The 115343-nt window shown below is 36.4% G+C and carries 88 protein-coding genes, 1 tRNA gene, 1 rRNA gene and 1 riboswitch (1 of these 91 only partly in view); of the genes, 30 read left to right on the top strand and 60 right to left on the bottom strand.

The genetic code is table 11. The features are described 5' to 3' along the window. Nucleotides 1-21 precede the first annotated feature (21 nt). A 16S ribosomal RNA gene (locus tag ALGA_RS11825) occupies nt 22-1541 on the bottom strand. A gap of 851 nt (nt 1542-2392) precedes the next feature. On the opposite strand from ALGA_RS11825, the gene ALGA_RS11820 reads away from it, so the two are divergent. From ALGA_RS11820 to ALGA_RS11805, 4 genes are all read left to right on the top strand, one after another. Further along, complete coding sequence (locus tag ALGA_RS11820; protein ID WP_096429495.1) at nt 2393-3124, top strand: polyprenol monophosphomannose synthase; 732 nt, start codon at nt 2393-2395, stop codon at nt 3122-3124. A 26-nt stretch (nt 3125-3150) separates the two neighbouring features. After that, nucleotides 3151-4491: a dihydroorotase gene (locus tag ALGA_RS11815; RefSeq protein WP_096429494.1), complete on the top strand. Its 1341-nt coding sequence runs from the start codon at nt 3151-3153 to the stop codon at nt 4489-4491. 36 nt (nt 4492-4527) lie between these two features. Further along, on the top strand, nt 4528-5025 hold the full coding sequence (locus ALGA_RS11810) for a hypothetical protein (protein WP_096429493.1): 498 nt from the start codon (nt 4528-4530) through the stop codon (nt 5023-5025). Nucleotides 5026-5224: 199 nt separating this feature from the next. Next, the gene (locus ALGA_RS11805; RefSeq protein ID WP_096429492.1) at nt 5225-6166 is read left to right on the top strand and encodes a 2-hydroxyacid dehydrogenase; all 942 of its coding nucleotides are present in this window, start codon (nt 5225-5227) and stop codon (nt 6164-6166) included. A gap of 76 nt (nt 6167-6242) precedes the next feature. On the opposite strand, the gene ALGA_RS11800 is transcribed toward ALGA_RS11805, so the two are convergent. From ALGA_RS11800 to ALGA_RS11755, 8 genes are all read right to left on the bottom strand, one after another. Continuing rightward, nucleotides 6243-6875 (bottom strand): hypothetical protein, encoded by a 633-nt coding sequence (locus ALGA_RS11800; RefSeq protein WP_096429491.1) that lies wholly within the window; start codon nt 6873-6875, stop codon nt 6243-6245. 11 nt (nt 6876-6886) lie between these two features. After that, complete coding sequence (locus ALGA_RS11795) at nt 6887-7426, bottom strand: hypothetical protein (RefSeq protein WP_145957619.1); 540 nt, start codon at nt 7424-7426, stop codon at nt 6887-6889. A gap of 260 nt (nt 7427-7686) precedes the next feature. Continuing rightward, entirely contained in the window at nt 7687-8646 is a 960-nt protein-coding gene (gene metF, locus ALGA_RS11790) for a methylenetetrahydrofolate reductase [NAD(P)H] (protein WP_096429489.1), read from the bottom strand. A gap of 78 nt (nt 8647-8724) precedes the next feature. Next, nucleotides 8725-12396 carry a methionine synthase gene (gene metH / locus ALGA_RS11785; RefSeq protein ID WP_096429488.1) on the bottom strand — a complete coding sequence of 1224 codons (3672 nt, stop codon included), beginning with the start codon at nt 12394-12396 and terminating at the stop codon, nt 8725-8727. Nucleotides 12397-12705: 309 nt separating this feature from the next. Next, complete coding sequence (locus ALGA_RS11775; protein ID WP_096429486.1) at nt 12706-13896, bottom strand: homoserine dehydrogenase; 1191 nt, start codon at nt 13894-13896, stop codon at nt 12706-12708. Then, complete coding sequence (locus ALGA_RS11770; RefSeq protein ID WP_096429485.1) at nt 13889-14920, bottom strand: homoserine O-acetyltransferase family protein; 1032 nt, start codon at nt 14918-14920, stop codon at nt 13889-13891. The genes ALGA_RS11775 and ALGA_RS11770 overlap by 8 nt, the downstream gene beginning before the upstream one ends. Nucleotides 14921-15124: 204 nt before the next feature. Beyond that, the gene (locus ALGA_RS11760; protein ID WP_096429483.1) at nt 15125-16444 is read right to left on the bottom strand and encodes an O-acetylhomoserine aminocarboxypropyltransferase/cysteine synthase family protein; all 1320 of its coding nucleotides are present in this window, start codon (nt 16442-16444) and stop codon (nt 15125-15127) included. Nucleotides 16445-16870: 426 nt separating this feature from the next. Continuing rightward, nucleotides 16871-16978: riboswitch (SAM riboswitch) on the bottom strand. Nucleotides 16979-17089: 111 nt separating this feature from the next. After that, entirely contained in the window at nt 17090-18346 is a 1257-nt protein-coding gene (locus ALGA_RS11755) for an aspartate kinase (protein ID WP_096429482.1), read from the bottom strand. A 357-nt stretch (nt 18347-18703) separates the two neighbouring features. Here ALGA_RS11755 and fbp point away from each other — a divergent pair, with 357 nt between their 5' ends. Beyond that, nucleotides 18704-19726: a class 1 fructose-bisphosphatase gene (fbp, locus tag ALGA_RS11750; protein WP_096433605.1), complete on the top strand. Its 1023-nt coding sequence runs from the start codon at nt 18704-18706 to the stop codon at nt 19724-19726. A 133-nt stretch (nt 19727-19859) separates the two neighbouring features. Here fbp and ALGA_RS11745 read toward each other — a convergent pair whose 3' ends face one another. Beyond that, a complete protein-coding gene (locus tag ALGA_RS11745) occupies nt 19860-21005 on the bottom strand; it encodes a transglutaminase domain-containing protein (RefSeq protein WP_162845435.1) in 1146 nt (381 codons plus the stop codon). A 300-nt stretch (nt 21006-21305) separates the two neighbouring features. On the opposite strand from ALGA_RS11745, the gene ALGA_RS11740 reads away from it, so the two are divergent. Beyond that, entirely contained in the window at nt 21306-21890 is a 585-nt protein-coding gene (locus ALGA_RS11740) for a hypothetical protein (RefSeq protein WP_096429480.1), read from the top strand. 51 nt (nt 21891-21941) lie between these two features. Here the strand turns inward: ALGA_RS11740 and ALGA_RS11735 are convergent, their stop codons facing one another. From ALGA_RS11735 to ALGA_RS11725, 3 genes are all read right to left on the bottom strand, one after another. Further along, entirely contained in the window at nt 21942-22346 is a 405-nt protein-coding gene (locus ALGA_RS11735; RefSeq protein WP_096429479.1) for a hypothetical protein, read from the bottom strand. A 77-nt stretch (nt 22347-22423) separates the two neighbouring features. After that, nucleotides 22424-22714 carry a YciI family protein gene (locus ALGA_RS11730; protein ID WP_096429478.1) on the bottom strand — a complete coding sequence of 97 codons (291 nt, stop codon included), beginning with the start codon at nt 22712-22714 and terminating at the stop codon, nt 22424-22426. Between the two features lie 259 nt (nt 22715-22973). Next, nucleotides 22974-23618 carry a hypothetical protein gene (locus tag ALGA_RS11725; RefSeq protein ID WP_096429477.1) on the bottom strand — a complete coding sequence of 215 codons (645 nt, stop codon included), beginning with the start codon at nt 23616-23618 and terminating at the stop codon, nt 22974-22976. A 435-nt stretch (nt 23619-24053) separates the two neighbouring features. On the opposite strand from ALGA_RS11725, the gene mfd reads away from it, so the two are divergent. Continuing rightward, complete coding sequence (mfd, locus tag ALGA_RS11720; protein WP_096429476.1) at nt 24054-27404, top strand: transcription-repair coupling factor; 3351 nt, start codon at nt 24054-24056, stop codon at nt 27402-27404. Between the two features lie 39 nt (nt 27405-27443). Here the strand turns inward: mfd and ALGA_RS11715 are convergent, their stop codons facing one another. Then, entirely contained in the window at nt 27444-28550 is a 1107-nt protein-coding gene (locus ALGA_RS11715; RefSeq protein WP_096429475.1) for a response regulator, read from the bottom strand. A gap of 207 nt (nt 28551-28757) precedes the next feature. Here ALGA_RS11715 and ALGA_RS11710 point away from each other — a divergent pair, with 207 nt between their 5' ends. The 6 genes from ALGA_RS11710 to ALGA_RS11685 all read left to right on the top strand — a co-directional run bounded on the left by ALGA_RS11710 (nt 28758) and on the right by ALGA_RS11685 (nt 35529). Beyond that, complete coding sequence (locus ALGA_RS11710; RefSeq protein ID WP_162845434.1) at nt 28758-29495, top strand: type III pantothenate kinase; 738 nt, start codon at nt 28758-28760, stop codon at nt 29493-29495. 248 nt (nt 29496-29743) lie between these two features. Next, a complete protein-coding gene (locus tag ALGA_RS11705) occupies nt 29744-31081 on the top strand; it encodes a tetratricopeptide repeat protein (RefSeq protein ID WP_096429473.1) in 1338 nt (445 codons plus the stop codon). Nucleotides 31082-31083: 2 nt separating this feature from the next. Beyond that, complete coding sequence (gene lptC / locus ALGA_RS11700; RefSeq protein ID WP_096429472.1) at nt 31084-31653, top strand: LPS export ABC transporter periplasmic protein LptC; 570 nt, start codon at nt 31084-31086, stop codon at nt 31651-31653. A 41-nt stretch (nt 31654-31694) separates the two neighbouring features. Next, on the top strand, nt 31695-31898 hold the full coding sequence (locus tag ALGA_RS11695) for a hypothetical protein (RefSeq protein ID WP_096429471.1): 204 nt from the start codon (nt 31695-31697) through the stop codon (nt 31896-31898). Beyond that, nucleotides 31899-33155, top strand: a complete 1257-nt coding sequence (locus tag ALGA_RS11690; protein ID WP_096429470.1) for a hemolysin family protein — start codon at nt 31899-31901, stop codon at nt 33153-33155. Nucleotides 33156-33405: 250 nt separating this feature from the next. Beyond that, nucleotides 33406-35529 carry a peptidylprolyl isomerase gene (locus tag ALGA_RS11685; RefSeq protein WP_096429469.1) on the top strand — a complete coding sequence of 708 codons (2124 nt, stop codon included), beginning with the start codon at nt 33406-33408 and terminating at the stop codon, nt 35527-35529. A 140-nt stretch (nt 35530-35669) separates the two neighbouring features. Here ALGA_RS11685 and ALGA_RS11680 read toward each other — a convergent pair whose 3' ends face one another. Genes ALGA_RS11680 through ALGA_RS11610 form a run of 15 tightly spaced genes read right to left on the bottom strand, consistent with a single transcriptional unit; the run spans nt 35670 to nt 52423 of the window. Then, nucleotides 35670-36116: a GatB/YqeY domain-containing protein gene (locus tag ALGA_RS11680; RefSeq protein ID WP_096429468.1), complete on the bottom strand. Its 447-nt coding sequence runs from the start codon at nt 36114-36116 to the stop codon at nt 35670-35672. Nucleotides 36117-36156: 40 nt separating this feature from the next. Next, entirely contained in the window at nt 36157-37392 is a 1236-nt protein-coding gene (gene ftsZ, locus ALGA_RS11675; RefSeq protein WP_096429467.1) for a cell division protein FtsZ, read from the bottom strand. A 45-nt stretch (nt 37393-37437) separates the two neighbouring features. Further along, nucleotides 37438-38748 (bottom strand): cell division protein FtsZ, encoded by a 1311-nt coding sequence (ftsZ, locus tag ALGA_RS11670; RefSeq protein ID WP_096429466.1) that lies wholly within the window; start codon nt 38746-38748, stop codon nt 37438-37440. Nucleotides 38749-38782: 34 nt separating this feature from the next. Beyond that, complete coding sequence (gene ftsA, locus ALGA_RS11665; RefSeq protein ID WP_096429465.1) at nt 38783-40045, bottom strand: cell division protein FtsA; 1263 nt, start codon at nt 40043-40045, stop codon at nt 38783-38785. A 1-nt stretch (nt 40046) separates the two neighbouring features. After that, nucleotides 40047-40778 (bottom strand): cell division protein FtsQ/DivIB, encoded by a 732-nt coding sequence (locus ALGA_RS11660; protein ID WP_096429464.1) that lies wholly within the window; start codon nt 40776-40778, stop codon nt 40047-40049. Further along, nucleotides 40772-42145 carry a UDP-N-acetylmuramate--L-alanine ligase gene (gene murC, locus ALGA_RS11655; protein WP_173804008.1) on the bottom strand — a complete coding sequence of 458 codons (1374 nt, stop codon included), beginning with the start codon at nt 42143-42145 and terminating at the stop codon, nt 40772-40774. The genes ALGA_RS11660 and murC overlap by 7 nt, the downstream gene beginning before the upstream one ends. Nucleotides 42146-42148: 3 nt before the next feature. Continuing rightward, nucleotides 42149-43249 (bottom strand): undecaprenyldiphospho-muramoylpentapeptide beta-N-acetylglucosaminyltransferase, encoded by a 1101-nt coding sequence (gene murG, locus ALGA_RS11650; RefSeq protein ID WP_096429463.1) that lies wholly within the window; start codon nt 43247-43249, stop codon nt 42149-42151. After that, nucleotides 43239-44420, bottom strand: coding sequence for an FtsW/RodA/SpoVE family cell cycle protein (locus ALGA_RS11645; RefSeq protein WP_096429462.1), 1182 nt, complete (start codon nt 44418-44420; stop codon nt 43239-43241). The genes murG and ALGA_RS11645 overlap by 11 nt, the downstream gene beginning before the upstream one ends. A gap of 9 nt (nt 44421-44429) precedes the next feature. After that, nucleotides 44430-45767: a UDP-N-acetylmuramoyl-L-alanine--D-glutamate ligase gene (gene murD / locus ALGA_RS11640; protein ID WP_096429461.1), complete on the bottom strand. Its 1338-nt coding sequence runs from the start codon at nt 45765-45767 to the stop codon at nt 44430-44432. A 6-nt stretch (nt 45768-45773) separates the two neighbouring features. Next, nucleotides 45774-47027, bottom strand: a complete 1254-nt coding sequence (gene mraY / locus ALGA_RS11635; protein ID WP_096429460.1) for a phospho-N-acetylmuramoyl-pentapeptide-transferase — start codon at nt 47025-47027, stop codon at nt 45774-45776. Between the two features lie 2 nt (nt 47028-47029). After that, entirely contained in the window at nt 47030-48487 is a 1458-nt protein-coding gene (locus ALGA_RS11630; RefSeq protein ID WP_096429459.1) for a UDP-N-acetylmuramoyl-L-alanyl-D-glutamate--2,6-diaminopimelate ligase, read from the bottom strand. A gap of 10 nt (nt 48488-48497) precedes the next feature. Continuing rightward, a complete protein-coding gene (locus ALGA_RS11625; RefSeq protein WP_096429458.1) occupies nt 48498-50615 on the bottom strand; it encodes a penicillin-binding protein in 2118 nt (705 codons plus the stop codon). Further along, on the bottom strand, nt 50615-50995 hold the full coding sequence (locus ALGA_RS11620) for an FtsL-like putative cell division protein (protein WP_096429457.1): 381 nt from the start codon (nt 50993-50995) through the stop codon (nt 50615-50617). Before ALGA_RS11620 ends, ALGA_RS11625 begins: the two co-directional genes overlap by 1 nt. Before the next feature lie 3 nt (nt 50996-50998). Then, on the bottom strand, nt 50999-51904 hold the full coding sequence (gene rsmH / locus ALGA_RS11615; protein ID WP_096429456.1) for a 16S rRNA (cytosine(1402)-N(4))-methyltransferase RsmH: 906 nt from the start codon (nt 51902-51904) through the stop codon (nt 50999-51001). A 57-nt stretch (nt 51905-51961) separates the two neighbouring features. Further along, complete coding sequence (locus tag ALGA_RS11610; protein ID WP_096429455.1) at nt 51962-52423, bottom strand: division/cell wall cluster transcriptional repressor MraZ; 462 nt, start codon at nt 52421-52423, stop codon at nt 51962-51964. Between the two features lie 205 nt (nt 52424-52628). On the opposite strand from ALGA_RS11610, the gene ALGA_RS11605 reads away from it, so the two are divergent. Together ALGA_RS11605 and ALGA_RS11600 are read left to right on the top strand one after the other, a co-directional pair. Then, nucleotides 52629-53465, top strand: coding sequence for a 1-acyl-sn-glycerol-3-phosphate acyltransferase (locus ALGA_RS11605; RefSeq protein WP_096429454.1), 837 nt, complete (start codon nt 52629-52631; stop codon nt 53463-53465). A 160-nt stretch (nt 53466-53625) separates the two neighbouring features. After that, entirely contained in the window at nt 53626-54603 is a 978-nt protein-coding gene (locus tag ALGA_RS11600) for a GNAT family N-acetyltransferase (RefSeq protein WP_096429453.1), read from the top strand. A gap of 98 nt (nt 54604-54701) precedes the next feature. Here the strand turns inward: ALGA_RS11600 and ALGA_RS11595 are convergent, their stop codons facing one another. The 3 genes from ALGA_RS11595 to ALGA_RS11585 form a co-directional block, all read right to left on the bottom strand. After that, the gene (locus tag ALGA_RS11595; RefSeq protein ID WP_096429452.1) at nt 54702-56603 is read right to left on the bottom strand and encodes an amidophosphoribosyltransferase; all 1902 of its coding nucleotides are present in this window, start codon (nt 56601-56603) and stop codon (nt 54702-54704) included. Nucleotides 56604-56625: 22 nt separating this feature from the next. Beyond that, nucleotides 56626-57129, bottom strand: coding sequence for a hypothetical protein (locus tag ALGA_RS11590; RefSeq protein WP_096429451.1), 504 nt, complete (start codon nt 57127-57129; stop codon nt 56626-56628). 83 nt (nt 57130-57212) lie between these two features. Beyond that, entirely contained in the window at nt 57213-58046 is an 834-nt protein-coding gene (locus ALGA_RS11585; protein ID WP_096429450.1) for a universal stress protein, read from the bottom strand. A 428-nt stretch (nt 58047-58474) separates the two neighbouring features. Here ALGA_RS11585 and miaB point away from each other — a divergent pair, with 428 nt between their 5' ends. The 9 genes from miaB to ALGA_RS11540 all read left to right on the top strand — a co-directional run bounded on the left by miaB (nt 58475) and on the right by ALGA_RS11540 (nt 78974). Beyond that, complete coding sequence (gene miaB, locus ALGA_RS11580; RefSeq protein WP_096429449.1) at nt 58475-59806, top strand: tRNA (N6-isopentenyl adenosine(37)-C2)-methylthiotransferase MiaB; 1332 nt, start codon at nt 58475-58477, stop codon at nt 59804-59806. Nucleotides 59807-59906: 100 nt separating this feature from the next. Continuing rightward, nucleotides 59907-60425, top strand: a complete 519-nt coding sequence (locus tag ALGA_RS11575; protein WP_096433602.1) for a GNAT family N-acetyltransferase — start codon at nt 59907-59909, stop codon at nt 60423-60425. Between the two features lie 224 nt (nt 60426-60649). Beyond that, entirely contained in the window at nt 60650-63898 is a 3249-nt protein-coding gene (locus ALGA_RS11570; RefSeq protein ID WP_197705553.1) for a S41 family peptidase, read from the top strand. A gap of 532 nt (nt 63899-64430) precedes the next feature. Then, the gene (locus tag ALGA_RS11565) at nt 64431-66851 is read left to right on the top strand and encodes an alpha/beta hydrolase family protein (RefSeq protein ID WP_096429448.1); all 2421 of its coding nucleotides are present in this window, start codon (nt 64431-64433) and stop codon (nt 66849-66851) included. 136 nt (nt 66852-66987) lie between these two features. Beyond that, a complete protein-coding gene (locus tag ALGA_RS11560) occupies nt 66988-67569 on the top strand; it encodes a HutD/Ves family protein (RefSeq protein WP_096429447.1) in 582 nt (193 codons plus the stop codon). 467 nt (nt 67570-68036) lie between these two features. Then, nucleotides 68037-68513: a hypothetical protein gene (locus tag ALGA_RS11555; protein WP_096429446.1), complete on the top strand. Its 477-nt coding sequence runs from the start codon at nt 68037-68039 to the stop codon at nt 68511-68513. A gap of 242 nt (nt 68514-68755) precedes the next feature. Further along, a complete protein-coding gene (locus ALGA_RS22965; protein WP_153244848.1) occupies nt 68756-68923 on the top strand; it encodes a hypothetical protein in 168 nt (55 codons plus the stop codon). Between the two features lie 341 nt (nt 68924-69264). Then, a complete protein-coding gene (locus tag ALGA_RS11545) occupies nt 69265-76983 on the top strand; it encodes a T9SS type A sorting domain-containing protein (protein WP_096429444.1) in 7719 nt (2572 codons plus the stop codon). An 872-nt stretch (nt 76984-77855) separates the two neighbouring features. After that, a complete protein-coding gene (locus ALGA_RS11540; protein ID WP_096429443.1) occupies nt 77856-78974 on the top strand; it encodes an ATP-grasp domain-containing protein in 1119 nt (372 codons plus the stop codon). Nucleotides 78975-79127: 153 nt separating this feature from the next. Here ALGA_RS11540 and ALGA_RS11535 read toward each other — a convergent pair whose 3' ends face one another. From ALGA_RS11535 to ALGA_RS11460, 16 genes are all read right to left on the bottom strand, one after another. Next, on the bottom strand, nt 79128-80126 hold the full coding sequence (locus ALGA_RS11535) for an electron transfer flavoprotein subunit alpha/FixB family protein (RefSeq protein WP_096429442.1): 999 nt from the start codon (nt 80124-80126) through the stop codon (nt 79128-79130). 8 nt (nt 80127-80134) lie between these two features. Continuing rightward, on the bottom strand, nt 80135-80920 hold the full coding sequence (locus ALGA_RS11530) for an electron transfer flavoprotein subunit beta/FixA family protein (RefSeq protein ID WP_096429441.1): 786 nt from the start codon (nt 80918-80920) through the stop codon (nt 80135-80137). 106 nt (nt 80921-81026) lie between these two features. Further along, nucleotides 81027-82166 carry an acyl-CoA dehydrogenase gene (locus ALGA_RS11525; RefSeq protein ID WP_096429440.1) on the bottom strand — a complete coding sequence of 380 codons (1140 nt, stop codon included), beginning with the start codon at nt 82164-82166 and terminating at the stop codon, nt 81027-81029. Between the two features lie 190 nt (nt 82167-82356). Further along, entirely contained in the window at nt 82357-83562 is a 1206-nt protein-coding gene (locus tag ALGA_RS11520) for an acetyl-CoA C-acetyltransferase (RefSeq protein ID WP_096429439.1), read from the bottom strand. A 56-nt stretch (nt 83563-83618) separates the two neighbouring features. Further along, a complete protein-coding gene (locus ALGA_RS11515) occupies nt 83619-84278 on the bottom strand; it encodes a 3-oxoacid CoA-transferase subunit B (RefSeq protein ID WP_096429438.1) in 660 nt (219 codons plus the stop codon). Nucleotides 84279-84357: 79 nt separating this feature from the next. Further along, complete coding sequence (gene kamE / locus ALGA_RS11510) at nt 84358-85146, bottom strand: lysine 5,6-aminomutase subunit beta (protein WP_096429437.1); 789 nt, start codon at nt 85144-85146, stop codon at nt 84358-84360. Nucleotides 85147-85298: 152 nt separating this feature from the next. After that, nucleotides 85299-86852: a lysine 5,6-aminomutase subunit alpha gene (gene kamD, locus ALGA_RS11505; RefSeq protein WP_096429436.1), complete on the bottom strand. Its 1554-nt coding sequence runs from the start codon at nt 86850-86852 to the stop codon at nt 85299-85301. Between the two features lie 6 nt (nt 86853-86858). Beyond that, nucleotides 86859-88391, bottom strand: a complete 1533-nt coding sequence (gene kamC / locus ALGA_RS11500) for a lysine 5,6-aminomutase reactivase ATPase KamC (RefSeq protein WP_096429435.1) — start codon at nt 88389-88391, stop codon at nt 86859-86861. Nucleotides 88392-88397: 6 nt separating this feature from the next. Further along, a complete protein-coding gene (gene kamB, locus ALGA_RS11495; RefSeq protein WP_096429434.1) occupies nt 88398-89405 on the bottom strand; it encodes a lysine 5,6-aminomutase reactivase subunit KamB in 1008 nt (335 codons plus the stop codon). Next, nucleotides 89392-90654, bottom strand: a complete 1263-nt coding sequence (gene kamA, locus ALGA_RS11490; protein WP_096429433.1) for a lysine 2,3-aminomutase — start codon at nt 90652-90654, stop codon at nt 89392-89394. The genes kamB and kamA overlap by 14 nt, the downstream gene beginning before the upstream one ends. Further along, the gene (gene kdd, locus ALGA_RS11485) at nt 90654-91694 is read right to left on the bottom strand and encodes an L-erythro-3,5-diaminohexanoate dehydrogenase (RefSeq protein ID WP_096429432.1); all 1041 of its coding nucleotides are present in this window, start codon (nt 91692-91694) and stop codon (nt 90654-90656) included. Before kdd ends, kamA begins: the two co-directional genes overlap by 1 nt. Nucleotides 91695-91745: 51 nt before the next feature. Then, a complete protein-coding gene (kce, locus tag ALGA_RS11480) occupies nt 91746-92570 on the bottom strand; it encodes a 3-keto-5-aminohexanoate cleavage enzyme (protein WP_096429431.1) in 825 nt (274 codons plus the stop codon). A 9-nt stretch (nt 92571-92579) separates the two neighbouring features. Next, entirely contained in the window at nt 92580-92963 is a 384-nt protein-coding gene (gene kal / locus ALGA_RS11475; RefSeq protein WP_096429430.1) for a 3-aminobutyryl-CoA ammonia lyase, read from the bottom strand. Between the two features lie 14 nt (nt 92964-92977). After that, nucleotides 92978-93628: a CoA transferase subunit A gene (locus ALGA_RS11470; RefSeq protein WP_096429429.1), complete on the bottom strand. Its 651-nt coding sequence runs from the start codon at nt 93626-93628 to the stop codon at nt 92978-92980. 541 nt (nt 93629-94169) lie between these two features. Next, on the bottom strand, nt 94170-94607 hold the full coding sequence (locus tag ALGA_RS11465) for a hypothetical protein (RefSeq protein WP_096429428.1): 438 nt from the start codon (nt 94605-94607) through the stop codon (nt 94170-94172). 183 nt (nt 94608-94790) lie between these two features. After that, entirely contained in the window at nt 94791-95552 is a 762-nt protein-coding gene (locus ALGA_RS11460) for a zinc metallopeptidase (protein WP_231705949.1), read from the bottom strand. Nucleotides 95553-95755: 203 nt separating this feature from the next. On the opposite strand from ALGA_RS11460, the gene ALGA_RS11455 reads away from it, so the two are divergent. The 4 genes from ALGA_RS11455 to ALGA_RS11440 all read left to right on the top strand — a co-directional run bounded on the left by ALGA_RS11455 (nt 95756) and on the right by ALGA_RS11440 (nt 98095). Further along, nucleotides 95756-96919, top strand: a complete 1164-nt coding sequence (locus tag ALGA_RS11455) for a 1-acyl-sn-glycerol-3-phosphate acyltransferase (protein ID WP_096429427.1) — start codon at nt 95756-95758, stop codon at nt 96917-96919. 164 nt (nt 96920-97083) lie between these two features. Next, nucleotides 97084-97302, top strand: coding sequence for a hypothetical protein (locus tag ALGA_RS11450; RefSeq protein WP_145957618.1), 219 nt, complete (start codon nt 97084-97086; stop codon nt 97300-97302). Nucleotides 97303-97475: 173 nt separating this feature from the next. After that, nucleotides 97476-97670 carry a hypothetical protein gene (locus ALGA_RS11445; protein WP_096429425.1) on the top strand — a complete coding sequence of 65 codons (195 nt, stop codon included), beginning with the start codon at nt 97476-97478 and terminating at the stop codon, nt 97668-97670. 128 nt (nt 97671-97798) lie between these two features. Then, nucleotides 97799-98095, top strand: coding sequence for a hypothetical protein (locus ALGA_RS11440; protein ID WP_096429424.1), 297 nt, complete (start codon nt 97799-97801; stop codon nt 98093-98095). A 75-nt stretch (nt 98096-98170) separates the two neighbouring features. On the opposite strand, the gene rprY is transcribed toward ALGA_RS11440, so the two are convergent. The 5 genes from rprY to ALGA_RS11415 all read right to left on the bottom strand — a co-directional run bounded on the left by rprY (nt 98171) and on the right by ALGA_RS11415 (nt 103053). Beyond that, on the bottom strand, nt 98171-98857 hold the full coding sequence (rprY, locus tag ALGA_RS11435) for a response regulator transcription factor RprY (RefSeq protein WP_096429423.1): 687 nt from the start codon (nt 98855-98857) through the stop codon (nt 98171-98173). Between the two features lie 6 nt (nt 98858-98863). Next, complete coding sequence (locus tag ALGA_RS11430; RefSeq protein ID WP_096429422.1) at nt 98864-100357, bottom strand: sensor histidine kinase; 1494 nt, start codon at nt 100355-100357, stop codon at nt 98864-98866. Between the two features lie 440 nt (nt 100358-100797). Beyond that, nucleotides 100798-101538 (bottom strand): ribonuclease III, encoded by a 741-nt coding sequence (rnc, locus tag ALGA_RS11425; RefSeq protein WP_096429421.1) that lies wholly within the window; start codon nt 101536-101538, stop codon nt 100798-100800. Between the two features lie 3 nt (nt 101539-101541). Further along, nucleotides 101542-102795: a beta-ketoacyl-ACP synthase II gene (fabF, locus tag ALGA_RS11420; protein WP_096429420.1), complete on the bottom strand. Its 1254-nt coding sequence runs from the start codon at nt 102793-102795 to the stop codon at nt 101542-101544. Nucleotides 102796-102816: 21 nt separating this feature from the next. Continuing rightward, nucleotides 102817-103053 (bottom strand): acyl carrier protein, encoded by a 237-nt coding sequence (locus ALGA_RS11415; protein ID WP_096429419.1) that lies wholly within the window; start codon nt 103051-103053, stop codon nt 102817-102819. Nucleotides 103054-103250: 197 nt separating this feature from the next. Between ALGA_RS11415 and purN the strand changes: the two genes are divergently transcribed. After that, nucleotides 103251-103811 (top strand): phosphoribosylglycinamide formyltransferase, encoded by a 561-nt coding sequence (gene purN, locus ALGA_RS11410; RefSeq protein ID WP_096429418.1) that lies wholly within the window; start codon nt 103251-103253, stop codon nt 103809-103811. Here the strand turns inward: purN and ALGA_RS11405 are convergent. The 4 genes from ALGA_RS11405 to leuS form a co-directional block, all read right to left on the bottom strand. Beyond that, the gene (locus ALGA_RS11405; protein WP_096429417.1) at nt 103803-105074 is read right to left on the bottom strand and encodes a peptidoglycan DD-metalloendopeptidase family protein; all 1272 of its coding nucleotides are present in this window, start codon (nt 105072-105074) and stop codon (nt 103803-103805) included. The two genes, purN and ALGA_RS11405, sit on opposite strands and share 9 nt — an antisense overlap. Before the next feature lie 99 nt (nt 105075-105173). Beyond that, entirely contained in the window at nt 105174-106046 is an 873-nt protein-coding gene (locus ALGA_RS11400; RefSeq protein WP_197705552.1) for a YitT family protein, read from the bottom strand. A 5-nt stretch (nt 106047-106051) separates the two neighbouring features. Next, the gene (locus ALGA_RS11395) at nt 106052-106912 is read right to left on the bottom strand and encodes a YitT family protein (protein ID WP_096429416.1); all 861 of its coding nucleotides are present in this window, start codon (nt 106910-106912) and stop codon (nt 106052-106054) included. Between the two features lie 84 nt (nt 106913-106996). Continuing rightward, a complete protein-coding gene (leuS, locus tag ALGA_RS11390; protein ID WP_096429415.1) occupies nt 106997-109759 on the bottom strand; it encodes a leucine--tRNA ligase in 2763 nt (920 codons plus the stop codon). A 221-nt stretch (nt 109760-109980) separates the two neighbouring features. On the opposite strand from leuS, the gene ALGA_RS11385 reads away from it, so the two are divergent. Continuing rightward, nucleotides 109981-110054, top strand: a tRNA-Arg gene (locus ALGA_RS11385). A 118-nt stretch (nt 110055-110172) separates the two neighbouring features. Here ALGA_RS11385 and ALGA_RS11380 read toward each other — a convergent pair. The 3 genes from ALGA_RS11380 to ALGA_RS11370 all read right to left on the bottom strand — a co-directional run. Beyond that, entirely contained in the window at nt 110173-111636 is a 1464-nt protein-coding gene (locus ALGA_RS11380; protein ID WP_096429414.1) for a hypothetical protein, read from the bottom strand. Between the two features lie 192 nt (nt 111637-111828). Further along, the gene (locus tag ALGA_RS11375; RefSeq protein WP_096429413.1) at nt 111829-113475 is read right to left on the bottom strand and encodes a sulfatase; all 1647 of its coding nucleotides are present in this window, start codon (nt 113473-113475) and stop codon (nt 111829-111831) included. A 34-nt stretch (nt 113476-113509) separates the two neighbouring features. Next, nucleotides 113510-115343, bottom strand: the 3' portion of a protein-coding gene (locus ALGA_RS11370; protein WP_096429412.1) for a glycoside hydrolase family 127 protein. 182 nt of this gene lie beyond the right edge of the window; the window shows 1834 of its 2016 coding nt (coding positions 183-2016); its start codon lies off the right edge, out of view; it ends in the stop codon at nt 113510-113512.

The raw sequence follows: 115343 nt of genomic DNA, 5'->3' as shown, positions 1-115343 counted from the left end.
TACAATACTTCCAATCTCTAGAAAGGAGGTGTTCCAGCCACACCTTCCGGTACGGCTACCTTGTTACGACTTAGCCCCAGTTACCAATTTTACCCTAGGACGCTCCTTGCGGTTACGTACTTCAGGTCCCCTCGGCTTCCATGGCTTGACGGGCGGTGTGTACAAGGCCCGGGAACGTATTCACCGTAGCGTTGCTGATCTACGATTACTAGCGAATCCAACTTCACGGAGTCGAGTTGCAGACTCCGATCCGAACTGAGACCAGCTTTAGAGATTAGCATCCAGTCACCTGGTAGCAGCCCTTTGTACTGGCCATTGTAACACGTGTGTAGCCCTGGACGTAAGGGCCGTGCTGATTTGACGTCATCCCCACCTTCCTCTCACCTTACGGTGGCAGTCTCGCTAGAGTCCTCAGCTTAACCTGTTAGCAACTAACGATAGGGGTTGCGCTCGTTATGGGACTTAACCCGACACCTCACGGCACGAGCTGACGACAACCATGCAGCACCTTGTAAATTGCTCCGAAGAGAAGACCTATTTCTAAGCCGGTCAATCTACATTTAAGTCCAGGTAAGGTTCCTCGCGTATCATCGAATTAAACCACATGTTCCTCCGCTTGTGCGGGCCCCCGTCAATTCCTTTGAGTTTCATTCTTGCGAACGTACTCCCCAGGTGGATTACTTAATGCTTTCGCTCAGTCACGCACGGTGTATTGTGCACAACGAGTAATCATCGTTTACGGCGTGGACTACCAGGGTATCTAATCCTGTTCGCTCCCCACGCTTTCGTCCATCAGCGTCAATGTTAGTTTAGTGAGCTGCCTTCGCAATCGGTGTTCTACGTTATATCTATGCATTTCACCGCTACATAACGTATTCCGCCCACCTCAACTAAATTCAAGACTTTCAGTATCAATGGCAGTTCCAGAGTTGAGCTCTGGGATTTCACCACTGACTTAAAAGCCCGCCTACGGACCCTTTAAACCCAATAAATCCGGATAACGCTTGGATCCTCCGTATTACCGCGGCTGCTGGCACGGAGTTAGCCGATCCTTATTCTTACAGTACCTTCAGTTCACTACACGTAGCAAAGTTTATTCCTGTAAAAAAGCAGTTTACAACCCATAGGGCCGTCATCCTGCACGCGACATGGCTGGTTCAGGCTTGCGCCCATTGACCAATATTCCTCACTGCTGCCTCCCGTAGGAGTCTGGTCCGTGTCTCAGTACCAGTGTGGGGGACTATCCTCTCAGACCCCCTAAGCATCATAGTCTTGGTGAGCCGTTACCTCACCAACAAACTAATGCTACGCATGCCCATCTTTTACCTCCGAAGATTTAATATTTAAACCATGCGATTCAAATATATTATGCGGTATTAATCCAAATTTCTTTGGGCTATTCCCCAGTAAAAGGTAGGTTGCATACGCGTTACTCACCCGTGCGCCGGTCTCTAAGTAGCAAGCTACTTATACCCCTCGACTTGCATGTGTTAGGCCTGTCGCTAGCGTTCATCCTGAGCCAGGATCAAACTCTTCGTTGTAAAAAAACTTTTATTATAATTCTGCTCATGGATGTATTGAAGTTATCGTAATTTTTATTGACAAGGTTTTATTCTTGTATTTACCTAACTTGTTGTTTTCAATATTTTCAAAGAACTTGGGCGATCACTTTCTGCCGAAACATAGGCGATCTGTTCTAAATAATCTTCTTATAAAAGACAGTCGTTACTGTCTCCAAAAGCGAGTGCAAATATAGACAATTAAATTCTACAACTGCAAATCTTTTTTTACTTTTATTTTCAAGCTAATTTCACTCTCAAACCCTTTGTTTCCTAGTGGCTCAGTGAGTTCGTTAACTCTTAAAGCGGGTGCAAAGATAATCGATTTAAATCAACATATCCTAATCCCAAAGCAAAAAAATTTCAAAAAAAATAAACTCCGGTTTTTGTAAGCTAAAAATTACTCTCCAAATCACTTAAACCGTTGCACACCTTCCGTTGAAAGCGGTGCAAAGATAAACGATTATTTTCCCCACTTCCAAATGCTTTTTGTGAGCTAGTTCACAAAATCAGCTTAACGATCTGAAGATCTGACTAAAAAAAATTGAAAAAAAATTAAATTAGCGAATGCTTACCAATGATAGTTAATAATACATCGTTCGCTAAGAATGCGAAATAGTTCCCATTAGGGATAGAAGCGGTATCCTTTTACCGAGGGACGAGGTAAAAGATTTAGCGAAGAGCCCGACCAATTGCCTGCTTTTATAACAGGTAATTGGGAATGGACAGAATAAAATGAAGATTTTTAAGCTTTTTAACTATCCTTCGGAAAAGATTTTACCCAGATATATTATCTTCGTAGCACAAAACTATTTTAACTCATTAATTCTCTCATGGTGACAAATCGCATTGTTATTATTCCTACTTACAACGAAAAAGAAAACATTGAAGCAATTGTAAGAAAGGTTTTTTCGTTAGATACCCCTTTTGATATTCTTGTAATAGAAGATAACTCGCCTGATGGGACTGCTGCTATTGTAAAAAAACTACAAAAGGAGTTTTCGCAACTACATATAATAGAACGTAAGGGCAAACTTGGCTTGGGCACGGCATATATTGCAGGATTTAAATGGGCTTTGGCACACAATTATGAATATGTATTTGAAATGGATGCTGATTTTTCGCATAATCCGGAAGATTTAGTTCACTTATATAAGGCTTGCTCGGAAAAAGGTGGCGATATGGCTATCGGTTCGCGCTATGTTTCTGGTGTAAATGTTGTAAATTGGCCTATGGGTAGAGTTCTGATGTCGTATTTTGCTTCGAAATATGTTCGTTTTGTTACAGGAATGAAAATTCATGATGCTACTGCCGGTTTCAAATGCTATACAAGGAAGGTTTTAGAAACTCTAGATTTGGATAAGATCAGATTTAAGGGATACGCTTTTCAGATTGAAATGAAATTTACTACGTGGAAATATGGTTTCAACATTATTGAAGTACCGATTATTTTTACGGATAGAACCCAAGGAACCTCGAAAATGAGTGGTGGAATTTTTAATGAAGCTGTTTGGGGTGTGATAAAAATGAAGTTGAGAAGCTTTTTCACCAAATACGAACGATAGATTTTCACAATACTATAACTAACCAAATGTCAAGTTTTCTAATTAAAAATGCCTTGATTATTAATGAAGGTAAAAAGTTTGCCGGCAGTGTGCTGGTAAAAGATCAAATAATTGAAGAGATTTTCACTTCGGAACCTGATGTTGTGGATGAGAATTGGACGGTTATTGATGCGGCGGGAAGATTACTGATTCCTGGTGTTATTGATGATCAGGTTCATTTTCGCGATCCGGGAATGCCACAAAAAGGTGATTTGTATACCGAATCGAGAGCTGCCGTTGCTGGTGGAACTACCTCGTTTATGGATATGCCAAATGTGAAACCACAAACTGTAACTCAGGAATTATTGACTGAACGTTACAAATTGGGTGCTGAAAAGTCTTTGGCAAATTACTCCTTTTATATGGGTGCTACGAATACAAATTTGGATGAGATATTAAAAACTGATCCGAAAACGGTTTGTGGTATTAAAATATTTATGGGATCATCGACCGGAAACATGCTGGTGGACGATATTGAAACGCTTTCGCAGATTTTTGAAAAATCGCAGATGTTAATAGCAACCCACTGTGAGGACTCTCCTACTATTGATAAAAATCAGGCCGAATATCAAAAAAAATTCGGTGATGATATTCCAATGGAGTATCATGGTATCATAAGGAGTGCGGAAGCTTGCTACAAATCTTCATCGAAAGCTATTGAACTAGCTAAAAAATTCAATACGCGTTTGCACATTCTGCATTTATCGAGTGCGATGGAGATGGATTTGTTCGATAATTCGATTCCTGCAAAAGATAAAAGAATAACCGCTGAGGTTTGTGTTCATCATTTATGGTTTGATGATCAGGATTACCTGACTAAGAAATCGAGAATTAGATGGAACCCTGCAATTAAAACTAAGAAAGATCAGGATGCGCTTTGGGAAGCTCTTTTGGATGACAGGTTGGACGTTGTTGCAACGGATCATGCACCTCACACTCCTGAAGAAAAAGATGGTAATTACATGCAAGCTGCCGGTGGTGGTCCTTTGGTTCAGCACTCTTTGGTAGCTATGATGGAACAAGCACGTAGAGGAAAAATTAGCATGGAAAAGGTTGTTGAGAAGATGTGCCACACTCCTGCTGAAATTTTTCAGGTTGAGAAACGTGGTTTTATTCGCAAAGGATACTTTGCTGACTTGGTTCTTTTAAAAGAAGATGACTGGACAGCTACCAACGCAAATGCGCTATATAAATGTGGATGGACTCCTTTTGATGGAGAAACATTCCAATATAAAGTAGACAAAACTTTTGTAAATGGACATTTGGCATACGATAATGGCGCATTTAATGAGAGTAATAAAGGGATGAGATTGAGTTTTGAGAGATAAGATACAGTCTAAAGATAAAAGGTGTAAATTTAAAATATGAAACACTATAAGATTATACAAACAGCTCTGATTATTTCAGGGCTGTTTTTGTTTTCCTGTCAGCAAAAAGAAGAATCCGTATCGAAAGAATTTACGGGTGTAAAAATTGCCAATCCCATTATATATGAAGTTTTGGTAAACAATCCGAATCCTGAGGATGATTGGAAAACTGAATGTTTGGCGAATACCAATACCTTCGAATTGGTAAATGACATTGTAAATGCTGCAAGAAATGGGGATTTACCGGCCTTTGATTATTACGACAATCATCAGTTATCAATTCCCGAACTCGAAAAAATCGTATCTGAGAGTGATTTGATTCATAAAACCGGAAACATTCAGTTTGAAGAGGAATGGTATTGGGATTCGGAAAAACTTTCTCTTACCAAGCGAGTTAAAAAAATGATGTTTGGCTACGAACTCTATGATGCAGTAGGGAATATAAGAGGTTACAAGGCTAGTTTTGTGGTAAAATTAGATGCTAATAAAAAATAATCCGTTCTGCTTTTCGCAGATTTTAAACTAAGAACAATTAAATTTTAGTCATTGTGCATTGGCCACAATTAATACATCCAGACAAATTGTTCATTTTCTAAATTTACATCTACTTTTGTATGGAATTTGAGAATACGGAACCTTGCCTAAGAAAAAGGGTCCTAAACTTCTCACATCTACAATCTCATATCTAAAAAAAATGAAAGTATTATTTATAGATTCAACTCACGCGCGATTACCAGAAATGCTTGAAGTAGCGGGTTTTGAATGCACCTATGCTCCAGAAAAAAACAAAGAGGAACTTTTGGCTATTTTTCCTGAATTCGACGGATTTATTATCAGAAGTAAATTTACGCTGAACAAGGAAGAATTGGACCAGGCCACTAATTTAAAATTTATTGGTCGTGTTGGTGCTGGATTGGAAAATATTGATGTAGAATACGCCGAAAGCAAAGGCATAAGGTGCTTTAATGCTCCGGAAGGAAATCGTGATGCAGTTGGCGAACATGCTGTTGGGATGTTGCTTACTCTTTTCAATAATTTGTGCCGATGCAATTGGGAAGTTCGCAATGGAATGTGGCGACGCGAAGAAAATCGAGGCATCGAAATAAAAGGGAAAACCATTGGGATTATTGGCTATGGCAATATGGGAGGTGCTTTTGCCCAACGCCTAAAAGGTTTCGGTTGCAAAGTAATTGCTTACGACAAATATAAATTCGATTACTCGGATGAGTTTTGTGAAGAAAAACAGTTGAAAGACTTGTTTGAGCAATGTGATGTTTTGAGTCTGCATGTGCCACAAACTGAAGAAACGATGTTTATGGTGAATGATGAATTCTTAAAAAAATTCAAAAAACCAATCTACCTTATTAATACGGCCCGCGGAAAAGTTGTCCGCATTGCTGATTTGGTTAAAAATCTGGACTCAGGACAGGTAAAAGGTGCTTGTTTGGATGTATTGGAATTCGAAAAGACTTCTTTTGAAGATCTGCATGCATCGGAACTACCTGCAGAATTCCAATATTTAATTGAATCGGAAAAGGTATTGTTGAGTCCACATGTTGGTGGCTGGACTCACGAATCGAACATTAAACTATCGGAAGTTACGGCTCAGAAAATTATTGATGAGTTTGGGAGATAGACATAAGCAAAAGATAACAAAGCCTCAATTCTTTAAACGAATTGAGGCTTTTGCTCTATAATAGGTATGATCAAATCTAATCAGTGAAACCGGTCTCTTCTTCCCGAATCACATGACTTCTAATTTTCTCAACAAACTGAAACAGCATTTCAATTTTTTCAGGCTCAACAAACCAATTCTGTGTTACAAAAATTCCAAAATGGGAATGGCCTTTCAGCTCTGGAACAAAATCAACACTAATACTATTGATTGCTATGCGCAAACCTTTATCAAACTGAAAAGCTTTTTTAATTAATTCTTGCACTTTACTATTGGTGAATATTTTATCACCACCTACAAAATCAGATTCCTCGAATACAACTTGAGAATCGAAACTATCGGTACCTGTTTTATAAGCTTTGCTTTTTGAGAAAAAATTTAATTTATCGAAAAAGAATCGCTTCCGAACTAACACTTTCGTGGATTTAGGAACAGGAATAGTGAAGAATACTCCACTATAGTTGTCATTCCCATTTACACTTTTGGGGTTGTTATAGCAAACAAAGTAAGTGTTGGCATTTGAATGATTTGGAATGTACAAGCTTCTTTCATGATAAACAATTGGCTGCATTGCACAGGAATCGTAAGCCTGTTCTGCAAACTCAATTGTTCGACCAGATTTCTTAGCAAAATCCTTTAATAGCTGAATACTTGATTTCTCTTCTTCCATATCTGATTTATTTAAAAGCCGTAAGCCATTCCTATTCCAAAATAATGATAAGCCTCATCGGTCAACTCTATTTCTGCTTCCATTATTACAGACCAACCATTGCCAATTGAAACTCTTATACCGATAGGAACCCAAAGCGGGATTGTCGTTTCATCACCAAAATTGATATCCATATCCAAGCCCGTAATTAATTTGGTTCCGGAAGCCAGCGGTACGGTTATATTGGCGGTTCCATCAAAACCAAAATCGTGAAAATGGTGTGCTCCTGCTGATAAAGACAGATTTTTGCTGATTCCAAACTCAACATCACCACCATAATAGTTTTCATCACCGAAAGCACCAATCTTAGCTCCCAAATCTATATTTCTTCCAACACCTACTCCAGCATGGAAAAACATTAAAAATTCATTTGATCCATCGAATGCTAACATCGAAGGTTCAAAGCCAATTGCTGCCTCTCCACTTCTTAATACCCCAGATGTATTAAAAACCTGAGCATTCCCGACTATTGCAACAAACATCAAACTCAATAAAATTATTTTTCTCTTCATTTTAATAAACTTTTTCATTCTCTGTCAAAACACGTCAATCTCTAATTTATTGTGCATTCATTGAGAATTATCAATTTTGAATTAAGATGTATAATCTAAAAGTGAGTAGTACATAATTATAAAAAAATAATTACTTCTCATAAAAAACTCGTTTATCATGATGATAAACGAGTCAATCTTTTCTTTTCAACAGATAAATTATTTAACCCTTACAGGGTTTTCGACCCTCGACAGCTATCAGGGCTGTTAAGTCTTTATCCTTAGTAAATTGCTTTTGCGATATCTCTCACGCAATTGCTTGCCATTAATGTATAGAAATGCAGAGAAGGAACCCCATGTTGGATTAGTTCTTTTCCTTGCTGAATTCCCCATTCGGTTCCCACTTGTTTTACCTCATCGTTGGTTTTGCATTTGCGAACCTCGGCAGCTAAGGCTTCAGGAATATCGGTTTTAAAAATCTGCGGAAGCACCGTTAATTGGCTTAAAGCAGATATAGGCTTAATTCCAGGAACAATTGGTACAGTAATGCCCGCAGCTCTTGCTTTCTTCACAAAATCGAAGAATTTCTGATTATCGAAAAACATTTGGGTAACGATATATTCTGCTCCGGCATCCACTTTCTTTTTCAACCAATAAATATCAGAATCCAAATTAGGCGCTTCCTCATGTTTTTCGGGATATCCGGCAGTACCGTAAGAAAAAGGAGTTGCAAAAGGCTCTACATGAGTTCCATCTAAAAAATTACCTTTATTAATTTCATCTACTTGCTTGATTAAATCAACCGCATATTTGTGCTCTCCTTCACTGGAAATAAATTCGTGACGAGAAGATGAGTCTCCACGAAGCAATAACAAATCATAAATACCCAGAAAATTTAGATCTAAAAGAGCATTTTCAGTTTCCTCGGGTAAAAAACCACTGCAAATTATGTGTGGAACAACAGTTATTTTGTATTCATTTTTAATTGCAGCAGCAACCGCTACTGTCCCCGGACGCTTTCGCGTAAGTTTCTTCTCAATAATTCCGCTTGCTGATTCGGAAAACACCATTTCATCGCGATGCGCAGTGATATTGATGTACTTCGGATCGAATTCCTTCAGCTTATCGATGGTATTAAAAACTTTATTTATGCTGTTTCCCCGCAAAGGTGGCAACAATTCAAAAGAGAAATGTGTGGTTTTATTCTCAATTGCTTGATTTAATAATTCAATTACTTTCATTGGTTAATTTTAGATATTAGTAATTCGTATCCAGTTTATAATACAATCAACCTTTCACTAATTACTCGTTACTGTGTATTATAATATAGCTGTTAATAGCTTCTTAGCCTTCTCTTCGGATATTCCTTTTCGGGATGCATAGTCCTTCAATTGGTCTTCCTTTATTTTATCAACAGTGAAATACATTGCCTCGGGATGCGCGAAAATCAATCCGCTTACCGAAGCTGCCGGATACATGGCAAAACTTTCGGTTAATGTTGCTCCTATGTTCTTTTCTACATCCATAAAATCCCAAAGCACTTGTTTTTCGGAATGCTCAGGCAATGATGGATATCCAAAAGCAGGACGAATACCCTGATAATGTTCGCGAAGCATTTCCTCAATGTTCAAATCCTCATCGGTATCATATCCCCAATCTTGTTTACGGATTTTTTCGTGTAACAATTCGGTAAAAGCCTCAGCCAATCTATCCGCCAAAATCTTAATCATGATGCTGTTGTAATCATCATGATCTTCGGCAAATTTCTGTAAGATATCTTCAATTCCCAAACCTGCAGTCACAACAAAAGCTCCTACATAATCAATTTTTCCCGATTCAATGGGAGCAATAAAATCGCTCAAACACAAACTACTCAGTCCTTTTTTGAACTTCTCTTGCTGACGAACAGCACAGAATCTGGTAATTTCTTCCGATCTATCCTCATCGGTATACAATACAATATCATCGCCTACGCTATTGGCAGGAAACAAACCATAAACCGCACTCGCTTCAATCAATCCTTCACGTTCAATTACATCCAACATGTAATTGGCATCATCGAATAGTAGTTTAGCTTCCTCCTTCAAATCCTCATCTTCCATAATTTCAGGATACATGCATTTCATCTCCCAGGCTACAAAAAAGAAGGTCCAATCGATGTATTTGCGTATCTCCCCAATCGAAAAATTAGTCAATACCTGCGTGCCAATTTTGTTCGGCTTACAAATAGGAGCCGTTTCCCAATCTATTTGTTCTCTATTATTTCGTGCCTCCTCTAAAGTGTAGTACTCAACGGGCTTTTTATTCTCATGCTCTTCACGCACAATTTCATATCTATCACGAGTTTTTTCCAGCAAACCTTCCCTCTTGTTTTTATCGCACAATTGCTTAAAGATCCCAACAGATTTGGAAGCATCAACAACATGAACCACACCATTCTCGTAGTTTGGTTCAATTTTTACCGCTGTGTGCAATTCCGAAGTCGTTGCTCCACCTACTACCAAAGGAATATTGAAGCCTTGACGCTTCATTTCTTCGGCGACAAAACACATTTCCTCCAATGAAGGGGTAATCAGGCCACTTAAACCAATGGCATCAACATTTTCTTTGATGGCAACTTCCAAGATCTTTGCACTTGGAACCATAACGCCCAAATCAATCACCTCAAAATTGTTACATCCCAAAACGACTCCAACAATATTTTTTCCAATATCGTGAACATCACCTTTAACGGTAGCCATCAATATTTTCCCGGAATTTTTTGCATCGGTGAGGCTATTTTTCTCATCCTCGATAAAAGGTTGAAGATAAGCAACAGCTTTTTTCATTACCCTGGCTGATTTTACGACCTGAGGCAAGAACATTTTCCCATCTCCAAAAAGATCACCAACAATGTTCATCCCATCCATCAAAGGTTGTTCAATCACATCCAAGGCACGAGGCAATAATTGTCTGGCTTCTTCGGCATCTTGTTCTATGTAATCGGTTATTCCTTTCACCAAAGAATAAGAAAGTCGTTCGAAACAAGGTTTTTCTCTCCAGGCATCGATCTTCACCTGAACTTTCCCTTCCGATTTTAATCCTTCGGCAAATTCGATAAGTCTTTCAGTAGCCTCAGGGTTTCGATTAAAAACCACATCTTCCACTTTTTGCAAAAGCTCAGGTTCAATTTCATCGTAAATCTGCAACATTCCAGGATTCACAATTCCCATATCCAAACCTTCTTTTATGGCGTAATACAAGAAAACCGAATGCATGGCTTCCCGAACCGTATTGTTTCCACGGAAAGAGAATGACAGATTACTGATTCCACCACTGATTTTAGCATGTGGTAAGTTGGCTTTGATCCACTTTACCGTTTTCATATAATCGACCGCGTAATTGTTATGCTCTTCGATACCTGTCGCAATTGCCAGAACATTAGGATCAAAAATGATATCCTCAGCAGGAAAACCAACTGTTTCGGTTAATATTTTATACGCTCTCGCGCAGATTTCAATTCTTCGTTCGTAAGTATCTGCCTGACCTTTTTCATCAAAAGCCATGATAACTGCGGCAGCACCGTATCTTTTTATTTTTGTCGCATGATCGATAAATTCCTCTTCTCCTTCTTTCATAGAAATTGAATTGACCACACATTTTCCTTGTACGCATTTCAATCCTGTTTCCAACACCGACCATTTCGAGGAGTCGATCATGATAGGAACACGAGAAATTTCTGGTTCAGTCACCAATAACTTCAAGAAAATTTCCATTTCCTTTTCGGCATCCAACATGGCATCATCCATGTTCACATCAATAATTTGCGCGCCATTTTCAACTTGATTGCGAGCTATGGAAAGTGCTTCTTCGTATTTTTTCTCACGAATTAAACGTGCAAATTTTATAGAACCCGACACATTGGTGCGCTCTCCTACATTCACAAAATTGGCCAGCGAATTAATTCGAAGCAATTCCAATCCACTCAAGCGAGTTTCCTTTTCAACAATAGGAATTGCACGAGGAATTGCATTTTTCACCGCATCGGCTAAAATTTTGATATGTTCTGGTCTGGTTCCACAGCAACCTCCCACAATATTTATTTTTCTGCCTTCGAGCAATTCTTTCAAATCACTCAACATGGTTTCAGGAGTTTCGTCGTACTCTCCTAGCTCATTAGGTAAACCCGCATTTGGGTAAACACTCACATAAACAGGCAGTAAAGTATCTAATTGCTGAATATATGGCACTAAATCTTTAGCTCCAAAAGCACAATTCAATCCAATACTCAACAAGCGATCACATTTCATCGAAGTCACAAATGCTTCCAGTGTTTGTCCGGAAAGCGTACGACCACTATTATCAGTAATGGTTCCTGAAATCATGATTGGCGTATCCAATCCTCTTTCTGTCAGCAATAAATCGGCGGCAAAAACAGCAGCCTTTGCATTTAAGGTATCAAAAATAGTTTCTATCAGTAGCGCATCTACTCCACCATCCAGCAATCCATTTATTTGTTCAGAATAAATTCGCACCAAATCGTCGAAGCTTACTTCTCTATAACCAGGATCTTCGACCTTTGGCGACATAGAAGTCGTTTTGTTGGTTGGACCAATCGCTCCTGCCACCCAACGCGACGTATCCGGATCAATTGCATTCATTTCCTCAATTGCAGCGCGGGCATTTTTCACGGCTTCAAAATTCAGCTCATAAGCCAGTTCTTCCAATTTGTAATCAGCAAGTGATATTGCATTGGAATTAAAGGTATTGGTCTCAATAATATTGGCTCCAGCCTCTAAAAACTTCCGATGAATCCCTTTAATAATTTCAGGTTGAGTTAAAGTCAGTAGGTCATTATGTCCTTTCTGATCATTTGAAAAATCGGAGAAACGCGCTCCACGAAAATCTGCTTCAGTCAACTTGTGTGCCTGAATCATTGTTCCCATAGCACCGTCTAAAACAAGAATTTGCTTCTGTAATGCTTCTTTAATAGATGTAAATTTATGTTCCATATTAATTTGCGACTGTTAGATATATTGCGGTATTACTGTTCTTTTGTTCAATCAAAAAATGATGTTTATTCTGTATTTCTTCGATTGTGCCCGGTGTATAATGTCGAACTGTTATCAATTCCAAATCATCACTCAACTCAAGCTCATACTTTTCCTCTAATTCTGTAACCAGATCCTGCATATTTCTAGCTGAGCTATTGACACAAAAAGCAAAGCTAAGTGCAGTGTTCTGAGTAAAATTAAGCTTTATTCTAAATTTTGTAAGCAGGGAACAGATAAAAACCAAATCTTTTTCCCTAATCGTTGAAATCACTCCTCGCCTAAGTAGGCTAAGAAAATATCTTTTCCTTCAATTTGCTTACGGATTTTTATCAGTTCAGAAAGATTCAATGTTCCTATTACATAGTTAAAATCTTTAGCTATTAAAGATTCCGAAATCTCTTTAAAATTGAATAAAGCCAAATCGTTTTTATCTGTGTATCTCAAATAAATCTCAACATCCATATCATTGGTATATTCTAATCCACCGTAATATTTCAGTTTTTTATATTCGTATTTGTAGTCGTAAGCCAAGGCTGTAATATCCGATAAGACTGCCGATCCTGTTGGATGAGAACCTGCTCCTTTTCCATACATGAATTGATTATCGTAGAAATTCCCTTGGATTAAAACTCCATTGTAATGACTCTCTACAGTATATGCATGCTCTTGTGGTTTCACAAATTTAGGAGCTACAAATAAATTCACATGATTGCCATTTACCTTGGTCACTTTTCCCAGCAATCGAATTTTATATCCTTTTTGCGATGCCAATTCAATATCTTTTGGCGAGAGATTCGCTATTCCAGCATTAAAAACCTCATCGGGATGTACAAACAAACCAAATCCGTGCACGGTAAGTATGATCAGTTTGTATAAAGTATCGAATCCTCCCACATCCGAAGTCGGATCACTTTCGGCAAAACCTAAATCCTGAGCTTCTTTTAAAGCCAGATTGTAATCCAAATTCTCATTAAAAATCTTTGTCAGGATATAATTTGATGATCCGTTTAAGACTCCACTCACCGATTGCAACAAATCATTGTCGTAGTACTCCTCCAAATTTCTGATAATCGGAATACTTCCGCATGCCGAAGCTTCGTACAAAAATGAAACTTTATATTTCCATTGCAGTTGAATCAGCTCCTCGATATGGTAAGCCAACATTTTTTTATTGGCCGAAACTACGTGCTTTCCATTTTGCATGGCTGTTTTCACAATTTGATAAGCCGCATCTGCATCATCAATTAATTCCACAACTACATTAATTTCCGGATCGTTTAGAATATCATCAGGATTCACAGTAATGAGATCTGGATCTATATCTCTAATTTTCCCAGCATCTTTCACACACACTCTCACAATAGATGCATCTAAACCTTTGCTGTTTTTAAGAACATGAGCCAATCCGGAACCGACAACACCGAAGCCGAAAACACCTATTTTTAATTTTTTACTCATCAGTTTTGCTATCGCTTAAGAATGTTTTTAATACTTGGGTTAATTGTTCTTGCTCCAAAAGGAAACCATCATGACCGTATATTGAATTTATTTCCAGGAATTCTGCATTTGGAATATTATTAGCAAGAAATCGTTGCTCCTGAATTGGAAAAATCTGATCGGAATTTACGCCAATGACCAATGTCCTTGATGTAATTTCATTCAAAGCTGCAACCAAACCATTTCTTCCTCTTCCAATATCGTGGCTATCCATTATTTTTGAAAGATGCCAATATGCATAGGCATTAAATCTTCGAGCCAATTTCTCTCCCTGATATCTTTGGTAAGAACTTGCCCGATAATTATCAGTTTTGCCTTCTTCATTTTCCTGTTGAGAGTGATCGTAAGTTGAATAAGTTCTATAACTAAGCAGAGCAATCGATCTTGCCACTCTCATGCCATTCAAACCAGCCTCATCATTCGACTCTCTCCAAGTAGGATCCACTTCAATTGCCATTCGTTGCGATTCGTTGAAAGCAATTCCCCATGGAGAATGTTTCGCATTGGAAGCCAATATCGCCAAATTGTCTAGTTTCCCATTCAACTGATAAGCCCACTCCATGGCCTGCATGCCGCCAAGTGAACTGCCAATCATCATATGAATACGTTCTATTTTCAAATGCTTTCTCAAAATTTCATGAGCACCAACTAAATCACGAACCGTTAGTTGGGGAAAATCATGATAGTAAGCCTGTCCGTTGTCCGGATTTTTTGAGAGAGGTCCGGTTGAACCGTAGCAAGAAGCAAGAGTATTGTCGCAAACTATGAAATAATCTTTCGGATTGAACAAATCATTTTCGCCAAACAATCCTTCCCACCAATCGAAAACATCCGAATTAGCAGTAAGAGCATGACAAACCCAAATCACATTATTCCTTTTAGGGTCGTATTCCCCATAGGTGTGATAGGTAAGCTCCAACTCTTTCAGACTCTCACCTGATTCAAGTTTTAGACCTTCTTTATGGATGTAACATTCTGAATTCACTGTTTATTGATTTTGTTTTGGTTGTTGTTTTGAGCTTTGAAAAGAATTCCACCCAAGAAATTCTTGAGCGAAACATTGAGTTCCCAGCCGGAGATTCGACTAAAAAATTTCCGACTGGGATTAACTATCAAACATTGTCTAATTTATCTTTCTTGTTTGATGCCGATCTATCTTTTACAAGATCAGAAACGATCGGTATAAAAACTAATTGATTGTTTCTACGTTAATTGCTTTCTCAACAGATTGCTTAATGTCAGCTTTGATATCTTCTATGTGCTCGATACCTACCGAAATTCGAAGCAAACCTGGCTCAACACCCGAAGCTTTTTGCTCTTCCAAACTCAATTGCTCGTGAGTGGTTGAACTTGGGTGAATAATTAAAGATTTTGCATCTCCCAAATTGGCCACATGTGAAAGTAGTTCCACACCATCAACCAATTTATCAGCAACTTCTTTTCCACCTTTAACTTTAAAGGTTAAAACTGAACCAGCACCTTTCTTGAAGTATTTTTGAGCTTTTTCGTAGTAAGGACTTGATGGCAAACCAGGATAATTAACCTTCTCTACCCAATCCTGTTCCTCTAACCATTTGGCCAAAGCAACTGTATTTTCAACATGACGATCCAAACGAAGTGAAAGTGTTTCTAATCCCTGTAGTAAAAGAAAAGAATTGAACGGACTCTGGCTACAGCCGTAATCTCTTAAACCTTCGACTCTGGCACGAATTGCAAACGCAATGTTACCAAATGGTCCATCAGCACCAAAAACATCCCAAAATACCAATCCATGATATCCTTCTGAAGGTTCCGTAAACTGAGGGAATTTTCCATTTCCCCAATTAAAGTTTCCACCATCAACAATTACTCCACCTACAGCAGTACCGTGACCACAAATCCATTTGGTTGCCGATTCAACAACAATATTGGCTCCATGCTCCAACGGACGGAATAAATATCCACCTGCCCCAAGTGTGTTATCCACGATAAGTGGAATATCATATTTTTTAGCTATTGCCGATACCTTTTCAAAATCTGGAATTGAGAATTTAGGATTTGGCAAGGACTCAACATAAATTGCTTTGGTTTTTTCATCGATCAAAGGAATAATGGTATCCGGCTCATCGATATCAACAAAGCGACACTCTATACCTAGTTTTTTAAACTGAACCTTGAACTGATTGTATGTTCCTCCGTAAATTTGAGAAGCACTAACGAAATTATCGCCAACCTCTAAAATATTTGTTAATGCAAGAAACTGTGCAGCCTGACCAGATGCTGTTGCAACTGCGGCAACTCCACCTTCCAAAGCAGCTATTCTTTTCTCGAAAACATCATTGGTTGGATTCCCTAAACGAGTATAAATATTCCCAAATTCTTTTAATCCAAACAAATTTGCTGCGTGTTCGGAATTGTTAAAGGTATATGCTGTGGTTTGGTACAATGGAACTGCTCTTGAGTTTGTTGTTGCATCAACTACCTGACCAGCGTGTATCTGTAATGTTTCGTATCTTAAATTATTTGACATGGCGATTCTATTTTAAAATGGTTAATTCCTTGCGGGATACTTGCCGAAATCGGCCTTAGATCCCAATAAAAAAAATGATTAATAGTTAGAAACCCTTGAGTTTCCGGATGTCGCAAATGCGTAAATTCATACAGTGCAAACAATCTGATCTAAAGTGTGGTTTCAGATTAAGTTGTACCTAATTCATGTTTCTGTACTTACAGAATCAATAATAAAATGAAATTTCGAATTTGAATTCCCGGCTTCGGTGTTATTTTATACGCACCAGTATCTAAAAAAAGGGAAAGATTTTAGAAAGAATGCGTTAAATCATACGCATCATTCGCTGCATTCGCATCATCAATGTAATTGATGGTTGCAACGTGAAGTTTTGCTCCTGATGAGCTTGCTGATTGTAATTAATTTGAGTCTTCTTCATAATCTGTTAATTTATATTCACCAAAAACTTGGTCAGGATTTGACACCTTTCAGCTATGGAAGCCGCGGTTGTCAGAAGGTCAACGAGCCTGTTCTCTTACTTCTTCTGTATAAATTATAGATATTCTCCTGAGAGATTTACCTTATATAACAGTGACAAAGATAGGGAAGTTTTTGAATTGACCAAACATTCCCGACCTATAAGTCTTTTATTATTTTTCGTTTTTCTTACAACAACACAAATTGGGCTGTATCTCTACTCCTCTGCTCCAGTAGTATTTGTCGGCCATTGGTCATTCTTTCAACAGCTTCTGAATTGTGATGACGAATGGTAATTAATTCTACATTCTCATTGTATTTCACTTCAAAATTGATGGAGATTTCTGCTATTAAATTCTTTAATCTTCGATCTGAGTTATCCACACATACCGAAAAACTAATTGCAGAATTCTGAATTAAATTCACCTTCGTCCTGTGTTTAGCAAAAATAGAAAAGAGGGCACTCAAATTTTCTTCCAGTATGAAAGAGAAATCACATGGTCGTATCGAAATTAATACCTGATCCTGTTTCCGAATGTAAACAGGAATTAATTGATCCTGCTTTTTATAAGCCATACTAATTAACGTTCCGGATTCATTAATATCCAGAAAAGAACGTACCTGTAACGGAATTTTCTTCTTTCTAATTGGCTGTATAGTTTTCGGATGAATTACTTTTGCTCCGTAAAATGCAAGTTCGATAGCTTCCTGATAAGAAATCCGCTCCAACTTCTGAGCATCGGATAACCATTTTGGATCCGCATTCATAATTCCGGGAACATCTTTCCAGATGGCCAGCTTATCCACATCCAGAATATAAGATAAGATTGCAGCTGTGTAATCGGAACCTTCTCTTCCTAATGTTGTTGTCTGATTTGTAGTTGTACCCCCTAAGAAACCTTGAGTAATGTAAACGAAGGTATTCGTGAACCCAAAAGTTTGCGGCACCAATTTCTGCGAAAGCTCCCAATCAATTCGTCCTTCTTTATAGGTATCATCGGTTTTTAAACAAGTTCGGATATCGACCCACTTATTTGGCGTTCCGCTCAAACGTAGATATTCAGAAACAATTGTAGTGGAAATAAGTTCTCCAAAACACACAATTTGATCGTAATCGAACTCATAAATTAAAGAGGGTGATTTTTGCAGATAAGCACGCAACTGCTCGAAAAAAGATTCTACTTTCAAAAATACGCGATCATCTTTTTTGGGAAACAATTCATTTATAATATTGGTATGATATTTTTGTAAGGATAGTACTTTAGAATCAATACCTTCCTGTTTACTCACAAAAGCATCAACGATTTCTTCCAAAGCATTGGTTGTTTTACCCATTGCCGACAATACAATAACCATTTCCTCTCTGTAGTACTGTACAATTTTCACGAAATTCCGTACTCCATCAGCACTATTTACCGATGCTCCACCAAATTTAAATATGTTCATCAAAAAACTATTAAATAGTTGTTACTAAAAAGTTATTTCAAACTCCATTTCAAAATAAAAATTGAAGTTACAAAATATTGTTTTAGCATTCTCTCCCTCTCAATAATTATAGATCGTTCTGTAATTTATTTCACACTTTTCAAGCGAAAAAAGAATAAAAACGCAATTGAAAAGCAAAAAACTATTTAATAACATTAAAAACAATACCTGACATTTCATACTCCACCACCTATTATTTCTAGGCTTACACCCCTTAAAATAAGTTGTCGTAAACGTTTGAAATAAGTGCTGTGGCGTTTCACAAAAAAGCATAACTTTATGGCACCAAATGAATGTAAACCAAAAAGCCTTAAAAAAATGACTGAACACAACAATGTTCAAACTCTAAATCAATTCATCATCCAAAGACAATCCGATCATCCTGGAGCAAAGGGAGAATTATCCCGTTTACTTCATCATGTTGGAATTGCATCTAAAATTGTAAACCGTGCCGTGAACAAAGCGGGATTGGTTGATATTTTAGGTGAACACGGAGATAGGAATGTACAAGGAGAAGATCAGCAGAAACTGGATGTTTTTGCAGATACCCACTTTATCGATGCTTTAAAAGCCTGTGGCGAATGCTGTGCGGTTGCATCGGAAGAAAATGAAGACATCATTATTTTTGATGATGAATTGAGTAAGCATGGAAAATATGTTTTTGCAATGGATCCATTGGATGGCTCATCGAACATTGATGTAAATGTTTCCATCGGGACAATTTTCTCTATTTACGAACGCATTTCTCCACGGGGAGAAATAGCTAAAATTGAGGATTTCCTTCAGGATGGGACCAAACAGGTTGCTGCTGGATATATTATTTACGGTTCGTCAACCATGTTGGTATACACCACCGGAAAAGGAGTAAATGGATTTACTCTGGATCCTTCGATCGGAGAATTCTGTTTGTCGCATCCGAACATTAAAACACCAAAAACCGGAAGCATTTATTCAATCAATGAAGGAAATTACATCAATTTCCCAAGCGGTGTTAAAAAGTACATTAAGTATTGTCAGGAATTTGATAAAAAATCGAATCGTCCTTACACTTCTCGTTACATTGGATCGCTTGTTGCCGATTTTCACAGGAATTTACTAAACGGTGGAATTTTTATTTATCCGCAAACCAGAAAAAACCCCAATGGAAAACTTCGTTTGATGTACGAATGCAATCCAATTGCTTTTATTGCTGAACAGGCAGGAGGTAAAGCAACCGATGGCAATCAACGTATTTTAACCATTCAACCAACATCACTTCACGAACGTGTTCCTTTCTATACCGGATCGACAAACATGGTGAAGAAAACTGAAGAGTTTTTGCACTTTTTCAACAACATCTGAAACAGGTTTTTCAGACGAAAGATTTAACCTCTACCAAAGTAAAGCCACTTCCAAGGAAGTGGCTTTATTTATGTAAGGATTTTTATAAATCTATATAATTGCTGCTTAGATAATTCAATTATTAGAATCATTATCACATTCTTTCATAAAATAATGACTTTCGATAATTCTTACTAGTACTTAAAATTTTATCAAGGAAGCTTTTCTGCGTATTTACATTTTGCATATCAGCTTGAATAGCTTTGTACAAATTATCCATTTTTTCTCTGATGTTCATGTTAGGATTTTTGATTTCATCTAAATGTTTATTAGCTAATTCAAAAGAGTTAAAAACGCTATCCATCATTTGAATTAGATACTTATCTCCCTTTTCGGGGGAAAATTGATTATTCCTAAAATCTATAAACCTATTTAATTGGAAAATGCCCTGATTATATGCCTTATAAGCTGAATTGTATTTATTAATCATACTATCTTCAATAAATAAATCTATCGATTCCGCCAAATCTTTACTATAAATATAAATTAGATAATTATCGATACCATATTTATCAATCCTACGCCTAGCCCCGATAAGTCGATCAATATCAGATTTATTCTTAAAAACCCCAATACTATCCTGATAATTAAAAAACAATTGGTTTATTTTTCTTTTTTTTAACCCTTTTATAAACTCCTTATTTGTTATCGGATAATCCAACAATTGCCATATTGGGTCAAAAGGCATGTGTGTTTTTATAGCCTTTTCAGCTGTCATGTGAAAATAGTCATAGTTGAGTTTTTTCTTGAAAGTGCCTTCATTCACTTCTCCCGCTCCCCAAGTAGGATCATACACAAACCACGAAGAATCAATACTCACAACACACCAAGCATGAGGGGCACGACTAACAATTCTATTTTCCTTTGTGTAGCCCTCCACAATATGCGATTCTATACCCATTCTATTTACAATATCATTAAATACAATAGCATAATTCAGACATACTCCTTTTCTCGTTGAGAGTGTTCTTTCGACAATACTATCCATATTAAAGGAGTACATATTTTCCGTATCAAAGCTTATATTTTTAGTTATCCAAGCAAAGGCTGCTTTAACTCTTCCCTCATCTGAACTTAATTTTGTATCGATATAATTGGAAATATCTTGAGAAGAGGTCGTAAGAGAATTTGGTATATTAAAAACATAATTATTAACAGTTGTCCTATCTATTTTATGTTGAGCCTTTAATAAAAACCCTGAACAAAATAAGATTATCAATATAAGTAAGATTTGATTCATTTTTTTTTGTGAAAATTTAGATCTTCTACTAATCATTATGTTTCTACAACTCCATTAAAATATAAATATTTTATGATAAAAAAAACGATATTATTCACAATAAACACTATACAGAATCAATACAAAATACATTTAAGTCAAATTTGATTTACTCGAACGATATATCATATCGTAATTTTAACTCTTGACACTTGTATCACATTGTAGTAAATTTTATTATGCATCACACTGCTTCCCACCCTCTCAACATAGAAATGTGCATCTGGAATCTAATTCGTCACCAAGTCAATACCAAACGCGATGAAAAGTACAGTTTACAAACTCTTGATTAGCCTGTCCCTTTTTATTATTCCAGTTATTACTTCAGGTCAAAACGGGAAAGTAATTATAAACGATATTGAATTGAATGAAACACAACTTGCCGATCTTGAAGAAGAGTACGGAATAAGACCCAAAGCAGGTAATTATTGGTACGATAGCAAAAGTGGTTTGTATGGAGTTGTTGGTTATGCTTCCTTCGGACTCATGTTATCAGGGCACGATTTTGGGGAGCTAAAGCAAGATGTTTCGTTGGGGAACACAAGTGTAATTGTAAACAGCAGAGAATTAACCGAGAATGAATGGATTGTTTGGAGCTATGTATTGGGCTATTTCATTCAGCCAGGATACTATTGGTTTGATGATTTAGGCAATGCCGGTTACGAGGGCAATCCAATTCCAACAGTCAATTTGTATTTGGCTGCTCAGCAAAACTATTACATGGAACAAGGCAGTGGCGGAGATAATTTCTGGTCTTCGCGCTTTAGTGCCGGAAATTCGGACCCAGGCAATACCCGCGGATATGTTAGTGTTCCCGGATACGGCCCTGTTGGGTACGGATTTTAATCAAATCTCCAACAAACAAGTTAACTCATCACTTATCATGCTGGGAATAAATTAAAAAAATATTGTTTTACTCGGCTCTAAATTTAGCTTGCTAAGAATCTTATTTAATTCGAGCAAGGACAGTTCATCAATCAAACCAACATCAATTTTCATTTCTCTTTTTGCCGTTTTAAGGACATAATTCCCTGAGACTGATTTTATACAAGTAACGGCTGATAAATTTATTCTTTTTTTGAACAAAGAATTTTTGCAAATGAATCCATCTTCAATACTTAAATACTGATTTCTCGATTCATAAATATAAGTGCCTATATGAAGCATTCCTAATACAATATAAGCATAATCGTTCCATCTCAATTGCTCATTAAACAACAAAGTCATCACACCCAATAACATCCATGCAATTCCAAAATACAGGTAGTATTTCAATCTTTTCTTTTTGTATTGTATTTTCATTTATTCTGGATTAATTCTATTTGTTAGACTTGATTCTCCTACCTGTAACTTTCAGTTTTCATATTAGATCAAGAAAATCAAACCTCCAACAAACAAGTTAAGTCTTCACTCGTCATGGATGGAATAAATTCGGTGATTGTATAATCAGCTAAATCATTTTTGTGAAAAGGATCTTTTGCCAGAATTTCTTCCAATTGTTTTTTATCCTTCACCGTTGAAAGTATTACGCCTCCCGTTCTGGGTACTTTTCTGCCCGAAGCCTGAAAATTTCCTAAAGCATATTGCTCTTTCAAATACTGAACGTGATTGTTCAATTCTTCTTCTACCTTTTCTAAAGGCACTTTATAGGTTAATGAGATGATGAACATGGTTTTATTAATTTTTTGAATCTTAAATTATAGTCTCAACAGTTTCATGTGGTTCTCCCTCTTCAATCTTACTGATTGTCGGGATCAAAAAAAACGAATAAATCTTTGTCTCCAAGATTCTTAATGAATTTCATGTCAAAACCGACAATATTTCCTTTTTCCTTATATAATGATGCAAATTTATACATGTTTCGAAAATAACCATTATCAATAATTCCCAGCTCAAAACAATCAATAAAAATTGCAGACGATCTTAAAGTTATTTGTATTCTATAGGTTTTACTGATATTGTGAACAAAAACACACCTGTCATATCCTTATAAGAATAGTTAACAATGGTTTCATGGTCACGGATATTCTTCATATCAGGATTTGTTTTAACAAAATTAACTATTGTTGGACTAAGATTATTTTTTAACTCCTCAATATTTATAGAATCTTTCACCACATTTACCAAAGTATAATTATACTGAAATTTATTATCCTGCATTGCAATTGCGTTGTCCAACCTAGTTTCTTGATCAACCATAATTGGACAAGACTCGTTTAACTCACTCGCTATTTCCATCATAGCCTTATCAAATGCAGGCTCTCTGAACAAATTCATTATTTTATCGCCGCCAAATTGTCCGATTACATAAAAAATCGTAAAAAAAACAGCGAAACCAATCCAGTATTTTATTCCTTTTGTATTTTTCTTTTTCTCTGTTTTATTTAATTGCTCAACATCTTGTTCGGAAATACAAATGAGTCTTTTGTAATCCTCAAATGATCCTTCCTGATTATTTATTTTCCAATTAGTAAAACTATTGTCTAACTTTTTCTTACAGCCTGAACAAAATGTTAGATACTCTGTTTTCACTTCATTTAAGTGACCACACTCATTACATTTCAAAAAATACATATTGTCATTTTTTATAATTTCACAATCTAAAGATTACAATATCAACTATTCCATAATCCAAACCACTTTTATTTCTTTTCCAATTAAGCTAAATATTATAGAGGACTGTTACAGTAAACTTTCCAAATATAAATAATATTTATGATCACCGTAATTAAAAAGATTGAAAATTATGAAGAATATGTCTTATTTATTTCAACGAACTCCTCTCTCTGTTGGTATCTCCCTAGAAAGGGAGAATTCAGCAGTTCAACCAAGTAAGCCTGATCATCAAAAACACAGGTGAATTTAAATCACCAAAGCCATTAACTTGGTGCTTGTTTCTTGATTCTTGATACTTTCACCTTATTACTTGGTTCTTGTTACTTTGTACTTTTAACTTATCCCTTAAATATTTTCCCTAAATTTGCCACTCAATAGTAAAATGGCATAAAATTGGAATTAAAGGAATTAATACAAATCTTTTCGGAGCATCCTGCCCGATACAGTATCGAAAAATATCTGGAACAGAAGTCAAAGTTTCAGCTTCACCTAAAAGGTTTGGTTGGCTCTTCGCTTCCACTCATCGTTTCCTCTCTTTCATCGGGTACTCGTCCGCACATCTTAATTTTTAACGATAAGGAAGAGGCAGCTTACTTTTATAATGATTTGTGCAACCTACTTGATGAAAAAACGGTTTTGTTCTTTCCATCTTCCTACAAACGCTCGGTTCAATACGAAAAAACCGACAGTTCGAACATTATTCTTCGTGCCGAATGCCTGAGTCGATTAAATTCCCACAAGCATCCAACTTTCATTATTACTTTTCCCGAAGCCATTATCGAAAAGGTAATTAGTAAAGACCAATTAGAAGAAAATACCTTAACGATTAAAGTAGGTGAAAAACTATCTCCCGAATTTGTAGAAGAAGTTTTGGTAGATTATGACTTTGAACGTGCAGATTTTGTGGTTGAACCTGGTCAGTATTCTATCCGCGGAAGCATTATTGATATTTTCTCTTTTTCGGATGAGCATCCTTTCCGAATCGATTTCTTTGGCGAAGAAGTAGATTCCATTCGAATGTTTAATGTGGAAAATCAGCTGTCCATAGAAAAACTGAACACTGTTGATATCATTCCTAACATCCAGGAAAATCTGTTAAAAGAATCAAGAATATCCTTTCTTTCATTTGTGCCAGACAATACTGTTTTTTGGTGCAGGAATTTACAGTTTTCCTGCGATCGAATTCAGTCTATGTATGAAAGTACCATAGAAAAGGTTCCATTCATGCAAATGGGTGAAGATTCTGTATCTACCAAAGATTATTTAATTGACAGCAAGGAATTTTTGAATCAAGTGAGTGAATTTTCCACCTTGGAATTCGGCCAAAAATTCTTTTTTGTAGCTCAGGAAGAAGTTCAATTCAATCAGAATCCACAACCGGCTTTTAATAAAAATTTCCAGTTGCTTGGTCAGCATTTACTGAACAACAATGCCAAAGCCGAAAGCAATTATATTCTTTCCGATAATCCGAAACAAATTGAAAGAATCCACAATATTTTTGAAGATCAAGGAATTGAAGTTGAGTTTCAGGATGTGAATCACACACTTCACGAAGGGTTTTCGGATAAAGACTTGAGAATTTCGATCTTCACCGACCATCAGATTTTCGATCGTTACCACAAGTTTCATTTAAAGAACTCGACAGTTCACAAAGCTAAGGAAAAGGTAAGTTTAAAAGAGCTCAACCGTCTTCATCCTGGCGATTACATTGTTCATTCCGATCATGGAATTGGCCGTTTTGGAGGTTTGCAACTAATTGATACAAACGGCAAACCACAGGAAGTAATTCGATTAGTATATAAAGACAATGACATTCTTTATGTGAGTTTGCACTCGCTTCATAAAATTTCAAAATACAAAGGCAAAGACGGATCTGCGCCAAAAATATACAAGTTAGGCAATGGTACCTGGCAAAAACTAAAGGAAAAAACCAAAGGCAAGGTAAAAGACATTGCTAAAGAACTAATTGCACTTTACGCCAAAAGGAAATCAGAAAAAGGCTTTTCGTTTAGTCCCGACACCTATATGCAACAAGAATTGGAAGCCTCTTTCATTTATGAAGATACTCCCGATCAGGTAAAAGCAACAATTGCAACAAAAGAAGGAATGGAATCGCCTTACCCAATGGATAGATTGGTATGTGGTGATGTTGGCTTTGGAAAAACTGAAATTGCTATTCGCGCGGCTTTTAAGGCTGTTGCCGATAACAAACAGGTTGCCATTTTGGTTCCGACCACAATCCTAGCATTTCAGCATTTTAAAACTTTTAACGATCGACTACAGAATTTTCCTTGCACGGTAGATTATATCAGTCGAATGAGAACCTCTAAGGATCAAAAGCAGATTCTGAAAGATTTAAAAGCCGGAAAAACTGATATTATTATAGGGACACACCGAATTATTGGGAAAGATATTGAGTTTAAAGATCTGGGCTTGCTAATTATTGATGAAGAGCAAAAGTTTGGCGTATCGGTAAAGGAAAAACTAAAACAATTTAAAGTAAATGTTGATACCTTAACATTAACAGCAACACCAATTCCAAGAACGCTTCAGTTTTCGCTTTTGGGTGCGAGAGATTTGTCGATCATCAACACACCGCCACCAAATAGATACCCTATTGCAACCGAAATTCATAATTTTAACGAAGACATCATTCGCGAAGCAATTACCTACGAAGTAGAGCGAAACGGACAGGTTTTCTTTATTCACAACAGGGTTCAAAACATCAAAGATGTGGAAGCGATGATTCAGCGAACCGTTCCCGGAGTTTCAACTGTGGTTGCCCACGGACAAATGGATGGTCCTAAGCTGGAAAAAATCATGCTCGATTTTATTCGTGGCGATTTTGATGTTCTAATAGCAACTACAATTATTGAATCGGGTTTAGACATTCCAAATGCCAATACCATACTAATTAATAATGGTCAGAATTTTGGTTTGAGCGAATTGCATCAGTTAAGAGGTCGCGTTGGCCGATCGAATAAAAAAGCATTTTGTTATTTATTAACTCCTCCCCACGATTCAATGACTCAGGAAGCCAGACAAAGACTTCAGGCCATTGAGAATTTTTCGGAATTGGGAAGTGGCTTTAATATTGCCATGCAGGATTTGGATATTCGTGGTGCCGGTAATTTATTAGGTGGCGAGCAAAGCGGTTTTATTGCTGATATTGGATACGAAACTTATCACAAAATTTTGAATGAAGCACTTCTGGAATTAAAGGAGAATGAATTCAAAGATGTTTTTGAGGATGAAAAGAAAGAAGAAGGAAAAAATACTCTTCGATTCATAAGCGAATGCCAAATAGATACCGATTTGGAGATTCTTTTCCCTGAAAAGTATGTTGAAAGTATTTCGGAACGAATCCGTTTGTATCGCGAATTAGATAACATTCAAACCGAAGAGGAAATCGGAAAGTTCGAATCTCAATTAAAAGATCGGTTTGGAGAATTACCAGAACCTTGCATCGAACTTTTAGATGTAGTGCGCTTGCGTTGGGTATCTTTGGATTTGGGAATCGAAAAAGTAATTCTGAAAACTGGGAAACTGGTTCTGTACTTTATTTCTGATCAACAATCCGCATTCTATCAATCGGCTCAGTTCAGCAAAGTTTTAAAATTCTTGCAAACACAACCCGTTCCATGTAAAATGAAGGAAGCTAAAAATAAATTAAGTCTGCGCTTTGATAAAATTAAAAACATTAAAAAAGCCAGTGAGATACTGGCTCTCATCAATGAGATGTAATATAAAAACTCCTGTTAATTATTTGGCAGAAGTTTATTTTTAGGAACAGGTATGATCGCGAATGTAACAAACCACTCCGGTTTCCAGCCCTTTTTCATTTTTAAGTAAATTGGCTCTTAGTTTTATTTCTTGCTTTTTATTTTGAAGATCAAGAATCATACTGGCTTCAAATTTATCATTCTTACCAACCGGAATCAAAATATCTTCGGCAAATGATTTTTGATTCTCAGAAATAAACAAATTAAGGTACTCCTTACCTATAGTATCTGCTTCGCTAACACCAAAAATTCTTTCGCAAGCACGGTTCCACGATTTTACTTTTCCTTCCAGATCAAAAGTCACAACTCCATCGGCAAAATTATTAATGATATTAGCCTTCTCTGATAATAATTGACGATAAGCAAACTCCTGGGTGATGTCACGAACTATTAACTGAAGATTTTTCTTGCAATTAAATTCAATTTGAGCTCCAGTCAAACCTACATCAATCAATTGTCCATGTATTGTTTTTAATTTCAGATGTGTGTAAGAAATCCCTGTCTCTAAAGTCAGCGAATTCTCCAGTCTCTCTTTAAAAATTGCAGAGTAATCATTTGCAACAAAAGATAAAAGAGGCAAGCCCATCAAATCTTCAATGTATGCTGTTTTGAGCAATTTTAATCCCAAACAGTTCACATATTCTATCAGGCCATTTTCATTAATTACAATAATGGCTTCAGGAGAATCGGTAATGAAATTTCTAAAACGCTGTTCGCGCATTTTCTGCTCCAAATCAAATTGATGTTTATAAAAAGCCAATTCAATTGAAATACCTAGCTCTTTTTTATCAATCGGTTTCACTAAATATCCATAAGAGTGAATATTAATAACCCGCTGAATCGTACTTTCTTCCGTATCGCTGGAAAGGAAGATAACCGGAATGTCGAATTTGGTTTTGATTAACTCGGTAGTTTGGATTCCATCCAAGCCCCCGCCCAAATGGACATCCATCAGAATAATATCCGGCTTCATTTCTTCACACAATCTTATGGCTTCTTTACCATCTTCGACAATGCCAATAAGCTCATATCCTAGTTCTTTTAAGAACATTCGGAAGATGGTCGAAATTAAACTGTCATCTTCTACAATTAAAATTTTTTTCTTCATCAATTAAAAATTGAATATGTAATCGAATTTAATCTAATACTTTTTAAGTGAAAAATCACTAACCTATCCAAATCAAAAATAAAAACTGGCTCTTATTTAAAATGATTATAAAAAACCTGTGATTCACTAGATTAATATGCCTAAAGTTTACTAATTTTATGCGATTTTACAAGACATTTATAATAATTCACTATCATTTCAGCACTTTTGAATTTAATAGTCGACATAGGGAACTCACAAATAAAGGCAGGCTTCTTTGAAAACAATCAATTAGTTAAGCTTGAAATTTCTACTTTGGGAGAAATGGAATTCATTTCGGACCTTATAACCAAACATGAAAACATCTGTAATGTTATTATTTCTTCCGTAAGAAAATATCCTAGAGAATTAATCTCTGCACTAAAATTAAAATGCAAAACAGTACTTTTCTTTAATTCTGAGATTCAAACACCACTTGAAAACTTGTATGAATCGAAAAGTACATTGGGCTACGATCGATTGGCTGCTTGTACTGGCGCTCATGGTTTACATGAAGGAAAAAACATTCTTATTATAGATGCTGGAACAGCTATCACTTTTGATTTTGTAAATGAAAAAGGACAATATTTAGGGGGTTGTATTTCTCCAGGTTTAAAAATGAGATTTAAAGCTTTGCATGAGTTCACACAAAAACTACCAGAACTCACAAAAAATGAAAATTTTAATTTAATTGGAAAAAACACAAACGATGCAATAATATCAGGAGTTCAAAATGGCTTGATCTTCGAAATAGATGCATATGTCAAGAATTTAAAGAGTAAACATTCAGATTTACAGGTAATAATAACTGGAGGTGATGCTTGTTTTCTAAATAAATTATTGAAGAATCAAGCCGATTTCCATCCGGAAATAGTATTACAAGGGTTAAATATAATATTGGAATTTAATCTATTGATTCTCTCTTAATAAGCTGTATTTTTTTGCAGCTTTCTAATTTATTTATAGTTTTGCAGTGAACTCTAAAATATGGATGTTCAAAGCATTTTCGAAGCTTGTACTAATTTTTGGTATGAGTTTTGCAGTTTTAGTTCCGACAAAACTAAAACTTTCGTTATATTTAGACCCTGATTGTAAAACACAATATTATCAATACAATCTGAATGTAATTTCTGAGTTTTAAATAAAAAGTAACTTGATTATAAAAAAATAGTAATATGAAGACAAGACTTTTAATCTTAACAATGGTTCTTTTGTTCTCTGGTCTGTTTAAGGCGGAAGCTCAGACTGTGGAATCGAAATATGGGCTGGATAGTGTGCAAACAATTTTGAATGCATCTCTTTATATAGAGATGGTAAAACAAGGGAATTACAAAGAAGCACTCACAGGATGGAGATACGTTTACAAAAATGCTCCAGCATACCAAAAATCAACTTACATTAATGGTGTGAAAATAATGGAAGGTTTATATCGTGCGACTAAGAATGAAAAGTATATAGATACATTAATGATGGTTTACGATAACCGAATTAAATATTTTGGTACTGATCGTAAATATAATACAGGTTGGATTCTTGGACGAAAAGGTGGTGATTTATTTCAATACAAAGAAAAGGATATCGCTTCGGTTAAGGAAGCTTATGATATTATGAAGAAATCCATTAAAATTCAAGGATTAAAATCAGAAGCTAAGGTGATTGCCAACACAATGGAAGCAGCTAAGGTTTTGGTTCAAAACAATCAAATTGAAGCTGAGGAAATTATTGACAACTACCTTCTTTTTATGGACATGGGCAAGAAGCAAATGGATATAGAGAACGATGCAGCTAAAAAAGACAACATCAACAATGCAAGATTAAACGTTGAACAAATTTTCTTCGCGGCAGGTGTTGCTGATTGCGAAACTTTGAGTAAAATCTTTACACCTAAATTCCACGCTAACCATGACGACATGGTACTGATCGATAAAATTTTGAGAATGTTGAATCGTCAGGAATGTGAAGATGGGGCATTGTATGCTGAAGTTGCTGAAAGAAAATACACATTGGATCCAACTGCTGATGCAGCACACAATTTGGCTAGAATGTTTATCAAGAAAAAAGAATTCGACAAGAGTAAAGGCTACTTGGTGAAATCTATCGAATTGGAAAAAGATGCAGATATAAAAGCAGATCTTCATTTCAAATTAGCTAATATCCTTTTAATGCAAGGTCAATTTAGTGACGCTAAATCGAATGCATTAAAAGCGGCAAGATTCAGAGCTAATTGGGGAGCTCCTTACTTATTAATTGGTAAAGCTTATGCAGCTTACAGTAAAGATTACGGAACTACACCTCTCGAGAAACAATCAGTTTATTGGGTAGCTGTAGATAAATTTCTGAAAGCAAAAGCTATTGATCCTGAATGCTCAGGAGAAGCTCGCGAATTAATTAACACCTACTCGAAGTATTTCCCACGTAAGGAAGAAGCTTTCTTCGAAGGAATTAAAGAAGGTGATACATATAAAGTTGGAGCTTGGATCAACGAATCAACCAAAGCAAGGTTAACCGAATAGCATTGAAAAACATCAAAAATATTATCAGAAGCATTGTAGTCCTCACCGGGATTGCAATGCTTTTGTCTTGTGAGAACAGTATTCTAGAAGTACAAAGTATTACAAGTCAGGAAAAAGCTCCGGAAAGTTCAGGAGAAGAGGTTGAATTCATTTTTACCGATTCAACACGAATTAAATATCGTGCATTTGCTGTTGAGTTTATCGAAATAAAAACAGAAGATGCGGATTATCAGGAATTCCAAAAAGGCGGAAAAATTATTTCCTATGACGATGACGGAACTGTTGCAGGACAAATTGAAGCAAATTATGCCAAACATTTTGTTTCTAATCAACTATGGGAATTAAGGAATAAAGTTGTTGCAGTTAGCGATGATGGAAACACGATCAATACCGAATTAATGTATTGGGATCAGAATAAAGGACTTATTTATTCCGACCAATATGTGCGGATAATTGATAAAGATGGCCAAGTTTTGGAGGGTGATAGTTTTACATCTGATGATAAAATGAATAATATTATACTCAAAAATGTTACAGGTGAAGTATATTTAAATGATGAATCACAACAATAAGAATGAATTCGTATTATATTGCATTTAAAATCAGTTAGTAAATGAAACAAAAACTACCTTTTATATTAGAAATCATCTGGTTAGTTGTGATGGTTGTTGGCTTAGCCGCAGCTATTCATAAAACCATAGATTTTGGATTTGCAGAAAGCATTATGCTTTATGTTATTGCTGGTATAGCTGGCTTAATGTATATCTGGAGAAGATATATGCGAAAATCACATGAAAAAAACCAAGCACCGAAGTAAATGAATGAGCTAATCATCATTTTTATCATATTGGCCTTGTCTGCATTTTTTTCAGGAATGGAAATTGCTTTTGTTGCAGCAAACAAATTACGATTGGAACTTGACCGAAACAAAAATACAGTTACGGCTAGAGCTATTTCTATTTTTTCCCGTTCTCCGGGATATTATATTACAACCATGCTCGTTGGCAACAATATTGCCCTTGTAGTATATGGTATTGTTATGGCCAAACTATTAGAACCCTCTATTGCCATATGGATTGATTCCGCATCTATTATATTAGCTGTACAAACATTTATTTCCACAATACTGATTCTGGTTACAGCCGAATTTATTCCAAAAACTCTTTTTAGGATTAATCCAAACATGGCTTTAAACCTGTTTGCCATTCCAGTGATGTTTTTTTACATTCTGTTCTACCCCCTAACATCATTTACAATATTCCTTTCAAAAAATATTATCCTTAAAATTTTCAAAACTAATTTCACAGAAGAAGAAGAGACCAAAGCTTTCGGCAAAGTCGATTTAGATCACCTGGTACAGGAAGGCCATGATGCCCAAACGATATCCGATGATGATTTACACGACATGAAAATATTTAGAAATGCTCTCGATTTTTCGAAAGTAAAATTACGGGAGTGTATTGTGCCCAGAAACGAAATTGAAGCCATGGAGATTAATGGCAATATTGAAGATGTCACTCAACGTTTTATAGAAACCGGATTTTCAAGAATCTTTATCTATAAAGAATCTATCGACAATATTATTGGCTATATACATTCGTCAGTTATTTTTAAAAATCCCCAAAGCATAAAGGGTGGATTAAGCAATATTATAATTGTTCCTGAAACAATGCCTGCTCATAAATTACTAAACCTGTTTACGCGCAAACATAAAAGTGTTGCTGTAGTGGTTGATGAATTTGGTGGTACTGCAGGAATAGTCACCATGGAAGATATCATGGAAGAGATATTTGGCGAAATTGAAGACGAGCATGATGAGATCGATTTAGAAGAACAGAAAATTTCTGAAACGGAATACATCTTCGCCGGTCGTTTAGAGATTGACTATTTAAATGACAAATACGAACTTAATTTGCCCGAATCGGAAGATTTTGAAACTTTAAACGGATTCTTACTGTTTACCCACGAAAGTATACCCGCTTATAATGAGACAATTCGGATTGAAAATTTCAATTTCAAGATTCTTGAAGTGAGTGAAACTCGCGTTGTAAAAATACGCCTGACAATTCTCTAAAAAACTTCATACTCCACTTGCACCTCCATATCAAAACGGCCCCTATTTATATCTAAAATAAATACCTAAACTTATCCATTTTCTCTAATGGAAGCAGTATAAGGTCAGTATATCTCTTAATGGAATTTCCTACGAATCAATCTCTTTTTATTTTACTATAAAAGTACGTAATCCTATTAAAATAAAAAGCGATCATTTCCCATTTTTTTGTATATTCGTACCCTAATTAAGAATATTTAAATCTTTTTCGATGGCAACATTACAAAAAATAAGAAATCGTGGTGTTTTTATAGGAATCATTATTGGTGGAGCTCTTCTTGCATTTATTGCAGGAGACGCGTTAAAATCAGGTGGTTCTTTATTAGCAAACTCACGAAATGAGATGGCAGAAATTGCCGGGGAATCAATTAACATTCGTGATTTCCAGGAGCGATTCAATCATAGTCAAGAGATTAACAAACTCATGTCAGGACAGAGTTCAATTCCATCTGAGCAGATTGAACGTTTAAGAGAGCAAGTTTGGCAACAAATGGTTCAGGAATTTGTAATGAACCGCGAGTATGATGAGTTGGGAATTTCTATTTCTTCGGAAGAGTTGTTTGATATGGTTCAAGGTCGTAATATTGATCCTACTATCCGCCAATTATTTCAGAACGAAAATGGATTGGTTGATAAAGATCAGGTTGTAGCTACACTTAAGCAATTAATTGCGGCTCCAAACGGAACACCACAAAAAGCTTACTGGTTAAATATCGAAGAAGCTATTATCACTCAAAGAAATCTTGCTAAGTACAACACTTTAGTTCAAAAAGGTCTTTACATGCCAAATGCATTGGTAAAGGACATGGCTGTTAAAGGAAGTAAAAAAGTAGATTTCAATTACATTGTAAAAAGTTATAACCTAATTTCAGATAGTACAATTAATGTTAGCGAATCTGAAATCAGAGATTACTATAGTAAGCACGAAGATCTTTTCAAACAAACAGAATCAAGAAAAATTGATTACGTATCGTTTGATGTAGAACCTTCTACTGAAGATTACAAAGCAACTGAGAAATGGGTTGTTGACCTAAAAGAAGACTTCACTGAAGAGAGCAATAACGTTCAATTCGTAGAATTGAACGGTGATAGCGATTTTAACACATACTTTTTCAGACAAGACGAATTAACTAACCCTGAAGTTAACGCATTCGCGTTTACTGCAAATAAAGGTGATGTATTCGGTCCTTACTTTGAAAACGAAATGTATAAGATGGCTAAGCTGAATGAAGTTAAAATGCTTCCTGATTCAGTAAAAGCCCGTCACATTTTAATTCGTCCTATTAACGGTGACTTTAAAAGTGCTGAAGCAAAAGCGGATAGCTTGAAAGCTTTACTTGCTAAAGGATATGCATTTGCTGATCTTGCCAAAGATAATTCATCAGATCAAGGTTCTGCCGTAAACGGTGGAGACTTAGGATGGTTTACTCAAGGTAAAATGGTTCAACCATTTAACGATGCAGCTTTTTCTTCTAATAAAAATGAAGTAAAAGTTGTCTTAACTCAATTTGGAGCACATGTTATTCAGGTTACCAATATGAGTAAGGCTGTGAAAAAAGTTCAACTTGCTATTGTTGATCGTAAGGTTGAAGCTAGTCAGGAAACAACTCAACTTGCTTATGCTAAAGCTCGTTCTTTTGCTGGAAACAATTTAGAAGCAACTTCTTTCGCAAAAGCAATTACTGCCGAAAACTTAAATCGTAGAACTGCTAATCTTAAAAAAGAAACTAAATTGATTCCTGGACTTGAGAATTCAAGAGATTTAGTTAGAGCGGCCTATAATTCTGACGATATGGAAAGTATTTTATTGAGTAATGATAATTCTGCAGTTTTCGAATTTGGGAACAAGTTTGTTGTTGCTATCATTTCTGATATCAAGGAAGAGGGAATTGCACCTATTCAAGATAAAGTTTCTGAAATCAAAAGAGCGATAAGAAAAGATAAAAAAGCTGAGCTTATTATTGCTGAAATGGCAAAAAATAGTGAAGGAGCTCAAAGTTTACTTTCTGTGGCCCAAAAGGAAAACCTAGAAGTTAAAAATGCTTCAGGCATTAGCTTCCAATCGTTTCAAATTCCTGGTGCAGGAATTGAGCCTAAAGTAATCAGTACTGCTTCAATGCTTGTAAAAGGAAACATCTCTTCTCCTATAAAAGGAAATCAAGGTGTTTACATGCTAGTTATTACCAATGAAAACAGTGATGAAGTTTCTGACATTACAGTAAAAGCATTCAAAACAAGATTAGAGCAAGGTTACCAATACAGAACAAACTATCAGGCATTTCAGGCATTAAAAGACAATGCGAATGTTATTGATAAAAGATACAAGTTTTACTAGAGAGTAAAACACAATAAAAAAGCGGGATGATAAATTATCATCCCGCTTTTTTTGTGCCACAAATTTTTTGACTTTAAAAAAAGAGATTCTGCAATGCAGAACCTCTGAAATATTATTACTGTAAGAGATAGAGTCGAGAACTACGACAATAGCTCTTTTACTTTCTCAGAGATGGCTTTTCCATCTACTTTCCCTGCTAATTCTTTTGAAGCCATTCCCATTACCTTTCCCATGTCTTTCATTGAAGATGCACCGGTTTTAGCAATAACTCCCTGCACCGCAACAGTAAGGTCTTCATTGGATAATTGAGCAGGAAGATAAACCTCTAAGAAACTTAATTCCAAAAGTTCAACCTCAGCTAAATCTTCACGACCACCAGCAGAGAAAGTACTGGCCGAATCTTTACGTTGTTTCACCAATCGCTGAATGATTTTAAGCGCTGAATCGTTATCTATATCAGCAGCTCCTGTTTTTGTCATTTCCATCATAAAGGCTGCTTTTACTGATCGAATAGCTCCTAGCTTTTCTTTATCTTTCGCCTTCATTGCAGCTTTTAAATCTGAATTAATCTGTTCTAACAAGCTCATTATCTATGTTTTAATTTTTATAAGATGCTTTATTATCTAATTACTCTTCGTCAAGTGAAAACCGAATAATCTTACCCGATTGAAAATGCTTGTTCCCTAATTTCGTAAGTTTTCGCTTGTAAGCAGGGATGTTTTCAATTTCATCAATTTCCGTATCCTTCAAATCCGTCAAAATCAACTTCCGCTCCTCCGATTTTTCCTTCACATCTTCCAAATCCATTTTTATTTGTTCGACTGCACTACTGCGGCCTCTTCCAGCCTGAAAAGATGTCGGTTTTGAAACTGCCGTCCCCTCTGGAATTAAACCATTGTCAAAACCAGTTGCAATAATTGTAACGGCTACCTTGTTCCCCAAAGCGGAATCCTGACCTGTTCCCCAAATAATAGAAGCTATATCACCCACAGCTTCCTGCACGAAGTCGGTAATTTGTCCAACCTCATCCATTGTCACCTCATCCTCACCCGAACTGATATTTAAGAGAATATTGCGAGCTCCACGAATATCATTGCTATTCAACAATGGTGATGTAAGCGCTTCCCGAATAGCATTAACAGCACGATTCTCACCTTCGGCAGAAGCAGATCCCATTACTGCAACCCCACTATTGGTCATTACTGTTTTTACATCTTCAAAATCCACGTTGATGTAACCGTGAAGCGTTATGATTTCAGCAATTCCTTTGGCTGCAGTTGCTAATACATCATCCGCCTTTGAAAAGGCCGTTGACAATTTAAGATCACCATAAATTTCGCTTAACTTTTCATTATTAATCACCAAAAGGGAATCAACATTTTCTTTCAATTTATTGATTCCTGCAATGGCTTGGTGCAATCGCTGGCGTCCTTCAAAACGAAATGGGATGGTAACAATACCAACCGTTAAAATTCCCATATCTTTGGCTGCTTTTGCGATAACGGGAGCAGCCCCTGTTCCGGTTCCGCCTCCCATACCTGCAGTAATAAAAACCATTTTGGTATTATCGGCAAGCACTTCATTTATATCTTCTAAATTCTCAATCGCCGATTGCTCGCCACGCTCGGGTTTATTACCCGCACCACGACCTTCTGTAAGCGATTCCCCTAATTGTATCTTAATAGGAATTTCACTTGTCTCAAGAGCCTGAGCATCCGTATTGCAGATAATGAAATCCACATCCTTTATGCCCTTTTTATACATGTAATTTACAGCGTTACCACCACCACCACCAACACCAATTACTTTAATAATCGATGATTCGTTTTCCTGTAAACTAAAATCAATTAAATCCTCAGTCATTAATATCTAAAATTATCTCAATTCTAATTTTGTGTTATTTATAAACTACATCGAAGAATCATTATTATCAAAAATCTGTGTAAACTTATCTTTAAACCAATTGTCAAGACTTCCTTTTTTGTGTTCTCCTTCTTCTTTATCTTCAACCTCTTTCACAGGATCTTTACTGGGGGTTTTCATCTCCTTTTTCTTCTCAACTTCAAAATATTCTTCTCGATCATCCTCAGATCGTCTTCTCATTAACTCTTCTCTTCGCTGCCTCTCCTCCCGTTTCTTCATCGCGGCAACCTCCTCTGCTTCGGCAGGATTCTCAATAATCAACTCTAATTTTCCAGCTTCACTCTGGACCGTTTTTCGGGGTTCAATATTCAATTCAGGAATAGGACTTTCCGAAAATCCGGTAGCAATAATTGTTACACTTAATTCATCATTTAATCGATCACTATTACCATTTCCCCAAATTATACTCACCTCATCACCCACTACATCGTGAACGTAATTGGTAATTACACTTACCTCCTGCATGGTCACCTCATCTTTACCCGAGATGATATTTAATAAGATATTTCTTGCTCCACAGATATTGTTACTATTTAATAATGGAGAAGTAAGAGCCTCCTCAATAGCACGAATAGCTCTGTCTTCGCCTGATGCAGACGCTGATCCCATTACAGCGACACCACTATCACGCATCACCGTTTCTACATCGGCAAAATCGACATTTACATAGCCATGTACGGTAATGATTTCCGCAATACTTTTTGCTGCAATGGACAAAACATCATCAGCCTTTGCAAAGGCATCAGATAGTTTCAAATCACCATACATCATCCGCAACTTTTCGTTATTGATGATTAAAAGTGCGTCAACATGCTTTTCCAAGTTGGCGATTCCTTCCATGGCCTGTTCAATTCTTCGTTTACCTTCGAATCGAAAGGGAATGGTTACAATTCCAACAGTTAATACACCTTGTTTTCTTGCGGTTTCTGCTATAATAGGAGCCGCACCGGTTCCGGTGCCACCTCCCATTCCTGCAGTCACAAATATCATTTTGGTCTTCTGACTTAAAACTTTATTGATCTCGTCAATACTTTCAATTGCAGATTCCCTTCCTCTTTCCGGTTTATTTCCAGCGCCTCTTCCCTCGGTTAGCGATTTACCCAGTTGCACCTTAATAGGTACCTTACTATTCTCCAAGGCTTGAGAATCGGTATTACAAATCACAAAATCAACCCCAGTAATTCCTTCTTTTAACATGTGATTAACAGCGTTACTTCCACCGCCACCCACACCGATCACTTTAATTATGGATTTCTCTTTAGGTTCAAAATCAACCGGTAACAATTCGTCAATCATGCTGTCACAAGTATTAAGGTTATTATAATTTTATTTACATTTTCGAATCATCCATATCAAACAATGCAGCAAAAAATTTCTGAAATCCTTTCTTTTGGACTGTTTTATTCTTTTCTGCATTCTGACCTGGAGTTCTTTTAACAGGCTGACTCAAACCTTTTAGTATTAATCCAATTCCTGTTGAATAAATTGGCTGATTCAAGGCCTCATCCAGGATTATTTTAGAAGAAGTACCCGGATAACCTATACGAACATCGATTCCTGTGTGCTTTTGTGTGAGAACATCAAGATTTGTTAATAATGCACCTCCACCAGTTAGGACAATACCCGCACCAATTTTATCGTGCAATCCGGTAATTTCAATTTGAAATTTGACACTATCGAGAATCTCTTCCATTCTACATTGAATGATTTGAGCCAAAGTTTTAAAAGAAATTTCTTTGGGATCCCATCCTCCAACACTTGGTATGGTCACCACCTTTTCTTCGTCAACCATATCGGCAACAGCTTCTCCAAACTGAATTTTTAAGGCTTCCGCTTGCTTAATGAGCACCGAACAACCTTCTTTTATGTCTCGGGTAACAATATCACCTCCAAAAGGAATAACTGCTGTATGTCGTAGAATCCCATCAAAATAAACTGTAATATCTGTAGTACCACCACCAATATCAACCAAAACAACTCCAGCTTCTTTTTCTTCTTCGCTTAATACTGCTAAGGAAGAGGCTAGAGGTTCCAAAACTAATTCTTCAATTTCCAATCCCACTTCTTTTACGCATTTTTCAATATTGCGTGCTGAAGCAGTTCGTCCTATAATAATATTGAAATTACCATCCAATCTTCGTCCAGCCATTCCTACAGGATTGCGAATACCAGCTTCCTTATCAACCACAAAATCTTGCGGAATCACATGCAAAACTTGCTCTCCAACCTCAATCGGAATCCTATAATTCTCATTAAGTATCTCATCTACATCCAATTTGGTTATTTCACCAATTCCATTTTGGATATATTTAAACTGTCTGTTCTTAATACTGCGAATATGTTGTCCTGCAATACCTACATAAACTTTAGAAATATCTATGTTTGTTTTCTCAACCAATCGTTCAACAACCTCCCTGATAGCAACAATTGTATCTTCGATACTATGAATCACGCCCCTCTTAACACCTCTCGATACGGTTTTCTCCATACCGATAATTCGCAATTTACCATCCGAATCTATTTCCCCCATTATGGCCACAATTTTAGTTGTACCAATGTCGATAGCTGCGATTATATTATTTCTACTAGTCATCTTACTTCTTTTTTGTGCAAACTACCTGATCTTTATATTTCAAATTGATTTTACTGTATGTATTCCAACCTTTTTTAGTAAAGCCTTTGGTATACAAAGCATTCAATTTTTGAAATTTCCTTTGAAAATTTTCAATACTCCCTAATTCAATTTTATGAGCTCCAACACGAGGAATTAAAACATATTCCCTGTCCTTGTCTACATCTATCTGTGTAATCTGCGACTTCCAAAATTCATCATTTGTAATAAATTTCACCAACTCAAACAGCTCTTCTTTTATTAACTGATCATTTACTACCCCTGAAACCACCAAAACTCTTGATGTATAATTTGTCGACAAAGGCATTTTCTCTCCTTCTGAATCCAAATAATACCCTTTCCCACTTAAAATTCGAACAATTGGGTTTCTTTGTTTGATCTCAACAATCAATTTCCCTGAAAGTGAATTGTACACTTCTGATTTTTTCACATATGGAATCTTATCTATCAAATCTTCCAATACCTCCTTATTAATACCTGAATTAGAGGCTCCAACAATTTGCGGATATTTCCTTTTAATGATTCGTTCAACATCCACTTCACGAACAAATCCTCTTTTCACACTATCAACCACATTAACCTGAGTACCGGAAATCACCAGCCTCTCCGATTTGCCATTAGCAAATGAAAAAACGACAATTAAGTATCCAAATAAAAATACCCAAACTAGTATGCTTGCTATTTTTTTTAGCATTTCAATCGTTCGCTTATTAGGTTTCTAATCGGCTCAACCAACTTGTCAATATCGCCTGCTCCTAAAGTTAATAAAACTTCAAAGTCTTTCTCTCTAAGTAGCTCAATCAATTCATCTTTGCTACACAATTTAGAAGGCACACGTAAGTTTTTTAAAATAATCTTTGATGTAACACCTTCTATTGGTAATTCTCTTGCCGGATATATCTCCAAAAGAATTACTTCATCCAACAAATTTAAACTTGTAGCAAAGTCATCTGCAAAATCTCTTGTTCTTGAATACAAATGAGGTTGGAAAATTCCTGTAATTTTTTTTTGAGGATACAATTCCCTTACTGATGAAATACTTTCCCACAACTCCTTTGGATGATGTGCGTAATCATCAATAAAAACCGTTTTTTCATTTCTGATTTGATAATCAAATCGTCTTCTTACCCCTTTAAAAGTTGAAAGTGCTTTTCTCAATTCCTCTTCCTCAACACCACAAAGAATGGCAACAGCTGATGCAGCGATGGCATTCTCAACATTAATTTTTCCAGGGTATGAAAACATTAATTCCCTGATTACTCCTTCGGGATGCACCAAATCAAATTGGTAAAATCCTTCCACCAATTTTATATTCTCAGCACAAAAATCTGCTTTCTCTATTAACGAATATGTATAAGCTGTGAGTTGATCATGATCCAGAACCAATCCTTTTTTATGAACAAGAATCCCTCCTTTTTTAATATGATACACAAAATCCTGAAAACTCTTTTCCAATTCATTCTCATCACCGTAAATATCCAAATGATCAGCATCCATTGAGGTAATTAGAGCCAACTGCGGATGCAATTGAAGAAATGAACGATCAAATTCGTCCGCTTCCAGAATCATCCAATCACTATCCTTAGATAGCAATAAATTGGATTGATAGTTTCGGGAAATTCCTCCTAAAAAAGCATTACAGCCTAAAGCTGATGTTTTAAATATATGCGCCGTTATTGTCGATACAGTTGTTTTACCATGAGTTCCAGCAATACCTATTCCATTCAAATTATCAGAAAGCAATCCGAGTACTTGAGCTCTTTTTTTAATTGTAAATTGTTGTTCCTTAAAATAAACCAACTGAGGATGATTTGCAGGAATAGCCGGCGTATAAACAACTAAAGTATCGTCTTTTGATTGATACATAGCTGGAATCTGACTAACATCTTCTTGAAATGTCATTCCAATTCCTTCTTCAGTTAATTCTGTAGTAAGCTGAGTTGTCATTCGATCGTAACCAAACACATTCCTCCCAATGGAATTAAAATAGCGAGCAATAGCACTCATTCCAATTCCGCCAATTCCAATAAAGTAAATATTTTTATAATCCTCAATCCGCATAATCTATATTAATGCAATTATTTGTTCCGCAATATCATCAGCTGCATTAGGCTTCGCTAAAGCCTTACAATTGATCGAAAGTTCAGTTAATTTTTCAGTGTTATTTATCAAATTTAATGCTGCATGAACCAATTCACGTTCGGCATCTATATCTTTTACCATTATCGCAGCACTTTTATTCACTAATGCCATTGCATTCTTGGTTTGGTGATCTTCAGAAACATTTGGAGAAGGCACCAGAATAGAAGGTTTCTCAACCAGACAAAGTTCCGAAATTGTACCTGCACCAGCTCTTGAAATTACCACATCCGCAGCAGCATAAGCCAAATCCATTCTTCCTAAAAAATCAAAAACCTTTAATCCGGGAATGTCCCAGTTTTTCAATTCTTCCCGAACTTTTTCAATGTAAATGTTTCCTGTTTGCCAGATCACCTGAACATCAGATTCTGCAATTTGTGAAAGAGAACCCAGCACACTATTATTAATTGTTCTGGCTCCTAAACTACCACCAACAACTAAAATGGTTTTCTTATCAGGATCTAATTGAAAATGACCCATTGCTTCCTGTCTTTTCGAAGCAATATTCAATAAGTCTTTTCGAACAGGATTCCCTGTTAATAATATTTTATCAGCAGGAAAAAATCGCTCCATTCCTTCGTAGGCAACACAAATTTTCTTTGCTTTTTTAGCCAGAAGTTTGTTCGTAATGCCTGCATAAGAATTCTGCTCTTGAATAACAGTTGGAACGCCCAATTTTGCAGCAACATGCAATAATGGTCCACTGGCATATCCGCCAACACCAACTACAGCATCAGGTTGAAATCCTTTGATTACAGCTTTTGCTTTCCAAATACTTCGAAGCAATCGAGAAAAAAATTTCAGATTCTCTTTCGAGAAACTTCTTTGCAATCCACGAATTGGTAGTCCAATGATATCATATCCTGCAGCTGGAACTTTTTCCATTTCCATTTTCCCTTCAGCTCCTACAAATAGAATTTCACAATCGCTGTGCTTTTGTTTTAAAGCATTTGCAATTGATATGGCAGGAAATATATGTCCGCCGGTACCACCACCACTTACGATTATTTTAATTTTATCCTTCATTCACTTTTGCTTCTTCATTCAATTTTTCTTCCTCATTTACCCAATTGCTCACACTCAGTATCATTCCAAATGCAGCACTGGTAAAAATTAAGGATGTTCCTCCCATACTTACCAAAGGCAAAGGTTGTCCCGTTACCGGGATTAGGTTAACCGATACTGCCATATTAGTCAATGCCTGAAAAACAATACTTAGCGCCAATCCGATTACCAAAAATGCGGGAAAAGTCCGATTGCATTTCCGAACAATCAAGCCAGCCCGATACATTAATATCAGGTAAAAAGACAGTATCACAAAACCTCCAATCCATCCCATTTCTTCCAAAATAATGGCATAAATAAAATCGGAATATGGATGTGGTAAAAAATTTCGTTGCGTGCTATTCCCTGGGAATTTTCCGAAAATCCCACCAGAAACAACAGCAATTTTTGCTTGCTCTACCTGATAATTCTGACTGTTATTTGCATTCGTCTCATCTTCATCGAAAAAATTTACGATTCGACTGCGTACGGTCTGAACACGCCCAATACTCGGAAGCAAAGGCGCCATTACAATCAGTATAATCACCAGTCCCAAAACAACACCTACCGATCCAAACAAATATTTTTTTGCTATTCTCCCAATAAACATCAGTAAATAACACACTCCACCTAATAATACTGAGGTAGAAAAATCATCCAGAAAAATCAGTAAACACACAATTCCAACAGGAATAACAATGTGCCAGAACGCCTCTTTTTTACAAGACTCATCGGCCTGATATCGTGATAATGTTCTGGAGACATGCAGTATTAATGCCAGCTTCGCGAGTTCTGATGGTTGAAAATTAAATCCAATACCAGGAATTGTAATCCATCTTGATGCATCGTTTAGATTTGTCCCGACGAGTTTGGCTAATATGAGCAAACCAATTGAAATTACCAGTACTATATTAGCAGAACTGGAATAGACTGTATAAGGAATTCGGTGTACCACATAAATGATAAAAAAACACCCTCCAAGTAACAGCAATTGCTTAATGAAAAAATAAGAAGTATTCCCTCCTCTTACTTTATAAGCAAGTGTTCCGGTTGAACTATATACAACGAGTAAAGAAATCATTGACAAAAAGAAGATAATGATCCAAATGACCTTATCTCCTTTTAAGTTCAAATTCTTTATCAACTTTGCCATCTCTTCAATTTATAAATTTCTAACTTCTTCTTTGAACTGATTACCGCGATCTTCATAATTCTGGAACAAATCGAAACTTGCACAAGCTGGTGATAGCAAAACAATTTCTTCCTTGTTAGCAATTCGATATGCCTGCTTCACCGCTTCTTCCATTGATTCGGCATCAACAATCACATCCACTTTACCATCAAATGCAGCATGAATTTTTGAGTTGTCAATACCCAGACACACTATCCCTTTCACTTTTTCTTTCACCAAATCGGCAAGAACACCGTAATCGTTGCCTTTATCAACACCTCCAACAATCCAAACAACTGGCTCATCCATACTCTCCAAAGCGTACCATGTAGAGTTGATATTTGTGGCTTTCGAATCATTTATAAATTGAATTCCTCTAACCCGAACAACTTTTTCAAGACGATGATCTACACCTTGAAAATCGCTTAAACTTTCGCGAATTACTTCTTTACGGATTTGCAGTACACTTCCGGCAATTCCTGATGCTAAAGAATTATATACATTATGAATTCCAGGTAAAGACAAATCTTTTTTATCCATAGAAAATAGATTTTCGTTGTATTGAATTTTTAAAAGTTCGTTCTCAATCCACCCGCACATTTCTTTTTCTTCACGAACAGAGAAAGGCAATAATTGAGCTAGAGTGTCACAATTCATCAATTCTTTTTTGATGATTTCATCATCTGTGCAAAACACGAAAGAATCCTCTGATCTCATATTTTGCAATATTCTGAATTTTGAATTGATATAATTTTCCATTTTATAATCATACCGATCTAAATGATCTGGCGTAATATTCAAAAGTATGGCAATATTCGCTCTAAAATCATACATTCCATCTAACTGAAAGCTACTCAGTTCGACAACATAGTGCGTATAATCTTTTTCAGCTACTTGCCATGCAAGACTATCCCCTACATTTCCTGCTAAACCAACATGCAAACCAGCCTTCTTTAGCATATGATACAAAAGCAAGGTAGTTGTTGTTTTTCCATTGCTGCCAGTAATACAAATCATCTTTGCATTGGAAAACCGACCAGCAAATTCAATTTCCGAAACAACCGGAATATTTCTTTCAATCAGCTTAACAATTAAAGGTGACGTGTCCGGAATACCAGGACTCTTCACTACTTCATCAGCTAAGAATATGAGAGATTCCGTATGTTGCTTTTCCTCAAAAGCAAGCTGATATTTATTCAGCGCCATCCTATACTTAGGACTTATCTCTCCAAAGTCCGAAACAAACACATCAAAGCCTTTTGATTTGGCCAACACAGCCGCACCAACACCACTTTCCCCTGCACCTAATATGACGATTCGTTTTGTCATTTGTTCTTATCTAATTTTTAGAGTTACTATTGTTATAATGGCCAAAAAGATTCCAATGATCCAAAACCGAGTCACGATTTTGGGTTCTGGATATCCCATCATCTGATAATGATGATGAAGTGGAGCCATTTTAAAGATCCTTCTTCCTTCACCGTATTTCTTTCTTGTGTATTTGAACCAAGAAACCTGCATCATTACAGAGATATTCTCCACAAGAAAAATCCCACACAAAATAGGAATCAACATTTCTTTGTGAATAATGATAGCAAATACAGCTATAATCCCACCCAAAGAAAGACTTCCTGTATCTCCCATAAATACTTGTGCCGGGTACGAATTGTACCACATAAATCCGATAGTTGATCCTATAAAAGCTGCAATAAAAATTACGAGCTCACCAGAATTGGGAATGTACATGATATTCAAATAATCGGCATATACAACATGACCCGACACATAGGCCAATATTCCCAAAGTAGCCCCAATAATAGCCGAAGAACCTGTTGCCAAACCATCCAAGCCATCTGTAATATTTGCTCCATTCGAAACGGCCGTAACAATAAATATGGTAATGATTATAAAAACCAGCCATGCTAATATTGGTGAGTATTCTCCACCAAAAGCAACCAGAGATTCATAATCGAATTCATTATTTTTAAAAAATGGAATGGTCGTTTTTGTTGACTTTACATCTTTTGTTAAACGAGTTGTTCCTGGTGCTACGGATGAAAAACCTTCATCAACCATTTCTGTTTGAGTTCCTAATTCATCAATAGTTGTTTTTTCACGAACCACCACATCATCACTAATATAAAGAGTTAGTCCAACAATTAAACCCAAGCCAATTTGACCAGCGACTTTAAACTTCCCGCTTAAACCTGCTTTGTCCTTTTTAAAGACTTTGATATAATCATCGATAAAACCAATTAGGCCTAACCAAATTGTTGTAATGATCATTAGCCAAATGTAGATATTATCCAATTTGGCAAAGAGTAAAACCGGAACAAGAATGGAAAGAATAATAATAAGTCCACCCATAGTTGGAGTTCCTTTTTTCTCCATTTGTCCTGCCAAACCTAAATCACGAACGACCTCTCCAATTTGTTGTTTCTGTAATAATTGGATGATCTTTTTTCCAAATACAGTTGCAATAAATAACGAAGTCATAATCGACAAGGCCCCCCGAAATGAGATATATTCAAACATCCCTGCTCCAGGAAAATCCAAATGATTTAAATATCTAAATAAATAGTACAACATAGCTACAGCTTAAAAATTTCTCTTATTATTTCCTTATCATCAAAATGATGCTTAACTCCTTTTATTTCCTGATAATCTTCGTGGCCTTTCCCTGCGACCAAAATAATATCATCTTTTTTAGCCAACATACATGCTGTTCGTATGGCTTCATTTCTATCCGATATTGCCAATACTTTTCGAGTATTATTCGCGGCCACTCCTTCTTTCATCTCTCGAATAATCTGATCCGGATCTTCAGATCGGGGATTATCTGACGTGAGAATGACCTTATCGCTTAGTTCTGCACTAATTTTCGCCATTAAAGGTCGTTTCGTTTTATCCCTATCACCACCAGCACCAACAACAGTTATTACTTGCTCGTTTCCCGATCGCAAAGTTCCGATAGTTTCTAAAACATTTTTCAATGCATCCGGCGTATGAGCATAATCAACAATAGCCATAATACCATCGATTGAAATGATGCTTTCAAATCGTCCATCAACAGATTTCAGTTCACTGATTCCTTTTAGTACTTCCTCCTTATTTTGATTTAACAATCGAGCCGTACCATAAACTGCCAATAGATTGTGAGCATTAAAGTCGCCAATGAAATTAGTCCATACTTCCGCCCCGTCCATTTCTAGAAGCATACCAGAAAAGTGCTTTTCCAAAATCTGACAACGGTAATCAGCAAAAGAACGAGTAGAGTAGCTAAACTTATGCCCTTTCATATTCTGAAGCATTAACTTTCCATTCTTATCATCGGCATTTGTAATGGCAAATGATTTCTTGCCCAATTGATCAAAAAATGCTTTTTTAACCTTTAAATAAGCATCGAATGTTTTGTGATAATCGAGATGATCGTGAGTGATATTTGAAAATATCCCTCCTTTAAAATTCAAGGCACCAACTCTTTTTTGGTCGATGGCATGTGAACTTACTTCCATAAAACAATATTCGCATCCAACCTCTACCATTTCCGCCAGCAGGGCATTTAACTGCAATGAGTCTGGTGTTGTATGAGTTGCTTTAATTTCTTTTTCATCGACATAATTGCAAACTGTCGACAGTAGACCAACTTTATATCCCAGCTTTTTAAACAAATGATAAAGAAGTGTAGCAATTGTAGTCTTCCCATTTGTTCCGGTTACGCCAACCAATTGAATATTCTCTGTTGGTTTGTTGTAATAAGTATGAGCTAATTGAGAAAGAGCAGCCGAAGAATCTTCAACCACGATATAACTTGTTTCGGAAGTACTGCTTTTTGGCAACTCTTCACAAACAATCACTCTGGCTCCCTTTTCCACTGCAGTCTCAATAAAATCATGCCCATCCGACATAGTTCCCCGACATGCAACAAACAAATCACCACTTTTCACCTTCCGAGAGTCAAAATGAATCTCATTCACTTCAACATCCCTGTCCCCCTTTATACTTTGTATATTTACTGAACCAAATAGTTCATTTATATTTATTCCCATCTATTACATTTTAAGATAAACCAATTCTAATAAAATCACCCTTTTTAAAATAAGAGCCTGGTTCTATTGACTGCTTGGTAACAGATCCAACACCTTTTACCATAACTTTAAGCCCTGCATTTTCCAGTATATACAGCGCATCCTGAACCCCCATGCCTTTTACATTTGGCACCATGAATTTCTTTATTATTCTGTACTTGTATTCAATAATGGAGTCTTTTCGGGAGGAAATCACCCAATCGGACTGAATATCTTTATTCGCTATTTCAATATTCAATTCATCAAACACAACATTCAAATCATCTTTAGACCCATTTAATGAAATCGGCACTTTTGGTTCAAAATCTAAATCATCAGGCTTTATTGGATGCATTGAATAACTCATTGCGTATACTTTATCGGCTATTGTCTTAAATACCGGACCCGCCACCTGATTTCCATAAAATCCTTTGGTTTTATTAGGGCGGTTAATTACTACAATACAAGAATACATCGGATCATCGGCAGGAAAATAACCTACAAACGAGGCCTGATATACCTTAACCTTATACCCTTTATTTTTATCTGCTATTTGCGCAGTTCCTGTTTTTCCGGCAATTGTATAATTTGAGTTACGAAGATTTCTCGCCGTTCCTCTTAATACAACACCTTCCAACAGATTTCTCACATTTTTAAGTGTTTCTCCCGAACAAATCCTGGATTTTAAGACCTCCTTGTCGAAAGTTTGAATTACATCACCATGATACCTCAACTCTTTCACAAATCGAGGTTTCATCATTTTACCATTATTGGCAACTGCATTATAAAATGTTAGGGTTTGCAATGGTGTTTGCTGAACTGCGTAACCTATCGACATCCATGGTAAAGAAACCCCTGACCATGTTGGGTCATCAGGATACTTTATACTTGGAATACCTTCCCCTTTAATATCAAGTCCCAGTGGTTCATTCAATCGAAATTCATACAAACGATTAATAAAAGACCTTGGTTTATTTTTATAATGTTCATTTACCAATTTAGAGATCCCCACGTTTGATGATTTTTCAAACGCCTCCTGAACTGATATTTTTCCAAATCCTCCTGGATGAGAATCACGCATTTTTTCTTTGTAATAGCTAAACACACCATTCCCCGTATCAACAGAATCCATTGGTCCGACATAACCATCCTCGAACAAGGCCATTATTGATGCCAATTTAAATGTTGACCCAGGCTCTGTAGCCTCTCCAATAGCATAATTATAATCTTCCTTATACGATTGAGATGCTTCATCAAAACCCAAATTGGCAATTGCTTTAACGGCTCCGGTTTTCACCTCCATCAAAACAACCGATCCATGATCAGCATTATATTTTATAAGCTGTTGTTCCAAAGCTGATTCTGCCACATCCTGATAATTCACATCAATTGTAGTGATCAAATCGTTCCCATCTTTAGGCTCAACCGTATTTACCGGCAACCATCTACCTGACATTTTCTGAATAATACTAATGCCATCAACACCTTTTAGGTCATTTTCAAAAGCTCCTTCGATACCCACCTTTCCAATCTGCTGATTTTGTTGTCCATCCAGCAGATAACCGATTGTCCTATTGGCCAAATTTAAATGAGGCTGTATGCGTCTATTTTCTTGTTCACAGATTAATCCTCCCTTATTTTGACCCAATCGAAAAAGGGGAAAAGTCTTGATTTTTTTAAGACCTATGTAATTGATTTTCTTTCTATGAATCAAAAAATACCGATTTGATTTAGTCCGGTATTTTGCTTTCCAGAGCATGTTCCGATAATCCTTGGCTGATTTATCCTTAAAAAACCGAGACAAACAAAGTGCCAAAGAGTCGACATCGGAGCGAAAAAGAGAATCAGTTAATCCCGAAGCTTGAAAATCCATGCGAAGCTCATAGTAAGGCAAAGAGCTCGCCAATAATCGTCCGTCTGCAGCACAAATATCCCCCCGATTGGCCGACACGATCACATCTCGTCGCGAAAGAGATTGAGCTTTACTTCGCCATTTATCTCCCTCGAACAATTGCAAGGCTACCACTCTACCCACAATGAGTATTGCAAAAATAATCACCAAAGTGTAGATTGCCCCAACTCGCCATATGATATCCTTTTTTATCGGCACTACTTTTCTAAATATATTTTAATTGGAGGCTCGGTTGATTCAATCAAATCAAGCCCTTCACTTTTTACTCTTTTTACTACTTCCGATTGTTTACTCATATACATCAAATCAGATGCTGTTGTAATCGACTCAAACCTAAGCTCTGTTAACTCTTTCTCCAAACTAATCATATCACGATAAACCCGTTCGGAACGATACCTGTTACTGATATAAAAGATTCCCAAAACGACTAAAAAAATAATAAATGGCAACTGCTGAACCACTTCAGTTTTCGTTAAAATACTTCCATCAATAAAATCCTTAATCGAACCCGAAGAAGTTTCCTTCAGCTCCTCACTAGGCTTGATAAAATCATTGTATTTTTTACGAAATTTAAACATTGCTTAGTCTGTTTTAGGTTGAGCAATTCGAAGTTTAGCACTTCGCGCCCGTCCATTTAGTTCAATCTCCTTTTCACCCGGAACAATAACCTTCCGATTAATAGCAGTTAACGGCGTTTGCACATTTCCGAAAAAATCTTTCTCAGCGCTGCCGTCAAATTTTCCATCACGAATAAAATTCTTCACCAATCTATCTTCTAATGAATGATAAGTGATCACAACCAATCTTCCATCAGGCTTCAACATATCTGCCGACTGCAACAACATTTCCTTCAAAACATCCATTTCTTGATTCACTTCAATTCGAATGGCCTGAAATACCTGAGCTAAATATTTATGTTCTTTAAACTTAGGTGTACAAGGAACGATCACTTCTTTAAAATGCTGAATAGTTGTAAACGGCATTTCTTTTCGTTTAGTATCTACTAGATGAGCAAGCTTGCCCGGATTTTTCACCTCTCCATAAAATTTAAAGATCCGATACAGATCTTCAACGCTATACTCATTCAATAAATCAGCTGCAGTAAAATTTGAATCTTGATTCATTCTCATATCCAAATCACCATCAAAACGAAATGAAAAACCACGCTCAGCCACATCAAATTCGTGAGAAGAAACACCAAGATCAGCCAAAATCCCATCCACTTTAGGGTAGCCTAAATATTTCATGAAATTTTTAAAATATCTGAAATTATGACGAACGAATATAAATCGATCATCGTCAGGCACATTTTTTTCAGCATCTACATCCTGATCAAAACCAATCAACTTGCCTGTGGTAAGATGCTTAAGAATCTCCCGAGAATGACCTCCGCCACCAAAGGTAAGATCCACATAAATTCCATCTGGCTTAATATCCAACCCCTCGATGCTCTCTCCTAGTAAAACTGGAATATGATACGTACTCATTTTATTATCTTTTTATTGAATCACAAAGGAACAACACTAATTGCTCATATTCAACGATTACACATTATTTGAATCACCCCCTAAAATCTCATCTGCCAAATCACTAAATCCATCTTGTCCCAGAGCCGATTTTTCGTAAGTTTCTGTATCCCATATTTCAATTTTCCCATCCTGTCCGGCTAAGGTTATGTCTTTAGAGAACCCTGCAAAATCAAAAAACTTCTTCGGAATCAAAATCCTTCCGTTCCCATCAATCAAAACCTCTGCAGTACCTCTAAAAAACTCTCTTAAGAAACCTGCATGCTTCTTATTGAAAGGATTTACCTTTGCCCGTACAAGTTCGGTTTGCTTCTCCCATTCGGAAATTGAATACAGATCCAAGCATTTTTCATATAAATTTTTCCGCAAAACACAACGGCTCTCAGAACCTCCATTCAGGAGTTTCCGAAACGCTGAAGGTAGCAAAACGCGACCTTTCGAATCTAATCGGCAAGGATAATCACCTATAAATGTTACCATTGGGAAAATTAATTTACAATTGTAAAATTAGAGAAAAAATCACCACTTTCAACCACATCTTCCCACTTTTATTGTATTGTTGATAACTTTTCGCACACAACCTAACTAATTATCCCTCAATTATTTTGAGAATATTACAAAACTGTTAAAACAATGCAGGAAAATTGCGATATTTGCAAGCTATATTAAAAGATTACAAATTTTTATGCAAAAAGAGAACACTCCCGAGAGCTATTTAAAAATTGATATTGAGCGAGTTTTTGCGAGCAAAAGTGAAAAGATATCAAAATTACTCCCTGGTTTTATAATTCGCTACCTAAAGCGAATCATACACCAAGAGGAATTAAATGATTTCTTATCGAGAAGCCATCAAAAGAAAGGCATTGAATTTGCAGATAGTGTTTTAGAAGAATTGGACATCACTTTTGAGATCAAAGGCTTAGAAAATATCAAACAAGATGGACGATATATATTCGCATCCAATCATCCATTGGGTGGCCCTGATGGAATAATTCTAATCAGTATATTTGGCAAATATTTTCCTAAAATCAAATTTCTGGTTAACGATATATTAATGAATATTAAAAACTTATCAGACGTTTTTGTCCCAATAAACAAACATGGAGGACAGGCCAAAGAAACCGCGAAGATAATAGATGACGCCTACCAGTCGGAAGCAACAATGCTCACCTTTCCGGCAGGCTTAGTATCCCGAAAACAAAAAGGAAAAATTGAAGACCTGGAGTGGAAAAAAAGTTTTATTGCTAAGGCTAAAAAATACAAACGCGACATTGTGCCTATTCATATTGATGGAAGGAACTCCAATTTTTTCTACAATCTTGCAAATCTTAGGAAGTTCCTAAGATTAAAATCTAATTTGGAAATGTTATATTTGCCGAACGAATTATTTAAACAGCGAGGAAAAAAATTTACAATTAGTATAGGCAAACCAGTATCGTACCAAACCTTTGACAAAAGTATGTCGTATGATAGATGGGCTGAGAAAATGAAAAAAGAAACATATAAATTGACAAATCAATAAATTCTGTCACCTAAGATTCAATTCATTTTATCAAATATTAGCCACAACACTGTTCATTATTATCTATAATGTATAGTGTTTTTGAAAATCATTTCAACTATAAGGAATACCAAATAATAATAGTAATAATATCCTCACAAAGGAGCCAATAAACCAACTGATGAAAGAAATTATTCCCCCTGTACCGCGAGAAGAACTTGAAAAGGAGCTGACTGAAGAAAGATTTGTACGCAAGACCAACAAGGGATCGAATGAAATCTACTGTTTCACTCATCACGACTCTCCAAAATTAATGCGAGAAGTTGGCCGTTTACGCGAAATCTCTTTCCGTAAAGCTGGAGGAGGTACAGGTAAAGATATCGATATTGATGATTTTGATTTGAACGAGAAACCATATCATCAGTTAATTGTTTGGGATCCTAAAGCCAAAGAAATTCTTGGCGGATACCGATATATTTTATGCAAAGATGCTCCCGTTGACGAGAACGGTGATACATATCTGGCAACATCAAGACTTTTCAACTTCTCAGATGATTTCAAGAAGAACTATATGCCTCATACTATTGAGTTAGGGCGTTCTTTTGTTCAGCCTGATTATCAATCAATAAAGAAAGGAAGAAAAAGCTTATATGCTTTGGATAATTTATGGGATGGACTGGGCGCGTTAATCGTGGATTATCCTGAAATTAAATATTTCGTTGGCAAAGTAACCATGTATCCGGACTACAACAGAGATGCCCGTAATCACATCCTGTATTTTATGAATAAAATGTTCAATGATCCGGACAAATTGGCCACCCCCACAACTCCTCTTCAAACCAATATGGACACAGAGCAGTTAGAGAAAGATTTTTGCAAAGATACATTTGAAGAAAACTACAAAGTTCTATCTCAAAATGTTCGAAGAAATGGAGAAAATGTTCCTCCACTTATCAATGCATACATGGGCTTATCCCCAACAATGAAATGTTTTGGAACTGCCGTAAACACACACTTTGGAGATGTTGAAGAGACTGGCATCATGATTACAATCGCTGATGTATATGACAATAAGGTCGAAAGACACACATCTTCTTATCTTTCTTTACTACACATCAAATTTCCAAAAAGAAAATTGAGTTTCTTTAAAAAGAAATAACATCAAAAAGCATTCTGAAAAGGATGCTTTTTTATCAAGCCTAAAAGCAAAAAACCCATCTTTCACAAGATGGGTTTCTGTTTTTTTATAAGTTAATTCTAATAAGACCTCTTGTCATTTCCTTCACAGTAGTTAATAAAGGAAGTATTCACAACTTTATTCCCTCCAGGTGTTGGGTAGTTACCGGTAAAATACCAATCACCCGTATTGTCAGGACATGCAATATGAAGATTTTCTATTGTTTGATAAACAATCTTCACCTCAGCATCCATCACTTCTGGAGTTAATAGTACTGCAATTTTATCTGATATTGCTTCCGCTGTAAAAGGCTTGTAAATTTCTTTCACATAATTAACAACCTCTTCTTTCGGTAAATTCTCCTGTGCTTTACACTTCTTATACGTCTCATCAATAATACTCTCCAAACCCTGCTCTTTCAACATGGCAATGGCAGCATTAAAAGCAATAAACTCACCCATACGAGTCATATCTATTCCATAACAATCAGGATAACGAATTTGCGGTGCAGAAGAAACAATCACGATCTTTTTTGGATGAAGACGATCTAAAATCCGTAAAATACTTTGTTTCAAAGTTGTTCCTCGTACAATTGAATCATCAATAACAACCAGATTATCCTCTTTATTCTTAACAATTCCATAAGTAACATCATAAACATGCCCTACCAAATCGTCACGCCCTTCATCATTCGATATGAAGGTTCTCATTTTCGCATCCTTGATGGCAATTTTCTCAACTCGAGGCTCTACAGAAATAATTTCCTGAAGTTTTTCCTCAGTCCAATTTCCATTCAAATCATGAATCTGCTGTTTTTTCTGTTCCGTCAAGTGATGTCTAACCCCCTCCATCATTCCATAAAATGAAGTCTCCGCAGTATTAGGAATAAATGAGAACACCGTATTTTTCATATCATGACCAACAGATTCTAATATGGCAGGAGTCAACAATTGCCCCAGCTTTTTTCTTTCTTTATAAATATCTTTATCGCTTCCCCGGGAAAAATAAATTCTCTCGAAGGAACATGATCTTCTCTTTTGAGCCACACGCACAGGCACCTCGGCAACGTCACCATTTTTACGAATGATTAAAGCATTCCCTGGATCGATTTCCTTAATGGTATCGGCCTTAACATTTAAAGCTGTTTGGATAACTGGTCTTTCCGAAGCAACCACCACAATTTCATCATCGTGATAATAAAATGCCGGGCGAATTCCCCAAGGGTCTCTCATTGCAAAAGAATCTCCATGACCGAACAAGCCTGCAATTGCATAGCCGCCGTCCCAATCCCTACTGGCATTAGAAAGTACTTGCTTTATATCAATATTCCTTTCTATTTGAGGTGATATCTCCTGATTAGACAAACCATCATTTTTATACTGACGGAATAACATTTGATTTTCCTCATCTAAATAATGGCCAACTTTTTCCAGTATTGTAACCGTATCGGTATAATTCTTTGGGCATTGACCCAAACCAACCAATAAATTAAAAAGCTCATCAACATTTGTCAGGTTAAAGTTTCCTGCCAATACCAGATTTCTCGATTTCCAGTTATTTTCTCTCATTACCGGATGAACAAAATCAATACTGTTTCGTCCAAAAGTTCCATATCGCAAATGTCCCAAATACAATTCTCCTGCGAATGGCAAATTTGCCTTGGCCCATGCAGGGTCATTAAACTTCTCAGGATTTTTTGCCTCTGCTGCCGCCAGTTCGCTATACACGCCATCGAAAACATCTTTTATTGGTTGATCACTACATGAACGCTCACGATGAATGTATGTATTCCCAGGAGGCATATCCAATTTCAATCCAACAGCTCCAGCACCTTCCTGTCCTCTGTTGTGTTGTTTTTCCATCAATAGATAGAGTTTTTGAATACCATATCTCCACGATCCGTATTTTTCCTGATAGTACTCAAGAGGTTTTAGCAATCGAATCATTGCTATCCCACACTCGTGCTTTAGTTGGTCACTCATTATTAACTTCTTAAATGGTTATTTAGTTTGCATTTTGTTGTTCATTCTCTTCATCCAAAACAACCTCATCAAGCTCTTGCTGAATTGGTGTTAAATCAGAAAATAAAATATAAGTCTTTACCGGATAACTATTCGGGAAAAACTTTAGACAAGCTTTATTAAGCTCAATAGATTCAATCTTACTTCGAAAATTTCCAACAGTAACTCTAAAGTCGGGTGCCTTGTAAACAACATAAACCCTTTCGTCAGGAAACAATTCTCTAAATTCTTTCTTAACCCTAAATGCTTTTTCTCTATCTGTACTTCTGCCTGAAAAAATCTGGATTCGATATCCCGGAAAACCTGGATCCCTCGAATTTATCATTTCATCAGTCTTAAGAAGCTCCAGAATCCGGGCATCCTGAATAACATTTACTTTACCTAATGAATCATTTTTTCCCACATCACCAAACTGAACATCTTGCGCATTTGATGAGATACCAGATAAAATAAAAAAGGATAAGATTACTATTTTAACGTACTGCATTTTTCTTTGTTTATCAACACCTTTAAACCAAAATTTAATTCCGGTTTAAAGGTGTATGTTTTATTTTAACAATGTCCTTCAACTTAATCGTTAGGAATAGACAATATTGGAATTTCAGAACGATTTATCATTTGCTGAGCATATGACCCAAAGAACATATTAATTGAACTTTCAGCCTGTTCCGTCATAATTACAATTAAATCAGCATTTACTTCACGAGCATAATCAAGAGTTGAATATGTATTATTATCTCCTTTACGAAGGCTCTTCACGTAGTCAATATTCGCATCCTTAAGATAGTCTTCCCCCTGCTTCATGTAATGTTCAATCTTCCCAATAACATTCGTATCAGAAGTTTCATGAACGCCTAAAATATGAACCTTTGCATTACATCTGGAAGCTATCTCTTTTACAAATGGGATTTTCTTTCTTGTATCGGTACTTGCATCAATAGGCATTACAATTGTTTTCAATTGTCCTTTGGTAAATTCCTTTTGTACCGTTATAACAGGACAAGTAGAATTAGTTACAACCTTAACTGCATTGCTTCCTATAAAAAACTCTTCGAAGCCTGAAGCACCATAAGCTCCCATAAGAATCATATATGCATCGCCGTATTTCGCTTGATTTACGATTTCGCGATAAACACTTCCTGTTCTTATTTTAAAATCAAAAACTCCATTCCTAACGCAATAGTCAGCAGAATGAAGCTTAATTAATTTTTCAAAATATTCCTGTACTGTATGTATTATTTCATTCTTCAATTCTTCAAAATGAAAAGGGATTTCGAATTTCTCCGATTTCTGCACATGAACCATCCTAAGATGACAATCCAATTTATTTGACAAATAGATGCCAAACCTCAATGCTTTGAGTGAATCACCCGAAAAATCGACTGGAACTAAAATACGTTTCATGATGTCTACTTTTACATTAACACTTTATAACCATAACGCAAGAACTATTCCTAAATTTGAATAATACAATAACCAAACAGGATTTGAAAGAGATTTATTTTTCACAAACCCCCTATAAATCAAGCCTTTCTCAGACCCTTTATTTGGGGGATAAAAATACACAAAATTATTAAGCAACAAACACAATTTCGAAGCCAAAATAAACTAATGTCCTCTTTAACTGACTCTCGATAAAAATCAGTTAAGCTTCTTACTAAAAGTACAAATTAATCACCTATAAACCACTTCATTAATAATCATAAGCTCACCTACTAGAACGCCAACAAAATTTATTCTTCTTTACGGATTCTAAATCAGCTCTCCTTTCCTTGTCAATCAGTTGAGATAATATAACTTTGCACAAATTTTTTAATAAGGGAAACATCGAAATGAGCAATAACAGCAAGAAATTATTTTTGGAGACTTATGGTTGTCAAATGAATGTGGCCGACAGTGAAGTTGTGGCTTCGATAATGGAGCATGATGGTTTTACAATTATCAAAACCCGCGAAGAAGCTGATGTAATTCTAGTAAATACCTGCTCGATTCGTGAAAATGCTGAGACCAGAATTCGAGGAAGAGTGCAGGGATTTAGCGAATTAAAGAAAAAAAACCCAAAACTATTAATTGGTGTAATTGGTTGCATGGCTGAACGACTCGGCGAAAAATTATTTGATCAGGAAAAAAATGTTAACATTATTGTTGGTCCTGATGCTTATATGGATCTACCACTTCTTGTAAAAAAAGCCGAGAACGGAGAAAAAGCGATCAACGTAGAGCTTTCCCTTACTGAAACTTACAAAGATATTTGCCCGTCGAGAATTGATGAAACCTCGATATCAGGCTTTGTTTCTATCACAAGAGGTTGCAACAATTTCTGCACCTATTGTATTGTTCCCTATACCAGAGGACGTGAACGCAGCCGAAATCCGGAAAGTATACTTCAAGAAGTTAACGATTTATCGGAAAAAGGATACAAAGAAGTTACCCTTTTGGGACAGAATGTAAATTCCTTTGTCTTTAAAAACTCTATTTCAGAAGTCAGCTTCCCAGAGTTATTAGAAATGGTTGCAATTTCGGTACCGAACATGAGAATTCGATTCGCAACCTCGCATCCTAAAGACATGAGTGATGACACGCTAAGAGTTATCGCCAAAAATGATAATATCTGCAATTTCATTCACCTGCCGGTACAATCGGGAAGTGATTCCGTTTTAAAAGACATGCGCCGAAAATACACACAGGAATGGTATAAAAACAGGATTGAGGCAATTCATAAAATTATTCCCGGATGTGGCATTTCATCTGATATTTTCTGTGGATTTCATAACGAAAGCGAAGAAGATTTCAACCAAACCATTGAATTAATGAAATGGGCGAAATTCGATTTGGCCTATATGTTCAAATATTCAGAACGCCCGGGAACATTTGCCTACAAGAATTTAGCAGACAATGTTCCTGAAGATGTAAAGCAAAGAAGATTGGAAGAGATGATTGTGCTGCAAAATCAGATATCATTAGAAAACAATCAAGGTGACATTGGAAAAGTTTTCGAAGTTTTAATCGAAGGAATTTCAAAGAGATCGGAACAGGATGTGTACGGAAGAACTTCACAAAACAAAGTGATCGTATTCCCCAAAAAAGAGTACAAAATAGGTGATCTCGCAAATGTGATTGTGAAAACTTGCACCAAGGCAACCCTTGTGGGAGAAGCTGTATAAATTACAAGACATATCAGAATCCAACAAAATTGAAACATTCAAATTTGTTGGATTTTTTTATGCTATTTTCACTAACTTTCTTCAACCTAAACTTACTTTTATGAAAATTAAGATTCGACCGGAAAATAAGAATGATTACAAAGTAATATCCATGATTAACGACATGGCTTTTGGTCAGGAAGCTGAAGGAATATTGGTAGAGAAGCTACGTAGAAATAAAAAGTACAGTAAAGATCTTTCCCTGGTTGCTTGTATGGGAAATGAAATTGTTGGTCACATCCTGTTCTTTCCTGTTGAAATTAAAGCTGACGATAACACATTTGAAGCTTTGGCGCTGGCACCTATGTCGGTAATACCCGAGTTGCAAGGCTTAGGAATTGGTTCACAATTACTAGAAAATGGATTGGCCAAAGCAAAAAAATTGGGGCACAAATCAGTGATTGTTTTAGGTCACCCTGAATTTTATTCCAAATTTGGTTTTACCCCAGCTTCCAAGTTCAAAATAACATGTCCTTTTGAAGTGACTGATGATGTTTTTATGGCACTTGAATTGGAAAAGGATTCCTTGAAATCGGTTTCTGGATGCGTTGCATATCCAAAAGAGTATAAAGATCTCTAAACCACATCAAAATCAATCACTCAACCACAGCTGACAGTCCGATAACGAACAGTATTTTGTTCACATCCGAACAATAATAATTATCTGCAACACAGCACTTTCAGCACAGCACACACACAATCAACTGCTTATTGGCTTTGGTACAAATTATGATACTATCATGAAATTAATATTATTATTCATGGAAATGTTATGTCCTAATTTTTAACACAACTCGATAAAGCATGATTAAAAAGCTGTTTTTCATCACCACGTTTTTAGTTGCACTTGCACAAAGTCTTCTCGCTATGGATACGCCTCAATGGCTCCGTTATCCATCAATCTCTCCAAATGGTCAAACTATTGTTTTTGAATATGGGGGTGATTTATTCACCATTCCTGCAGAAGGTGGCAATGCCACATCACTAACAAGTAACCAAGCATACGATTATCAACCAATTTGGTCTCCCGACAGCAAAACAATTGCTTTCGCATCCGACCGATATGGGAATTTTGATATTTTCACTATTCCTGCAACAGGCGGAGCACCTAATCGAATTACCTTTAATTCCAAAGGAGAAACACCATCTAGTTTTACTCCGGATGGTCAAAATATTTTATTCTCATCAACAATTAGTGATGATTCGAGAAACGCTATGTTTCCATCGGGAGTACTTCCTGAGTTATACAGCGTTCCTGCTAAAGGTGGTAAAACATCACAAGTACTCACAACTCCTGCTTTGGATGCGAAGTACAGCAAAGACATGAATTACATCCTGTATCGCGACAGCAAAGGATACGAAAATCATTGGAGAAAACACCACACTTCGGCTGTTACCAGAGATATTTGCTTGTATGACGTACAAAATAAAACGCACAGTCAATTTTCAACATTTAAAGGCGAGGATTTGTATCCCGTTTTTAATTCAGCCAATGATGAGATCTACTACTTAAGTGAAAAATCGGGTAGTTTTAATGTTTGGAAAGCTCCTGTAAGCAATAAAACCCAACTCACTCAAATCAGTACATTCGACAAACATCCTGTTCGCTTCCTAAGTATTTCGGAAAACGACAAGCTTTGTTATTTCTGGAACGGAGAAATTTACACTCAGGAAGAGGGTAAAGATCCAATTAAACTCAATGTAAATATCACTACCGACAGGAAGGAAAATGAAGTGAGTTTTGAAAAACTAAGCAGTGGCGCTACTGAGATGAGTGTTTCTTCTGATGGAAAACAAGTTGCCTTTATTATACGCGGAGAAGTTTTTGTGACTTCGGTTGAATACGGAACTACTAAACGAATTACCAACACTCCGGAACAGGAACGCTCGGTAAGCTTTAGTCCTGACGATGAAGCACTGCTTTATGCTTCGGAGAGAAATGGCAGCTGGAATTTGTACCAAAGCAAAATGACACGGGAAGATGAAGCTCAGTTTTCCAATTCGACCCTTTTAAAAGAAGAAGCAATTTTAGAAATTCCTGCTGAAACCTATCAGCCAAAATATTCTCCTGATGGCAAAGAAATTGCTTTTCTTGAAAATCGGGTTATCCTTAAAGTAATCAATATCGAATCGAAAAAAGTTAGAACTATTTTGGGTAAAGAGTGGAACTACTCTTATTCCGATGGAGATCAGCATTACGACTGGTCGCCTGACGGCAAATGGTTTCTTGTGAATATTTATCCTCATACCCTTTTTATGCCTGATGCAGCAATGGTAGATGCTCAGGGAAATCAGAAGGTGATTAACCTTACTGAAAGTGGCTATAGCGATTCCGAGGCCAAGTGGTCGTTAAAAGGAGATGCGATGATTTGGTTTACCGACAAGCGAGGATATCGCAGTCATGGAAGCTGGGGCTCACAATCGGATGTATACGTTCAATTCTTTAATCAGAAAGCATTCGATGATTTTAAACTTTCGAAAGAAGAAAAAGAAATAAAAGAAGAAGCTGAAAAAGATAAAAAAGAAGAAGACAAGGACGCTGAGAAAGACAAGAAAAAAGATAAAAAGGATAAAAAAGAGAAAGACAAAGTTGAAGATTTAAACATTGAATTTTCCGGAATGGAAGATCGTCAGGTTTGCTTAACGATCAATCCATCGAACCTTTCTGATGCGATTTTAACTCCTGATGGAAAAAAATTATTCTACCTCAGCAAATTTGAAGATGGCTATGATCTTTGGGTGAATGATCTGGAAGAGAAAGAAACCAAAAAAATTCTTGATTTAAAAGGTGGCGGTGGCGCTATGCAGTTCGACAAGGAGGCAAAAAACCTGTTTTTAATGTCGGGCAAGAGCATTATAAAAGTAGATGTTGCTACAAACAAACGAAAAGACATTAGCTACACGGCTGAGATGTATTTGGACAAGGCCAAGGAGAGAGAATATCTTTTTGAGCACGTTTGGCGCACGATGCTAAGAAAATTTTACGATCCGGAAATGCATCAGCTTGACTGGGATTTTTACAAAAGTGAATACAAGCGATTTTTACCTTACATCAATAACAATTACGATTTTGCAGAAATGCTAAGCGAGTTATTGGGCGAGTTAAATGCTTCGCATACAGGCTCTGGTTATCGGGCAAAATATAAGAATGCCGACAAAACAGCTGAATTGGGTGCATTCTTGGATTGGAATTTTGAAGGAGATGGTCTGCGAATTGCCGAAGTACTGGAAAAAGGACCTCTAAATCAGGCCGATTCAAAGATTAAAGCGGGTACTATCATCGAAAAAATTGATGGAAATGTGATTCCTAAAAACGAAAGTTACTTTCCATTATTGAACCACAAAGCTGGTAAAAAAGTATTACTGAGCCTTTACAATCCATACACGAAGGAACGTTGGGAAGAAACAGTGAAACCTGTTTCGAGCATCAACACCCTATTGTACGAACGTTGGGTGAAAAAACGTCAGGCAGAATGCGAACGCTTGTCGAACGGACGAATTGGATATGTTCATGTAAAAGGAATGGATTCGCCAAGTTACCGGAAAGTGTATTCTGAAATGCTAGGTAAGTATGCTACTTATGAAGCGATTGTTGTTGACACCAGATTTAACGGAGGAGGCTGGCTGCATGATGATTTAGCGACTCTGCTTAGCGGAGAAGTTTACTCTACCCTATCGCCAAGAGGACAGGATTTTGGAACCGAACCTATGAATAAATGGAAAAAGCCATCGGCTGTTCTTATCAGTGAAAGTAATTACTCCGATGCTTGTGCATTCCCTTACGTATATCAGACATTAAAAATTGGCAAACTGATCGGGATGCCGGTTCCAGGTACCATGACTGCAGTATGGTGGGAAACTTTGCAAGATCAGTCCTTGTATTTTGGAATGCCAATGGTGGGTGTAAAAGATACCAAAGGGCATTACATCGAAAATCAACAAATTGAACCGGATATTAAAGTTGCAAACGACTATGAAGTTGTAACCAAAGGTGATGATCAGCAACTTAAAAAAGCGGTTGAATATTTGCTACAAGAAATTGATGGAAAATAGTCTGTGAAATCAATGATCCTGCAAGGAACACTTCTTCGATGTGAAGAAGTGTTCTGCAGGTATCAAAAAAGCACATGGATTAAAATCTTTACAGCATAACAGCAACAACAGAAATTGGACGATTAAGTGTAAATGAGACGAAGCTCATCCCTCCTTTGATCACCTCAAATGAATTGGGTTTCGTTCTCATTTTACTGATAAGGTTTTTCCTGGAAAACAATACAGAAAAAATCACAAGAGATATTTCCATCCCCTTTTAATAACCACTTGACAAAAGGAATTACAGGGGTCTATCCACCTACTTTTTTCAAGACATGAACAGACATAATTTGCCGGAAATTACACAGAACAGGGGTTCTTGTTATTTTCGGTTTTTTGTTTACAGCAACCTGAAAAATTCTCTTGACACATTTTACAACAATCAACCTACTAACATTCCTATTTTATCATTAACTTAATAAACTATTGATTTTCAGCAAAAACAAACAAATTACTAAACACATAAAAATTCACAGAAAATAAAAATTTTATTATGAAACGATTCATTTATCTGGCTTTACTCCTCGGCATTTCAAGTGCAAATGCTCAGGAGAACATAAGCTATCAGAAGCCTTCATCAGAGATTTTAGATTTGGTTGATGTGAAGGTTGCCCCATCGGTACTTATTGATGAAAGTAAAGATTTTATGGTTTTACGATATCGTGATTCGTACAAAACCATTGCCGAACTTTCTGAAATTGAATTGCGTTTAGGTGGTTTACGAATCAACCCAAAAACAAATATAGGCAGCAGAACAAACTACTACAATGATCTGAAATTAATCAACTTAAAGGAAACAAATGCGAGTCCGAAACCCGTAACCGGATTACCGGAAAATCCTCGTTTGGCTAATTTCAAATGGTCACCCGATCAGAAAAAAATCGCTTTTACTCATACGAGCCAAACAGGTGTGGAGATTTGGGTTTTGGATCTTAAAAAAGCTGTCGTTACAAAACTAACCGAAGCCAAGATTAATGCCAATATGGGGGATGTAATTAATTGGTTCGAAGACAGTAAATCCTTATTGGTAAAAATGATTTCTGAAGACAAAAAAGAACTCATCGATACAGAAAACAGCATTCCAACAGGACCAACAATATCGGTTAACGAAGGCAGTAAAGCTCAAAACAGAACCTATCAGGATTTATTGAAAAACAAGAATGACGAATACAATTTTGAGCAATTGGCTCTCTCTGATCTTTACAAGATATCCCTTAACGGAGATAAAGCGAAATGGTTAGGAGCAGCAATGTTTGGAAGTATTAGCTTCTCTCCTGATGGAAAATATGTAATGCTGACTACTGTTGAAAAACCATTTTCCTATTTAGTGCCCTACTCAAGATTTCCCTTTAAAACCACCATTTATTCGAGCAAAGGCGAAATGGTGCAAACAGTTTTGGAGGTGCCTTTGATTGAAGAACTGCCAAAAGGATTTATGGCAATAAGAACCGGAAGAAGAAATTTGAATTGGCGCGATGACAAACCTGCCACTCTCATTTATGCTGAAGCCCTGGATGGTGGAGATCCCGAAATAAAAGTGGATTTTAGAGATGAAGTATTTGAACTGGAAGCTCCTTTTAATGGCACTCCAAAAAGTATTCTAAAAACGATCAATCGATTCTATACTATTGATTGGGCCAACGACAACATGGCAATTGCCATGGATTATTGGTGGAACTCAAGAAACACAAAAGCTTATGTATTCAACCCTTCGGATGCCAGCCAAAAAGCCAAAATAATTTCGGACCGCAACTATCAGGACAAATACAATGATCCGGGAAACTTTGTGCACAAAAGAAATAAATTCGGAAACTACGTACTGGCTTTAGAAGGTGATAATGCCTTCTTAATTGGTGATGGTTACTCAGAAAAAGGACAGTATCCTTTTGTTGATCAGTTAAATTTAAAGACTGAAAAAACCGAACGTTTGTATCAATCTACTTACGAAGAAAAAATTGAAGATATTCAAGATTTTGATCCTGTAAACAAAGAGTTATTGGTGCGTATTGAATCTAAAACCGAATATCCCAATTATTATTTTAGAGATATCGACAAAGCAAAATTAAAGCAGCTCACCAGCTTCGAGAATCCTTTTAAAAGCATTCAAAACGTGCATAAAGAGGTTCTAAGCTACAAGCGAGAAGATGGACTGGAGCTATCCGGAACTTTGTATCTTCCTGTAGGATATGATGCAAACAAAAAAGAAAAAATGCCAATGATTTTGTGGGCTTATCCTGAAGAATTTAAGGACAAAGCAAGTGCTTCCCAAAACACTCAAAATCCAAATGAGTTTACCTATCCTTACTGGGCATCCCCGATTTACTGGGTAACTAAAGGCTATGTTGTTTTAGATGATGCATCATTCCCTATTGTTGGAGAAGGTGAAACAGAGCCAAACGATTCATTCCGTAAACAGCTGGTTTCAAATGCAAAAGCAGCAATTGATGCTGTTGATGCTTTAGGTTATATCGATAGAAATAAAGTAGCTGTAGGCGGTCACAGTTACGGCGCTTTTATGGTAGCTAATTTACTAAGTCATTCAGATTTATTTGCTGCTGGTATTGCGCGAAGCGGGGCTTACAACCGAACACTAACACCTTTCGGATTTCAAAGTGAAGAACGCTCTTATTGGGATAGTCCTGAGGTATACTACAAGATGTCGCCTTTTATGCATGCCGATAAAATGAAAACTCCTTTGCTCTTAATTCACGGTGAGGCTGACAACAATTCAGGAACTTACCCAATGCAAAGTGAGCGATATTTTAACGCTCTAAAAGGATTGGGAGCTAATGTTCGATTGGTGATTTTCCCTAAAGAAAGTCATGGCTACAGAGCCAAAGAGAGTATCCTTCACATGTTGTGGGAACAAGATCAGTGGCTTGATAAATACGTTAAAAATCGAAAAGCAGAATAAGCTAATCACGATAACACAAGAAGGGAGTCCATTAGTAAAGATGGATTCCCTTTTCTTTTTAAATTAAATACCACACTCTGAATCTCACTTGTGTTTTGTAATTTTGATTTTCAAACACAACGACACAAGCCATTCCATGAACTTCGAAATTAGTAAAGCTGCAGACTTCAAAACAATTAACTGGTCGGGCGGAACAAGCACTCAACTTTTCATATATCCGCCAACATCTGATTATCAGCGACGGGATTTTGATTTTAGACTAAGCACAGCTACGGTTGAAGTTGAAGAATCAGATTTCACTTCCCTACCCGAGGTGTCGCGAAAAATAATGATTTTAGATGGCGCTATTGAGATCATTCACGAAAACCGTTACCGCAAAAAGCTTAGGAAATTCGATACAGACAGCTTTGAAGGAGGGTGGAAAACCTCATCGGTTGGGAAATGCATCGACTTTAATTTGATGACACGCGGCACGGCATCAGGAGAGATATTGGCACTCTCTATTGAAAAGAACAAAGCAACAACTATCAGCATTGACGGGAAAGCAGATTATCTCATTTTATATGTTTTCTCGGGAGAAATCAGTCTAACTACCAATCAAGAAATTCATCAGCTGCAACAAGGAAATCTGCTGGTGATTACTCAATTTGACAGCTTAAACCTGAAGCTAAGCGGAAGTAAAGATAGTGAGGTGATCCTCTCGGAAATTATTCTTTAAGCGAACATGCTTAGTTCAGAAACCGACTCCGGAATTTTTCACAACAAGGAGGCTATTAGCAACAGAATTGTAAGGCAATGATGTAGTAGAAGTGCATTATAGTTAACCGGAAGGGAGTCTGTCTGTAACGAGCTCCTTTTTCTTTATAATCCCGATTGCAATTGATCCGCAAAAGCTTCCCAGAAATACGGAATCCCAACAAACTCAATAAGTATAATGCTATTATTGATTGTAAACTATTCATTGACAGGCAACTGGACTATTTAATTTCAAAATAGCATTATTATTTAAATTAATTCTATTTAACATGGTAATCAGAATAAGAATCCCTTGTTTTTAGTGGGACTTATAACATTCCGGTTTTTTTTGTTCATTAGCACATTGCTAATTATAAATCATCTGTTTAACTTTAATTGTATTTGTAATTTCACAAACCATTAATGTATTATTAATTTAAAAAACAATTTATGAGTGCTGACCACAAAGTAAACATTCAATTTACGGATGAGCAAAAGGCCACAATTGAAGCGGCAATAAAATCGTTAAAAGATACATTAGGTCCTGTTCTAATGAGTTTGACCCCATCTGAGAAGCAATCCATGCTGATACTTGGCGACAAGTCGCTTAGTTTTGTAAATAAAAACCTGATGTTCTCGAAACAGAATCCGGAATTTATGCCTAGTTATTTAAATCAATCGGAATGGGAAATTGATTTACGAAGTTGGAATGCATTGGCGCCATACAATTCGCAGCTAGCCGAATTGGGCAGTTTGCTAAACGATACCATCGCACAATGCGGCAATGAAGCATACCGCCAATCGCTAACCTATTACAACAATGTTAGACAAGCCGCTAAGGATAACGTACCAAGCGCCAAGCCAATCTACGATGATTTAAAACAACAGTACCCAAACCACCGAAAAAGTAAAGAAGTTGCAGACTAAGATTTTTCTTGATAACTGTTTAATTTGATTTCGAATCCCTCATGAGTTTTGCAAACACTCTTCGAGGGATTCTTTTTTATGCGACCCAAAACAAAGCTGATTTTGGGGGTCTCGACCCCCAAAGGGTAGCTTGCAACCCCCAAGGGGTACCTTCCCAAGCTATTAAGAGATCTCTTTTACATCTTCGAAGACTACTTTCAGGTCCTTCAGGATATTTTTGACCTCCTCGAAGATCAAAATCAGTGACTCGAGGATATTTTTCACATCCTAAAAGACCTCCCCGAGATCTTCGAGAACCAGAACTTGATCCTGGAAGATGTAATTTAGCCCGAAGAGGAACTTGCAGAGATCTTGCAGGACCTTTGGTTGATGCTAAAGGCTATCTGTTCCGTAAAACGCTTCCAAACTAAGGTTTCGTGCGGTGGTGCAAAACCAAACCAGAAGCAATTATTACGAATTCTAAATCTAAATAAGAGCAAACATAAAATAATTTCTGGTTTTCAATCCTCTGCTACCCCCCAGTTAGCCTTCGTTACATGAAAATATAGAAACAATCATTTTTATGACTCATAACAAACAACAAATAATCATTCAATATATTTTCTACATTTATGCTTTGTTAAATATTTATTAAACACGTAAAGCATGTAAACAAGGCAATACACCCTTGAGTATAAATAATTACATTAAATAAATCCTCAAAACAAACAATAAACAAATAAGCTGATTCTTACCTCTTAATACCTATACTATGATTAAAAACTTTACTCTTTTATTCTTCTTGTTTGCGTCTATCACACTAAGCGCTCAAAACATAAACATTCCAGATGCTAATTTTAAAAAAGCTTTAGTTGATAGAACTGCAATTAATACCGATGGTGATGGAGAAATTTCGGAAAGTGAGGCGGTAGCTTTTACAGGATCAATCAATATAGCTGAACTTAAAATTTCAGATTTAACAGGAATTGAATATTTCATTAATGCTACCGGTTTACATTGCAGTGGCAACAACCTCATTGATTTAGACATTACAAACAACAAAAAACTCAAATATTTGAATTGTTATGGGAATAAATTAAAGGACATAACACTTAATGCGGAAATTATTGATTTAGACTGTGCATACAATGACATTTCAAATTTAGATATTAGTAAAAACTCGAATCTCGAATCAATAAGATGTTCTTATAATGATCTAACCAATTTAGATGTAAGTAATAATACTAAACTTGATGAACTAAATTGTGAATCTAACAATATTTCTAAACTAGATATAAGTAATAATACTATTATTAAAAGTTTAAACTGTGAATCTAACAATATTTCTGAACTAGAATTTAGTGAAAATAGCCTTATTTCAATTGAGTGTGACAATAATAAATTTTCATTATCTGAATTGATAAAAATTAAAAATCATTATACAGATCTCAACTATACATCTACTAAAAAGATATTTTCACCTATTAAGGAATCTAGTGGTTTTGAAATAGATTATTCATCAGAAGCTTTAATAGATGGAACAGAAACTGTTTTCACCTGGTACGACGTCAATAATAATGTAGTTGAAGAAACTTTTATAAGTAAAACACGAACGGGAGTTTATAAATTTCAGGAGAAAGGAATATATTATTGTAAGATGACTAATAGCAAGTTCCCTAACAACGAACTTACAACAGAATCTGTTTATATTAACTATAATGCAATTATACAAATTTCCGATGCCAATTTTAAAAAGGCATTGGTTGAGAATACTAAAATTAATACCGATGGCGACGGGGAGATTTCGGAAAGTGAGGCGGCGGCTTTTACGGGGGAAATCGATGTTAGAAGCCTTGGAATATCAAATTTAGTTGGATTTGAATATTTCATTAAAATTAAGGAATTGGATTGTAGCCAAAACAAATTAAATAATTTAGACCTGAGCAAGAATCCGCATATCAGAAGACTGGTATGTTCTCACAATCAACTAACTAATTTAGACCTAACTCAAAATCCGGCAATTACAAGTCTTTCGTGCGAATCGAATCAATTGACTAGTGTAAATCTGAATCCGAATACAATTATTTCTTATCTTGATTACGACCGCAATTTATTCCCATTCTCCGAATTATTAATTCTTAATAATTATCAATCCATTGCTAACTATACGAGTTCAGGAAGAATATTTTCACCTTTAGAGGAATCTGATGGTTTTGAGTTAGATTATTCAAGCGAAGCTATTTTAAATGGCACAGAAACTATTATTACATGGTATGATAATAATAGAGATGAAATGGATGAAACTGTTATAAGTAAAATAGGAACTGGAATTTATAAATTCACTGAAGCAGGTAGTTATCACTGCAAAATGACGAATGCAATTTTCCCTGGATTAGAGCTTACAATGGAATCCGTTTATATCAACAAAAATAAAGTAATCGAATTTCCCGATGCCAACTTCAAAAAAGCATTGGTTGAAAATACTAGAATTAATTACGATAAAAATAGTGAGATTTCGGAATGTGAAGCGGCAGATTATAAAATAGGTTTAGTAGTTTCTAATCTTGAAATTTCTAACCTAAAAGGAATCGAATATTTTATCAACATTACAGCCCTTGATTGTCGCAACAATCAATTAAGTAGTTTAAATACGACACAGAATACCAAGATAACACGTCTTTATTGCAACGGCAATCAATTAAGCAGTTTAGATCTGGCTCAAAACACAAAACTTAACACGCTTAGCTGCCAAAATAATCAATTAAAATCATTAGATGTTAGCACAAACACATCTTTAAGATATTTAACTTGTAACGACAACTTAATTAACACTTTAGATCTAAGTAAGAATACAATAATTCTAGAACTTATTTGTTATAGTAATCAACTAAGTAGTTTAGATTTGAACCAAAATACGACACTTAAAAAACTAGAGTGCTATCACAATCAATTCCCGTTTTCAGAATTACAAAAAATTCAAAATAACTATACCGATCTAAGTTATAGTTATCCAAAAAAAATATTTTCAAAAATTGAAGAATCTGACGGTTATCAGATAGACTATTCTGTCGAAACCATAATAGATGGAAAAGAAACTGTTTTTACATGGTACGATATCAATAATAATTTAGTTAATGAAACTTCTGTAAGTAAAGAAGGAGCTGGAATATATAAATTTATTAAACCAGGCATCTACTATTGTATGATGACCAATGAGACTTTTCCTGAGATAAGACTAACGACAGAATACATTACTATCAACAACAATAAAGCAATAGTGTTTACTGATGCCAACTTTAAAAAAGAATTAATAGAGAATTCTTTGATCAACACTAATGGAGATGAAGAAATTTCAGAGTTTGAAGCAGCACTAACTACAAGCCTACTTTTGAGTAATAAGAATATTTCTGACCTTACAGGAATTGAATATTTTTGCCGTTTTAAAACGTTAAATATAAGCGACAATGACATAAGTAGTCTAGATCTGAACCAGAATACACTAATTACAGATCTTAATTGCAATAACAACCTCTTCCCTCTTTCTGAATTACTAAAAATCAAGACTTACTATTCAAAACTTAGCTACACATCAACCAAAAAAATATTTTCTGCTATTGAGGAGACTATTGGATTTAAGATTGATTATTCAAGCGAAGCACTAATAGATGGAAAAGAAACTATTTTTACATGGTACGATAGCAATAATAATATACTTGATGAAACTGTTGTAAGTAAAACAAAAAATGGAATATATAAACCACTAAAATTAGGAACATATTATTGTAAATTAACTAATACAACTTTCCCAAATACAGAATTAATCGCAGAATTCATTACCATTAAAGCTGGCCCTATTATCAACATTCCCGATGCCAATTTTAAAAAAGCATTGATCGACAATACAGCAATTAATACCGATGGAGATGGTGAGATTTCTGAAGCTGAGGCGATGGCTTTTACAGGAGAAATAAATCTACTGAGCAAGAGCATATCTGATCTGACTGGAATAGAATATTTTACGAATATTACGAGTTTAGACTGCTCTAGCAACCAACTTAAAATCATAGACGTAAGCCAAACCAAGGCTTTAACTACCTTAAAATGTGGCGGAAACCAACTCAGCACATTAGAGACTAGCCAAAATACGGCTTTAACTTCTTTATCTTGCCTACAGAATCAACTCACCCAATTAGATATTAGCAAAAATACAACTTTAACTGAATTAGTTTGTGGTAATAACCCATTCGTCACATTAGATGTTAGCAATAATACAGCTTTAACTCGTTTCTCTTGTGTTAAAAACCAACTCAGCTCATTAGATGTTAGCAAAAATATAGCTTTAACTGAATTATATTGTATATCTAACCAACTTACGGCTTTAGATCTGAGCCAAAATATGGCTTTAAATACTTTATATTGCTCTACTAATCTAATCAACACTTTAGATCTTAGCAAAAATACTGCCTTAACTACTTTAGGTTGCTCCGAAAATCAACTCAAGACATTAGATCTTAGCAAAAATACTGCCTTAACAATTTTATCTTGTCACAATAACAAAATCAACTCCTTAGATCTTAGCAAGAATACGGCTTTAACTGAGTTAAGATGCAATGATAATCAGTTTCCTCTTTCCGAAATCAACAAAATAAAAACTCATTTTACAGACCTTGTTTACACTTCGGATCAAACAATATTCGAACCACTTACCAAAGAAGTTAGCTACAGTATTGATTATTCTACAGAACAAATATTCAATTCTACTAACACAACATTTAGCTGGCACAATAGTTCTGATGAAACGGTTGATGAGTCTTTTGTGAAAGAAACAGATACGAAACGTATTTTCGAATTTTTACAGAGAGGAACTTACTATTGTACAATGGCAAATGCGACACTCACCACTTCCGAACTAAAAACAGAGAATATCAATATCTACAGTAATGATCCTGTTAATATTCCCGATGCTAATTTCAAAAAAGCATTGATAGAGAATACTGAGATTAACACCAATGGTGATAGTGAAATTACTGAGCAAGAGGCATCTTCCTTTATTGATGAGATAAATGTGAATAGCTCAGACATCTCAGATTTGACAGGAATAGAACACTTCACTAATATCACAAAACTAGAATGCTCAGGTAATCAACTAACAAATTTGTATCTCGGCAACAACAATGAACTGACTAGTTTAAATTGTGCTAGTAACCAATTGACAAATTTAGATCTAAAGAATAATACAAAACTGACAGATCTTAATTGCTTTTACAATGATTTGTCCAGTTTAGAATTGAGTTCAAATATCATAAACCTGTATTGCCATACAAATAAGTTTCCCTTTTCAGAATTATTTAAAATCAAACAAAAATATTCTGAGCTTGCCTATGGACAATCGAAGAAAATATTTTCGGAACAGAACAAAAAGATAGGATTTATAATAGATTATTCATCGGAAGTATTAATCGATGGTAATAACACAAACTTTATTTGGTATAAAGGCTACGGAGAAGCAACTACGAATGAAGATATTATTGAGGAAAATACAGGAGTGTTTAAATTCTTAAAAGAAGGAACTTACTATTGCGAAATGACTAACGCAAGCTTTCCAGGGTTAACACTTAAAACAAATAAAATTACTATTTCTCAGCCTGTTTTTATTAATATCCCTGATGCCAACTTTAAAAAAGCATTGGTTGATAATACTGAAATTAACACCAATGGTGATGCTGAAATTTCGGAAAGTGAGGCAGAGGCTTTTACTGGAAGTATAAGTGTTAGCAACTTAGAAATATCTGATTTAACTGGGCTCGAATATTTTTTCAACATCACAGAATTAAATTGTTACACAAATCAATTAAGCAATTTGAATGTCAGCGCAAACACTCAACTGACAAAACTAGATTGTGATGAAAATAAAATCACAAGTTTGGATTTAAGCAATAATATAAACCTTAAGAATTTATCTTGCCGAGAAAATCAGTTATCCAACCTAAATCTTAGCAAAAATATTAATTTAATAGATTTAGATTTTGCAAATAACCAACTAACTACCATAGATATAAACGCAAACACCAACATCAATAGATTATTTTGTTACAACAATAAATTTACGAGTCTAGACCTCCGAAATAATCAAAAAATAGAAATACTATGGTGTTCTGATAATGAATTAAAGACAATTAACATTCACCCTAATTGTAAACTAACCAATACAAGTTTCTATCATAACGTTTTACCATTTTCCGAGTTAATAAAAATAAAAAAATCTCATTCGGAATTCACTTATTTTACAAATAAGAAACTATTTCAAACACTTGAAGAATCCGAAGGATTTGAAGTGGATTATTCAAAAGAAGCCATTATTGATGGTATCAAAACAATATTCTCTTGGTATGCATCAGACGATAAAGTAATTGGTGATGTTTTAGTTTCTGAGGTTTCTGACGGTATATTCAAGTTCAACAAATCTGGTCGATACTATTGTGAAATGACCAATGAAAGCATACCTGACACAAAGCTAAACACACATGACATCATTATTGACAATCACAAAAACATTCTATTTCTTGATCCTAATTTCAAAAAGGTATTGGTAGACAACACTTCTATTAATGCCAACGGAGATAGCGAAATTTCGGAATTTGAAGCTGCGGTAATTACAGACCTAAATTTGCGAGATCAAAATATATCTGACCCAACGGGAATAGAATACTTTTTCAATTTAAAGTCTTTACGAATTGATAACAATCAATTAACAAGATTAAATCTAACTGAAAATAGTGAAATTACATACCTTGAATGTTCCTCCAATAAATTCCCTTTTTCAGAATTACAAAAAATAAAGGAGCATTATCCAGAACTAAATTATTCCTCAGACAAGCGCCTTTTTTCTTCCATTGAAGAAAAAGTAAATTATCAAGTTGATTATTCATCAGAAGTTACGATTGGTGGAAATGAAACTACATTCACTTGGTTTAACAACAAAGGTGAAGAAGTAAGCAATGAATATATTGCAGAAGAAAATAAGGGGATTTTTAATTTTCTAAAAGAAGGGATTTACGAATGTAGAATGACAAATGAAAGTTTTCCTGATTTAACTCTTACGACAAACAACATTACTACTTACAACAACGGCAATATTGATATTCCTGATACCAATTTCAAAAATGCACTAATCGAGAATTCTCTAATCAATATCGATGGCAATAGTGAAATTACAGAATATGAGGCAATGATTTACAAGAGCGAACTAGATGTTAGCGGTAAAGGCATTGCTAATCTTCAAGGAATAGAATATTTTCTCAATTTGAAAGTATTGAAATGTCAGGATAATAAATTAGCCAGTCTTTATATTGAAAATAACAATGAGTTGGAAGAATTGGATTGTTCAGGGAATCAGCTTCAATATATAAATCTTCCTAACAAGCTAGAAAGCATAAACTGTTCTGGCAATTTATTAATCATCTTCGATATAAGTAATTGCACTGAGCTTACGGATCTAGACTGTTCGGCGAATGAAATAGATGATCTTGATATAAGATCAAATAAAAAATTAGAGAACCTTAATTGTTCCTATAACGATCTAAACAAATTATCGCTGACCGAAAGTAACTCACAATTGATCGAATTAAATATTGATCAAAACCATTTACCTCTTTCAGAGTTAAATAAGATAAAAGCAATAAATCCTGTACTTGTAGTAATAGAAAAATACTCACCAGATTATTTATCAAGACAATTTGATGTTTTTAAAGGGCTAGTTGAAGAACTTGAGAACGAAATTGATTTCTCTGCGGAAGCTTTGTTTAATGAAAAAGAAACAACTTTTACATGGACAACTGATTATGGAATGACAGCAATAGATGAAAGTACTCTTGAAGTAGTTAAACCTGGAGTATTTAAATTCTTAAAAACCGGAATGTATCATTGTGAAATGACAAATGAAGAATTCCCTGACATTGTTGTTACTACAAGCGAAATACAAATATTTCGCCATATGCAAGAAATCACATTCGGAAATGTTCCGAATCCCGTTAAAGCAAATGACGTTATAGAACTAAGTGCTACTGCAACGTCAGGGCTTGAGGTAACATTTGAATTGGTTTCTGGTGATGCCAGCATTGATGGAAAGACAATCACTTTTAACAAAGAAGGAACGGTTATAATTAAAGCCAATCAAGCAGGAAATGATGAGTACAAACCTACTGAAGCTAAAATTGAAATCACTGTTGATATTGCAACAGGAATTAATGATGTTTTAAAAAGTTCAATTCAAATATATCCGAATCCGGTAATCACCGATTTGAATATCAGCTTTGACAAGAACGAAGATCGGATGATTTACATTTACGATCTAAAAGGTCAAATCAGGCTTCAACAGAAAAGTTTCTCCAATTCAGAACACTTGAATATTTCTGATTTTAAAAGCGGCATGTACATCCTGAAAATTCAATCGGAAAGTGGTGTAGTGAGCTATAAAATATTGAAGAATTAAATAAGTTTTAAAACCCGACAGGTTTATTTACATCATGTACTTAAACCTGTCGGGTTTAATAAGTAATCAAAACAGCATGCCATCAGCAATGATTCCTTTAGAATAAAATCGGAATAAAAATCGGTGGCTACAAAAATTTAAACTCTGACGGGTCTAAAGACTCCGTCAGGTTTCAAACCGAATCTGGTGAAAACCTGTCAGCCCCGATAGCTATCGAGGGTCGAAGAACCTGATAGAGTTGGTATCAAAAAGCCAAATCCTACAAAACACTTTTCACATCTTTTTAACGCCTACTCCAAGTACATCAATAAAAAGTACCAACGTACAGGCTCCCTTTTCGAAAGGCCTTTCAAAAGAAAACTGGTAGAAGACGAAAACTATCTTCGGACGCTGGTCTTATACATCCACAACAACCCCATTCATCACGGCTTTACGAATATTGCCGTGGATTATCCGTGGAATAGCTACCTAACTTGTTTATCGATAAAACCAACAAAGCTATTGAAGAAAGAAGTTGTTGCTCGGTTCGATGATGAAGCCAATTTTAAATATATGCATCAGCAACAGGTCGATTTTATGGAGATGGATGAATGGCTGGAGATTTAATTCGGCAAATTTCAACCATACAAGTTTAATTTGCAAGACTTAAATAAACCTGTCTGGATTCTATAAAATCTTGAAGAAATAAACTCTTATTACTACTTGTAAAACCAAATGGTCATCTGGAAAGATGACCGTTTTCATTTTCAATTAATTTATTGCTTTCCCCTAAAAACAAGCTCATTAGCTTACACTTTTCAACCTTCAGTCATTTCTTTTTGTACCAAAACTCATAAAAACTTACCTTATGTAGACAAATAAAATATGACTTTATGAATGTATTACTAATTGACGACAAGGGTAGTCCTTATTTGCTTGACACAATTCGTTGCCTATGTAATGATAAAGGCATGAATATTTTTGTCGTGTCTTTCGAACGAAAGCCATATTTTAATACAATACCTTATTCTAAACACGTAAATAAATACATCTACCTTACTGCCATTGATGAAAAAGATAAAGTAAATAAAATCATAGAGTTCGTAAAAGAATGGAAAATCGATACCATTCTTCCCATAAAACATCGTGGCTATCAACTATTTTCAAAATACAGGGAGGAATTTAATGGATCACCACTGCCCCCTATTCCCAATCGGAATGATTTTGAAACTATTTCGGACAAATGGTTGCTTGCTCAGTGGTTGGAAAAACACTCATTTGCAAGTCCTAAAAGTTATCCTGTCGCGATTGCCAACATAAAGAAACTCAATTTACCCTTTCTCCTAAAACCTCGCTGGGACTTTAAGGATAACAGAATAAAACTGCTTCATGATATCAATGAAGCAATGGAATATATCGAAAACACAGATTTTGTTTCTGAAAACTTCATTTTCCAGGAGCATATTCAAGGGGATGATATCGACATCAGTCTGTTGGCCAAAGATGGGGAAATTATAGCCTACACCATTCAACAAGGATTGGTTCGCGAGGCCTTTTCTTTTGCTACAGGAATTGAATTTGTGGCAGACGCTCAACTTTTAGCGCAAACAAAAGCCATCATCCATGATCTGAATTGGAGTGGCATTGCCCATTTGGATTTTATCCATCAAAAAGAATCAAACTCCTATTATTTGATAGATTTTAACCCCCGGATGTGGAGTACTCTAATAGGATCCCTGTACGCCGGCGTCAATTTTCCTTTGCTAATGTTAAAAACAGCCAAGAATGAAAAAATAGAATATAAGGGTTACATTGAAACCAGCTTCTATCTTGCAAAACCAGCATTGCTGCACTTCCGAAAAGAATTGATCCATAAACGGAAACTAACGAGCCTGAAAAATTCTTCGTGGAACTATATAATAAAAGATCCGCTTCCCGAAATTATGAAAGGCTTTGGTAAAGTCATTTCTATTTTCAACAGATCAACTAAAAAAGAGCCCCCCCCGGCATAAATATTTGCTAATCCAGATTTACATTCTGGGTTGCTGAGCTGGGAATTTAAAATTCCCGTTGCACACAAACAGGATTACAAATCTGCAGGAGCAAAAAAAAAGACCCGTCCGAAATAATTCGAACAGGTCTTACAAATTGTAGTTGTAGTGTAATTAATTTTGTTTCTCCAATCTCTCGGTTAGCTTTTTAATGATTTGTTTGGCATCGCCAACGATACCCAAATCGGAAACCTGAAAAATCGGTGCGTTCTTGTCTTTATTTACTGCAATAATCAAATCGGAATCCTCCATACCGGCAACGTGCTGAATGGCTCCTGAAATACCAAATGCAAAATACAAGTCAGGACGAACCGTTTTACCTGTCTGCCCCACCTGACGATCATGACCAATGTAACCGGCATCAACCATGGCACGGGAAGCCGAAACTTCTGCATGTAATGTAGTTGCCAATGCATCCATAGCCTCGAAACCTTCTTTGTTGCCAATTCCTCGTCCGCCTGAAACCAAAATTTTGGCTTCGGTAATATCGATAAGATTATGGTCTTCCTTAACGGTTTCCAACAACTTCACACGAAACTTAGCGGCATTGAATTTCACCTGGTAGTTCACGATAGCTCCTGTGCGACTTTTGTCAGCATCCATTGCGAACAATACTCCCGGACGAACAGTTCCCATTTGCGGACGATGATTTTTACAAACAATAGTTGCCATCAAATTTCCTCCGAAAGCGGGACGAGTCATTAACATCTCCCCATTTTCGCCAATCTCAATTTTTGTACAATCGGCAGTTAAACCAGTGCCAATGCGAGCCGAAACTCTTGGCCCCAAATCACGGCCTAAAGTGGTTGCCCCGATAAATAAAGATTCAGGCTTTCTTTCGTTGATAATTTGGCAAATTGCCTGCGTATATGGTTCTGTAGTATACTCTTTTAGTTCAGGAGCATCAACCACAATCACCTCATCGGCACCACAGGCAATTAAGCCTTGTGCCTGGTCAGTAATCTGATCTCCCAAAAACATTGCGTACACTTTGTTGTTCAATTCATCAGCTAGCTTTCTAGCCTGTCCTAACAACTCTAAAGCTACGTTCTGAATAATACCTTCACGTTGCTCAATAAAGACGTATATGCCTTTGTAATCTTCTAAATTCATGGCTATAATTAGTTTAGAATGAATTTCTCTTTTAATTTCTTGATGATGATTCCTACGGCCTCATCAGTTCCTACTTCGTAAAGCTCTCCCGATGGTTTCAAACCACGCGCAAATGCCTTATAAACACTTGTTGGAGATCCTTTTAGTCCCAGATCTTTCTCATCAACTTCAATTTCGTTGAATCCCCAAACCTCAACTTCATTTTTATAAGCATCAACAATGCCACCAACATTCATGTAACGAGGAGTATTTGCCGATGAAAGAACAGTTACCACACAAGGAGCTTCCACTTCTAACATTTGGTATCCGTCTTCGATATGACGTTTCATTGTGAATGTCTTATCTCCGTCGAATGTCAAATCTTCCAAATAAGATACCTGAGGCAAATCAAGATGCTCAGCAATCTGAGGACCTACCTGAGCTGTATCACCATCAATCGCCTGACGACCTGTGATCAAAAGATCAAAATCGATCTTCCGTAATGCTCCAGCCAAAGCATGTGAAGTAGCCAAAGTATCTGCTCCTGCAAATTTTCGATCCGTTAAGTGAATGGCACGATCAACTCCCATGGCATACGCTTCACGAAGAATTAAATCGGCCTGAGGAGGTCCCATCGTAATTACGGTTACGTGAGCTCCTTTTTCATCTTTTAATTGCAATGCCATTTCCAAACCACTCTTATCATCAGGGTTCATAATACTTGGCACACCGTCACGGATTAAAGTTCCCGTTACTGGATCAATTTTTATTTCGGTTGTATCCGGCACCTGTTTAATACAGACAACTATTTTCATTTTGTTTTCTTTTTGTTGGGATTGTATGGACACAACATGTTGTGCCCTTATATCGTTTCGTGTCAAATGGACACGACATGTCGTGTCCCTACGAATGATTAAATCCTTATTTTAACATGTTAGCTGAAATTACCATTTTCTGAACTTCGGATGTTCCTTCGTAGATTTCGGTGATTTTTGCATCACGCATCATACGCTCTACCGGATATTCTCTGGTATAACCATATCCTCCGTGAAGTTGAACCGCTTTATTGGTTACCTCCATTGCTGTTTCAGCAGCGTAAAGTTTAGCCATTGCAGCATCCACCGAATAAGGAAGTTTAGCATCTTTTTTGAAAGCCGCTTTGCGAACCAACATACGGGAAGCTTCCGTTTTGGTATTCATATCAGCCAACTGAAATTGTGTGTTTTGGAATGCAGAAATCGGACGACCGAATTGTTTTCTTTCTTTCACATATTTCACTGTTTCGTCGATAGCTCCCTGAGCAATACCCAAAGCCTGAGCCGCGATACCAATACGTCCGCCATCTAAAGTCTTCATGGCAATACCGAAACCTTTGCTCAATTTACCCAACATGTTTTCCTTAGGAACAAGGCAGTTTTCAAATACCAATTCGCAGGTTGCAGAACCACGAATACCCATTTTCTTCTCTTTCTTTCCGATAGAAAATCCAGGAGTCCCTTTTTCAATGATAAAAGCTGTAATCCCACGTGTTCCCTGAGACTTGTCAGTCATTGCCAAAATCACATAAACATGAGCAAATCCAGCATTGGTAATAAATATCTTACTTCCGTTGATAATATAGTTATCGCCATCCTCAATTGCAGTTGTCTGTTGTCCTGAAGCATCGGTACCGGCGTTAGGTTCTGTCAAACCAAAAGCACCAATCCACTCTCCTGAAGCGAGTTTAGGAAGGTATTTTTGCTTTTGTGCCTCTGTTCCGTACTCCAAAATAGGAGCCGCACACAAGGATGTATGAGCCGATACAATAACTCCTGTAGTTGCACATACGGCAGACAATTCTTCAACTGCCATCGAGTACATTACATTTGTTCCACCAGCACCACCATATTGCTTGGGAATTGGAATACCCATGATTCCAATTTTGGCCATTTTCTCAACTGTTTCAATTGGGAAACGTTCCAAATCATCCACTTCAGCAGCCAAAGGCTTTACCTCTCTCTCCGCAAAATCTTTAATCATTTGCAGAAATAATTCCTGTTCTTTTGTTAAGCTAAAATTCATAGTTTTTATTAGAATGGCATCAAGATTTTAATATCTTCGAAAATTAAACACTGACCTACCCCTAAATCTCCTAAAGGAGATTTTAATTTACAGTTCCAATACTAATTCCCAGACTTGAGCAAGGACTTTACTCGCATCATTCTCTGGAAAAGTTATTTTCTTGACATTTTTTACTTGATACTTGATATCATTACACGTTTTTCAAAATAATTGCAGTTCCCATTCCGCCACCGATACAAAGTGAAGCCAAACCGTACTCTTTTCCGCTGCGCTTCATTTCGTGAATCAAACTTACGGTGATACGAGTTCCTGATGCTCCAATTGGGTGACCTAAAGCAATAGCTCCACCGTTCAAATTGCATCTTTCGGCAAAGAAATTAGCATCAACTGCGTGATCTTCGCACAATTGTTTTACGACTCCTAATGATTGAGCGGCAAAAGCTTCGTTTAGTTCCAGCACGTCCATTTGTTCCAATTTCATGTTGGCTTTCTTCAATGCACTTGCAATAGCAGGAACTGGTCCCATGCCCATAATTGCAGGATCTACACCACCTTGTCCGGTGGCGACAATTTCTGCAAGAGGAGTCAAACCAAACTCTTTAACGGCTTCTTCCGATGCCACCATTACAAAAGCAGCACCATCGTTAATACCTGATGCATTGCCAGCAGTTACGGTTCCATCCTTTTTGAAAGCCGGACGCAAGCCAGCTAATTTTTCTACGCTGGTTCCGCGATTAATGAATTCATCTGCATCAAAAATGATTGTTTCTCTGCGAGATTTAATCTCTACAGGAACAATTTCATTCTTAAAATTCCCATTATCCTGAGCGGCCATTGCTTTTTGCTGAGAAGCAAAAGAAAAAGCATCCTGCTCTTCGCGGGTTAAGTTATATTTATCAGCAATATTTTCGGCTGTAATTCCCATGTGATAGCCTGAAAAAGCATCTGTTAATCCATCCAAAACCATGTGGTCAACGGCTTTCAAATCCATCATTTTGTGTCCGCCACGAACAGTTCCCGGCATTACAAAACCAGCATCTGACATGTTCTCAGTTCCTCCGGCAAGAATCAAATTTGCTTCCCCAGCTTTAATGTTAGCATAAGCCAAACTGATTGTTTTCATCCCCGAACCACAAATCATATTGATTCCGTAAGCAGGTACTTCCTGAGGAATACCACCCTTAATAGAAGCCTGACGGGCAATTCCCTGCCCTTGACCAGCCATAAGGATATTACCAATAACAACCTCATCAATCTTAGCTGCATCAATACCCGTTTCAGAAATGATGTTCTTGATTACAATTGCTGCCAAATCAGCAGCTTTAACAGGAGTTAGTGCTCCCAAAAATTTACCTACTGCAGTTCGCTTGGCTGCGACAATATATACTTTGCTCATTGTATTTTGATTTTCTGATTGATACTTTATCGTTTAAGACACGACCTATCGTGTCCCTACTTTTTCATTTCAATTAAATCCTCAGCAATAATTAATTTTGCATCAGTAGCTTCCTGAATTTGCTCAATTGTAAACAAAGGATTGATCTCTTTCAAAAGAATTCCTTCAGGAACGATATCCATAACACCCATTTCTGTGATGATCATGTCTACCTGACCAGCAGCAGTTAATGGAAGATTACAATCGGTCATGATTTTATGGCTACCCCGTGCAGTATGCTCCATAGCAAGAATCACACGCTTGGCTCCAACGATCAAATCCATAGCTCCTCCCATGCCAGGAGTCTTTTTACCCGGAATAATCCAGTTGGCCAAATTTCCTTTTTCATCTACCTGAAGAGCACCCAAAACAGTTACATCAACGTGTCCTCCTCTAATGATTCCAAAAGAAACAGAACTATCGAAACTACTGGCGCCTTTTTTACAAGTGATGAATCCACCTCCTGCGTTAACAAAATCAAGATCTTCTTCTCCTTCAGCAGGAGCAGCACCCATACCCAACAATCCATTCTCCGATTGTAAAATCACATTCACATCTTCAGGAACGTAATTTGGGATAATGGTTGGCAATCCTATCCCCAAATTCACCACATCACCATCGTGCAATTCGAGAGCAGCTCTCCTAGCAATTACCTCTCTGATTTCATTTTTATCCATTTGAGTGTTTTTTAGTATTCAGTATCAAGATTCAAGTATCAAGACCTTCATCCTGATACATTGTACTATTTCTCTTTATTTACGCGTTCAACCTACGGCTTAATTCCTGTGCAGCATACGATGCTACATCATCGGCATATTTGTTCATTCCAAAACCTGCATCGTAGCCTAATTCTTTTGCCAACTCATGAGAAATTCGTGGTCCGCCACAAATCAAAATTACCTTTTCGCGTAATCCTTCAGCCTCCATTAGTTCAACAAGCTCAACAAGGTTTTTAATGTGAATATCTTTTTGAGTTACCGTTTGAGATACCAAAAGAACATCTGCCTTAAATTCGATCGCTTTCGCAATAAATTCTTCATTTGGCACCTGACTACCCATGTTCAAAGCTTCCATCATGCCGTAACGCTCTAAACCGTAATGTCCGGCAAAACCTTTCATGTTCATAATTGCATCAATCCCTACGGTATGCGCATCACTGCCAGTACTGGCTCCAAGAATACGAATCGGACGACCAATGTTTTCTTTGATAAAATCATCGGTTTCGTGCATATCCATGGCTGTAGCTTCCACTTTAGGAACAGTAATTCCCGTAAAATCTACAGTATGTACACAATCGCCATAACAATTGAAAAAGGTAAACCCTTTCATTAACTCTTGAACATACACTACCTGAGGATTTTCAAAACCCATTTTTCTCATCATCTGCTTGGCAGCTTCGATGGCTTCATCGCCTTTCTCTACTGGCAAAGTAAAACTAACCTGAGTTTTACCATCATTCATGGTATCACCGTAAGGCTTGATCTTAGTTAGATCAAGGGTTTTATCAAATTCGTTGGAATTGGTTGAATAAAGACCTCCACTCATATTTTTGTCTCCTTATATTTTAAGCAGTATCAAGAAGTTATCTTAGTTGAGCATTTAACACCCCACTAAATCCGCCCTGTAAGGGGAACTGTCCAGCTCACAAAACTTATTTTTCCGGAACTTTTCGCTTGATACTTTATACTTGTTATTTGTTACTTTTTATGCAATAATTCAATAAACGGATTAAAGTAGTTGCTTCCTTTTTCCACAACTCCAGCTAAACCTTTACCACCATCTTTGGGACGTTTGATATCAGCAAAAATCCCTTTTTCAAGTGCATTGAACAATCCTTCTTTTTCGATTTTCTCAACCAATTCGATTGCATCATCAAGAACTTTTGCTGCACGCTGACGGATGATTCCACCTTCTTTAAATTCCATTTCATCACCAATACTCTTCATATTGTTGAAGATGTATTTTGCATTCTCAATAGAAAGATATCTATCGGACATGAATGGTGTATGAATTGCTTCGGTAAGCATTCCCAACAATTGAATTCCTTGTCCTGTCCAAATTGAAATTTGATTGAATAATGCATCCTGAACATGACCTTTAAAAACATTTCCAGTCATGAATTTTGTTGGAGGCATATATTTTAGAGGAGCCTTAGGGAAAATCTCTCTGATCATTTGAGCTTGACCCAACTCATAAAGGAAACCATTCTCTAGTCCTGGTTCCATTTCGAAAGCGTGACCTAATCCCATTTGCTCTTCAGGCAAACCTGCTACCAAAGCCAACTGCTCATTAATAAAATCAGAAGCCAACACCGTGTGAGCCTCATCAAATGCATCAGCAGTTGTTAGGTAATTATCTTCTCCGGTGTTAATAATTACACCAGCAAAACCATTCAATAATCTTGAGAAGTACTGATCAACGATAGTACGTTGCATGTTGATATCACGGAAAAGAATACCGTACAATGCATCATTCAACATCACATCCAAACCTTCAATTGCTCCCATGGCAGCAATCTCTGGCATACACAAACCAGAACAGTAATTACACAAACGGATATATTTCCCCTCTTCCTCACCAATCTTATCTAGGTGAGTACGCATAATTCGGAAATTCTCTTGAGTTGCGACAGTTCCACCAAAACCTTCGGTTGTAGCTCCGTAAGGAACGTAATCCAGCAAACTTTGTCCGGTAGTACGAATTACCGCAATAATATCAGCACCCTGACGAGCAGCAGCCTCAGCCTGAACAACATCTTCGTAAATGTTTCCAGTTGCTACAATCACGTACAAATAAGGCTTTGGACCTTCGCCAATTGTATTTATGTAATTATCTCTTTTTGCTTTGCGATCTCTAATTACCTGAATACTTTTCGTTACAAAAGGTTCAATGGCCTTGTGAATTTCTTCAGTCGAACGAACAGGAATCTTAGTTATATCCAATTCGCCAACAGCGACTTTCTCTGCAATTTCTTGTGGGTTTAAACCTGTTTCCAGAATTGCATTTCCCAAAAAGAACATTACACCTTCGCTCAAAACTCCTTTTTCCTGAAGTTCATCAATAACAACATTTGGCAACGGCACCTCGTTCTTGTCAACTCCGTCGATTCCCAGAAGACGACACAAAGTTCGCTCAACTGAAACAGTAGAATAGTTCTCTACGAATTTCTGAACATCGTCTGCAATTCGCTTCGACACCTCTTTTGCGTGCCCAACTTTCTCAAAATCAAGACCTAGTTTACTCCTTTGCATATTCAATTATCCTTTTATAAATGTATTTTCCTTGCTAGTTTCTTCATTCAAATGGTTCTGCGCCCGTTCAATTATCTCTTTATCGATTCCCAATAAAGAAGCAATCCGAAGCGCTTCATGAGGAACTTCCCCTTCAAGATCCTCTACCAATGAATAATCCATATAACTGTTTATATTTTTGTAGGTGATCACATTTGCACCCAAATCCTTATCCAGACCTTTCACCCGAAGTTTTCTGAATTTATATTTCAATCCACTGTAATGAGTGGTTATAACACTTCTAATTTTTCCTTGATAAAAAATATCAGCCACAGCATTCACAATAGCCAAACCTTCCACCGGATTTGTTGTTCGAGCCAATTCATCAATCAAAATCAAAACATTGTTCTGATTTTTTGAATCTTTTACCATACGGCTCACATTCAACATTTCAGAGGCAAAAGATGACAAGCCATTTAATTCTGATTGCTCATCGCCTACCGATATCATCACTTTATCAACAATGCTAATTTGTGCCGATGTGGCTGGAACAAAAAAGCCAAATTGAAACAAATACTGACAAAGAGCGAGTGTTTTTAACACCACCGTTTTCCCGGCCATATTTGCTCCGGTAATCAAACAAACCGATCGTTCAAGATCAATATCAATTGCTTGATATTCCTTGTTCTGATTTGCCAGTTCATTTTTAATCATCGGGTTGAACATTCCCGTATATGAAGTTTCCCCTTCGGACGTTTCAGCCTTACTGAAGTCCCATTTTTTGGCCTGAACAGCTTTCGCTATCAGTAAATCCAAATGTGCCAATTGATTTAATGCATTCGCCAGAAGACCTCCAAACTGAGAAATCTTAGTGCAAAGTTCTTCGCGAACATTCGCTTCAATCTCCTGCATTTTGGCAAACAAAACTTCTATATCTAAATCGGATTCTCCATTCTTACTTTTAGCCAACTTCAACTCTTTTCGAGCTTCAGCCAATTCCTCTGAGTAATTATCGTAAATGTAAAAAGATGGAATTTTTGTGTTTTGAGGATCCAGCAAGCGAATCAACTGACTCAAATCCGAGATTTCCAGAAAACTCTGCTTTCCTTCTTTTTGAAGCTCAACAATTTCCTGTGCCAACAAAGCAAACAGCTTAATTTCGAACAGCTCAACATCATCAAGAACTAAATTTCCAATCAAATTGTTTACGCTTCCGCGGATATCACGCAAGTGCGATAATTTGCTCTGAATTTTAGAAATCAAATCTGAATTAAGCTCCAGTGCTTGCTCAAGCTGATCAATAAAATTCAATTCTGCACTGATCTCTTTTTCGCAACACATCAATTTTGAATCCAGCAGGTAGCGTCTTCCCATTGGAGATCTCAAATCAAGATCTTCCATTAGAAACTGCAATCCGCTTGTATGTGCTGCTACTTCCCGAAACAACACCGGTTGTGAAATTGGGCTAAGAACAGCATCGCTTTGCCTGCTGTTTTCATCAATTTCCACATCAGTATTAAGCCTTAAGGTTTCGATCACATTTGACTTCAAATCTTGCATAATACGCTACATTTTTTTTATATCATACACAGGAACATTTACTTTATCCTGCAATGCTCTTTTCAACTCATCCGAATTTAATCGGTACCCATCCGGCGAAACAGGGTTAATTGTTATCGCCAACAAATTAGTTTTATTCAAGACCTGCATGCTTCCACCTCGCTTTACAAAAGCATAATAGGTTTCAGGGCTTGCAAATACTCTTGTAAAATCCCTTACAATCAAGTTGATTTCAGAAATCTGTTTCTGATTTTTCAGAAATTCTAGAAACTGATCCGTTACGGCTCCGCTCACAAAAAAGCGATTACCATGCTGAAAAAGTCTGTCTTTTTCTTTCTTAATCAACAAAACAGAACTAATTCCTGTATCCTGAAATGTACCTTCCGAATCGATTGCCCAAATGCCACGATCCACATTTGACAATTGAGTTTTCAAATTCATTTCAATTTCCGGCAACTGAATCAAGTCATACACAAATTTGGTTTTGAAAACCAATTGGGTAATATTGGCCGAAAGAGCTGCTCCTGTTGCCAAGATCATGGCATCGGTTACAGCTGGTGATCCAATACTTTTTCGAGACAAAGCTCCATCAACAATGGTCAACTCTACTCCTTTATTTTTTAAATCAGCAATTAACTCCTTAATGGAATGATTACTGGCCGGTCCTGATAAGAGAACCTTGCCTTTGGTCAAAGCTTTTGCGGTTACCAATCGACCTAAACTTGTTGATTGACGAGAGACATCTATAATTTCAGAAACCAGCTTTCGCTGTTTGTAATGCAATTCCGAAGTCACAAAAATCATCCCTTCGCTAAGCTCAATTTCCGGCTTATTTGTTCGTGTAACTTGATCACGGTTTTCACCATCAATACCAATTGAAGTCAGAGCTATTTGTTTACGGCTGTCCCTAAGTCGGGACAGCACGTAGTTCAAACACTCGGTTTTCCCGGTATTTTTTTCAAGTCCTACAATCGAAAGACTCTTATAATTTTCTATGTCATTAAGAAACGGCATCTATCTTTTTATTTCTATCTTTTCTCGCCAAATGATCTGGTTCTATAGATAATCTATCTCCATGCAGAAGAGACGCAACTCCTTCAAGCTTCTCATTCATTGTGCAATCAGGACAAGTGCATTTATTATCGTAATGAGTAGGTTCAGTATAGGTGGTAATCACCCCTTCAAAATTCCTCAAAACCACTTTTCCCGGACTCTGCGAAACAACATACTGCGGCATAACCGGAATTTTGCCTCCTCCTCCTGGAGCATCAACTACAAAAGTTGGTACAGCAAGACCAGAGGTGTGACCACGAAGGTTCTCAATGATCTCAATTCCTTTTGAAACAGGAGTTCTGAAATGCTGCAATCCCATCGAAAGATCACACTGATAAATATAGTACGGACGAACTCTGTTCATCACTAAGTTGTGCATTAACTTTTTCATGATGTGAACACAATCATTTACTCCTTTTAAAAGAACCGATTGATTTCCTAAAGGAATACCTGCATTTGCCATGCGAGCCAATGCATTTTTAGAATCTTCCGTTATCTCATCAGAGTGATTGAAATGAGTATTCAGCCAAATCGGATGATATTTACTCAACATATTCACCAAATTATCGGTAATACGCTGTGGCAAAACAACAGGAGTACGAGTTCCAATACGAATAATCTCAACATGAGGAATAGCTCGCAAACTGCTAATAATATACTCTAATTTATCATCGCTGATCAGTAAAGCATCACCACCAGAAAGAAGTACATCTCTCACCTGTGGCGTATTTGCGATGTACTCAATTGCTTTCTCGACATTATCCTGAGGAGCTGAAGAATCGGACTGGCCGGCAAAACGACGGCGGGTACAATGACGACAATACATTGCACACATATCAGTAATCAGAAACAAAACACGATCCGGATAACGGTGAGTCAATCCAGGAACAGGAGAATCCTCATCCTCGTGCAATGGATCCAAAATATCTGCATCAGAATAATGAACTTCTGCAGCTGTTGGAATTGCCTGCTTGCGAACCGGACAATTTGGATTTCCCTGATCAATCAGAGTCATATAATATGGAGTAATAGCCATACGCAATGATGCCAATGATCGGCGAACTCCTTCTTCTTCCTCTTCTGTTAAACTAATGTACTTTTTTAACTGATCTAATGTTTCAATACGGTTACGCACCTGCCATTTCCAGTCATTCCACTGAATATCGGTTACCTCAGGAAACATTTCTCTGCGTCTGTCGTTGTTAGTCATTACACGTATAATTTTTCGAACAATTCTCTAATTCCTTTTGAATTTCTAATGATATCTAATGTTAGGTCGGCATGCCCAATTGCATAACCATTCCCTACAATCATATCCACATCTTTACCTACACCCTCTGCTCCTAGAGCAGCTTTACTAAATGAGGTAGCCATTGAGAAGAAATAAACGCATCCTCTGTCTTTAGTAATTAAGATTGATGACATTTCGGTTGAAGCGACATTTACATTGTTGATCACGACATCGCATCCTTCTTCACCAGTAATTTCGGTTACTCTTTTGTAAACATCCATTACATCTGTTGCGTCACCCACAATAACATCGGTTGCTAAGCCAAGATCTTTAATTCGCTGTGCGTTTTCTTTCGAATACTCTACAACAATTACTTTTCCCTTTGGCCCAATTTTCTGCATTGCCTGGTAGCAGCATAGCACACCCGATTTTCCACCACCACCGATGATACAAACCGTGTCGCCTTCTTTCACCAAACGATCTACCTGAGCAGGAGCACCAGCAACATCTAAAGCCGCTAAAGCTAATTTTTCAGGCAAGTCTGTTGGAAGAACCGCATACAAGCCACTCGCAAAAAGAATCGCCTGAGCATCTACATCAACCTGATCGTTAGAAAGATTAATATTTGTAATCTTTTCGATCTTAAGAGGAGTTAATGATAAAGAAACCAATGTGGCTATCTTATCACCAACCTTTAAATCCTGATTTGGGAAGTTAGGACCAACAGCCTTAACCGTTCCAATCAACATTCCACCAGAACCCGTTACCGGATTTTGCATTTTCCCACGCTCAGCAACTATAGAAAGAATCATTTCTTCCATCTTTGCTTTATCAGCATCACAAGCACCCTTAATCTGAGTAAAACTTGCCGAATCGATATTCAATGTTTGAACATCAATTAAAACTTCATTGTCGTAAATCGACATGTTGTTATCCAACTTTTGAGCTGGTTGTGGAAGAGTACCTTTTGGTTCAAGTACTCTGTGTGTTCCGTATTTATTTCCTTTGTTCATTTCCATTATCAGATATGAGATGTTAGATTTAAGATCTCTTTTCTTATTTATCTAATCTTACTTTCGTTTTAATCCTAAAATTTCCCGTGCCTCGGCTGGTGTTGCAATTTCGCGGCCTAATTCTTTTGCCATGCGAACAACTTTCTCAACCAACTGACCATTTGATTCCGCTACAATTCCTCTCGAAATCATTGTATTGTCCTCAAATCCTACACGAACATGCCCCCCATCAATAATGGCCGCAGTGGCCAATGGGAATTCAAAACGACCAACACCAGCAACCGTATAAGTTGCATCGGCAGGAATGCTTTCCCGTAAGAAAACGAAGTCGCGAAGAGTACCCGAAATTCCTCCATTCACTCCCATTACAAAATCGAAGTGCATTGGCGATTTAATAAATCCTTTCTTGTTTAGACGAAGTGCCATATCAATCATCGATTTATCGAAAACTTCCAATTCTGGTTTGATTCCTCTCTCGATCATTCTCTCACCGAAATACTTAATTGTATTCTCAGTATTCTCGAAAATCTCGTCGCCGCCAAAATTTAAAGTTCCACAATCAAGAGTTGCCATTTCCGGGTTCAATTCCGTTGGCTGTAATCTTTCATCATTAGTCATACCTACAGCACCACCAGTTGATGGCTGAATAATTACATCAGGATATTTCGCGTGGATTGCATCCATCACCATTTTAAAACGATTCTTATCCTGAGTAGGAGTTCCATCATCAGTTCTTACATGAAGATGAATAATGCTGGCACCAGCTTCGTAAGCCAAACCTGCTTCACGAACACATTCCTCAATGGTATAAGGAACATTTGGATTGTGTTCTTTGGTAACTTCTGCGCCACAAATGGCTGCTGTGATGATCAGTTTTTCCATGGCTTATAATTATTTGCGTTGAGATTTCTTTGGTGTAACACATGTGCCGATAGCTCTGCAAACAACTACTGGTTCTTCCAGAAAATCAGCTGCCGAGTCAGAAATATCCGCTCTTGGTACAATTACTTTACGAGCCTCAAAAGTCATTTTACGACTTGAGTTTCCTTCTTTAATGATTTCGCCAACAGCTTCAATAAAATCACCTGCATAAACGGGAGCTAAAAATTCAACATTCTCGTATCCTGCAAATAACCCCTCATCACCATCACGACGGATTAACAATTCTGTTGCTACATCACCAAATAATTGAAGCATTTTTGCTCCATCCACAAGATTTCCACCATAATGAGCATCATGAGAACTCATGCGCATTCTAATCATTGCCTTTTCCATTTGTTTATATTTAGTTAGTTGTTGTTTACAATAAAATCTACGAAAATAGAAGGAGTCTTTACCTCTTCCGGCTTCAATGTTCCAGCCTCTACCATTTCCTGTGCCTCTACAATTACCAAATCAGCAGCGGTAGCCATTAACGGATTAAAATTCTGAGAAGTTCCTCTGTAAGTAAGATTTCCAATAGAATCACAAACACTTGCACCTATTAAAGCAACATCTGCCCGTAAAGGTTTCTCAAGTAAAAACTCTTTTCCATCAACAATTATAATCTCTTTTCCTTCGGCCACCATAGTTCCCAAACCTGTTGGAGTAAGCACACCACCAAGGCCTGCCCCGCCAGAACGAACACGTTCGGCTAAAGTCCCCTGAGGACTAAATTCCACAGTAATTTCACCACTATTCATCTGCTCAATCGTCGCCGGATTGGTTCCAATATGTGAAGTAATCACCTTAGTCACCTGCTTGTTGGCAATCAACTTCCCCAGACCTTTATCGGCAAAAGCAGTATCATTACAAATGATAGTTAAATTTTTAACATTGGAAAAAACGACCTCGTCGATCATATTATTTGCAGTTCCTACCGAAAGAAATCCTCCGATCATGATGGTCATTCCATCCTGCAGTTTAGCAACTGCTTCTTTAATTGAGATTATCTTGTTCATCGAAAAATTGTTTTACCATTTTGTTAAAAAACTCCACATCCGTAATAAAACAGAAGTTTTAAATCTATTTATGCGACAAAGATAATTTTTAAATGCGTTAATGAAAACGATTGCAACACTCCAGACGAAGATCAATTCCAAATGAAAAATACATGAACCCTCGTGGTCTTTTTAATCATTCTAAACAAGAATGAAAATCTCTCCATTTTGCTCACAAACGGATATTCCCAAGTGTAATTCTTAACACCAATGTTAAAAATTTTTAGATTAATTGAATACAAATAGCATTATTGCATGCTGAACAACATGCAATTTTGATGCATTTTTTCTGCCTGTTACAAAACACAAAAGGCAAAAAAGAAGATTTAAAGTGATAAAAAGTGAATTTAATGGCAGATATACATGAAATATTCACTTTCAGCGGGAAGGAATAGCAAATCACAAACAACAAACCCCGCTCAGCAACCCAAATTGGCCACGAGCGAGGTTTACTACTGTTAATGTTTAATTTTTAACTCTTTTTTCCGGATCAAAACTCAATTCAAGCTAACTTAAATATCCAAACCTGTCTAAAACCCAAAACAACCAGAGCAATCAATTTTACAAACTCCATTAAGCCATACATAAGATGAGCAGAACTCTTTTCAGGTTGCATTCCTTGAATAATTAATTGAGCATGCTCATTCAATTCCGGCAACAAATATCCTGATTGTGCAATTACAAATGTGAAAATGGTTAAACCGGCAAGCACTACCAGCTTATCTGTGTAGTAAACAAACACATAAACCAAAAGCATTGCCGCGAAGAAGCGCTCAACCAGATTTAAGGCTCCGAATACATGCATTCCAACATCTAACCCAGTTGGCAGATCAAGCGATTCAGCACGAAACTTGACCCAAGCCTCCATAAAACTAATCGCCAATAAAAAACCTATCCAGACAAAGGAAAGTACAAATCCGTATTTTGTTATTTTAGTCATATCTTATTTCTTATTTTGAAAGATTAAAAATAAGAAAAGGATTCTAATTCCTTACTTTTTATTTAAACAAAAACACAGTAAATCCGTTGACCGATAAGTTTAAAAAAATCCTTTCCTACCCGATAGTAAATCACCAGGCAGTAAAAAGGATTTTATTTTATTAACGTTCCGCTTTATATTTATTTAATTGCGCCTTCCCATATAAATCATCACATAGTAAAGTAGTGTTGCCAAGGAAGAAAGAGCTGCGACAAAATAGGTATACGCCGCCCATTTTAATGCATCAAAAGCACTTTTTTGGGTTTCATAGCTAGTAATACCTGATGTTTTCAACCAAACCAGCGCCCTCCTACTGGCATCCACTTCAACAGGCAAGGTTATAATACTAAAAAGGGTTGTACCGGCAAACAATACAATTCCTGCCAAAAGTAGCTCCGGAAAAGTATTCACCATCAGAATTCCTGCCAAAAGAACCCACTGCACCCATTTTGAACTAAAACTGACAACAGGCACTAAAGCTGACCGCATCTCAAGCCACATGTATGCTTCGGCATGTTGAATTGCATGACCGGTTTCATGCGCCGCCACAGCTGCTGCGGCAATATTTCTTCCATGATAAACATCACTACTAAGATTGATGGTTTTATTTGCAGGATTGTAGTGATCCGATAACTGTCCGTCAACAGAGCCAATCTTAACACCTCTGATGCCATGATCCCTTAACATTTGCTCAACAACTTCACGTCCCGTCATCCCATTTGCTGTCGGTATTTTAGAGTATTTTTTAAATCTCGTTTTTAACTGACTGCTCACCAACCAACTCAATAAAGTAAATGCAATAAATATGATCCAAATTCCAATCATTATATTCCTCCCGTTAGTTAATTTAATCTTTACAACAGAAAACTCAAATTCTTTGCCAAAATTGATACGCCAACATCTCATGTCGATTTGACAGTTAATATCGTACTCAAACTGAGAGTCATCCTCCCCAAATCCAGTAAGGTAGTGCAGCCATTCAGAAATGCGAATATTTGAATTCCAAGGAGCTTAAACACTTTAAAAACAAAAAGCAAGCCCTATTTCCTAGACATTCCATATAATTTGCTTATTTTTGCCTTTCCTTAAAAAACAAAAAAGAACCAAGCATGTTCACCGACTCAGATTTTGATGCTATTCGACCTTACAACGATTCCGAGGTAATAGAAACCTTAGAACGTTTAATAAAAGAAGAAGCTTTTATTCGTTTCGCCCAGCAGTTATTTCCAGGATTTTCGAAAGAAATGATTGTGAAATCTCTAGGAGGTGTTAATACAATAAAAGAATTTCAGAGCAACTTCACTGTTCGACTAGCACAACATATTATTGACCACACCACCAAAGGCATTACCATTGATGGGTTGGAAAATCTTGATCCAAAAGAAAGTTATCTTTTCATTTCGGATCATCGTGATATCATTCTAGATTCTGCATTACTAAATGTAATGCTTTTCAATAATGGTTTTGAAACAACAGAAATAGCTATTGGTAGTAATCTGTTGATTCAACCATGGATAGCTGACTTGGTTAAACTAAACAAAAGCTTTGTTGTACAGCGTAACGTATCAGTTCGCCAAATGCTCACCAGCTCAAAGCTTCTTTCAAGCTATATCCAGTATGCACTAAACACTAAAAAGGCATCTATTTGGATTGCACAAAGAGAAGGACGAACAAAAGATGGCGATGACAGAACTCAACAAAGCTTGTTGAAAATGTTACAAATGGGTGGTAATGCAACCTTCTCGGAGCACTTTAAAAGCTTGCGAATTGTTCCCGTTGCCATCTCATACGAATACGAGCCTTGCGATTCAATGAAAACCCTGGAAGTTTATAGAAAAGAGACCAATCAAGGTTATAAAAAAACTCCTAAGGATGATTTGAGAAGCATGATTAAAGGAATGGTTAATGAAAAGGGTCGTGTTAATTTTGTAATCGGAAAGCCTATATCTGAAATGCTTGATGTTATTGAGGAGATGGATGACAGCCGAGATAAATTTAAAGCTCTTGCAGACTTGATTGACTACCGAATTCACAAGAACTACAAACTTTGGCCCGACAATTACATAGCCTTTGATATTGTGAACGAAACGAATGAATTTGCTCATAAATATACGGCTGAAGAAAAAGATCTTTTCTTAAGACACAAGGAAAAGAAAATTAATCCTGATGATGGAGATCCTGAAAGATTGAATCAAATTTTCCTTGAAATTTATGCTAATCCTGTTAAAAACAGATTAGAATTAAAAAAACCGGATTTCATTGTGGACAAATAAAAATACAATGGCTTTCTTATGAAGGCCATTTTTTTTTGATCTTAATTTTTAATAAATTCATTATTGAAACAGATAAGACCCATGCAAAACAATTTCATTTTGTTTCACTATGAAATTAATTATCTTACAACTCAAATATGACAATTTGCTAAAATTAAAAAAAGATGAAACTAATTAAACTCCTATTAATCATGTCCACCTTTTTAATTATGGTGGCTGCAATCCTTAACCTTCTAAACTCCACTGCCGAAACTCCTGATAGAAGTGGAATATACATCGAATTAATTGTAATGTTTATCCTTACAATTTCTATGGTACTATTAAATAGCCAAGAAAAGAAGATTAAAGAATTGGAAAAACAAAAAAAAGAAGAGGAGCTTTAACAGCTCTTTTTTTTAAGCCTATAATTTCACATCAAGTAAATATTATTAAATTTAAAAATGTGCATTATTAAAACTGTAAAAAATGTTAAGGCTTGTTAATGTATTTTTGAATCATCCAAGAATACTGTAGCTTAGTAGTACAAGCTCTACAAAAACTATAAACTTGAATAATTATGCTTGAACAAACAAAAATCGTGCTGGCAAATGTAAGTTTTGATTTTGCTCTTTTTCGCAAGGAGCTAACTAAAGCTATCGAATGGCTAACTCCAACCGATATTGAGGAACTTAAAAATTGGTGCCTGGAAAATTATTCCGGACGTTACCATGAGATTCTATCTGATGTTATCAATCCACAACTTACTTTTTAAAAAGTAAGTTAACTTTATTAATAATGAGGATCTTCTAATGAAGATCCTTTTTTTTCACCTTCTAAGAATTCAATATCTATCCTTAGAAAAAATTGAAGTACCTTCGCAACAGAAAAAAAAATCAGCAAATGATAAAAATTTTAAGACACATTAAAGTAGGAGATCAGGAATTCGTCACCTGGTTCGGAATGGAAATTAAGAAAAAAGGAAATAGACCTAACATAGATATCTTCTACTACACTGGTGACCCAAGCGATGAATTAAGCATGCATCAGTTAATCAAATCGAAATTTCAAAGCAAGCAGGAAGCGATGCAATTTGGAATCAAATATATGCGTAGCCTGTATCAGGATTTGATTAAACGCGACAAAGAACTCTCTGAAAATCAAGAAAATCAAGAAAACCCAGATGAATCTGATTTTTAGATAAATTCTGAGGATTAACAACTCATAAAAAAAACGCCGATCAAATGATCGGCGTTTTCTATATCTAATAATCTATTACATGATCAATTTGTATCCTCTGCCATGCACATTGATAATTTCAATGCCTGGTTCAGGCTTTAAATGCTTTCTCAGCTTAGTAATATAAACATCCATACTTCTGGCATTAAAATAATTATCGTCTGACCAGATTGTTCTAAGAGCTAAATTACGCTCTAAAACTTTATTTACATTATTGCATAGGAGCTTTAACAACTCCGATTCCTTTGTTGTCAGTTTAGTGGTAACATCTCCATCTTTAAGAAATTGCTTCTTTGAATCAAACAAAAAGCGACCTAATTTAAACTCTTCCTGAGTGTTTTCACTTTTCACTCCCGAAGTTCTTCTTAAAACAGCTTCGATACGAACCAACAATTCTTCCATACTAAACGGTTTCGTCATATAATCGTCTGCTCCCAGCTTAAAACCTTCAAGCACATCCTCTTTCATAGACTTTGCAGTCAAGAAAATAATTGGGATTTCACTATTGATCAAACGAATATCTTTCGAAAGAGTAAAACCATCTCTATGTGGCATCATGATATCAAAAATGCATAAATCATATGGATTCTTTAAAAATTCATCGTATGCTTTATCTCCATCTTCGCAAAGCGTAGTATTATAGCCTTTTGCAATTAAATACTCTTTTAGCAAAAGGCCTAGATTAGCATCATCTTCTGCTAATAAAATTTTAACTTGTTCCATATGTATCTATTTTTTTAAGGGAAGATATATTTCAAATTTAGATCCTTTATCAGGTATACTATCAACGCTTACCTGTCCATTATGGGCATCCGTTATTTTTTTAACATAGGACAATCCCAAACCAAATCCTTTTACATCATGAACATTTCCTGTATGAACTCTAAAGAAACGTTCAAATATCATTTTTTGATCTTCTTTTGTTATTCCGATACCATTATCAGTAATTGTTATAACGATACCCTTATTTTTATTCCTTGTACTAATACTTATTTCGGGAGCATCCTTACTGTACTTAATGGCATTATCCAATAAATTTGCCACTACATTGCTTAGATGCACCTCGTCCGCCATCACAAGATCATGCTCGGCATCAATATTCTGATACATATTCCCCTTTCTGTCTTCAACTCTTATTGTGAAGTTAGGCAATAAATTTTGAATTATTTTATGAACGCTAACTGTCTTCAACTTCAGTTTCATTCTCACCTCATTAAAAACAGCCATTTGCAAAACCTTTTCAACCTGATAAGTTAACCTTCGGCTTTCGTCATTTATAATTTTAGCAATATGATCTCTTGTAGATGCTGTTGTGGTAACAGTATTATCCTTCAACATTTGTGAGGCTAAAGAAATTGTAGCAATAGGAGTTTTAAACTCATGCGTCATATTATTAATAAAGTCATTCTTAATATTCGATAATTTTTTCTGGCGAAAAATTATGTAGATCGTAAATGCACTCGAAAGAATCAATACCAGGGTAAGAACGAAAGACGGAATCAACATGGAGTAAGATTTCATCGTATACCTCTGTTGTCCTGGGAAATATACATATATAACATTCAAATTAGAGAAAAGATCATTCGGAAAAAGCTTCTTGCCGTATTTTTCAAAAGAAGGATTTCGATAATAATTTTTTGATCGTTTTTCTATTTTGTTTTTTGATTTTACAGCATATTCAAAACTTAACTTGATTCCATTATCCTTTAATTTTTCCTCAATCAAGCGCGGAAGTTGTTCCATATCAATCCGTTCGCTTAAACTTAAGGTCGAACTAGCTAATCGACTAGCGATTACACCAGGCGAATAACCACCCGCATTAAAAGCATTAGCAAATTTAGGTTGCCATTTCGATAATCCCGTTAAGCCTTCAGGATTCAATACCCCTTCCCCAATACTATACTCCTTATTTTCAGAATAAAAACTCAATTTTGTTTTATTGTGAGTCGCATCCATAGGAATGTCTATATTAAATCCTGATCTAGCTTTACTAACAACTGTGCCATTCGTAAAGCCAGAAACATCCCCTTTCAAAATAATTTGTTCTACTTCCGCTCTTTCTAATTCCGCCACAACCTGATCTAACGCCTTACTAACCGTAAGCGCCAATTGTTCCTCCTTTATTTTCGAAGCTGACTGAAAAAAGCTAATCTGAACCAATATCAGTCCACATAAGGAAATACTGAGTACGATTGTTACAAGCCAAATATATTTTTGATTCATAGATACAAATATAAAAAAAACCCGCCGTAGCTATTATGGCTTAACAATCTTTAACACAAGTTTAAACCATAGCCTTTAACAACAGTTAAAATGAAGGAATAATCATGAGCTTTTATAGATTTGGATTTAATCTATTTTAGACAAAAAAGGTCAGATTTTGATAATTTTTCACAAAAACGCCTTTGAAGTTAATAATTTGACACTATATTTGCCATTGGAGAGCGAATCTATAAGAAACAACCTCCTTGATTAAAAATTTTGGTTAATAGTTAGATGAAAGGACGGTTGTGGTTACCGTCCTTTTTTTTTATGCCATTTTGCGACTAAAACAAGATATCAAAGTCTTACTCCAGAATAAACTAGTCAACAAAATTATTTTGTTTGGCAAAATTAAGAACGACCGCACTAGGATCAATTTGGAAAATTCTGAATTGTAGAAATTAGGAAACAAGTTCTCTTTGACGGATTATGATAAGAGTTTCCTGGGCTGCTTTTTGTTGAGCTTCTTTTTTAGAAGTTCCCATTCCTGAACCCATTTTCACCTCTTCCACTTCTACCTCTGAAGTAAACAAAGGCAATCGCAAGGCTTTATCGACACCATCTTCGTGCGTATCAAAATAAACATCTTTCTTGTTTTTTTGAGCCCACTCAATTAACTTGCTTTTAAAATTGGTTTCAACAGTAACCACTTCTTCCAAATCAATGTAGTTTCTAAAAATTTTATCTTCTATAAACCTTCTTGTTTTGTCGTAGCCCTGATCAAGATAAATAGCTCCAATGAATGCTTCAAACGCATCACCATAAATATGTTTGTTATTATTCAAATTCACATTGGAAACCACCTGCTTGTTGAGTTCAATTTTAATTGCCAGTTTGTTTAATGATTCGCGACTAACAATTTTGGATCTTATTTGAGTTAAGAATCCTTCGTCTTTATTGGGAAAGTACTTGTAAAGAATATCTGCAATTATGGCACCTAAAATCGCATCTCCAAGATATTCGAGACGCTCATTATTTAAACCATACCCTTTTTTTTGGATGGTAGCAGATTTATGTATGAAAGCCAATTCATACAAGTCTGGATTTATAGGTTGAATATCCAGCAAATCAAAAAACAATCCATAAAACTCCCTTTCAGGAAAGAAAAAAAGTTTTATAGATTGAAATATAGACTTTGTCACAAATTATTCAATGAATGATTTGAAAATTACCGAAGCATTATGTCCACCAAACCCAAATGTATTACTCAAGGCAGCACGAATTTCGCGCTTCTGTGCTTTGTGAAGTGTAAGGTTTAGTCTTTGATCAATATTAGGATCCGGCTCACTAAAATTAATTGTAGGAGGAACTGTTTGGTTGTTCAATGCCAGAATACAGGCAATTGCTTCAACAGATCCTGCTGCACCTAGCAAGTGACCAGTCATTGATTTTGTAGCACTAATGTTCAATTTATAGGCATGTTCGCCAAACACAGTCTGAAGCGCTTTTGTTTCTGGAATATCTCCAATTGGAGTAGATGTTCCATGAACATTGACATAATCAATATCCTCAGGTTTCAGATTTGCGTCTTGTAACGCCATTTTCATAGCGTTAATGGCTCCTCTTCCTTCCGGATGAGTTGCTGTTAGGTGATACGCATCACCAGACATTCCACCACCAACAATTTCAGCGTAAATTTTAGCGCCTCGTTTTTTAGCATGCTCGTATTCTTCAAGAATCAAGCAGCCACTTCCTTCACCCATGACGAAACCGTCACGTTTACTGCAGAAAGGACGAGATGCAGTTTTATACTCTTCATTATTTGTGGACATTGCCTGCATAGCATTAAATCCACCGACACCTGCTTCATTGATAGATGCTTCTGAACCTCCGGTGATAAAGATATTAGCTTTACCCAAGCGGATGTAATTCATTGAATCAATCATTGCATGTGAAGCCGAAGCGCATGCTGAAACAGTTCCGTAATTTGGTCCTTGGAATCCATATTTCATAGAAATATGACCAGCGGCAATATCAGAAATCATCTTAGGGATGAAAAAAGGAGAGAAACGAGGAGTTCCGTCCCCGTTTGCATATCCTGTAACTTCATCTAAGAAAGTCTTTATTCCGCCAATACCCGAACCCCAAATTACTCCAGCTTTTGTTAAATCTTCCGATTCAAGATCAAGATTTGAATCTTCAATAGCTTGTTTGGCCGCAACCAAGGCATACTGTGCATACAAATCTAATTTTCGAACTTCCTTGCGATCGAAATGATCCGTAGGCACGAAATTTTTAACTTCGCAAGCAAACTGAGTTTTGAACTTCGAAGCATCAAAATGAGTAATCATTTCTGATCCACTCACTCCGTTCTCCAAATTATCCCAAAATTCGGTAACAGAATTACCAATTGGGTTAATTGTTCCAAGCCCAGTCACTACCACTCTTTTAAATTCCATAAGAAAGGTTCTGGTTAATAATTACTTAGCGTTTTCTCCGATGTAAGAAATAGCGTCACCTACTGTACCAATGTTTTCTGCTTGATCGTCTGGAATAGCGATATTAAATTCTTTTTCGAATTCCATGATAAGCTCAACTGTATCCAATGAATCAGCTCCAAGATCGTTAGTGAAACTAGCCTCAAGTGTTACCTCAGTTTCGTCCACACCCAACTTATCAACTATGATAGCTTTTACTCTAGATGCAATATCAGACATAACTTTTAAATTTTAAGTGATTAAATAATATAAATTAATTTTCAACAGTGCAAAGGAATAAATTTACTCCAAATAATTCAAATTTTTTTTACAAAGTTGCGGTCAAAGGTAATTCTTTTTCCTTTTCTGCGAAATTATTTCACTGCCAAATGCCTTTTGTATATATTTGTTGTTTTAGTTACTTTTGAAAACACAACATGAAACGACTAGCCATATTTGCCTCTGGATCAGGAAGTAATGCTGAAAATATCGCAAGGTATTTTAGCGATAAACCTGAATTCGAGATTTCTGCAATTCTTTCCAACAATGCCAATGCCTTTGTACTTTCCAGAGCCAGAAGTTTAAATATTCCAACTTTGGTTTTTTCTAGGTCAGAATTTAATAAAACCGATAAAATAGTAAGCTTTTTAGCTGAAAAAAAGGTCGATTTTATTGTTTTGGCTGGATTTATTTGGCTTCTTCCGCTTAATCTTCTTCGTAAATACCCCGATTCCATAGTCAATATTCACCCTGCTCTTTTACCTAAATATGGTGGAAAAGGAATGTATGGCATGAATGTTCACAAAGCAGTTGTTGAGAACAAAGAGAAAGAAAGTGGCATCACCATTCACATGATCAATGAGAAATACGATGAAGGAAGGATAATATATCAGGCCAAATGCAGTATTGCACCAAACGATACACCCGAAGATGTTGCAGAAAAAATCCATAAACTAGAATATGAATTTTTCCCTAAGATAATTGAGCAATTACTTTAAAGTAATTGCTTCCTGCTGATTTAACTCCTGCATCAACTTTTCCATTTCCAATTTGTATCTGGCCGCATGCTCTTCTTTCACAGGCGATACAGGAGGCGATTCCATTTTTAACGGATTTATTGCTGAGCCATTTTTATAAACCCTAAAATCCAGGTGAGGACCAGTAGCAAGTCCTGTTGCGCCTACATATCCAATTGTTTCACCTTGTTTAATCCGAGTACCTGTAGTCATGCTTTTTGCAAATCGAGATAAATGCATATAAGTAGTACTGTACACACTATTGTGCTTAATGCTAAGATAATTACCTCCCCCATTCTTTTGATATCCTCTTTTGGTTATAACTCCATCTCCAATTGTATGAACGGGTGTACCAGTAGGCGCAGCATAGTCGACACCATGATGAGCACGATACCTTTTCAAAACAGGATGATACCTGTTGTTAGAAAACTTAGAGCTGATTCGCGAATATCGCAATGGAGCCTTCAAGAATGCTTTTTGCAGGCTTTTACCTTTCTCATCGAAATAACCCTCTTTATCACCTTCAGTAAAGGCAAAAGCATAATTATTCGAGTTATGATCAATGAAATTTACAGCAATCACTTTTATTTGATGTATTGGCTTATCATCTACAAATGATTCTTCGTATATAATATTAAACTGATCCCCTTTACCGATGCCAAAGAAATCAATAGTCCAGGCATAAATATCAGAAAGCTCAATAGATAATAAAGGATCCGAATCAGCCTCAACCATCGCATTCCACAATGATGACTCTATACTCCCCTTAATTTGCTTCCTATGTTTAACGATTTCCTTTTCTCCTTTAAATACATTTAAAGTATCACGCAAATCAAATACAATATATTCTACTGGGGTATTTTCATAAACAAAGTACTCTGGCGTTTTTAAACTATCCTGCGTAAAAAGCACTGAATACTCGTGTCCGGATTTAATCCTTCTAACATTAAAAACCTTCTTCGCTTTTTTTGCTATTTTATCGATGGTCCCATAACCAACATCATATTGCCTTAAAATGGTTGATACGCTCTGATTCCTTTTCACCTTATTAGTCTCCACTTCAAATTCTTCTATGGGAAAGCCGTATTTTAAATGCACCTGTGCTATCTCAGTGGTATCAATTACAACTTCTACCTGTTCTATTTGTTTCACCGATACTTCCTTTGAAAACCATTTAAGTCCGATTAAACCTAATAGAACAACACCAGCAATTAGCAGTAATTTATAATTCAAGAATTTTTTCATTGTGGATTTTTATTTTTAAGAAGCCTAAAGGTATAACGGTTTTTATAGTCACACAACTAATTCTGCTGAAGGGATCCCGTTTTAAGTTTTTTTAAGAAATCACGATTTAATTTTATCAAATCCCTTACCATATACTCCCATTACACTGCCAAGAGAAATAAATGCATCCGGATCCACCACCTTAATCATATTTAAGATGGTTTGTGATTCTCTTTTCTTGGCCAAAAGCATTAAAACTTTAACCTCTTTTCCACTATAACCACCTGTTCCGGTAAGCAAAGTTATTCCCTGATCAAGAGTATGTATAACCTCTTTTCTTATTTCATCAGGTTTTTTTGTGAAAATAAATATCTGCACAGATTGCTTACTCCCCTCAATAATTAAATCGACACAATAGGCACTTACTCCCATTGTTACAAATCCATAAACCACTTGTTCTATTGAATGCTCTAAGAAATAAGACGAAGATATAATAAGTACATCAATAGTGAGAAGTAATTGTCCCGGGCTGTAATTCTTATACTTATTAATCATCATTGCAAGAATATCAGTTCCTCCCGTACTTCCTCCGCGAGACAATATGATTCCTGCACTTGCTCCTGCGAGCATTCCTCCAATAATTGCACACATAAACCGATCGGAAACCAATGGTTCTGTTATCAATGATTGAAACAGCCAAAGAAAAAAGGATAGAATAATAATTCCATAAATGGTTTTAACACCAAAACCAAAACCTAAAACACGCAATGCGACTAAAAGAAAAACGAAGTTTATAAGAAAGACACTGTAACCCACTTTAAATCCGGTAACGTAGAAAATCATGGTTGCAATTCCTCCAACCCCTGAACCTACAATCTCTGAAGGAATTAGGAATCCTGTCCATGCAAGAGACCCCACCAATAAACCTATTGTAATAATTAGGTAGGATTGAAAATCAAATTTTGACATTTGTGCTAAAATATTCTTTTTCATAACTATTACCCTCTTATTTCTTCAAAACCTAAACCGTAAACCCCCATTACTGAACCCATTGATATAAAAGCATTTCCATCAATTTGTTTTACTAATTTAAATATTGATGGAGCTTCATGTTTCCGAACCACAACCATCAACATCTTTTTACTTTCCTTTGAGTACCATCCTGTTGAGTCCATCACTGACACGCCCCTGTTCATAGTTCCAGTAATTTCATCGGCAATCTGAGCAAACTCAGCAGAAATAATAATAAGCTGAGCAGATTGTTTCGATCCGGAAATCACCATATCAATAGCGTAAGCTGTGATAGACATCACTACGTAACCATACACAATAGTAGGTACATCTTTAAACACGATATATGATGAAGCAATGATAAAAATATCAATATATAATATAATACGTCCGGGGCTGATATTTTTGTACTTATTTATCATCATTGCGATAATATCAGTACCTCCGGAACTACCTCCTTGAGAAATTGTGATACCCACACCAATACCAGACAATGCGCCGCCTATAATTGCAGCCATAAATTTTTCATTCACCAGAGGTTCCGGGATAAGCTTAGGTAAAACCGAAAGCAATATCGAACCCACAATTATTGCATATATTGTTTTAATACCAAATTTGCTTCCCAATATTTTTAGAGCTATCAGTATTAAAAACGCATTAATAACAAAATAGGAATAACCTACCAGTATTGTTTTTTCACTTGCGATATAGATTAATGTCCCAATACCACTAACTCCACCACCAATTATGCCCGACGGGATTAAAAAAGCAGACCAAGCAAAGGTGTATATTGCCATCCCAAGTGTAATTATTAACAGGGATCTTATTTCAGAATAATTTATTTTCATATCGTATATAAAAAAAGCTTTAAGCTCTGTTGCCAAATAGTCAACAAAGCTTAAAGCTTATTACTTATTTGTCTAATTTATTATCTAAACTACTATATTAATGATCTTGTTAGGAACAATAATAATTTTCTTGGGCGTTTTTCCCTCAATCCATTTTTGAGATTTTTCCAGAGAAAGAACCTCTTTTTCAATTTCATCCCTACTTAGATCTATGGGCAACTCCAAAATAAACCTCATTTTACCATTAAACGAGACGGGATATTTATGATTGTTTTCCTGAACAAAACTTTCATTAAACTCAGGAAACCTGGCCTTCGTAATACTGGTTGTGTTTCCACACAAACCCCATAGCTCTTCGGCAACATGAGGCGCGAAAGGAGCTAGAATTACTAACAGATCTTCAAAAATCGCCTTATTGTTACATTTCAAAGTATAGAATTCATTCACGCAAATCATAAATGCTGAAATTGAGGTATTAAAAGAAAAACGCTCAATATCATCTTGAATTTTCTTAATGGTTTTATGTAGAACCTTTAATTCGTCCGGCGTAGGCTGACTATTTGTCAATTCAAACTCACCAGCTTCATTATGGAACAATCTCCATAATTTCTTTAAGAATTTGTGCACGCCATCAATACCATTTGTATCCCAAGGCTTATGAGCCTCTAATGGTCCGAGGAACATTTCGTACAAACGAAGTGTATCTGCTCCATATTCTTCAACAATCACATCAGGGTTTACCACATTAAACATGGATTTAGACATCTTCTCAACAGCCCAACCACAATGGTATTTCCCATCTTCTAATATGAATTCAGCATCTTTATATTCCGGCATCCAGTTTTTGAAAGCTTCCAAATCAAGAACATCATTTTTCACAATGTTCACGTCAACGTGAATGGCTGTAGTATCGTATTCCTTTATTAATCCGTGAGAAACGTATTTGTTTGATTTTTTATCTCGGTAAACGAAATTTGAACGCCCTTGGATCATTCCCTGATTAATCAATTTCTTAAATGGCTCATCTTTGCAAACTTCGTTGATATCAAATAAGAACTTGTTCCAAAAACGAGAATAAATTAAGTGACCCGTAGCATGCTCTGTACCTCCAATGTACAAATCAACATCCTGCCAATACTCATTCGCTTCGGTAGAAACCAAAGCATCATTGTTGCGAGGATCCATATAGCGTAAGTAATATGCTGATGATCCTGCAAAGCCAGGCATGGTATTCAACTCAATTGGATATCCATCTTCGGTTACCCAATTTTTAGCGCGTCCCAAAGGTGGTTCTCCACTCTCTGTAGGCAAGTATTTATCAATCTCAGGTAATTTCAAAGGAAGCTTGTCCAAATCCATCATTTGGGGCATTCCATCCTTAAAATAAACAGGGAAAGGTTCTCCCCAATATCTTTGACGAGAGAATATAGCATCTCTCAGTCTATAGTTAATTTTTTTCTTTCCTAACCCCCTTGCTTCAACTTCCTCATTTGCCTTAACAATAGCATCTTTAACGTCTAATCCGTTTAAGAAATCAGAGTTCATTGACTTACCCGTTTTTGCATCGTAAGATTCCTCTGAAATATCCCCACCTGATACCACCTGAATAATTGGCAAGTCGAAATGCTTCGCAAAAGCGTAATCTCTGCTATCATGAGCAGGAACGGCCATAATTGCACCCGTTCCATATCCAGCTAACACGTAATCACTTATCCAAATAGGAATCTCTTGGCCTGTAAAAGGATTAATTGCATACGCACCGGTAAATGCACCGCTAATCGTTTTAACATCGGCTAGTCGCTCCCTTTCCGTTCTTTTGTTCGTTGCCTCGATATAGGCATCAATATCTGCCTGATATTCTGGAGTTGTTAATTCCTTTACCCAATCACTTTCCGGAGCCAATACCATAAAAGTAACGCCGAAAATAGTATCTGGACGAGTGGTGAAAACCTCCATTTTGATATCTGAACCTTTCACACCAAAGTTTACTTCAGCACCAACAGAACGACCAATCCAGTTTTTTTGAATCTCTTTTAAAGAATCTGTCCACTCTAAAGTTTCCATACCATCTAAAAGACGCTTTGCATAAGCAGAAACACGCAATGACCATTGACGCATTCTTTTTTGCTCAACAGGATATCCTCCTCTTGCAGAAAGACCATCTTTCACCTCATCGTTAGCTAAAACGGTTCCTAATTTAGGACACCAGTTCACCATTGTATCGGCCAAATAAGCCAAACGGTGATTTAAAAGAGTGGCTTGTTTTTCATTATCCGAAAAAGCTTTCCACTCCTCTGCTGAAAAAGGTTCCGTTTCGGAACATGCTGCATTTACATTCACATTTCCTTCGAACTCAAATTTTGAAATTAGAGATTCAATGGATTCTGCTTTTTCAATATCATTATTAAAGAAATGGTTGAACATTTGAATAAATGCCCACTGAGTCCATTTATAATATTCAGGCTGACAGGTGCGCACTTCACGATCCCAATCGTATGAAAATCCAATTTTATTTAATTGTTCGCGATATCTTTTAATATTAGTCTCAGTAGTCACAGCAGGATGCTGACCTGTTTGAATCGCATATTGCTCTGCAGGCAAACCATATGCATCGTATCCCATTGGATGAAGTACATTAAACCCCTTTAAAGTTTTATAGCGAGAATATATATCCGAAGCAATATATCCCAGTGGGTGACCAACGTGCAAACCAGCACCTGAAGGGTATGGGAACATATCGAGCACATAAAATTTTGGTCTCTCTGAATCAACCTCAACTTTGTATGTTTTCTCCTCGGTCCAATACTTCTGCCACTTTTGTTCTATTTCTTTAAAGTTGTACTCCATGCTAATATTGATAAAATATGGTTATTTCTTGCTTTCAAAGCGCAAAATTAGCAAAAGTTTATAAATATTTAGCGAGTTTTAGTAGTAAGTCTTATTTTATTAAAAATTGGGCTTTAATGGTTTAGGCCTATAAGATTAAAGCTGTAAATTATATTTATTTGCAGGAATAGGATTGCATGCGATGCAGAACAAAATATTTTTCTAAATTTGCAGACATAAATGGCTCGTTAGTTCAGTTGAATAGAACGTCAGATTCCGGTTCTGAAGGTCGGCGGTTTGAGTCCGCCACGGGTCACTAACAAAAGCCAATCAATATTATTGATTGGCTTTTGTGTTTTTTATAGTCTCTGGCATAGACAGTATTCTAAATTCTTCTACAAAATCAGAATCCCTTAAGCTCTACAAATCATTAACTATCTAATTACCAAAACACAAGAATCAAGCAAATGTAATTCTTTGTGGATATCTTCAATATAAAGTTCTGCTTTAGCTACATTCTCCAAATTCTTCATCAAATACTCAAAAGAAAAGGCGTTTAATGGATTCACATCTTCCAGTACAATTTCTTTAACAAGCGTATCAGAAGTATCCAACAATCTAAGAGTTGCTCTCCCCTCATTAAAAACACCATACTGCCCTTTTATAACACTCTCTTTACAGGATAATTTTTGGGTTATTACACCTGCTAAATTAACTCCCAATACGGGTGTTGATAGAATTTTAGCAGCTCCATGAATTTCTTTATAATCGAAACTCTCTCCTGGAGCTAAAGTGTGTATGGGTGTTTTAACTTCTGTTTCCAAATAGCCAGTCACCATTCCACTATTATAAATTGCAAGATTCACACCTTCCTCATATTCCAAATTTGGATTGTACGGCTCCAAAATTTTTGCAAAAGTAGTATTGCTTGTTTTATCTACATAACAAACCCAGGCCTCGGAAGAAACGATATGAAATCCCCCCATTAAATAGTAATCGTACTGGATTTCGAAAATTCCCGGAGCTACCTCACCATTCCAATTGGTTCCATGATTAAAATATTTCTTAACATGCTCAGGATTGTCCTTATCCAACAGCATACGGTTTCTATTCACGTATCTCCATCTCGATTCTGGTGTCACATTAATATGATATTGCTCTCCATCGGGCATCTTATATTTCTCACTAAAAGGAATATAAGCTCTGAAGTTTTCACCATCCTCCAAATCTGGCTTACTGCGTGAAATATGCTGACTTGTGGTCATAATTCCTCGTTTCACAGTTTCATCACCTCTGTTTATTAAGGTGTGCTTGAAATACACCAAGCTACTGCCTGGTTCAATGTGCAAACTTCTTTTATATTGCAAACGCTCATCAATTTTTTCTGGTTGATTAAAGCTTTGTGTTTTATTATCAAAAAGAGGCACTGGTAATTCTTGTATTCCTGATTCCACATCAATAGATTGTTCTCCATCCTTATTTGTTGATATATCCACTTTATAGGGACTATCTCCAATTACTACCGGAGGTGGCCAGCGATTCGTCTTCTCTCCACTTGCATTAATAGCACAATCATCAACAGGGATGGGCACCAAGCGATAACCACCAAAATTTCTCCAATCTTCTTGCTTCACCTCATCATTTGGGGCAAATGATTTTCCAAATAGTTCGGGATTCAACCAAAGCGATGGCACTTCTCCTAAATTGTATTCCAGAACCCGCCCTGCAGCATCAGGAACAACCGCTAAACTGATGTATTTATTTTTAGCAACAAAAACACTATCCCATTGCCAATTCTTATAATTCTGTACTATAGAAACTGTTTGAACAGGTTTTTCGACATCACATCCCGTTAGCATAAATAATGCAGCTCCTAATATGACTATTGTATCTCTCATCCTAGTAATTTGTTTATCGTGAAACACTAACATCCTCTTTTATAACAGTACTAATGGTCAATTGGTATTTAATTTTAAAGAGATTAGCCCTCTCGTGTAAAAGTTTTTCCATTTAAACCCGACCGACCAATAGGAGCTTATACAAAGGGCTAGTCCTTTTAGAAAAGACCAGCCCCAAATTTTATTCATTGTTTATTTTGCCAGATTACCTTGCCAACCTTTATTGAATTGAACTAAAAGTTCTTTTACTAATTCAGGATTTTCATCTGCTACATTAACTGTTTCCTGAGGATCGGCTTTATGATCGTATAATTCAAAAAATATCGGATCTACTTCTGGTTTTGTATAATCTTTCCAAACCACAAATCGATATTGCTCAGTTCGCATTCCATACCCCATCAAGTAATTTTCAAATAAATTACGATCCCATTTTTCTTTTTGCTGATCGATAATTCGCTCTTCCACCTCTTCGATTAGCGGTCCAAAATAAGTCTCACGCATTCCTTGAGAAAGTGGATTTGCTGCCCATTCTCTTAATGCAGGAGTTGGAAACTGGCTAAACACAGCTTTTTTCCACTCTTTTTTAGGATTATCCAATAATGGAACAAAACTTTGCCCTTCCAAATGACCAGGCTTAGGAACTCCAGCCAGATCGCAAAGAGTTGGATACATATCAACCAATTCGACTAATGCATTTGTTTTAGCTCCTCTATTTTCAGTGGGCATGTCCGGAGTCCAAATCATCAGAGGAACACGAGTACTAATTTCATAATTAGTAGCTTTCCCCCAAATTCCCATATCTCCAAGATGCCAACCATGATCACCCCAAAGAATAATAATGGTATTTTCACGAACGCCAGCTTCTTCCAAAGCTTTAATCATCATCCCAATTTGAGCATCAGCATAACTTACACAAGCCAAATAGCCGTGTTTTAAGGTTCGTGCCAAAGTATCATTAATTACTCCCGTTTTTGGAATACCTGATCTTGCTCTTAATTCGAAGGATGGATGTAATCCCATTGCAGCACCATTAATTGGAGCCTCGGTTTGTTGAGCCAATGGAATATCTTCACGATTGTATAGATCCCAATACTTTTTAGGGGCAATAAAATTTAAGTGAGGCTTTTTTAATCCTAATCCTAAAAAGAAAGGTTTATCTGGATTTTTCGCCAACATATCTTTTAATGTTTCAATTGCCGCAATCGTATTGTAACCATCTTCATAGGTTACATCCGGCACATCCGCACATTCGTATGCTGGACCTTGTGCTAAACCGTTTTTAGTAGCATCCGGGCCATACTTCGCAACCATTTTATTACGATCATTTTCCCAAAACTCTTGATTCTCTTTTAAAGCAAATCCACCTTTAGTCGGTGCACGTTCTACTTTAGGCTTAACAGGTAATCTACTCCACGAAAAATTTGGATCATTATACTTTCCATGAAAAATTTTTCCTGTACAAACTGTTTCATAACCAAACTTCATCAGTTGCTGTGGCAAAGTTACAATGTCAGGATTTACATCCCTAAAATCAGTGTAATTTTCAATCACTCCAATAGTTTCCGGACGTGCACCAGTCATTAAACTGGCTCTTGAAGGACTACAAATAGCCTGCTGACAATATGCGTTCTCGAACAATAATCCATCGCCGGCCAAGGCATCTAAATTTGGAGATATCGCAATATCCGAACCATAACATCCTAATTCCGGACGCAAATCATCTACTGCAATAAAAAGAATATTTGGTTTCTTTTTAACCTCTTCTTTAGACTTACAACTAAATCCTACGAATAGGAGAAAACTTAGTCCAATTAATTTAATTAAAAACCGATTATTCATTATTTATTTTTTTTACGATTAAATTTCTATTTATCTATTCCCAAACAATTGGTATCCAAACTGTCATCTCCGATTTCCCACGGTTGCTCCATGAAAAATAAGGCACAAATTGTGTTTTGTAAGTTTCCCACTCTACTTCTTTAAGCTCACTATACATCGTATTAGTATTCGCTTTTCGAAGCTTTACGTCTGCGCTGATAGTAGAAACGCCCCCTAAAAAATCAGGTTTGTAAGTAACTTTTAGATTTGATTTTACAGGAAGATATACATCCAGAATTCCTGCATCTTTTGGAAGATCGGGTGACTCAACACAATAAACTACAGGTCCACGTTTTACGGCTACCTGATTTCTAACCTCTTCAATTAAGGGATTGCCTTCAATTAACTTAACATCCATAGGCATATCCAGTGAAACTACGTCACCCTTTTTCCATGAACGCTCAATCGTCACATATGTTCCTGTTTTCACATCAACGCCTGCATCTTTACCGTTCACTAAAATCTTGCTCCCCTGTGCCCAGTCGGGAATACGAAGCATTAGTTGAAAAGCTCCCTTTTTACATTCTTCCATGGTGATTTTAACTGCTCCATTCCATGGATATTGAGTTACCTGTGATAGCTGTAATTTAGAACCATCCAACAATTCTGTTGTTAATTTATTTCCTCCATATAAATTAACAGCCACTCCATTATTCGTTATGCTATAAGCCCAACCAGATACTTTTGCAATGGTTCGAACCAAATTTGGAGGACAGCAAAAGCATTCTACATAAGGAATACGTTCATCGAATTCAGTTGCCGCATCAGGATTATCATGAGCATGATGGCAAACGCGTAAGGGATTCGCATAGAAATAATCTTTCCCTTCTATACTGATTCCGGATAGAGCACTATTAAATAATACCAACTCCATTATATCGGCATATTTAGATTCGCCATGAATTCCCAACATGCGATAGCTAAACATCGAGTTACAAATATTTGCACAAGTTTCATTGTAAGCAGTTAAATTGGGCATCATGTATTCGTTGATAAAACCCTCATGAACCATATCGACATGCGACGACACACCATGATGTGTTTGACCACACGCACCAGTTACATACATTTTCTTGTTTACAACATTATCCCACAGTCTGTCCAATGCATCAATCAAAGCTTTTTCTCCAGTCTCAGCATATACATCAGCAGCTCCAGCATAAAAATACAAAGCAAGTACAGCATGACCTTCTGCTGTTTTTTCATCCCGCAAAGGAGTCCTTTCCTGAACCATATCGCCAATAAACTTATAGCCTGCGGTTTTATCTGGTTGTACTTTTGATTTCCCTCTCATATTAATGAACAACTCAGCCAACTCAAGGTATTTTTTATCTTTTGTAGTTCGATACAATTCTACCAAGCCCATTATTTGTGTTTGATTAAATCCAAAACGCGCTAATTCTTCTGGCTGTGGCTGAAAAGTTTCATACAAATTATCTGCATGTTTAATTGCAATGTCTAAGAAATTCGTTTTACCAGTAATACGATTGTGAATACAGGCACTTGTGTATAAATGACCACTATTATACATTTCATGGTACTGACGGTTCCCATATCGTTTTAATCCTGGGATTGTAACTTGTGTTTGCAAATAACCATCCGATTGCTGTGCTTTTCCAATAATATCAATGTATTGATCTAAATCAGCAAGAATATTTTCATCTTTATTCTGAGCATATACATACATTTCAGCTTCCATCCACTTGTAGAAGTCTCCATCATGCCACTTCATACCCTTGTGCTTTCCTTCTTTTAGTCCTGCTGCAATTTTGAAATTATTTAATGCATGACCAGTATCTCCACACAACAATTCTCCCATGTAAGGAACC

Origin of the sequence: Labilibaculum antarcticum (assembly GCF_002356295.1) — a bacterium.
Taxonomy (GTDB): Bacteria; Bacteroidota; Bacteroidia; order Bacteroidales; family Marinifilaceae; genus Labilibaculum; species Labilibaculum antarcticum.
This window is presented reverse-complemented; position numbering and strand designations above follow the sequence as displayed.

What these genes read in the sequence shown, in the direction of transcription:
- ALGA_RS11620 (WP_096429457.1), bottom strand. Translation starts at nt 50,995, where the DNA reads ATGTTTAAATTTCGTAAAAAATACAATGATTTTATCAAGCCTAGTGAG.
- ALGA_RS11415 (WP_096429419.1), bottom strand. Translation starts at nt 103,053, where the DNA reads ATGTCTGATATTGCATCTAGAGTAAAAGCTATCATAGTTGATAAGTTG.
- ALGA_RS11530 (WP_096429441.1), bottom strand. Translation starts at nt 80,920, where the DNA reads ATGAAAATAGTTGTCTGTATTAAACAGGTGCCGGATACAACCGAAATA.
- kamB (WP_096429434.1), bottom strand. Translation starts at nt 89,405, where the DNA reads ATGCCGTTTCTTAATGACATAGAAAATTATAAGAGTCTTTCGATTGTA.
- ALGA_RS11450 (WP_145957618.1), top strand. Translation starts at nt 97,084, where the DNA reads ATGAAACTAATTAAACTCCTATTAATCATGTCCACCTTTTTAATTATG.
- ALGA_RS11380 (WP_096429414.1), bottom strand. Translation starts at nt 111,636, where the DNA reads ATGAGAGATACAATAGTCATATTAGGAGCTGCATTATTTATGCTAACG.
- ALGA_RS11520 (WP_096429439.1), bottom strand. Translation starts at nt 83,562, where the DNA reads ATGAGCAAAGTATATATTGTCGCAGCCAAGCGAACTGCAGTAGGTAAA.
- ALGA_RS11610 (WP_096429455.1), bottom strand. Translation starts at nt 52,423, where the DNA reads ATGGTAACATTTATAGGTGATTATCCTTGCCGATTAGATTCGAAAGGT.
- ALGA_RS11595 (WP_096429452.1), bottom strand. Translation starts at nt 56,603, where the DNA reads ATGAGTGACCAACTAAAGCACGAGTGTGGGATAGCAATGATTCGATTG.
- leuS (WP_096429415.1), bottom strand. Translation starts at nt 109,759, where the DNA reads ATGGAGTACAACTTTAAAGAAATAGAACAAAAGTGGCAGAAGTATTGG.
- ALGA_RS11755 (WP_096429482.1), bottom strand. Translation starts at nt 18,346, where the DNA reads ATGAACATATTTAAATTTGGTGGAGCATCGGTAAATAGTGCTGATGGA.
- ALGA_RS11590 (WP_096429451.1), bottom strand. Translation starts at nt 57,129, where the DNA reads ATGCAGTACGTTAAAATAGTAATCTTATCCTTTTTTATTTTATCTGGT.
- ALGA_RS11600 (WP_096429453.1), top strand. Translation starts at nt 53,626, where the DNA reads ATGAAAGAAATTATTCCCCCTGTACCGCGAGAAGAACTTGAAAAGGAG.
- ALGA_RS11465 (WP_096429428.1), bottom strand. Translation starts at nt 94,607, where the DNA reads ATGACTAAAATAACAAAATACGGATTTGTACTTTCCTTTGTCTGGATA.
- metH (WP_096429488.1), bottom strand. Translation starts at nt 12,396, where the DNA reads ATGGAACATAAATTTACATCTATTAAAGAAGCATTACAGAAGCAAATT.
- ALGA_RS11775 (WP_096429486.1), bottom strand. Translation starts at nt 13,896, where the DNA reads ATGAGTAAAAAATTAAAAATAGGTGTTTTCGGCTTCGGTGTTGTCGGT.
- rprY (WP_096429423.1), bottom strand. Translation starts at nt 98,857, where the DNA reads ATGGAACAAGTTAAAATTTTATTAGCAGAAGATGATGCTAATCTAGGC.
- ftsZ (WP_096429466.1), bottom strand. Translation starts at nt 38,748, where the DNA reads ATGATTGACGAATTGTTACCGGTTGATTTTGAACCTAAAGAGAAATCC.
- ALGA_RS11645 (WP_096429462.1), bottom strand. Translation starts at nt 44,420, where the DNA reads ATGGCAAAGTTGATAAAGAATTTGAACTTAAAAGGAGATAAGGTCATT.
- kce (WP_096429431.1), bottom strand. Translation starts at nt 92,570, where the DNA reads ATGGAAAAACTGATCATCACAGCAGCCATTTGTGGCGCAGAAGTTACC.
- ALGA_RS11740 (WP_096429480.1), top strand. Translation starts at nt 21,306, where the DNA reads ATGAAAAGTACAGTTTACAAACTCTTGATTAGCCTGTCCCTTTTTATT.
- kamE (WP_096429437.1), bottom strand. Translation starts at nt 85,146, where the DNA reads ATGAGTGGAGGTCTTTATTCAACCAATTCCAACGAATTTGATAAAACC.
- mraY (WP_096429460.1), bottom strand. Translation starts at nt 47,027, where the DNA reads ATGTTGTACTATTTATTTAGATATTTAAATCATTTGGATTTTCCTGGA.
- ALGA_RS11540 (WP_096429443.1), top strand. Translation starts at nt 77,856, where the DNA reads ATGAATGTATTACTAATTGACGACAAGGGTAGTCCTTATTTGCTTGAC.
- ALGA_RS11585 (WP_096429450.1), bottom strand. Translation starts at nt 58,046, where the DNA reads ATGAAACGTATTTTAGTTCCAGTCGATTTTTCGGGTGATTCACTCAAA.
- ALGA_RS11685 (WP_096429469.1), top strand. Translation starts at nt 33,406, where the DNA reads ATGGCAACATTACAAAAAATAAGAAATCGTGGTGTTTTTATAGGAATC.
- ALGA_RS11400 (WP_197705552.1), bottom strand. Translation starts at nt 106,046, where the DNA reads ATGAAAAAGAATATTTTAGCACAAATGTCAAAATTTGATTTTCAATCC.
- fabF (WP_096429420.1), bottom strand. Translation starts at nt 102,795, where the DNA reads ATGGAATTTAAAAGAGTGGTAGTGACTGGGCTTGGAACAATTAACCCA.
- ALGA_RS11745 (WP_162845435.1), bottom strand. Translation starts at nt 21,005, where the DNA reads ATGAATCAAATCTTACTTATATTGATAATCTTATTTTGTTCAGGGTTT.
- murG (WP_096429463.1), bottom strand. Translation starts at nt 43,249, where the DNA reads ATGAAGGATAAAATTAAAATAATCGTAAGTGGTGGTGGTACCGGCGGA.
- rsmH (WP_096429456.1), bottom strand. Translation starts at nt 51,904, where the DNA reads ATGAGTACGTATCATATTCCAGTTTTACTAGGAGAGAGCATCGAGGGG.
- ftsZ (WP_096429467.1), bottom strand. Translation starts at nt 37,392, where the DNA reads ATGACTGAGGATTTAATTGATTTTAGTTTACAGGAAAACGAATCATCG.
- ALGA_RS11660 (WP_096429464.1), bottom strand. Translation starts at nt 40,778, where the DNA reads ATGCTAAAAAAAATAGCAAGCATACTAGTTTGGGTATTTTTATTTGGA.
- purN (WP_096429418.1), top strand. Translation starts at nt 103,251, where the DNA reads ATGAAACGACTAGCCATATTTGCCTCTGGATCAGGAAGTAATGCTGAA.
- ALGA_RS11455 (WP_096429427.1), top strand. Translation starts at nt 95,756, where the DNA reads ATGTTCACCGACTCAGATTTTGATGCTATTCGACCTTACAACGATTCC.
- ALGA_RS11715 (WP_096429475.1), bottom strand. Translation starts at nt 28,550, where the DNA reads ATGAAGAAAAAAATTTTAATTGTAGAAGATGACAGTTTAATTTCGACC.
- ALGA_RS11440 (WP_096429424.1), top strand. Translation starts at nt 97,799, where the DNA reads ATGATAAAAATTTTAAGACACATTAAAGTAGGAGATCAGGAATTCGTC.
- ALGA_RS11605 (WP_096429454.1), top strand. Translation starts at nt 52,629, where the DNA reads ATGCAAAAAGAGAACACTCCCGAGAGCTATTTAAAAATTGATATTGAG.
- ALGA_RS11570 (WP_197705553.1), top strand. Translation starts at nt 60,650, where the DNA reads ATGATTAAAAAGCTGTTTTTCATCACCACGTTTTTAGTTGCACTTGCA.
- ALGA_RS11555 (WP_096429446.1), top strand. Translation starts at nt 68,037, where the DNA reads ATGAGTGCTGACCACAAAGTAAACATTCAATTTACGGATGAGCAAAAG.
- ALGA_RS11535 (WP_096429442.1), bottom strand. Translation starts at nt 80,126, where the DNA reads ATGAATTTAGAAGATTACAAAGGCATATACGTCTTTATTGAGCAACGT.
- metF (WP_096429489.1), bottom strand. Translation starts at nt 8,646, where the DNA reads ATGAAAGTAATTGAATTATTAAATCAAGCAATTGAGAATAAAACCACA.
- ALGA_RS11575 (WP_096433602.1), top strand. Translation starts at nt 59,907, where the DNA reads ATGAAAATTAAGATTCGACCGGAAAATAAGAATGATTACAAAGTAATA.
- ALGA_RS11515 (WP_096429438.1), bottom strand. Translation starts at nt 84,278, where the DNA reads ATGGATAAAAATGAAATCAGAGAGGTAATTGCTAGGAGAGCTGCTCTC.
- murD (WP_096429461.1), bottom strand. Translation starts at nt 45,767, where the DNA reads ATGACAAAACGAATCGTCATATTAGGTGCAGGGGAAAGTGGTGTTGGT.
- ALGA_RS11735 (WP_096429479.1), bottom strand. Translation starts at nt 22,346, where the DNA reads ATGAAAATACAATACAAAAAGAAAAGATTGAAATACTACCTGTATTTT.
- ALGA_RS11460 (WP_231705949.1), bottom strand. Translation starts at nt 95,552, where the DNA reads ATGAGATGTTGGCGTATCAATTTTGGCAAAGAATTTGAGTTTTCTGTT.
- ALGA_RS11760 (WP_096429483.1), bottom strand. Translation starts at nt 16,444, where the DNA reads ATGTCAAATAATTTAAGATACGAAACATTACAGATACACGCTGGTCAG.
- ALGA_RS11730 (WP_096429478.1), bottom strand. Translation starts at nt 22,714, where the DNA reads ATGTTCATCATCTCATTAACCTATAAAGTGCCTTTAGAAAAGGTAGAA.
- fbp (WP_096433605.1), top strand. Translation starts at nt 18,704, where the DNA reads ATGACTGAACACAACAATGTTCAAACTCTAAATCAATTCATCATCCAA.
- ALGA_RS11565 (WP_096429448.1), top strand. Translation starts at nt 64,431, where the DNA reads ATGAAACGATTCATTTATCTGGCTTTACTCCTCGGCATTTCAAGTGCA.
- ALGA_RS11375 (WP_096429413.1), bottom strand. Translation starts at nt 113,475, where the DNA reads ATGAATAATCGGTTTTTAATTAAATTAATTGGACTAAGTTTTCTCCTA.
- ALGA_RS11470 (WP_096429429.1), bottom strand. Translation starts at nt 93,628, where the DNA reads ATGAACAAGATAATCTCAATTAAAGAAGCAGTTGCTAAACTGCAGGAT.
- ALGA_RS11525 (WP_096429440.1), bottom strand. Translation starts at nt 82,166, where the DNA reads ATGAATTTTAGCTTAACAAAAGAACAGGAATTATTTCTGCAAATGATT.
- ALGA_RS11680 (WP_096429468.1), bottom strand. Translation starts at nt 36,116, where the DNA reads ATGAGCTTGTTAGAACAGATTAATTCAGATTTAAAAGCTGCAATGAAG.
- ALGA_RS11405 (WP_096429417.1), bottom strand. Translation starts at nt 105,074, where the DNA reads ATGAAAAAATTCTTGAATTATAAATTACTGCTAATTGCTGGTGTTGTT.
- ALGA_RS11800 (WP_096429491.1), bottom strand. Translation starts at nt 6,875, where the DNA reads ATGGAAGAAGAGAAATCAAGTATTCAGCTATTAAAGGATTTTGCTAAG.
- kal (WP_096429430.1), bottom strand. Translation starts at nt 92,963, where the DNA reads ATGGAAAAGGCAATGATTAGAATGCGCATGAGTTCTCATGATGCTCAT.
- ALGA_RS11445 (WP_096429425.1), top strand. Translation starts at nt 97,476, where the DNA reads ATGCTTGAACAAACAAAAATCGTGCTGGCAAATGTAAGTTTTGATTTT.
- kamA (WP_096429433.1), bottom strand. Translation starts at nt 90,654, where the DNA reads ATGACTAACAACGACAGACGCAGAGAAATGTTTCCTGAGGTAACCGAT.
- ALGA_RS11690 (WP_096429470.1), top strand. Translation starts at nt 31,899, where the DNA reads ATGAATGAGCTAATCATCATTTTTATCATATTGGCCTTGTCTGCATTT.
- ftsA (WP_096429465.1), bottom strand. Translation starts at nt 40,045, where the DNA reads ATGACTAGTAGAAATAATATAATCGCAGCTATCGACATTGGTACAACT.
- ALGA_RS11630 (WP_096429459.1), bottom strand. Translation starts at nt 48,487, where the DNA reads ATGGGAATAAATATAAATGAACTATTTGGTTCAGTAAATATACAAAGT.
- ALGA_RS11820 (WP_096429495.1), top strand. Translation starts at nt 2,393, where the DNA reads ATGGTGACAAATCGCATTGTTATTATTCCTACTTACAACGAAAAAGAA.
- ALGA_RS11395 (WP_096429416.1), bottom strand. Translation starts at nt 106,912, where the DNA reads ATGAAAATAAATTATTCTGAAATAAGATCCCTGTTAATAATTACACTT.
- kamC (WP_096429435.1), bottom strand. Translation starts at nt 88,391, where the DNA reads ATGCAAGATTTGAAGTCAAATGTGATCGAAACCTTAAGGCTTAATACT.
- ALGA_RS11795 (WP_145957619.1), bottom strand. Translation starts at nt 7,426, where the DNA reads ATGAAGAGAAAAATAATTTTATTGAGTTTGATGTTTGTTGCAATAGTC.
- ALGA_RS11430 (WP_096429422.1), bottom strand. Translation starts at nt 100,357, where the DNA reads ATGAATCAAAAATATATTTGGCTTGTAACAATCGTACTCAGTATTTCC.
- ALGA_RS11810 (WP_096429493.1), top strand. Translation starts at nt 4,528, where the DNA reads ATGAAACACTATAAGATTATACAAACAGCTCTGATTATTTCAGGGCTG.
- kdd (WP_096429432.1), bottom strand. Translation starts at nt 91,694, where the DNA reads ATGGAAATGAACAAAGGAAATAAATACGGAACACACAGAGTACTTGAA.
- ALGA_RS11805 (WP_096429492.1), top strand. Translation starts at nt 5,225, where the DNA reads ATGAAAGTATTATTTATAGATTCAACTCACGCGCGATTACCAGAAATG.
- miaB (WP_096429449.1), top strand. Translation starts at nt 58,475, where the DNA reads ATGAGCAATAACAGCAAGAAATTATTTTTGGAGACTTATGGTTGTCAA.
- ALGA_RS11560 (WP_096429447.1), top strand. Translation starts at nt 66,988, where the DNA reads ATGAACTTCGAAATTAGTAAAGCTGCAGACTTCAAAACAATTAACTGG.
- ALGA_RS11545 (WP_096429444.1), top strand. Translation starts at nt 69,265, where the DNA reads ATGATTAAAAACTTTACTCTTTTATTCTTCTTGTTTGCGTCTATCACA.
- ALGA_RS11695 (WP_096429471.1), top strand. Translation starts at nt 31,695, where the DNA reads ATGAAACAAAAACTACCTTTTATATTAGAAATCATCTGGTTAGTTGTG.
- ALGA_RS11815 (WP_096429494.1), top strand. Translation starts at nt 3,151, where the DNA reads ATGTCAAGTTTTCTAATTAAAAATGCCTTGATTATTAATGAAGGTAAA.
- ALGA_RS11705 (WP_096429473.1), top strand. Translation starts at nt 29,744, where the DNA reads ATGAAGACAAGACTTTTAATCTTAACAATGGTTCTTTTGTTCTCTGGT.
- kamD (WP_096429436.1), bottom strand. Translation starts at nt 86,852, where the DNA reads ATGCAAAGGAGTAAACTAGGTCTTGATTTTGAGAAAGTTGGGCACGCA.
- ALGA_RS11725 (WP_096429477.1), bottom strand. Translation starts at nt 23,618, where the DNA reads ATGTATTTTTTGAAATGTAATGAGTGTGGTCACTTAAATGAAGTGAAA.
- murC (WP_173804008.1), bottom strand. Translation starts at nt 42,145, where the DNA reads ATGCGGATTGAGGATTATAAAAATATTTACTTTATTGGAATTGGCGGA.